Origin of the sequence: Bradyrhizobium sp. HKCCYLRH3097 (assembly GCF_051167875.1) — a bacterium.
GTDB lineage: Bacteria > Pseudomonadota > Alphaproteobacteria > Rhizobiales > Xanthobacteraceae > Bradyrhizobium.
The window spans coordinates 681,134-795,476 of record NZ_JBNPTX010000001.1 but is presented as its reverse complement, the minus strand read 5'-3'; the positions used below and the strand labels follow the sequence as shown (position 1 = coordinate 795,476).

Here is a 114,343-nt window from a genome sequence, read left to right as displayed (position 1 = left end):
AACGTCTCCGGTCCGGTCTCGAGATTGCACAGCCCGCTCGGCGGCGGCAGGCGGCGCGGCTCGCTGGTGATCTGATAGGCGGCGGAGGGCTGGCCCGATTTGGCGCCTTTCAGCTTCAGCGCCGTCAGCTCGCCCGACAGCACGTCACCGGCATTGAGCGGACGCCCCGCCTTCTGCGGTGCCTCGCTTTGCTGCGCCAGCACCGACGGCGCCGAGAGTGCCGCCAGAATCGCGCCCAAAGCCAGCCGTTTGCCGAATCCGCGTTTCGTCATCAATTCACTTCCGTCTGTGCTTAGAACAAGGTCCGCTGCCGCATCGCGGCCGAGAGCGTGCCTTCGTCGAGATAGTCGAGCTCGCCGCCGACCGGCACGCCATGCGCCAGCCGCGTGACCTTGACGTTCGCCTCCTGCAGGAGGTCGGTGATGTAGTGCGCCGTCGTCTGGCCGTCGACCGTCGCGTTCAGAGCGAGGATGATCTCCTGCACCTCCGGCGCATGCGCGCGCTGCACCAGCGCGTCGATGGTGAGATCCTGCGGACCGACTCCGTCGAGCGGCGACAAGGTGCCGCCGAGCACGTGATAGCGGCCGTTCGAGGCCTTGGCGCGCTCCAGCGCCCAGAGGTCGGCGACATCGGCGACGACGACGATCATCGCGGGATCGCGCCGCGGATCGGTGCACACCGTGCAGGGATTCTGCGTATCGATGTTGCCGCAGGTCTTGCAGACCTGGATGCGATCGATCGCGACCTGCAGCGCCGAGGCAAGCGGCACCATCAGCGCCTCGCGCTTCTTGATCAGATGCAGGGCGGCGCGCCGCGCCGAACGCGGCCCGAGGCCGGGCAGGCGCGCGAGCAGCTGGATCAGGCGTTCGATCTCAGGACCAGCGACGGCCATCAGTTCACGAATGTCATCAGGTCAACTAACCAAAACCGAAGCCGGGCGGCAGGCCGAGCTTGCCGGTGATGGCCTGCATCTTCTCCTGCATCGCGGCTTCCGCCTTGCGCCGTGCATCGCCATGCGCGGTCACCAGCAGGTCCTCCAGGATCTCGGCCTCCTCCGGCTTGAGCAGCGACGGATCGATCTTGATGCTCTTCACGTCCATCTTGGCGGTCATGCGCACGGCAACCAGACCGCCGCCCGAGATGCCCTCGACCTCGACGTTGCCGAGTTCCTCCTGCATCTCCTGCATCTTCGTCTGCAGCTGCGCCGCCTGTTTCATCATGCCGAGAAAGTCAGCCATCGGAGCACCTCATCATCAGCCATCTGGTTGAGCATGATCTCCGCGCAAACGCCTTTGGCGTTTGTCGCGAGGAAAACCGTTTTCCACTTTTCCGGATCATGCTCTAGAAATCATCATCGTCGGACTCGTCGGGCGGCTCGACAGCACTGGCGTCCGATTCGGGCGGCTCGGGGGCGAGCCGGCGCACTTCGACCACCTTGGTGCCCGGGAACCGCGCCAGGATCTCCTGTACGCGCGGATCGGCCTCCGCCGCCGCCTCTCGCTCGCTCTTGGCGCGCAGGTTCTGCTCGCGCAAGGTCGCCTGACCCGGCTCGTTGGAAACGATCACCGTCCAGCGCCGGCCGGTCCAGTCTTCCAGCTTGCGGCCGAGGTCCGAGACAAGCGAGCGCTGCGCCGTCCGTTCCAGCGCGATCTCCAGCCGTCCCTCTTCGAAGCGGACCAGCCGCACGTCCATCTCCAGCGCGCTCTTGGTGATCAGGTCACGATTCTTGCCGGCCAGCGCGACGAGTTCCTGAAAGCTCGCGATGCGCAGCGCGGGCTGGTCCTGTGTTGCCGGCGCCGGCTGTGACGACATCGCCTGCGGGCGCATCGAACCGCCGACCGCAGCGAGCGTCGGGCCTTGCGCGCGCGGCGCCTGCATCGGCGCCGACGTCATCACAGGCGGCGTTCCCGCGCTCATGGTGGATGCCGGCGCAGCACGCGCTCCGCCGCCGTTCGTGACAACGGGAGATCCGCCGCCGTTCTGGTCGATCATCCGAATGGCTTCGTCGGGCGTCGGCAGATCGGCCGCGTAGGCAATCCGTACCAGCACCATTTCCGCGGCGGCGGCCGGGCGCGTCGCACCTTGGGTCTCGGCAATGCCCTTGAGCAGCATCTGCCACATCCGCGACAGCACCCGCATCGACAGCTTGGTGGCGAAGTCGCGCGCGCGCAGCCGCTCGGTCTCGCTGAACGCGACGTTGTCGGCCGTGGCCGGCACGACCTTCACCCGGGTGACGAAATTCACGAACTCGGCCAGATCCGACAGCACGACCACGGGGTCGGCGCCGACGTCATATTGCTCGCGGAATTCCTTGAAGGCGGCGGCGATGTCGCCGCTGGCGAGATGGTGGAACAGGTCGATCACGCGGGTGCGGTCGGCGAGGCCCAGCATCTGACGGACATCGTCGGCGCGGACTTCGCCGGCGCTGTGCGCGATCGCCTGATCGAGCAGCGACAACGAATCGCGCACCGAGCCTTCGGCGGCGCGCGCGATGATGCCGAGCGCCTCGGGCTCGATCGTCACGCCTTCCTTGGTCGCGATGCCCGAAAGATGCTTCATCAGCACGTCGGCCTCGACGCGGCGCAGATCGAAGCGCTGGCAGCGCGACAGCACCGTCACCGGCACTTTGCGGATCTCGGTGGTCGCAAACACGAACTTGGCGTGCTCCGGCGGCTCCTCCAAGGTCTTCAGGAAGGCGTTGAACGCCGCTGTCGACAGCATGTGGACTTCGTCGATGATGTAGACCTTGTAGCGCGCGCTGGCCGGCGCATAGCGGACGCTGTCATTGATCTGGCGGACGTCGTCGACGCCGGTATGGGACGCCGCGTCCATCTCGAGGATGTCCATGTGCCGGCTTTCCATGATCGCCTGGCAATGGGTGCCGAGCACCGGCATATGGATGGTCGGCCCCTTCACCGAGCCGTCCGGCAGCTCGTAATTCAATGCGCGGGCGAGAATGCGGGCGGTGGTCGTCTTGCCGACGCCGCGGACGCCGGTCAGAATCCAGGCCTGCGGAATCCGGCCGGTCTCGAACGCGTTCGAGACCGTGCGCACCACGGCCTCCTGGCCGATCAGATCTGCGAAGCTGGAGGGGCGGTATTTGCGCGCCAGCACCCGGTAGGGCTTGGCGGGAGCGTCGGCGCTGTCAGGCGGAACAGGTGGGGCGCCAGCGTCGGTCATCGAGCGATCCGCAAGTGAGCATTCCAGGCCGGCATCGATCGCGATCGTCGACGCAATCAGCCGGAGCGCGGTTGAGCGCCCGCCCTGCGCGGGGTCCCCGCCATCTTTGCGCGATTCGCTCGAGAAAACAGGTAGGAGACTGACGAGCGACCCGATCCGGACCTCGTTAGGGCTGCTTCCTTCCGGACCTGACCCGGTTGGCGAGTGGCTCGTCCACCGCCAATCTCCCGCTGCCTATTTGGGGCCAAATGGTCCGGAAAGCAAGCGCGAGCTTCGCCGGCCTAGTCTACCGCCCCGCGGGCTTGTGCCGCAGCTCGGAAAGGCTTTAGGTGCCCGCGAGCTCCCCACCTGACCATCCGCCAGGAACCGCCGCATGCCCGAATCAGCTTGGTCGCTGCATCCGCAACTTGCGAAGGATACGATCGACATTGGCGACCTGCCGCTGTCCCGCGTGCTGGTGATCAAGGACGCGAACTATCCTTGGCTGCTGCTGGTGCCGCGGCGCGAGGACGCGGTCGAGATCATCGATCTCGACGAGGTCGCGCAGGCGCAGCTGATGACCGAGATCACGCGGGCGTCACGCGCGCTCAAAGAGATCACCAAATGCGACAAGCTCAACGTGGCCGCGCTCGGCAACATGGTGCCGCAGTTGCACGTCCACATCATCGCGCGACGCACAAGTGACGTGGCCTGGCCGCGACCGGTGTGGGGCGCCGCGCCGCCTGTGCCCCACGATGCGCAGGAGGTGCAGCAGTTCATCAGCGCTATCAGGCGCAAGATCTGGCTAGGGTGAGAGATGTCGCCATTCGACTTGTTTCCGTTGGGCAAGCCGGCCTTCGTCGGCCATCCGATCGATCGCGCCGCCCATCTGCGCTTCCATGACGACAAGCTGATCGCCTTTGAAAGCAAGCCGTCGACGCGGGCCTATGTCGTGCATCGCGATTCGCTGGTGCTGAAGCGCGAGGGCGACAAGCTGCGCGCGCTGCTGTCGATCGACGAGGCGCTGAAGTTCGGCGCCAATCCGGGAACGATCTTCCTCGGGCTGCAGGACGGAGCGGCGATGTTCGGCATGGGCATCTCGCCGGCGGCCGTCGAGAAGCTCGCCGGGCGCGACGATGTGGCCGTCACCGAGCTGCGCGGGATGGCGATGCAGGGCGCGATCCCGGTCGACCAGTTGGCGACGATCGCGATGGCGAAGTCCCTGGTATCATGGCATCAGCGCCACGGCTTCTGCGCCAATTGCGGCGCCAAGACCGCGATGCGCGAGGGCGGCTGGAAGCGCGAATGCCCGAGCTGCAAGACGGAGCATTTCCCGCGCACCGATCCGGTCGTGATCTCGCTGGTCGCCTCCGGCGACAAGTGCCTGCTCGGGCGGCAGAAGCAGTTTCCGGCCGGCATGTATTCCTGCCTCGCCGGCTTCGTCGAGGCGGCTGAGACGATCGAGGACGCCGTCCGGCGCGAGGTGTTCGAAGAATCGGGCATTCGCTGCACCGACGTGACTTATTACATGACCCAGCCTTGGCCCTATCCGTCGTCGCTGATGATCGGTTGCAGCGCCCGGGCGCTCAACGAAGACATCGTCATCGACCGCACCGAGCTCGAGGACGTGCGCTGGTTCAGCCGCGACGAGGCCCGGCAGATGCTACTGCGGCAGCATCCGGACGGCTTGGCGGGACCGCATCCGTTCGCCATTGCTCATCATCTGGTCGGCCGCTGGCTGAAGGAGAACGACGAGCGGTAACAGGAAACCAGCCCGGCCCTCTGTGGAAACGGCCAGACCCGGCCGCAAAGGGCTGAACGGCCGATCCTTGCCTTGGAACGATTTTCTCTATATGAGGGTTTTATAGCCTTCCTATGGAACAAGTTTCTCCATGACCGATGTCGCCGCCCAAGGCTCCGAGGCCAATCGCCGGCTCGATGCCATTGACCGCAAGATTCTGATGGTCCTGCAGGAGGACGCATCGCTGTCCGTCGCCGAGATCGGCGATCGGGTCGGATTGTCGTCGACACCGTGCTGGAAGCGCATCCAGCGGCTGGAGGCCGATGGCGTGATCCTGCGCCGGGTGGCCCTGGTCGATCAGAACAAGATCGGGCTCGGCATCTCCGTGTTCGTGTCGGTGGAGAGTGCGGACCATTCCGAGGCCTGGCTGCGCAAATTCGCCGAGGCGGTCAGCTCGATGCCGGAGGTGATGGAGTTCTACCGAATGGCTGGCGACGTCGACTACATGCTGCGCGTCGTCGTTGCGGACATGCAGAGCTACGATGTCTTCTACAAGAAGCTGATCAGCGCGGTGCCCCTGAAGAACGTCACCTCGCGCTTCGCCATGGAGAAGATCAAGTCGGTCACGGCGCTGCCGGTGCCGCCGGTCTGAGCCGAGCATTCCGGGCCGCTTGGACGTTGCAGCGCCGGCGTCCCGAACTCCAGTCGTCATCCCTAACGAACGTTTACCGGAAGTTATTCCCATCCCTCTATTCTTGGATGTGATGACGTCCGGTGCAACCATACCTCAGTCTTCGCGCCCGTGGCTCAATGCCACGGCGCTTCTGATCGCGAGCTTTGTCGCGGTCGCAGCGCTGTCACTCCAAGTGCGCGCGGGGAGCGAAATCGTGGCCGTCGCTTTCCCACCTTGGTGGAGCGCGCACCACGCGATGCTCGCTGCGGCTTCGGCTGACGCCGCGCTCGTGCGCACAACGACCATTTCATCGCTGCTGGTCGTTCGTCCCGGCGAACACGACGGCTCGGCGCGGCTGCGCGAGGCCGGAGCCTGGCTCATCATCGATCCGCAGGCGGTCTCCGCCTGCCTTGCAAAATGATCTCTTTGGGGGAATCGGAAATGAACGTCGAGACCAGCGATCTGGCAACCCTCCGGCACACGACCAGCAAGCTTCTGCTGGCGGTACTCTGGGTTCACGTTCCGCTCTCCCTCATCATCGGGCTGTCGCGCGGCGACTGGCTGATGCCGACCATGCTCATGGTCGTCATGGCGGTGGTGGCGACCCTTTCCTGGCGCAGCGCCGGCGACACCTTGTCGACCCAGCTCACGGTCGCGGTCGCCGTCATGGGCGGTGTATCTGTGCTTGTCTACCAGATGTCCGGACATGCCTGGCAGATCGACATGCACATGTATTTTTTCGCCGCGCTCGCCTGTCTGGTCGCATATTGCGACTACCGGCCGATCCTGGCCGGCACCGTCGCCGTCGCGCTTCACCATCTGGTCCTGAACTTCGTCTTTCCTGCAGCGATCTACCCGGGCGGCGCTGATTTCGGCCGCGTTGTGCTGCATGCGGTCATCCTGCTGATCGAGGCCGGTGTTCTCATCGCCCTTGCGCTCAAGCTGACGCAGTTGTTCGAAACCAGCGCGCGCAAGACCGCGGAAGCCGAATCGGCGATCGCTGCCGAGGCGCGCGCCACCGCCGAGCGGTTCGAGGCCGAGCAACGCGTCAAGCAGCAGGCTGATCTTGCCCGTCGCGAGCTTGCGGAAGGCTTCGAGCGCAAGATCGGCGGCATCGTCGAGGCGGTGGCCGTCGCCGCCAACGAGATGCAGAGCCTGTCCTCGTCGATGAGCCGGAGCAGCGCGGAGTCCTCGCGCCAGACGTCGGCCGCGGCCGGCGCCTCGCAACAGGCGTCGACCAATGTCGAGACGGTCGCTGCCGCAACGGAAGAGCTGACTGCGTCCATCAACAGTATCTCACAGCAGGTGACGCGGTCGGCGGAGATCGCCGCGAAAGCGGCGGACGAAGCTCGCCGCACCAACACCGTGGTCGCGAGCCTGGCTGCCGGCACTCAGAAGATCGGCGAGGTGGTGACGCTGATCCAGACGATCGCCAGCCAGACCAACCTGCTGGCGCTGAACGCCACCATTGAGGCGGCGCGCGCCGGCGAGCACGGCAAGGGCTTTGCCGTCGTGGCAAGCGAGGTCAAGGCGCTCGCCAACCAGACCGCGAAGGCCACCGAAGAAATTTCCAGCCAGGTGCAGAGCATCCAGAGCGCAACGGGTGACGCCGTCTCCGCCATCCAGGCGATCGGGGGAACGATTGCCGAGATCGACGACATCTCCAAGGAGATCGCCACCGCGGTCGAGCAGCAGGGCCTCGCCACCGGAGAAATTTCCGGCAACGTGCAGCAGGCGGCAGAAGGCACGCGGCTGGTCAGCCAAAGCATGGGCAGCGTGACCCGTGCCTCCGACGAGACCGGCAGCGCCGCCTCGCGCCTGCTGGAGTCCGCGACCGGACTCACCTCTCAATCGGCCCGGCTCAAATCCGAGGTCGATCAGTTCCTGAGCTCCCTGAGGGCCGCTTGATCCCATCGAGTAGGATGGGATCAGCGCGAGCATCGGCCCTGGCGGGACATCATCAGCGCGGCCTCAGATCGTCTGGTTGTAGGCGCCGACTTCGGGATGCGTCCGCAGCACCTCGTTGACCGCCTCGAACATGTCGTGCATGCGCCGCTCGGACACCGGGCTTTCGACCACCACCACGAGCTCGGGCTTGTTGGATGACGCTCGCACCAGACCCCAGCTGCCGTCCTCGACGGTGACGCGGACGCCGTTGACGGTGACGAGATCGCGGATCTTCTGCCCCGCCACCTTGCCGCCCTTCTGCTGCAGCGCCTGGAAGTGCTTCACGACAGCGTCGGCGACGCCGTATTTGACCTCGTCGCCACAATGCGGCGACATGGTCGGCGACGACCAGGTCTTTGGCAGCGCGTCCTTCAGGTCGGCCATCGACTTGCCCGGCGCCCGATCGAGCATATCGCAGATCGCGATCGCCGAGACCAGACCGTCGTCATAGCCTCGCCCGAACGGGCGGTTGAAGAAGAAGTGCCCCGACTTCTCGAAGCCGGCGAGCGCACCGAGCTCGTTGGTGCGGCGCTTCATGTAGGAATGGCCTGTCTTCCAGTAGGCGGTCTTCGCGCCCTGCGCCTGCAGCACCGGATCGGTCATGAACAGGCCGGTTGACTTCACGTCGACGACGAACTGCGCGTCCTTGTGGATCGCCGACATGTCGCGCGCCAGCATCACGCCGACCTTGTCGGCGAAGATCTCCTCGCCGGTATTGTCGACCACGCCGCAGCGATCGCCGTCGCCATCGAAGCCGAGGCCGACATCGGCCTCGTGCGCGAGCACGGCATCGCGGATGGCGTGCAGCATCTCCATGTCTTCGGGATTGGGATTGTATTTCGGGAAGGTGTGATCGAGCTCGGTGTCGAGCGGGACAACCTCGCAGCCGATCGCCTCCAGCACCTGCGGCGCGAACGCGCCCGCGGTGCCGTTGCCGCAGGCCGCGACCACCTTCAGCCTGCGCTTCAGCTTGGGACGGCTGGTGAGGTCGGCGATGTAGCGCGCCGGATAATTCTCATGGAACTGATAGGAGCCGCCGCTGCCATTCTTGAACGCGGCCTCGAGCACGATCTCCTTGAGCCGGGTCATCTCTTCGGGGCCGAAGGTGAGCGGGCGGTTGGCCCCCATCTTCACGCCGGTCCAGCCGTTGTCGTTGTGCGAGGCGGTCACCATGGCGACGCAGGGCACGTCGAGGTCGAACTGGGCGAAATAGGCCATCGGCGTCACGGCAAGGCCGATGTCATGCACCTTGCAGCCGGCGGCCATCAGGCCCGAGATCAGGGCGTATTTGATCGAGGCGGAGTAGCCGCGGAAATCGTGCCCGGTCACGATCTCCTGCTTGACGCCGCGTTCGGCGATCAGCGCGCCCAGCCCCATGCCGAGCGCCTGCACCCCCATCAGATTGATCTCCTTGTTGAACAGCCAACGCGCGTCATATTCGCGGAAGCCCGTCGGCTTCACCATCGGCTCGGATTCGAAGGCGTAGGTATTGGGAACCAGGACGGGCTTGGGTTTCGGAAACATCAGGAGACGGCCTCGGCAATATCACATCAATGGAAGAAGGCATTCGTGCTTAGCACGACGTCAGACAACAGTGTCAGAAGGCAGAGGAATGCAGGCAACAATCGGGCAGGACCGCTCGAGCAGGCCACCAGACGAACTATTCAATGACTGCGACTCGGGATCGGCCTGCCTGCCGGTATGTGGGGGCCGGTGACGCGCGAAACAACATTCCGCTTCGGTGCAGCCTACTGCTCCAGCACCATCTGGCCGTTGGCGTAGGCGAAACGCTTCAGCTTGGACAGGAAGGACAGGCCGAGCAGATTCTCCGACAGCGCCGTATCGGGCAGCACCAGGGCATCGACGTCACGCACGGTGAGCTCGCCGAGCTCGACCATCGCAAGCCTGGCCCGGGCGGCCTTCACGGTGCCGTTGGCCGTGGTCACGGTGGCGGTGTAGTCGCCGCGCGCCGGACGCAGGCCGAAACGGGCGGCCGAGCTCTCGTTCAGCGCGACCATCGAGGCGCCGGTATCGACCATGAAGCTGATGCGCTGACCGTCGATGCGGCCATCGGCGCGGAAGTGACCGCGGCGGTCGGTCGGAATGCTCAGGCTGCGCTGGCCCGCAGCAGACGGTTCCGCCGTGGCAACCCGCGCGGACGGCGTCGCGGATGCCGACGCGGGCGTCAGGCGATCGGCCAGTTGCGCCATGAAGGTGCCGAGACCGACGAGAACGGCCGCGAAGATCATTATGTTACGCATGACGCAAACGCCCGACTTTACCCCGCAACCGATTTGACCATCAAAGCCGCTGACGGGCGACTGCGAGTGACCGGCTGCCGCCGCCATTTTGGCGAAAACGATGAGTGAAGCGTTAACGACAACGACGGCGGCGGTACAATTTGCATGAGCTACGTCCCCCGCGGCTTGGCCCGCCGGGTCGGCTCGGCATGGGCCGGATCGTCGGGCCAAGGATGGCGCGGATAGCGGCCGCGCAGGTCGGTGCGGACCGCGGCGTAGGAGCCGCGCCAGAAGCCGGGCAGATCGCGCGTCACCTGCACCGGCCGCTGCGCCGGCGACAGCAGCTCCAGCACCAGGGGCACCGCGCCGCGCGCGATCGAGGGATGGGCGTTCAGGCCGAACAGCTCCTGCAGCCGCACCGCGATGGTGGGCCCCTGCTCGGCCTCGTAGTCGATCGCCAGCATGGTGCCGGTCGGCGCCTCGAAATGGGTCGGCGCCTCCCGATCGAGCCGGGCGCGGAGATCCCAGGGCAGCAGCGCCATCACGGCGTCGGAGACGTCGCCGGGCGATATGTCCTTGAGCGAGGTCTTGTCGGCGAGCAGCGGCACCAGCCAGTCCTCGCGCCGCTCGGCGAGGCCCGCCTCCGACAGGTCCGGCCAACTGTCGCCTTCCGCCTTGCGCAGGAAGGTGACGCGGTCACGCCACTGCCTGGCGGCCTTCGACCAGGGCAGCCGGTCGAGCCCGGCCGCGCAGATCCCTTCCGCGAAGATGCGCGCGGTCTCCTCCGACGGCGTCAGCGCGACTGGCGCATCGGCCATGGTGATCGCATGCAGCTTGCGCCGGCGGCGCGCCCGCAACGCCATCGCGTTTTGATCGAAGCTGACCTCGTCTCTCGCTTCGATATGTGCAGCAAAGTGCCGCTCGATATCCTCGATCGCCAGCGGCGCCGCCAGCAGGATGCGGCCGCTGGCCGCCGTTCCCGTCAGCTCACCGACCGCGATATAGGGCACGCGCGCCAGCGACGAGGCGGGGTCGACGGCGGCGCCGCGGCCATTGGCGAGCACGAAGCTGCCATTGCCGCGATTGCGCGCGACCCGGTCGGGAAAGGCGAAGGCGAGCATCAGGCCGGTGGAGATGTCCGCGTCTCCGGCGCGGGCGGACGCGGACGACACCTGCTGCGCCCACCGCCGCGCCAGATCGCGGGCACTTTGCGCGCGCGGCGAGCGGTCGCGGCGGAACTGATCGAGCCGCACCTCGAGATCAACGCTGTCGCCGCCCAGCCCGCGCTCGGTCAGGATGGCAGCGATGTCGGCGGCCTGCGCCGCCGCGCCGTGGTCGGCGGCATCGACGATCATCCGCGCCAGCCGCGGCGGCAGCGCCAGCGCCCGCAGCCGCCGGCCCTCGTTGGTCAGCCTGCCATCGGCATCGAGCGCATCGAGCTCGCGCAGCAGGTCCCTTGCCTCCTTCCAAGCCGGTTGTGGCGGCGGATCGAGGAAGCTCAGCGCGGAGGGGTCATTGACACCCCATTGCGCCAGGTCGAGCACCAGCGAGGACAGGTCGGCGCTGAGGATTTCCGGCTGCGTATAGGCCGCCAGCGAGGCCGTCTGCGGCTCGTCCCATAGCCGGTAGCAGACGCCAGGCTCGGTGCGGCCGGCGCGGCCGCGGCGCTGATCGACAGCGGCGCGCGAAGCCCGCACCGTCTCCAGCCTGGTGAGGCCGATGTCCGGCTCGTAGCGCGGCACCCGGGCGAGACCGGAATCGACCACGATGCGCACGCCCTCGATGGTCAGCGAAGTCTCGGCAATCGAGGTCGCCAGCACCACCTTGCGCTGCCCGTTTGGGGCGGGCGAGATGGCACGATCCTGCACGGCGGCATCGAGCGCGCCGAACAGCGGCACGATCTCAACGCTGGCATCGTGGACGCGCTCGGCGAGCATGGTGTGGGTGCGGCGGATCTCGGCGGCGCCTGGCAGGAAGGCGAGCACGGAGCCGGCATCGGCGCGCAGCGCGCTGGCGATGGTTTCGGCCATCTGGCGCTCGACCGGCGCATCCGGCTTGCGGCCGACATAGCGGGTCTCGACCGGATAGGCGCGGCCCTCGCTCTCGACCACCGGCGCATCGCCGAGCAGTCTGGCGACGCGGGCACCGTCGAGCGTCGCCGACATCACGAGGATACGGAGATCCTCGCGCAGCCCCTGCTGCGCATCGCGCGCCAAAGCGAGGCCGAGATCGGCATCGAGCGAGCGCTCGTGGAATTCGTCGAACAGCACGGCAGCGACGCCGGTCAGTTCGGGATCATCGAGAATCTGCCGGGTGAAGATGCCCTCGGTAACGACCTCGATGCGGGTCGCGCGCGAGACCTTCGAGCCGAAGCGCACGCGATAGCCGACGGTGTCGCCTACGCGCTCGCCGAGCGACTTCGCCATGCGCTCGGCCGAGGCGCGGGCCGCGATCCGGCGCGGCTCCAGCACGATGATCTTCTTGTCCCCAACCCAGACTGCATCACGCAAGGCCAGCGGCACCCGCGTGGTCTTGCCGGCGCCGGGCGGCGCCACCAGCACGGCGGTGTTGCTGCGTTCGAGCGTGCCGGACAGTTCGTCCAGCACGGCATCGATGGGCAGCGGTGTGTCGAAGCGAAGGGGCAATAGCAGTAACCCGTCATCACCCGCGAAGGCGGATGATCCAGTAAGCGCAAATCTCGCGGATCACGAAGATCGGGCGTACTGGATACCCCGCCTGCGCGGGGTATGACAATGCCATGTCAACCGCCCTTCACCGACGGCCTGCCGACGCTCTCGTAGACGAAGCCGTGGGCGGCCATCTCGTCGGGGCGGTAGACATTGCGCAAGTCGACGACGACCGGATGAGCCATCACCTCCTTGAGGCGATCGAGATCCATGGCGCGGTACTGCACCCACTCGGTGACCAGCACCATCGCATCGGCGCCGGTCGCGCACTCATAGGGATCGTCGTAGTAGGCGATCTCCGGCAGCTCCTTCTTGGCCTGCTCGATGCCGACGGGATCATGCGCGCGGACCTTGGCGCCCATGTCGAGCAGACCGGTCACCAGCGGGATCGACGGTGCCTCGCGCATGTCGTCGGTCTCCGGCTTGAAGGTGAGGCCGAGCACCGCGACCGTCTTGCCGCGCAGATTGCCGCCGACGGCATGCGCCACCTTGCGCGCCATCGCGCGCTTGCGGTTGTCGTTCACCGCCAGCACGGATTCGACGATGCGCAGCTGCGTGTCGTAGTCCTGCGCGATCTTGATCAGCGCACGCGTGTCCTTCGGGAAGCACGAACCGCCGAAGCCCGGACCGGCATGCAGGAACTTGGAGCCGATGCGGTTGTCGAGACCGATGCCGCGCGCCACCTCCTGCACGTCGGCGCCGACCTTCTCGGCGAGATCGGCGACCTCGTTGATGAAGGTGATCTTGGTGGCGAGGAACGCATTGGCGGCGTATTTGATCAGCTCGGCGGTGCGGCGCTCGGTGTACATCATCGGCGCCTGGTTCAACGACAGCGGGCGATAGATGTCGCCGAGCACCTTGCGGCCACGCTCGTCCGCGGTGCCGACGACGATGCGATCCGGCCATTTGAAATCGCGGATCGCAGCACCCTCGCGCAGGAATTCCGGATTGGAGGCGACGACGACATCGGCCGTCGGATTGGTCTCGCGGATGATGCGCTCGACCTCGTCGCCGGTGCCGACCGGCACCGTCGACTTCGTCACAACCACGGTGAAGCCGGTGAGCGAGGCCGCGATCTCGCGCGCGGCGGCATAGACGTAGGTGAGGTCGGCGTGTCCGTCGCCGCGCCGCGACGGCGTACCAACCGCGATGAAAACGGCGTCGGCCTCCGCGACCGGCTGCTTGAGGTCGGTGGTGAAATCGAGCCGCTTGGCCTTGACGTTGGCCGCGACCAGCGCATCCAGGCCGGGCTCGAAGATCGGGATTTCTCCGCGATGCAGCGCGGCGATCTTGCTCTCGTCCTTGTCCACGCAGGTCACCTGGTGACCGAAATCGGCGAAGCAGGCACCGGACACCAGACCCACATAGCCCGTGCCGATCATCGCAATTCGCATCGAAACCCATCCTTCAAGGTTAATACTTTCGCGTCTTAAACCATTTGCGGTTCAAGGGGAATTTAGAAAACGGCATGACGTTTGGATGACAAGGAGGAGTATTAACGGCTCTGCCCGACAATGCGGCAGCTCCGCGCCAAAGAGGGACAGCATGACCGCGAATGGTACGCCGAAAACGGCCGGAACCGAGACGCGCATCGACTGGGTGGACTACGCCAAGGGTATCTGCATCATCATGGTGGTGATGATGCACTCGGTGCTCGGCGTCGAGCTCGCCGCCGGCGAGACCGGCTTCATGCACGCCGTCGTCGCCTTCGCCAAGCCGTTCCGGATGCCCGACTTCTTCCTGATTTCCGGCCTGTTTCTGCCACTGGTGATCGACCGGGACTGGCGTACCTATCTCGACCGCAAGGTGGTGCATTTCGCCTACTTCTACGTGCTGTGGGTGACCATCCAGTTCGGCTTCAAGGCGCCCGGCTTCGCCGCCGCGTCCGGCTGGCCGCACGCCGGCTACCTGTACCTGGAATCCTTCATCGAGCCGTTCGGCACGCTGTGGTTCATCTATCTGCTGCCGATCTTCTTCGTCGTCATCAAACTGACACGAAAGCTGTCGGCGCCGGTGATCTGGGGCATCGCGGCCGGCCTCGAAATGGCGCACATCGTCACCGGCTGGACCGTGATCGACGAATTCTGCGCCCGCTTCGTCTACATCTATTCGGGCTATCTGTTCGCGCCTGCCATCTTCGCGCTGTCGGATCGCGCGCGGGCGCAGCCGATGCTCGCCATCGTCGGCCTGCTCGCCTGGGCGGTGATCAACCAGTCGCTGGTGAACCTCGGTGTCAGCGAGTGGCCGGCTGTCTCCCTCATGCTCGGCTATGCCGGCGCCGTCGCCATCATCATCGCCGGCACGCTGCTGGCGCGCGCGCAGCTCCTCAACGCATTGCGGTTCTGCGGCGAGCATTCGATCGTGATCTATCTCGCCTTCTTCCTGCCGATGGCGGCGACGCGCACCTTGTTGCTGAAGACGGGCGCCATCGCCGACATCGGCACGATCTCCCTGCTCGTGACCGTCGCCGGCGTGCTCGGCGCGCTCGCGATCTGGCGCCTCGCGCTGCGCCTCGGCGCACGCTTCCTGTTCGAGCGCCCGATCGCGTTCTGGATCGCGCCGCCGAAGCCGAAAGCCGTGTTGCAGCCGGCGGAGTAGCGTCACCGTCAGGGCACCAGAAGCAGCGCGCCACGGCTGCGGCCGCTCTCCAGATCGATATGGGCCTCGACGACCCGCGCCAGCGGATACGCGGTGCCGTGGCCGACGAGATCGCCATCGGCGAGCGCGGCGAGAACCGTCGCTGCATCCCTGCGATAGTCGGCGACATCGTTGACATGGGCCATCACGCTCGGGCGTGCCAGCGACAGGCTGCGGCGCGGCCCCAGCTCCTCGACGGCAAGGCTTGGAATTGGACCGCCGGACTGACCGATGCTGGCGACCGTCCCGAACGGCCTGACGCAGGCGAGCGTCCGCGCAAGCGTCTTGCCGCCGACGCCATCATAGGCGACGTCGACGCCGCGCCCGTCGGTCAATCGCTTCACGGCATCGACGAAGTCAGCATCCCGGCCGACGATCAGATGGCGCGCGCCAGCGGCACGCGCGAGCTCCGCCTTGGCCTCCGAGCTCACCGTGCCGATGACGGTCGCGCCGCGCAGCCGAGCCAGTCGCGTCAGCACCTGGCCGAGCCCGCCGGCGGCACTGTGCACCAACAGCGTCGTTCCGGCTCCGACGGCATAGGTACGATTGAGCAGCATCACCGCGGTGATGCCTTTCAGCAGGGTCGACGCAGCGCTCGCTTCAGACACGGCGTCGGGCAGCGGCATCGCGCGCCAGGCGGGCAGATTTCGCTCCGAGGCATAGGCGCCGACCGGGGCGCCGGCATAGGCGACGCGGTCGCCGACGGACAACTCTGTCACGTCCGCGCCTTTCGCCGTCACGATCCCCGCCCCTTCGACCCCAGGAATTCCATCGGGCAGCGGATAGAGGCCGCTGCGCTGATAGATATCGATGAAGTTCACGCCGATCGCGGTGTGGCGCAGCCGGATCTCGTTGGCGCCCGGCGCCGGCAGCTCAACATTCTCCAGCACCAGATTCTCCGCGCCACCCGGTGCCTTCAGTCGAACGATAGCAACCATGCCCGTCTCCACACATCTTGCCTTGATCCGGACAGTGTGGTCAGCGTTGGCATTCTGCGGAATTACCCAATTTGGCTCCCCTATTGTGAATATTCGAACATGCGGATCGACTGGACCGACCTTCACCACTTCGTGACCCTGGCCCGCGAGGGCACGCTGTCGGCCGCCGCACGTGGTCTCGGCGTCGATCATGTCACGGTGGCCCGCCGGGTCGCGGCCCTGGAACGGGCCACCGGGCTGAAGCTGGTCGACCGCCGAGCGCGGGCCTATGAGCTGACCGAGGACGGCCGCCGCCTCGCCGCGGCCGCCGGCCCGATGGAGCAGGCCGCGTTCGCGATCGAGCGCGCCGTGGTCGCATCGCGTCCCGGTCTGGCCGGTGAGGTCTCGGTCAGCGCGCCGCCGACGCTCGCCAACAGGCTGATCGCGCCACGGCTGGTCGAGCTGCACCGACGGCATCCCGCCATCATCATCAAGCTGATCGGCGAGAAGCGCAGCGCCTCGCTCAACCGACGGGAAGCCGACATCGCTCTGCGACTGTCCCGTCCTGACGAGCCCGGCCTGATCGCACGCAAGATCGGCCGCTTCGGCTTCAACCTCTACGGCGCGCCGCACTATCTCAAGCAGACGCCGCAGCATGCGCTCGGATTCATCGCCTATGATGCCAGCATGGACTCGGCACCCCAGCAGCAATGGCTGAAGGCGGTCGCCGGGCAGCGCCCGATCGTGTTTCGGAGCAGCGATCTCGAGAGCCAGGCCGCAGCGGCGCGCGCAGGGCTGGGGCTCGCCGCCCTGCCGCATTTTCTCGGCGATCATGATCCCGACCTCACCCGCTTCGAAGCCGGCGCGGCCATCAGCAGGGACATCTGGCTCATCGTTCATCGCGACCTCAGGCGCACGCCCCTCATTCGCGCCGTCATGGAGTTCCTGACCCGCTGCGTCCGACCGGACTGAGGGGCGGAAAAATCCGGTGCGCATGGCGTCGTCACGGCTGTCAATGCGAGCGAAAATCCCTACATTGCGGCCATGCCCAAAGCTCCCCAGAAAGCCGCCGCCACGCCCGCCGCCCCTGTGCCTGCCGCCGCCAAGGGCGCGGCCAACGGCGACCATGTGTTCCTGGTCGACGGCTCGTCCTACATCTTCCGCGCCTATCACGCGCTGCCGCCGCTCAACCGCAAGTCCGACGGGCTGCAGGTCAATGCCGTGCTCGGCTTCTGCAACATGCTGTGGAAGCTGCTGCGCGACATGCCCGAGACCGACCGACCGACGCATCTGGCCATCGTGTTCGACAAGTCCGAGGTCACGTTCCGCAACAAGATCTACGCCGACTACAAGGCGCACCGGCCGCCGGCGCCCGACGACCTGATCCCGCAATTCGCGCTGATCCGCGAGGCCGTCCGCGCCTTCGACCTGCCGTGCCTGGAGCAATCGGGCTTCGAGGCGGACGACCTGATCGCGACTTATGCGCGGCTTGCCTGCGAGCGCGGCGCCACCACCACCATCGTGTCCTCGGACAAGGATTTGATGCAGCTCGTCAACGACTGCGTCACGATGTACGACACGATGAAGGACCGGCGCATCGGGGTCGCCGAGGTGATCGAGAAGTTCGGCGTGCCGCCGGAGAAGGTGGTCGAGGTGCAGGCGCTGGCCGGCGATTCCACCGACAACGTGCCGGGCGTGCCCGGCATCGGCATCAAGACCGCCGCGCAGTTGATCACCGACTATGGCGATCTCGAAGGCCTGCTGACGCGCGCAAGCGAGATCAAGCAGCCGAAGCGGCGCGAGGCGCTGATCGAGAACGCCGAGAAGGCGCGGATCTCGCGCCAGTTGGTGCTGCTCGACGACAAGGTCGTGCTCGATGTGCCACTCGACGACCTCGCGGTGCACGAGCCCGATCCGCGCAAGCTGATCGCCTTCCTCAAGGCGATGGAGTTCACCACGCTGACGCGCCGCGTCGCCGAGTATTCGCACATCGATCCGGCCGACGTGTCGGCGGATGAACAGTTGAAGGTGGGATCGAGTCCGGCCGCAGCCCCCACCCCGCCCTCCCCCGCAAGCGGGGGAGGGAGCACACTGAGCAAGCCAGCCGCCGCTCCTCGCAGCGGTGACCCGCGCACCGACAAGTCGGCGATGAGCAAAGGCACACCCGCCAGCCTCGCCGAGTCCAGGGCCGAGGCGGCCAAGAGCGCGCGGATCGATCGCGATAAATATCAGACCGTGCGCACCGTACCGGAGCTGAATGCGTGGCTCGCCCGCGTCCATGACTTCGGTCGGGTCACCATCGACGTCAAAGCCAGCTCGATCGATCCGATGCAGGCCAGCCTGTGCGGCATCGCGTTGGCGCTGGCGCCGAACGACGCCTGCTACATCCCGCTGGCGCATCGCCAGGCCGGCGATGGCGGCGGCCTGTTCGATGCCGGGCTCGCACCTGGCCAGATCAGGGACAGCGAGGCGCTCGCTGCCCTGACGCCCATCCTGGAATCGGCCGGCCTGCTCAAGATCGGCTTCAACATCAAGTTCACGGCCGTGATGCTGGCGCAGGCCGGCATCACCCTGACCAACACCGACGACGTGCAGCTGATGAGCTACGCGCTGGACGCCGGACGTGGATCGCAGAAGCTCGACTCGCTGTCCGAGCACGTGCTCGGACACGCCATGATCAGTGAAGGTGAGCTGATCGGGAGCGGCCGGAACAAGCTGACCTTCGAGCAGGTCGCCATCGATCGCGCGACCGCGCATTCCGCGGAAGCCGCCGATGTCATCCATCGGGTCTGGCGCGTGCTGAAGCCGCGCCTCACGGCGGAGCGCATGACCGCGGTCTACGAGACCCTGGAGCGGCCGCTGGTGTCGGTGCTGGCGCGCATGGAGCGGCGCGGCATCTCGATCGACCGCCAGGTGCTGTCGCGCCTGTCCGGCGACTTCGCCCAGACCGCGGCGCGCGTCGAGGCCGAGTTGCAGGAGCTGGCCGGCGAGCCGATCAATGTCGGCAGCCCGAAGCAGATCGGCGACATCCTGTTCGGCAAGATGGGCCTGTCGGGCGGCACCAAGACCAAGACCGGCGCCTGGTCGACCTCTGCCTCCATCCTCGATGACCTCGCCGAGCAGGGCAACGATTTCGCGCGCAAGATCCTGGAATGGCGCCAGGTCTCGAAGCTGAAATCGACCTATACCGATGCGCTGCCGACCTATGTCAACCCGCAGACGCATCGCGTGCACACCACTTACGCGCTGGCGGCGACCACCACCGGCCGGCTGTCGTCGAACGAGCCGAATCTGCAGAACATCCCGGTGCGGACCGAAGATGGCCGCAAGATCCGCCGCGCCTTCATCGCGACGCCGGGCCATAAGCTGGTGTCGGCCGACTACTCGCAGATCGAGTTGCGGCTGCTCGCGGAGATCGCCGACATCCCCGTGCTGAAGCAGGCGTTCAAGGACGGGCTCGACATCCACGCGATGACGGCATCCGAGATGTTCGGCGTGCCGATCAAGGACATGCCGAGCGAGGTGCGCCGCCGCGCCAAGGCGATCAATTTCGGCATCATCTACGGCATCTCCGCGTTCGGCCTCGCCAACCAGCTCGGCATCGCCCGCGAGGAGGCCTCGGCCTACATCAAGCGCTATTTCGAGCGCTTCCCCGGCATTCGCGACTACATGGACGCGACCAAGGAGTTCTGCCGCAAGCACGGCTATGTCACCACGTTGTTCGGCCGCAAGTGCCATTACCCCGAGATCAAGGCCTCCAACGCCTCGGTGCGCGCCTTCAACGAGCGCGCCGCGATCAACGCGCGGCTGCAGGGCACCGCGGCCGACATCATTCGGCGCGCCATGATCCGCGTCGAGGAGGCCCTGGCGCAAAAGAAGCTGTCGGCTCAGATGCTGCTGCAGGTGCATGACGAACTGATCTTCGAGGTACCGAACGACGAGGTCGCCGCGACCTTGCCGGTGGTGCAGCACGTCATGCAGGACGCCCCCTTCCCGGCGGTGCTGCTGTCGGTGCCGCTACATGTCGACGCGCGGGCCGCCGACAATTGGGACGAGGCGCATTGAGCTGATCGCGGTGATCTCTGCTTCGTCATCGCAAGCGCCGAAATCCGTCCACGAGCGAGATGCCACCCTCCCCTGGAGGGGGAGGGTCGATCGCACGCGAAGCGGGCGAGCGGGGTGGGGTGAGCCGCGGGCGCTGGCGCCTGTGGAGAGATCACCCCACCCCGCCTCCCATTCGCTGCGCTCATGAGAGGCGACCCTCCCCCTCCAGGGGAGGGTGGGCAGCGTGCCTCGCAACGCAGCCCTCATACGCATCCGTTTGATGCTCCCCAATACGATGATCATTGGCTGCAACGCGAGCCGTAGACATGCCTCAGCCTTCTCGCAGCATGATTTGCTCGAGGGATGCATGTCGTTCGCCCTCTGAATTTTGCAGAGGGCGCAGGGAAGGCCGGGCCTCGGCTGAGGCCCGTGGCCCGCCTGCTCAAAAGAATGCAGGCGGCAGGTACCACAGGTTCAGCCGGACAGACCCGGCCCTCCCTGCGCGTTGGGCTTAACGTCTGCTCCGAGCTCTCCCCGGGGACCGGCTTGTTTGCCCCCGTCACCAGCGCGACACGTGATGTCACGCAGGCTTGGCGCCAGCTTCGGGGCGCCAGGACCACACGGCTTGAACGTCCGCGAGCTGCCAATCGTCCAGCGCATCAGCACCTGGCAGGCCCGCGGCCACCGCTCCCCGCCTCAACGTATCGTGACGACGCGTACGCCCCTCTGCATGAGGACGGGATGCGCTGAATAGAGCACGATTTCGGAAAAATAGCAATACAAATCTTGACGAGCGCGTTGCCCGATGCCGAGCGATGACGCCGTCCCCTGTTCACGGTCACTCGGAACGCGGCGATTTTACCCCTCGTTAGGCACGATGAGATCGCGCCTGGCCGGATGGACGGACGGTAACTCGACGTGCAGCGCACCCTGGCAAGGTTGGAGAGGCACCGCACGCGAGCGATCGCTGACAGCTCCGATCATCCCCATGCCACGACTGCGCCGAGGGCGCGAACGAAGAGCTCCATGACCGCGACCTCATCCGCAGCTCACCCCAAGACGCGCGACCGGCGCGCGGTGCTGATCCTGCTGGTCGCGATGGCGCTCTACAACGGCGCCTATCTCGTCGGCTGGGCGCTGTCGTCGCCCCAGCCGGCGTTTGGCGACTTCTTCGGGCTATGGTCGTTCGGCAGATTTGCCGCGCTGTCCGGCGCCGGCATCTACGATCCGGTTGCGCTCGCGCGCTATCAGCAGACGCTGGATCCGACGCTGGGCGGCGGCGGCTTTCCCTATCCCTATCCGCCGACCTTCCTGCTGGTGCTGATACCCCTGGGCATGCTGGCGCTGCCGGTTGCCTATGTCTGCTGGATCTCGGTCACCTTCGCGCTTTATGGCCTGGCGACGCTGGAGCGCGATTGGCGCTCGTTAACCTCTCTGGCGCTGCTCGCGGCGCCAACCACGCTCATCAACGCGATCACCGGCCAGAACGGTTTCCTGTCGGCTGCCTTGCTGATCGGCGGATTGCGCCTGCTCGCGCGCCACCCGATCGTTGCCGGCACGCTGCTCGGCCTGCTCGCCTACAAGCCACAATTCGTGCTGCTGATGCCGGTCGTGCTGCTGGCGTCACGCAACTGGCGCGCCATCCTCTCGGCCATCGCCACGACCGTGATCGTCGCGGTCGTCACCAGCGCTGCGCTCGATGCGTGGATCTGGCTCGAATGGATCGTGAAATTTCCGAGCTATCAGGCGCAATTGCAGGCCAACCAGGTCAGCCTCAATCACATGATGCCGACGGTCATCGCTGGCTTGCACGCGCTCGGCGCGCCGCCGCCGATCGGCTACTTGGTTCAGCTCCTGTTGTCCTGCTCCATCGTCGTGATGGTCTGGGATGCCTGGCGACGCGGCTCAACGCAGCAGGCGATCGCGCTGGTCGCGGTCGGCAGCATCATCGCCACGCCCTATGCGATGATCTACGACATGCCGATGGTGGCGGCGGGGATTGCGATCCACTGGAAGGCGCGGAGCGACGCCGGCGAGCCGATCGCGCCGCTGGAGATCGGCCTCGTGATCGCGCTGGGAGCCTGCCTGCTCGCCATGATCGGGCACTCCGTGCCGTTCGCGGCGGCCATTCTGCTGGTCCTGCTGGCGTTGAGCATCGCCGGTGTGTTCGACCGCTCCGGCCGGAGCGCGCCTGCATTGAACATGACGCCGCCCGCCGCGGGTTGATTGTTCTCGGTGCAATTGACCGGATGACGATCGGCGATCGGCTGCGCTAAGCAGGCGGAGGAGATCCCCATCGTCACGCCGGTCATGCCCCCCGCATCTTCCCTGCTCGCTTTCGCCCTCGTCTCGCTCGGCATGGTGCTGACACCAGGGCCGAACATGATCTATCTGATCTCGCGCGCGATCACGCAGGGTCACGTCGCGGGCCTGGTCTCGCTCGGCGGCGTTGCCGTCGGCTTTCTGGTCTACATGCTGGCGGCGGCGTTCGGCATCACGGCGCTGCTGTTTGCCGTGCCGTTCGCCTATGACGCGCTGCGCCTCGCCGGCGCTGCCTACCTGCTCTATCTGGCGTGGCAGGCGGTGAAGCCGGGTGGACGCTCGCCCTTCCAGGTGAGGACCCTCGCCATCGACAGCCCACGCCGGCTGTTCCTGATGGGGCTCGTCACCAATCTGCTGAACCCGAAGATCGCGATGCTGTATCTGGCGCTGCTGCCGCAGTTCATCGATCCCGCTGTTGGCAGCGTGCTGACGCAGTCGATGGTGCTTGGCGCGATCCAGATCGTGATCAGCATCGGCGTCAACGCCATGATCGCCATGGCGGCAGGATCGATTGCCCTGTTCCTGGCGACACGGCCGAGCTGGGCGCTCGTGCAGCGCTATCTGATGGGCACGGTGCTCGCGGGACTTGCGGTGCGCATGGCGCTGGAGGCGCGGCGGGGGTGATTTCCATCGGCTCCCCCGCCTTGTCCGCCGAAGCCTCTCGGCAAAGGCGGACGAGAGCGGGAGAGGGGGCACCGCGCGTGCCGAAAGATCTCGGAAGTCATCGTCGGCAAGGAACGGCCGATGAGCTTCTCAGTCCAGCTTCGCTTCCATGCCGCGCTTCACGGCGGGGCGGGCCATCAGGGTATCGTACCAGCGCTTGACGTTCGGAAAGTCGGCGAGATCCACCTTGTGGCGCGGGTGGCGCCAGGCCCAGCCGACGATGGCGAAGTCGGCGATCGAGAGAGCGCCTGCGACGAACTCGTGCTGCGCGAGCCGGCGGTCGAGCACGCCATAGAGCCGGACCGTCTCGGCCATGTAGCGCTTGAGCCCGTAGGCGCGGTCCTGTTCGTTGGTCAGCGCGATGAAATGGTGCACCTGGCCGGGCATCGGGCCGAAACCGCCCATCTGCCACATCAGCCATTCATAGACCGGGATCCGCTCGGCGAGGGATTTCGGCAGGAACTGGCCGGTCTTCTCAGCCAGGTAGAGCAGGATGGCGCCGGATTCGAACACGCTGACCGGCTTGCCGTCGGGGCCGTCGGGATCGACGATCGCCGGGATCTTGTTGTTGGGGCTGATCGCCAGGAATTCCGGCGCCATCTGGGCGCCCTTGGTGATGTCGACCGGAACGACGCGGTAGGGCAGCCCCATCTCCTCCAGCGCGACCGAGATTTTGCGCCCGTTTGGGGTGTTCCAGGTGTACAGCTCGATCGTCATGCGGGGCATCCTTCCCAACCGTCCTTGCTTGGTCGCGGGCTCCCATTAGCTCGAAACTGCATCCGGCTTCAAACGTACCGTTGTTGATGGGACATCGTGGCGGCTGGTCTCCGCCGCCCGCCCCCGATAGATTGCGCCACCCAAGAATCCACCCTCAGGGGAAACGCCGTGTCCAAATCCGCCTCCCGCGCCCGCCTCCTCGAGATCATCCGCAGGCGCTCGTTCGGCCGTGGCGAGGTCACGCTGGCCTCCGGCCGCAAGAGCGATTTCTATTTCAACCTGAAGCCGACCATGATGGACCCGGAGGGCGCCACCTTGCTCGCCGAGCTCACCTATGAGGCGCTGAAGGACGAGGGCTTCGATTATATCGGCGGCCTGGAGATGGGCGCGGTGCCGCTCGCCGGCGCGATCGCCCAGATCTCCTGGATCAAGGGCCATCCGATCGCGGCCTTCTTCGTCCGCAAGAAGCCGAAGGAGCACGGCGCCAGGCTCGCGATCGAGGGCCTGACCCGCGACGAGACCCTGGCGGGAAAACGCATCGTCGTGGTCGAGGACGTCACCACCACCGGCGGCTCGGCGATGAAGGCGGTGGAAACCCTGCGCGAGGCCGGCGCCGAGGTGGCGCTGGTGTTCACCATGGTCGACCGCGAGGAAGGCGCCGCCGAGACCTTCGCCCAGGCCGGCCTGCCGTTCCGGGCGCTCTACAAGGCGCACGAATTCCTCTGAGGCGCCTGGCGCGCGGCGCAATTCGCGACCCGCGCATACCGCTCATTTACCAACGCCCGTTAAGGTTACCGCAAAGCTGATGGCGCCATGCCTTGGGCAAGGCGCGTTCGATCGCACATGATCGAGCGACGCGGGTTGCCGCGTCACGGCGTGGCTTTGCGGTGAAGATCCTGGCGATGGAGCGGGCGTTGCGTAGCGTGTTGTCGTTTCGGCGGAGGTCCCGCCACGTCGCTGTCGCGGCGACGGTCGGCCTCGTCGCGGCCGGCGCGCTGGCGCCGCGAATGGCGTCGGCCCAGGGCCTGTTCGACTTCCTGTTCGGCGGCTTCAACAAGCCGCAATCGCAGCGGCCGGCGCAAGGCGGCTTCTTCGCCGATCCGTTCGGCACCAACCCGCAGGCCTCCGCCCAGCCGCGCGCCGCGAGCGGCGGATCGGGCGCAGCGTTCTGCGTGCGCACCTGCGACGGCCGCTATTTTCCGCTGACGCGGGGCCTCGCCTCGCCGGCCCAGATGTGCCAGGCGTTCTGCCCGGCCAGCCCGACCAGGATCTATTTCGGCTCCAACATCGACTACGCCACGGCGGCGAACGGCGAGCGCTATGCCGACAGCGAGAACGCGTTCGCCTATCGCCAGGCGCTGCGCGCCGACTGCACCTGCAACGGCCGCGATCCGGCCGGGCTGGCGCCGGTCGACCTGTCGCTCGACACCTCGCTGCGCCCCGGCGACGTCGTCGCCACCAGCGACGGCCTCGTCGCCTATTCGGGCACGCGCGGCAGCGGCGGCCAGCCGGCCGATTTCAAGCCGGTCGCCTCCTATCCCGGGCTGAACTCGGACATGCGGGCCAAGCTGAGCGAGATGAAGGTCGCACCGGTGCGCGCCGAGATGCTGGCGGCCGATGCGCTCGCCGCGATGCCGCCGCCGGAGGCCAGCGCCAGCAATGTCAGCGTCGCGCCGCCGCTGACGATCGCGCCGAAGCCGGCCACCGGCCGCGCCAAGCGCGCGGATGTGGATTGAGCCCGGGGACTCGTCATTGCGGGCGAGCGAAGCAATCCAGAGTCCCGACACACCACCCTGGATTGCTTCGCTGCGCTCGCAATGACGGAATGCTGACCTAGCGCGCGACGATCACGCCGATGACGTTCGGCGCTTCCCGATATTTCTCCTCGATCGCCGCCCGCGCGGCGGCGCGGTTGTCCGGCGTCAGCAGGCCGCGTTTCTCGGCCAGGATCATCCAGCAGAAGCCCCACCAATCGGTCAGCATGCCCTCGTCGTCGACCAGGTCGTAGCCCTGCTCGGCGGCGAAGATGCGCGCCCGCGCCTCGTCGAGGCCATCGAGGAAGGTGTGGTCGGTGGCCGAGAACAGATCGTCGGAAATGTCGTCGGTGGTGTAGCCCCAGACCGACATGCACACCGCATTGAACGCGCGGTCGATCTGGTCGTCGTCGACGGCCCGCCGCCGCGCGGCCTTGTGCAGCCGCGTCAGGCTGCGCGCGAAGTCGGCAATGCGGGTCAGGGCCAGGGGATCGAAGGCGATATTGGACATGGGTGTCCTCGCGGGATGCACTGATGCCGGGGGCTGGCGGATCGAATCGCTGTCAGGATAACGATCGCTTGCTAAATTGTTCTTAATTTGTTCCTGGCCGATTGTCCATCCCTTCTCAAAGGAGGCGCGCCGCTCTCATGGAGAATTCCAACACCGAAACCGATGCAGCCCTGCGCAAGCGTCTCGACTGGCTGCTGCGCGACCTATGCGTGGACTGGGGCTTTTGCAGCCGCCTCACCGCGGACGACCTGATGCTGGACGGCCAACCGCCCTCTCCGCAGGCGTTCGCCGCGGCCGTGCTGCGGGCCGAAGGCATGAACGCGGAATACGAGCCGGATTGGCGCCGTCGGATCGAGCAGATGTTCGTCGCTCGCCTCACAACGTGAGTCTGGATCCCGGCTTTCGCCGGGATGACGATGGGGAGAGCCCTCAACTCCACGACGCACCTGCACCATGCTAGCGCGTTCCGCCCCCGGAACTCCGGCCCCGTTTTTGCATCATTTTCCATCACCTTGCTGTGCGGACCAGCCTTTCCCCGGGTTTCGGACCGCGCGCAACCATCGTATGCTTTTACCGGTTCCTCGTAGCATCACAGGTTTCCAAGGTGACAGATCAGCCGTCCCAGCGCAGCTTCGTAAGCACCGGCCAGCCCGTCGACGAATTGGCGGTCGCGGAGATCAAGAGCGACATCCTGGCCAAGCTTCGCCTCGCCATCGGCAAGGAGGCGAGCCAGGCGACGCCGCAGGACTGGTACCACGCCGCGGCGCTGACCTTGCGCGACCGCATCGTGCATCGCTGGCTGACCGCGGACAAGGAGAGCTACGACGCCGGGCGCAAGCGGGTCTATTATCTCAGCCTCGAATTCCTGATCGGCCGTCTGTTCACCGACGCGCTCAACAACATGGGCCTGATGAAGGTGTTCGAGACCGCGCTCGGCGATCTGGGCGTCGGCCTGATGGACCTGCGCAAATGCGAGCCCGATGCCGCGCTCGGCAATGGCGGCCTCGGACGGCTCGCGGCGTGCTTCATGGAGAGCATGTCGACCTTGCAGATCCCTGCGATCGGCTACGGCATCCGCTATGATTTCGGCCTGTTCCGCCAGGTCATCGTCGACGGCTGGCAGCACGAATATCCCGACGTCTGGCTGTCGTTCGGCAATCCCTGGGAGTTCCAGCGCCCCGAGGTGGTCTATCACGTTCATTTCGGCGGCGGCGTCGAGCACATCGACGACAAGGGCCGGGCCCGCGCGATCTGGCATCCAGGCGAGACCGTGCAGGCGGTGGCCTATGACACGCCGATCGTCGGCTGGCGCGGCCAGCACGTGAATGCGCTCAGGCTATGGTCGGCGCGCTCGCCCGATCCGCTGAAGCTCGACGTGTTCAACTCCGGCGACTATCTCGGCGCCTCGGCAGAAGAAGCGCGCGCCGAGGCGATCTGCAAATTCCTGTATCCGAACGACGAGAGCCCGGCGGGACGCGAGCTGCGGCTGCGCCAGGAATATTTCTTCGTCTCGGCTTCGCTGCAAGATCTCGTCAAGCGCCATCTCGGCTCCGACGGCCAGTTGCGCAGCCTGGCGCAGAAGGCCGCGGTGCAGCTCAACGACACGCACCCCTCGCTCGCCGTGGCCGAGCTGATGCGGATCCTGGTCGACCTGCACAATTTCCGCTGGGACGAGGCGTGGAAGATCACCATCGCGACCTTGTCCTATACCAACCACACGCTGCTGCCCGAAGCGCTCGAGACCTGGCCGGTCGAGCTGTTCGAGCGGCTGCTGCCGCGCCATCTCGAGATCATCTATCGCATCAATGCGCAGCATCTCGCGCTCGCCGAGCAGCGCGCACCGGGTGACATCGACTACCGCGCCTCGGTGTCCCTGATCGACGAGAAGAGCGGCCGCCGCGTGCGCATGGGCCAGCTCGCCTTCGTCGGCTCACACCGCATCAACGGCGTCTCGGCGATGCATTCCGACCTGATGAAGGAGACCGTGTTCCACGATCTCAATCATCTCTATCCCGGCCGCATCACCAACAAGACCAACGGCATCACTTTCCGCCGCTGGCTGACCCTCGCCAATCCCAAGCTGACGAACCTCTTGCGCGAGGCCTGCGGCGACGCCGTCGTCGACGATCCGACCTTGCTCTCGAGTCTCGAGAGCTACGTCGCCGACGCCGGCTTCCACCAGAAGTTCCGCGCCGTGAAGCACCACAACAAGGTGCAGCTGGCGCGTCTGATCGGCGAGCGCATGAACGTGCGCCTCGACCCGGGCGCGCTGTTCGACGTGCAGATCAAGCGCATTCACGAATACAAGCGCCAGCTCCTGAACATCCTCGAAGCGGTCGCGCTGTATCTGGACATCAAGGACGACCCGCAAGCTAACTGGGTGCCGCGGGTGAAGATCTTCGCCGGCAAGGCGGCGGCGAGCTACCGCTATGCCAAGCTGATCATCAAGCTGATCAACGACGTCGCGGAGGTCGTCAATAACGATCCCGCGATCGGCGGCAAGCTGAAGGTCGTGTTCATGGCCGACTACAATGTCAGCCTGGCGGAAACGATCATTCCTGCGGCCGACCTGTCCGAGCAGATCTCGACCGCCGGCATGGAGGCGTCCGGCACCGGCAACATGAAGCTGGCGCTGAACGGCGCCCTTACCATCGGCACGCTGGACGGCGCCAATATCGAGATCCGCGACAATGTCGGCGCCGACAACATCGCGATCTTCGGCATGGAGGCCGACGAAGTCATGCTCCGCCGCAAGCAGGGACTGGACGCGTCCGACGTGATCCACCGGTCACCGCGGCTGGCGCGCGCGATCGATGCGATCGCGACCGGTGCGTTCTCGCCAGACGAACCCGGCCGGTTCGAGCCGATCGCCCATGCGCTGCGCCATCTCGACCACTACATGGTTTCGGCCGATTTCGATTCCTACTACGAGGCCCAGCGCGGCATCGATGCACGCTGGCAGACCGTGCCGGCCTGGACCCGCGCCTCGATCCTCAACGTCGCGCGCATGGCCTGGTTCTCCTCCGACCGCACCATCCGCGAATATGCCGACGACATCTGGAACGTGCCGGTCGGGCTGGCGATGGCGCCGGTGCAAGCGCAGCGGGCGTGAGCGGTGAGACCTACCCGTCGTCATTGCGAGCGAAGCGAGGCAATCCAGGGCCGAACAAGAACACTGGATTGCTTCGTCGCAAGGGCTCCTCGCAATGACGGCAGAGATCGAGAGTAGTCACCGTCGATGCAAGAGCGCGAATATGTCAGCCCCGACGGCCAGCTGAAGTTTCTGGTCATCTGCCCCGACGGCGATCTGACCATGGGGTTCGATGGCTGCCCCTGGCATACCCACGGCAGCATCCTGGCGGACCTGTCCGGATTGAGTGAGGCCGAAGCCACCGAGCGCCTGGTGACTGACCTCATGACGAATATCAGCGTCATCACGGTCCGGCGTATCGGCGGCAACATCACAGACGCCTGGATCTCGGATGATCCATCCGATGATCTTGCAAGCTATCAGCAATACGGCGAACCGACCGAAACCATTGAATTTCGGCGGTGGGACGGCACGCCAGTCGAGGTGCAGACGAACCATGCCTCCTGAAAGCACGAGACACCTGTTCGACGAGGCCACCCGCGTCACCGCCGGCGACAGCCGCTGGCAGGGACGGACCAGCCCGGACTACTGGGCGTTCGTCGGCCCGTTTGGCGGCGTCACGGCGGCGACCGTGCTGCGCGCGTTGATCCAGCATCCGCAAATTCAGGGCGATCCGCTGGCGATAACGGTGAACTATTGCGCGCCGATCGCGGAAGGGCCGTTCGATCTCGACGTGCGGCTGGTGAAGGCCAACCGCTCCTCGCAGCATTGGTGCGTCGAGCTGAGCCAGGGCGACACTGACGCGGCGACGCTCGCCACCGCCGTGTTCGCCGAGCGCCGGCTGTCCTGGTCGCATCAGCCGGCCACAAAGCCCGAGGCGCCGCCGTTCGATCAGGTCAAGCGACATCCCGACACGAACATGTCCTGGACCAAGCAGTACGATTTCCGCTTCATCGAGGGCCGTCCAGCGTTTGGCGCATCGTCGTCGGGGGAGCCGCACAGCAGCTATTCCCGGCTCTGGATCTCCGACCGCAAGCCGCGCAAGCTCGACTGCCTGTCGGTGCTGTCGATGTCGGACGCCTTCTTCGGCCGCGTCTTCCACGCCCGCGGCGAGCTGGTGCCGTTCGGCACGGTGTCGCTGACGACCTATTTCCACGTCAGCCGGGACGAGCTCGCGGCCGAGGACATCACGCATGTGCTCGCGACCGCCGACGCCAAGATTTTCAACCGCAGCTATCAGGACCAGCATGGCGAGCTGTGGTCGCCGTCCGGCCGGCTGCTCGCGACGACGACGCAGATTGCGTATTTCAAGGCGTGAGGGCCGGGACGCAAGCCAAGAAAACGGCGTCGTCCCGGCCTTGAGCCGGGACGACAGCTGTGGGTATGGCTTGAGCTCGCGCCTCTCGTGCATTGAACGGGGCGGAGCGGGAAAATGTGGGGTCAGACGCAACGCGACCGCCCCCTTGACGTTTGCAGCCCTACTCCGCCGCCAGCTTCAGATCCGGCGCGGCGTTACGGACCTCAGCATCGACCTGGGCTTCGAACTTGGCAAAATTCTTCTGGAACATGCCGACCAGCGCGCGCGCAGTCTTGTCGAACTCGGCCTTGTCCTTCCAGGTGTTGACCGGGTCGAGGATCTCGGTCGGCACGCCCGGCAGCGCGGTCGGCACCGCGAAACCGAAATATTTGTCGGTGCGGAACTCGACGTTGCGCAAGCTGCCGTCGAGCGCCGCCGTCAGCAGCGCGCGCGTCACCTTGATCGGCATGCGCGAGCCCGTGCCATACTTGCCGCCGGTCCAGCCGGTGTTGACCAGCCAGCAGTCGACATTGTGCTCGGCGATCAGCTGCCGCAGCATGTTGCCGTAGACGGACGGATCGAGCGGCAGGAACGGCGAGCCGAAGCAGGTCGAGAATTCCGGCTGCGGCTCGGAGCCCAAGCCGCGCTCGGTGCCCGCGACCTTGGCGGTGTAGCCGGACAGGAAGTGGTACATCGCCTGCGCCGGCGAGAGCTTTGCGATCGGCGGCAGCACGCCGAAGGCGTCGGCGGCGAGCATCACGACGTTCTTCGGATGCGGCGCGCGGCCGGTGCGCGAGGCGTTCGGGATGTAGTCGAGCGGATAGGCCGAGCGGGTGTTCTCCGTCTTGGAGCCGTCGTCGAAATCGGGAACGCGCGTATCCTCATCGAGCACGACGTTCTCGAGCACCGCACCAAACCGGGTCGACGCCGCATAGATCTGCGGCTCGGCTTCCTGCGACAGCTTGATGCACTTGGCGTAGCAGCCGCCCTCGAAGTTGAACACGCCGGACGGTCCCCAGCCATGCTCGTCATCGCCGATCAAGGTGCGGTTCGGATCGGCCGACAGCGTCGTCTTGCCGGTGCCGGACAGGCCGAAGAAGACAGCGGTGTCGCCGTTCGGCCCGACATTGGCCGAGCAGTGCATCGGCATCACGCCGCGCTCGGGCAGGTAGTAGTTGAGCGTCGTGAACACGCTCTTCTTCATCTCGCCGGCATAATAGGACCCGCCGATCAGGACGATCTTGCGGGCGAAATCGATCGCGACGACGTTCTGCGAGCGCACGCCGTGGCGTTTCGGGTCGGCACGGAAGCTCGGCATGTCGATGATCGTGAGCTCCGGCACGAAGGTGTCGAGCTCGATCTTCTCGGGGCGGATCAGAAGCGTGCGGATGAACAGCGAATGCCACGCGAGTTCGGTGAAGACGCGCGTCTTGATGCGGAAGCTCGGATCGGCGCCGCCATAGAGATCCTGCGCGAACAGGGTCTTGCCTTCGGCGTGCTTGATGAAGTCCTGATGCAGCGCCTCGAACTGCTCGGGCGTGATCGCCTGGTTGCCCGCCCACCACATCTTTTCGGTGGAGGCGTCGCGCACCGTGAACTTGTCCTTCGGGCTGCGGCCGGTGAACTCGCCAGTATCCGCGCACAGCGCCCCGTCGGCCGACAGCACCGCCTCGCCCGCCGCCAGCGAATACTGATAGAGCTGGGGAGCGCCGAGATTCCAGTGCACCTGCTTGAGGTTCTTTAAGCCGAACTTGTCGGCACCAAAGGCGCCGTTGCGAATACCCGTCTCTTGCACGAAGATCCCTCCTGAGAGCCCGCATCTGTTGCGCGCAGTCGCGCGCGTTGCGCGGTGACCGTTGCCGTTACATCGCCTTATCGAAGCGCGGTCGCCGACCTAATACTGATCAACGCTGGTCTTGCCAAGACGATCCGGCCCAATTGGTTATTGGCAAACCGTGATGTACGTAGCTCATGTTTTGCCGCGCCATGCACATTCCAGCAGCAGCCGCCTGCGCCCCGCGGAGTTGCTGCAACGCAACAGATATATCAGCGCGGTTGGGTTTCACGAGAACGACGAACGACGCTCAAATCGACGAATTCGCGCGGGCAAGCGAAGACCAAGGCGAAGACCGAGCATCCGGCCAACGCCCGTCGCACCGCCTCGCTGCTACCGATCAAGGGACGCCGCCCGAGCCGACCGAATGCGTCGGTGATCAGCCGTGTCGCCGCTACACCCGATCAGCCAGCTTCCGTTCACGATTGCCTCGCGCTTGCGGGATCACTTAATCCGATTCTCCCGGCCGCGACGTCAATGAGCTCACTCGCGCCCACGCCATGGGTTTGCGCGGCGCTCACCTTCTGCTGGACGGGGAGCGTGCACATCGAGCTTCACCGCAACTGCGTTCATGCGTGAACGTCGTCGTCTTTCGTCACGCGAGGATGAGCACAGCCATCAAAGCGGGCTCGAACTACACCTCACTTCGCGCGTGCCTCGTCAGCAAGCCGCGCAAGCATCTTGCGCAACGCCCCGGGCGTGGTTACGTGCTCGGGAAACCCGAGCCGTAGCGTCTTGCCGTCGGCCATCAGATCCAATCCCTCCGGGTCACAGCCGCTACACCGCCACTCCGCGGCTTCGGCGCCGAGCAGCTTCGTCGCGTAGAGGGCGAGCGCCTCACGGTGATCTTCGTTCATGTGATCGACAGCGCCCTGCTCTGCCAGAATCAGTTCATCAGCATCGGAGATATCCGTGAGAAACTGCTCGGGCTTGAGATCGACGATGCGGCCGAATCCGGCGACGAGATGCGCGCCTGACGGACGAATCACGAAGAACGAGAAGTCGGCGAAATCCGCATAGTCCGCAGCGGACGGATGCGCATTGAGATACCGACGGCGCATCATCTCGCGATTGTCGTCGGTGGCCTGCTCGGCCTTGCCCGACAGCATGATGCGAGTTCCCTCGAGCGGATCGCCCGGCGCCCGTTCATCGAGCATCAGCGATACGCGCGAATCGGCAAGTACATTCCTGGTGTGTACAGCTAATCGCGAGATCAGGATGATCGGAGCACCATCGGACGCGGTGGCGACGTTGACGAGGGAGCAGTAGGGATCGCCCGTACCAACCATCAAGGTCGCAAGTGCGCCCTGCCGGCTTCGGCGCAGCAGGGATTGCGTCACGCGGTTAGGGTTAAAGCTCGCAGACATCGTCTTTTCCCTCGTCCATCCAGTTGCAATGAAGGCCTTTTTTCGGCTAAACGGGCCACAAACCTGGGCGCGGCACAAGACTTTGCCATGGTATTTGTGGAACTCGGTCACACTTCAGCCCAGCTTGCATTGCTCGTTGACCATGTTCGAAGCCCAAATATGCGGCCCTTATCTTGATTCTCGAAGTCTCGGCGTAACCAGACTCTGAAAGCAGGCTCATGCCCACAATCGCCTTGGTCGATGACGACCGCAACATTCTGACATCCGTCTCCATCGCGCTCGAGGCCGAGGGTTATCGGATCATGACCTATACCGATGGTGCGTCGGCGCTCGACGGTTTTCGGACCAGCCAGCCTGACCTCGCCATCCTCGACATCAAGATGCCGCGCATGGACGGCATGGAGACGTTGCGGCGGCTTCGCCAGAAGTCCGACCTGCCGGTGATCTTCCTCACCTCCAAGGACGAGGAGATCGACGAGCTGTTCGGCCTGAAGATGGGCGCGGACGACTTCATCCGCAAACCGTTCTCGCAGCGCCTGCTGGTGGAGCGCGTCAAGGCCGTGCTGCGCCGCTCGCAGCCGAAGGATCCGACGGCTCTGCCGAAGGAGAACGACGCCAAGGCGCTCGATCGCGGCCTGCTGCGCATGGATCCGGAGCGTCACACCTGCACCTGGAAGAACGAGCCGGTCACGCTGACCGTCACCGAGTTCCTGATCCTGCAGGCGCTGGCGCAACGTCCGGGCGTGGTCAAGAGCCGCAACGCGCTGATGGACGCGGCCTATGACGACCAGGTCTATGTCGACGACCGCACCATCGACAGCCACATCAAGCGGCTGCGCAAGAAGTTCAAGATGGTCGACGAGGAGTTCGAGATGATCGAGACCCTCTACGGCGTCGGCTATCGCTTCAAGGAAACCTGAAGCCCTGCAGCAAGGGACCTGAAGCATTGCCTTGCGCGACGTCATGCGAAATTGCGCGCTGACGTCGCGGTCTCGATTGGATAGGCTACGCCTCCTGCGCGTTTGTCCGAGCGCAGATGCCGGAACGGGGCCATTGTTGCGGCGAATTCGGGTGCGGCAAGTCGAGTTCTCGCGGGAATTCGCCGCACAACCCCTACGAAATTCGGAATCGGAGCACTCACATTGCTCGATCGCACGCAGCTTGACCCAGCCGTGAATGCCCACGACGCCGCGATCGCGTCCGAGGCGGCGGACGAGACCCCGCACGTCTCCGGCTGGCAGCGTCCGCTGAGCTGGCTGCGCCGCGCCGGACAGTTCCTGTTCGCGCTGTCGTTCTCGAGCCTCACCCGCCGCATCGTCTCGCTGAACATCGCCGGCCTGCTCGCGCTGGTTGCAAGCATCCTGTACCTGTCGCAGTTCCGCGCCGGCCTGATCGATGCGCGCGCGCAGAGCCTCCTGGTGCAGGCCGAGATCATCGCCGGCGCCATCGCCGCCTCGGCCACGGTACAGACCAACACCATCACCATCGATCCCGAGCGCCTGCTCGATCTCAAGCCCGGCGAGAGCTACGGCGCGCCGGACGAATATTCGCCGCTCGACTTCCCGATCAATCCGGAACGCGTCGCGCCGGTGCTGCGCACGCTGATCTCGCCGACCAAGACGCGCGCGCGCATCTATGATCCGAATGGCGGGCTCCTGCTCGACAGCCGCAACCTGGAGAACGTGCTGCGCTTCGACCTGCCGCCGCCGTCGAGCGAGAAGCCCGGCTTCGTCGAGCGTGCGCTGATCTCGGTACGCACCTGGCTCAATCGCGGCGACCTGCCGCTGTACCGCGAATATGGCCCCGAGAACGGCAACGGCTACGAGGAAGTCGCCGACGCGCTGAAGGGCCAGAAGCGCAGCATGGTGAGGGTCAATTCGCGCGGCGAAGTGATCGTCTCGGTCGCGGTGTCGGTGCAGCGCTCGCGCACCATCCACGGCGCCCTGATGCTGTCGACGCAGGGCGACGACATCGACCAGATGGTCACCGCCGAGCGTCTTGCCATTCTGAAGGTCGGCGGCGTCGCCTCCGCCGTCATGATCGTGCTGTCGCTGCTGCTCGCCAGCACCATCGCCGGACCCGTGCGCCGGCTCGCCGACAGTGCCGAGCGGGTCCGCCGCCGCATCAAGACCCGCGTCGAGATTCCCGACTTCACCCGCCGCCGCGACGAGATCGGCCATCTCTCCGGGGCGCTGCGCGACATGACGGACGCGCTCTACAACCGCATCGAGGCGATCGAGATGTTCGCCGCCGACGTTGCCCACGAGCTCAAGAACCCGCTGACCTCGCTGCGCTCGGCGGTCGAGACGCTGCCGCTGGCGCGCAACGACAACAGCCGCGCCCGCCTGCTCGCCGTGATCGAGCACGACGTGAAGCGGCTCGATCGGCTGATCTCCGACATTTCCGACGCCAGCCGGCTCGATGCCGAGCTGCAGCGCCAGGACATGACCCTGGTCGATCTGCGCCGGCTGCTGAACACGCTGACCTCGGTCGCCAACGAGACCAAGCTCGGCACCGACGTCACCGTCGAGGTCCGCTTCGAGGGCCGCGGCGCCAACGACACCTTCTCGGTGCCCGGGCATGATTCGCGGCTCGGCCAGGTGATCTCCAACCTTCTGTCGAACGCGCAATCGTTCTCCGCGGCCGGCGGCAAGGTGCGCATCACCTGCCGGCGCGTGCGCTCGGAGATCGAGATCACCGTCGATGATGACGGCCCCGGCATTCGCGAGGACGCCCTGCAGCGCATCTTCGAGCGATTCTATACCGACCGGCCGCACCAGGGCTTTGGCCAGAATTCCGGGCTGGGCCTGTCGATCTCCAAGCAGATCATCGACGCCCATGGCGGGCGGATCTGGGCCGAGAACCGGCCCGGCCCTGTTGACGCCGACGGACATCCGACCTCGGCCGGGGCTCGCTTCGTCGTCCGGTTGCCGGCGTCGTGACGAACGAAACGGCGAGCATCCATGCGTCTGCCGTCCAGGTGGGGGAGCAGGCCGTCCTGATCCGGGGCCCCTCCGGTTCCGGCAAATCCCGACTCGCCTTCGATCTGATCCTCGCCGGACGCGCGGGACAGCTGCCGCCAACGGTTCTGGTGGGCGACGACCGTGTTCATCTCGCCACACGCGGCGGGGAAATGTGGGTGAGCCCCGCGCCCGCTCTGGCCGGGCTGATCGAGATCCGCGGTCTTGGAATCCGCGCCTGCGACCATGTGTCGGAGGCGAAACTTGGGCTTGTGGTTGACCTGATGGCCGAGGACGCTGCCCGCCTGCCGAACGCCGAATCGCTTCGGATTCATCTCAACGGTATCGAATTGCCACGGATACCTGTCGGCCCGGGTTTCTCACCCCTCCCGCTGGTTGTAGCGGAACTAATTACCACTCAAGCTTTCATGTTCCGGTAATCTTTCGGCCGATTGTGTGGGGCAAATTGGTAACCATATCAGCCCCACTATCGCGACCGAGTAGACCGCCGCCCCCTCCCATTCTGTATGCCAGAATCCGGGAGACTCGCGAATATGCCCTCTTGCGCGAGGGCTCCGGATGGTCAAAGTGGCGCGTTCGTGCGGTGCACCCAAGGCGCCCGCGAGGAGTATCCGATGATTGGCCTGGTACTGGTGACCCATGGGCGCCTCGCCGACGAGTTCAGGGCGGCGCTGGAACACGTCATGGGTCCTCAAAAACAAATCGAAGCGGTCACGATTGGCGCCGACGATGATTCCGATCTCTGTCGCAGCGACATCATCGAAGCCGTGAACCGCGTCGACACCGGCGACGGTGTCGCCATTCTCACCGACATGTTCGGCGGCACGCCGTCGAACCTCGCCATCTCCTGCATGAGCCGGCCCAAGGTCGAGGTGCTCGCGGGCATCAACCTGCCCATGCTGGTGAAGCTCGCCAAGGTGCGCGAGGAGCGCTCGCTGCCCGACGCCATCGCCATGGCGCAGGAGGCGGGACGCAAATACGTCACCATCGCCAGCCGGGTGCTCGCCGGCAAATGAGCGACGAGGATGCTCAGCAGGACAACGTCGCCGGCCCGGCTGTCCCTGCCGGAGCCATCTCGCGAGAGCTGCTGATCACCAACAAGCGCGGCCTGCATGCGCGGGCCTCGGCGAAATTCGTGCAGATGGTCGAGAAGTTCCAGGCCGAGGTCTGGGTGACGCGCGGCGGCGAGACCGTCGGCGGCCGCTCGATCATGGGCCTGATGATGCTGGCGGCGGCGCCGGGAACCAAGATCCTGGTCTCCGCCACCGGGCCCGAGGCGGAGGCCGCGCTGCAGGCGATCACCGACCTGGTGAACGACAAGTTCCACGAAGAAGGCGTGTAAGGGCCTCCCGAAACGCGTTTCGCCATGCCGCAATGGGGCATTCTACCCGATTTGCGCCTATCCTCGCATCGCGACGCGGTAAGGATGGCATGTCCAGTAGCACTATTCGGCTGAGCGAGGCAGACTTGCGAGCCGTGGCTGAATACGCGGCCCTCTCTGCACATCCGGCGCTGGCGATCTTCGAACGCGACCGACCGGATGATCTTCGTGCACGAGCCGCAATACAGGCCGCCCGAAGCTTTGCGAGCGGCGGGAGTCGGAGCAAATCCCTACGGGATAGCGCGTGGGCGGCGCAGCGGGCGGCAATCGAGGCCCGCGATGAGGGGTTGCGCGCGGCCTATGAGGCCGCTCGCGCTGCCCTCGCCGCGGCCGGCGCGGGCTTCCTTCATCCCCTCCCGAACCCTTCCCAGGTCAAGCACATCCTCGGAGCTGCCGGCCACGCGGCGCGAGCTTTCGAAATCTCGGCCGGAGATGTTCCCGCCGTCGGCGCTGACTACCTCGCGCGATCACGGCTCCTTGCTTCTCGAGAGGTCGTGGACGTCCTCAGACGTTATCCTTGTCCACCGCCCGGCGGAGGCCGGGTCGGAGAGCTGATCCGCCAGCTCGATACCCTGCTCCGGTGATCGGGAGGCCTCGTGCGCAGGAGCGCTTGGCCGGGACGGCAGCGAAGCTATCCCCCCGGTGCCTGAATATACACCTTCCAAACGATTGCAGGGCCCGCCTGGCCGTGGAAGAAGCGCTGCGTGGTCATGACCAGCGGCTCGGCTTTCGGGGCCTCCTTGGCCATCCAGGCCTCGCAGGCCGCAATCCGGTTGTCGGTGGTGTCGCAGATGCCGATGAACCCCTCGCGCTTGAGGTCCTCCAGCGCGCTCAGGCCGGAACTCCAGGTCTCCTCGGGCGTGGTGGGCACCGTGAACGGCCTTGGGTGGTCCGGGCTGTAGAAGGTCATCGGCGTGTTCATCTCGGCAAAGCCGGCCACCAGCGGCCAGGGCGAGCCGAATCGGGCATGCCAGGCCTTGGTCAGCTCCCGCGCCAGCTCCGAACGGGCGCCATAGCCGGTGGCGCCGTTCGGATTGGCGGCCATCTCGCGCCGGGCGATCCAGGGCGAGGCGATCAGCGTGAGCAGCGACAGCACGAGCCAGACGGCGGCGAGCCGCGGCAGCATGACCGATCGCAGCCGCAGCGCGGGAATTGCGACCAGCGCCAGCGGCACCAGGAAGAACAGCGAGATGCCCCAATCGGTCTTCATGTAGATCGTGAAGGCGAGGCCGCCGAGCGGCGGCCCGACGGCAACGATCGCCTGCACCAGCCAAACATTGATCGCCTGGCTTACATTCACGCCAGGATTGGGACCGCCGCGCCAGTTGCGGAAGGCGAATCGCGGCGGCCAGGCCATCACCAGCGCCGCCAGCGCCACCGGCAAAGCCAGCAGCGCCAGATTGTGGCCGACATAGCCGAGCACGAGCTCGGCGGCGCGGCCGCGATCCGACAGCGTATAGACATCCCCGGCATAGGTGATGGCGACGAAATCGACCCGCCACAGCCACACCAGATGCGGGATCATCGCCACCAGCATGGTGACGATCGCGACCCACGGCGCGGGCGACGCCAGGAAGCGCAACCGTTCCGGGTGCAGCAGCGCCGCAAGGCCGATGGCGCCGATCATGGTCAGCACCCAGTATTTGGTCATCAGCGCCGCCGCGCCGGCGAGGCCGAGCCACAGGCCGGAGGCGGCGCTGCGCTTTTCGAACGCGTTGAGATAGGCCAGCACCAGCAGCGGCAGGGTCAGCAGCTGGACCAGGTCGGCGTTGTACTTGAAGCCCTTGAAATTGAAGATCGGGTACAGCGCAACCATCACCACGACGAAGAAGGCGCGGCGGCGGTCGACCACCTTGAGGCTCGCGAGCCAGACGATGACGAGGCCGCTGCCGTTCACGGCCATCGCCAGCGCATAGGTCGCCCAGTCCTTGACCGGAAACACCGCGAACCACAGCCCCGCGATCCAGCCCGACAGCGGCGGATGCTTGCCGTAGCCGAGCAGGAAGCGGCTGCCCCAGGCATAGGCCTCGGCGACGTCCATATGGACGTCCTGCGCCGCCTTCAGATTGGTCAGGATCGCCGTCCACAGCACGGCATGGACGACCGCGAAGGTGACGACGACCCAGAGCGACGTTGCCGGCGCCGTGGCGCGCGCCACCAGCCAGGCGGAGATTCGCCGCGGTCCGAGACGGCCGCGCATGCGCGCCGCGAGAGGCGGAAGAGAGGTACTCGACATCCGCCCTCGGTAGCCTGTTTTGGCGGCGCGGGGAATCAGCTTGCCGTGAAGAAAGCCCCTGGAAATTCAGCAATATGGTTGCTGGTGAGGGGCTTGGGGTGCTATCTGCGCGACCCATGACGACCGCCCCCATTCCCAACATCCGCAACTTCTCCATCGTCGCCCATATCGACCATGGAAAGTCCACTTTGGCCGACCGCCTGATCCAGATGACGGGCGGGCTGTCGGACCGCGAGATGGCGGGCAAGGAGCAGGTGCTCGATTCGATGGACATCGAGCGCGAGCGCGGCATCACCATCAAGGCGCAGACCGTGCGCCTGCGTTACCATGCCAAGGACGGCAAGGATTACATCTTCAACCTGATGGACACGCCCGGCCACGTCGACTTCGCCTACGAAGTCTCGCGGTCGCTGGCGGCCTGCGAGGGCTCGCTGCTGGTGGTCGACGCCAGCCAGGGCGTCGAGGCGCAGACGCTCGCCAACGTCTATCAGGCGCTCGACAACAATCACGAGATCGTCCCGGTCCTCAACAAGATCGACCTGCCGGCGGCCGAGCCCGAGAAGATCAAGCAGCAGATCGAGGACGTGATCGGTATCGACGCCTCCGACGCGGTGATGATCTCCGCCAAGACCGGCCTTGGCATTCCCGACGTGCTGGAGGCGATCGTCACCCGCCTGCCGCCGCCCAAGGGCGACCGCGAGGCGACCCTGAAGGCGCTGCTGGTCGACAGCTGGTACGACGTCTATCTCGGCGTCGTCGTGCTGGTGCGCATCGTCGACGGCGTGATGAAGAAGGGCCAGCGCGTCCGGATGATGGGCACCGGGGCCGCCTATGACGTCGAGCGCGTCGGCTTCTTCACGCCGAAGATGACGCAGGTCGACGAGCTCGGGCCCGGCGAGATCGGCTTCATCACCGCCGCGATCAAGGAGGTGGCCGACACCCGCGTCGGCGACACCATCACCGACGACCGCAAGCCGGTCTCCGAGATGCTGCCGGGCTTCAAGCCGGCGATCCCTGTCGTGTTCTGCGGCCTGTTCCCGGTCGACGCCGACGATTTCGAGACTCTTCGCGCGGCGATGGGCAAGCTCAGGCTCAACGACGCCAGCTTCTCGTTCGAGATGGAGACGTCCGCCGCGCTCGGCTTCGGCTTCCGCTGCGGCTTCCTCGGCCTCTTGCATCTGGAAATCATCCAGGAGCGTCTCTCCCGCGAGTTCGATCTCAACCTGATCGCGACCGCGCCGAGCGTCATCTACAAGATGAAGCTGACCGACGGCGAGGAGATCGAGATCCACAACCCGGTCGACATGCCCGACGTGGTCAAGATCGCCGAGATCCAGGAGCCCTGGATCGAGGCGACGATCCTGACGCCGGACGAATATCTCGGCAGCGTGCTCAAGCTCTGCCAGGACCGCCGCGGCAATCAGAAGGAGCTGACTTACGTCGGCAGCCGCGCGATGGTCAAATACGACCTGCCGCTCAACGAGGTGGTGTTCGACTTCTACGACCGGCTGAAATCGGTCTCCAAGGGCTACGCCTCGTTCGACTATCATTTGACCGACTACAAGCCGGCCGATCTCGTGAAGATGCAGATCCTCGTCAACAACGAGCCGGTCGATGCGCTGTCGATGCTGGTGCACCGGACCCGCGCCGAAGGCCGGGGACGCGCCATGGTCGAGAAGATGAAGGACCTGATTCCGCCGCACATGTTCCAGATCCCGATCCAGGCGGCGATCGGCGGCAAGGTGATCGCGCGCGAGACCGTGCGCGCGCTGCGCAAGGACGTCACCGCGAAGTGCTACGGCGGCGACATCACCCGCAAGCGCAAGCTTCTGGAGAAGCAGAAGGAAGGCAAGAAGAAGATGCGGCAATTCGGCAAGGTCGACATCCCGCAGGAAGCCTTCATCGCCGCCCTCAAGGTGGATAGCTGAGGCGCGGGCCCGCCCCCCTCTCTGGTTTCATCAGCACGATAGGCTGAAGAAAATCCGGATTCCAAAGCGGAACCAGCGCTCCCGTGCAACTACGGTATCTGTTCCTTAATGGTATCCTGAGACCCTTGCTGCAAAGCAAGGAATGCCCCGAATGTCCCGCCTCCGGTCGATCTCCGCCCGCCTGATCATCGCGCTCTCGCTGACCGTCGCCATCGCCTGTGCCGTGCTCGGCACCTTCTCCGTCATCCAGCAGCGCGCTCTGACCCGACTGGCGCTGGAGCAGCAACTCAAGCTGCAGTTCGACAGCGTGTCGGCCGGCATCGACTATGAAGGCCGCGCCGCGCTGGCGGTCAGCTCCACCCTGGCGGCGCTGCCCCCGATCGCCGACGCCTACCTCAAGGGCGACCGCGACGCGCTTGGCGCCCTGCTCGGCGGCGCCATGACGTCGCTGAAGGCGCAGGGCATTCCGCTGGTGAACGTATGGGCGCCGCCGGCCACCAATTTCTATCGCGTGCATGAGCCCAAGGTGTTCGGCGACGACACCTCGAAGCGCCGCATCACCGTGGTGCAGGCCAACCAGACCGGCCGCCTGATCGCCGGCGTCGAGCAGAGCCGGCTGTCGCTCGGCATCTTCGGCATGACCCCGATCGTGCGCGACGGCAAGGTGATCGCGACCGTCGACGTCGGCGCCGCCTTCGGCAAGGAATTCGTCGAGCGCGCCAAGCAGCGCTTCGGCATCGATCTCGCCGTCTACTGGATCAACGACGGCCAGCCGAAGCGGCTGTCCTCGACGTTCGGCGACGAGACCGTCGCCACCCCGGACGAGGTGCTCGCGGTGTTCAAGGGCACGGCGCTGCTGCGCGATGCCACCCTGGCCGGCAAGCCCGCCGCGGTCTATGCTGGCCAGATCAGGAACTACGCCGGCGACCCGATCGCCGTGCTGGAGCTGATCAAGGACACCACCGCCTATGAGGCCGCCGCCGCCAGCGCGCAGCAGCAGCTGATCATCGGCACGGTCGTAATCCTGCTGCTCGCCGTCATCGTCGCGCTGTTCGTCGCTCGCGGCATCTCGCGCCCGCTGGTCGCCATCACCGCCGTCATGCACCGGCTGTCGAGCGGCGACACCGAGGTCGCGATCCCCGGCGGCCAGCGCAAGGACGAGCTCGGCACGATGGCGCAGGCGGTCGACGTGTTCCGCCGCAACATGATCGAGACGGCCAGCCTGCGCGAGGCGCAGGAGGCGACGCAACACCGCGCCGAGCAGGAGAAGCAGGCGCTGCAGCGGCAGATGGCCGACCGGTTCGAGGCCGACGTCAAGGGCGTGGTGTCCTCGGTTGCCAAGGCCACGGCGGACATGGAGCGCGTCGTCCACGAGATCACGGTCAGCGTCAACGGCACCTCGCAGCGCGCAGCGGCCGCCGCTGCCGCGTCCGAGGAAGCCTCGAGCGGCGTGTCGACCGTCGCTGCGGCCTCCGAGGAGCTCGCCTCCTCGGTGACCGAGATCGGTCGCCAGGTCGCGCATTCCAGCAAGGTGGCCGATGCCGCGGTCGTCAAGGCGCGCCAGACCACCGAGATGGTCGGCAGCCTCGCCGCAGCCGCCGAGAGGATCGGCGACGTGTTGCGCCTGATCGACGCGATCGCGAGCCAGACCAACCTGCTGGCGCTCAACGCGACCATCGAGGCGGCGCGTGCCGGCGAGGCGGGCCGCGGCTTCGCGGTCGTGGCAGCCGAGGTCAAGGAGCTGGCCGGACAGACCGCCAAGGCGACGGAGGAGATCGCCGGCCAGGTCACCTCGATCCAGGCCGCGACGTCCGACTGCGTGACCGCCATCGGCGGCATCAGCACAACGATCCAGGAGATCAGTGGCATTGCCGCGACCATCGCCGCCGCCGTCGAGCAGCAAGACTCGGCGACGCGCGAGATCGCGCGCAGCGTCCAGCAGGCGGCGTCCGGGACCAACGAGGTATCGCAGAACGTCGTCGGCGCCAGTGACGCCGCCGAGCAGTCACGCGAGCTCGCCGACCACGTCATGGTCGCCACGCGCGACCTCGGCAAGCGTGCGAACGACCTGTTCAAGAGCGTCGACACCTTCCTCGCCGGCCTGCGCAAGGCGGCGTAGCGAGCGACTTTCGCCATCCCGCCCTCTTGGCTCGCAGCCTTCCAAGGCGGCGAGCTCCAAAATCGGTGTCGTCCCCGCGTTCGCGGGGACGACGCTGGTGATGAGGTAACAGCCGGGCCTCCGCTTCAATCGCCGGTCGCGAGTGCAAAGCCCTCGTCGAGCCAGCCGGTGATGCCGCCGATCATCATCTTCACGGGCCGTCCCAGCCGCGCAAGCCGGATCGCGGCGCGGTTAGCGCCGTTGCAGTGCGGGCCGGCGCAGTAGACCACGAACAGCCTGTCCTTCGCGTACTCGGCCATCCGCTCCGCGGTCATAATCCGGTGCGGGATGTTGATGGCGCCGGTGATGTGCCCCTTGGCAAACGAGGCCGGGCCCCTGACATCCACCAGGATGAAGTCCGGAGCTGCTGCATGCAGACTCTCGTGCACGTCCCAGCAATCGGTCTCGAATGAGAGCATCGCCTCGAAATGGGCGAGCGCCTGGGCTGACGGGGCTGCGGGCACCTCGGTGACATGGGTCGTCATCGTCTCTCTCCTGCGACGTTGCGTGAGCTCCTCCAATCTCGCGCGCTACCCGGGGCGACCCAAGTGACGGATCGGACAAAGTTCGGTAAGTTTCCGCCAATGCCCCGCGCCGCAACCCATGCTCCACACCCGAATCCGGGATTGGTCGCCGTCATCACCTATGACGGGCTGTGCACGTTCGAGTTCGGCATCGCGGTCGAAGTCTTCGGGCTGCCGCGGCCGGAGTTCGACTTCCCTTGGTACCGGTTCACGGTGGTCTCTGCCGAAGCGCGGCGTGCCCGCGCGACCGGCGGCATCGTGGTCGAGGCCGGCGCGCCCCTGTCACGCCTGAAGCAAGCCAGCACGATCATCGTTCCAGGATGGCGCGATCGCACCGAGCGGCCGCCCGAGCGCCTGCTGCGCGCCATCGCGCAGGCGGCCGCGCGCGGCGCGCGGTGCTTGTCGATCTGCTCCGGCGTGTTCGTTCTGGCCGCCGCTGGCCTGCTCGACGGCAGGCGCGCCACCACGCATTGGCGGCACATTCCCGACCTGAAGCGGCTCTATCCGAATATTCGCGTCGAAGAGGACACGCTCTATGTCGACGAGGGCAATGTCATCACCTCGGCCGGCAGCGCTGCGGGCATCGACGCCTGCCTGCATCTGGTCCGGCGCGATTTCGGCAGCAAGGTTGCGAACAGCGTTGCCCGGCGGCTGGTGATGCCGCCGCACCGGGACGGCGGGCAGGCGCAATACGTCGTCGCACCGGTCCAGGCCCGCCCGGGACGGACGATCGGCGCCGTCATGGATTGGGCACGGGGGCGACTGGAGCAGCCGATTGCGGTCAGCGCGATGGCAAAACGCGCCGGGATGAGCGAGCGGACCTTGCTGCGGTCGTTCCAGGACAGCACGGGCGCGAGCCCTGCGGCCTGGCTGCAGCAGGAGCGCATGACGCGGGCGCGGGAGCTGCTGGAGAATGCGACGCTCTCCCTGGCGGACATCTCGGCGCAGTGCGGCTACCGGTCGCTCGAAACGTTTCGCGTCGCTTTCCGGCGCATCGTCGGAACGTCGCCCGCGGCCTATCGGCGGCGCTTCGAGGCGCGTCCAACATCGGCCAACGTCGCTCGCTCAAGCCACCAGCGCGTTGCCGGGTGAGGTACCGTCCATGGCATCCCGCTGCGCCTGCAAGAGCCGGACGATGTCGACATTGGGCCGGGGCCGGCTGAACAGATAGCCCTGCCCTTCATGGCAGCCCTCGGCGCGCAGACAGCGCAGCTCCGCCTCCGTCTCGACGCCTTCGGCCGTGATGATGACGCCGAGCCCCTTGCCCAGGCTGACGATCGAGCGGACGATCGCCTGCGCCTCGCGATTGGCCGCGAGACCGCGGATGAAGGACTGATCGACCTTGATCTTGTCGAACGGAAAGCTGCGCAGATAGCTCAGGCTGGAATAGCCAGTGCCGAAATCGTCCATCGAGATGCGCACGCCCAGCGCGCGCAGCGCATGCAGGGTGGCCAGCACCTGGCCGCTCTTCTCCAGCACCAGCGTCTCGGTGATCTCGAGCTCGAGCCGGCTCGGCGGCAGGCCCGACTGCTTCAGCACGTCCATCACCAGCGACAGCACGTTGCCGACGCGGAACTGCAGCGGCGACATGTTCACGGCGACACGGACGTCGTCCGGCCATTTCGCGGCGTCGTTGCAGGCGTGCCGCAACATCGCGCGGCCGAGCGCCGAGATCAGGCCGGTCTCCTCGGCGACCGGGATGAACTCCGACGGCGGGATCATGCCGCGCTCTGGATGCGGCCAGCGCGCCAGCGCCTCGAAACCGGTGATGCGTCCGGTCGAGAGGTCGATCAGCGGCTGATAATGCGGCTGCAGCACGTCGCGCTGGATGGCCTCGCGCAGCTCGGATTCGATCTTGCGCCGGCTCTGCGCCCGCGCATCCATGCCGGATTCGAAATAGCTGAAGGAGCCGCGCGTCTCGTTCTTCGCGCGCGACAGCGCCATGTCGGCATTCTTGAGCAGCTTCTCGGCGTCGTCGCCATCGTTCGGCGCCATGGCGATTCCAATCGTGGCACCGATCGTCACCGAACTGCCGTCGATGAGATAGGGATCGGCGATCGCCTCCAGCAGCCGGCGGCAGAGCTGGGCCGCATCCTCCGGCCGCGCCTGCCCGCCCTGCACCACCGCGAACTCGTCGGAGTTCAGTCGCGCGACGATGTCCTCCTGACGCAGGACCGAGCGCAGCCGCTTGCCGACCCCGCGCAACAGCCGGTCGCCGACCGCGTGGCCGAGGGTATCGTTGATCGACTTGAAATTATCGAGGCCGAGCACCAGCACGGCGATCTTCTCGGAGCCGCGCCGCATCTGGGTGAGCTTGTCATCGATCTTCTGGCGCAGCAGGTTGCGGCTCGGCAGGCCGGTCAGTGCGTCGTGCTGGGCCAGGAAGGCGAGCCGCGCCTCGGCGCGCTTGCGTTCGGTGATGTCCATCAGCGCCAGCAGCACCGCGGGCTGGGCGTTGTGGACGAGATGGCGCGAATAGATCGCGAGATCGATCAGGGCGCCATCGGCGCGGACATGCTTCCAGGTGCGCGCCGCCTGCTCCTCGCTGGACTGCTCGCCTGCCCAGGGCGGCTCGCTATCATAGGCCTGCAGGCTGCGGATGCTGAGCCGCTCGAAGGCGTCCCGGCTGTAGCCGTAATGCTGGGCCGCCGCTTCGTTGACGCCGAGCACGCGCCCGTCATCCGTCGCGCAGACGATCATCGGCACCGGATTGCCGTCGAACAGCAGGCGGAACGACTCCTCGCGCTGCTTCAATTCGGTGATGTCGACGCGCAGGCCAACGATGCCGCCATCGCCGGTCAGACGCTCCTCGATCAGGATGGTACGGCCGTCCGACAGCTTCTGCTCATGGCGACCGCTCGGATGAAACAGCTTTTCGAGCCGCTCGGCGATCCACTCCTCCTCGCGGCCCGCGGCTTCCGGATAGTCGCCGCGGGCAACGCCGATCCGGATCGTATCCTGCAGCCGGGCGCCGGATTCGAACAGGTCCGAGCTGCGGTTGTAGATTTCGGCGTATTTCTTGTTCCAGAGAATGTAGCGGCCGTCGGCGTCGAGGAACACGATCCCCTCGGGAAGAATGTCGATCGCTTCGATGAGCCGATCATGCGCCTTCTTCGCCTCAGCCATCGCCACTTCGGCGCACTTGCCGCCGATCTCATCGACGGGGGCGAGCTTGCGCAAATTGTGCCAACGCAATCTCGGGCTTGGCTTGACCGGGTGAACTGCATCGCGGGCGCTTGGCACGCGATTGCGCTTTTTTGCCGTGGGTGGCCGAACGGGCCGCATCGCGTGCCTCACTCTCCTTCTCGAACGGCAGTTTTCGGCCACGTTTCTGAAAAAATGGTATCTTGATGCAGGGCGCGACAGCCACTGGTTACGGGAACAGGTGGATGCACTCGCGCATTTGGAGAGTTGAGACTTGCGCGGAGGATCAACCAAGGGCTGCTGTACAACCAGCGATAAGTGACGTCGGTTGCCACGGGCCAGAAAAGACCCGCATACCGTGCAATGGCCCTGCGCTTATTGTTCATTTACCGAACGAACTCACGCAATTGAGCCGTGTTCAGCCGGTTCCGCCAATCCGGCAGCAGGGTTAGAGCCAGGTTAAAACGGCCCGAATGACCCGCTGTTGACGTAGAATTGGGCAACTCGGCCGGTCGGCAGACGCTACACTGGCGCCATGCATGTCCGCCTGATTCTGGTCGCCATCATCAGTTCGGCCGTCATTGCCGTGGCGGCCCCGGCCCATGCCCAGGACAAGGGCAGCGTCGAGCCAAAGGCCCTGCCGCCATTGGCGCATCCGGACGATCCGAATACGCCGGCCAAGGAGCTGTTCGCCCGGAGGATCCTGCCGTCGGCGCAACCGACCAGGGTGATCGGCACCTATAATCGCGGCTGCATCGCCGGAGCCGAGCGAATGCCGGTCAACGGCGAGGGCTGGCAGGTGATGCGGCTGTCGCGCAACCGCAATTTCGGCCATCCCAACCTGATCGCGCTGCTGAAGCGGCTGGCGACCCGCGCGCACAAGGATGCCGGCTGGCCCGGCATCCTGGTCGGCGACATCGGCCAGCCGCGCGGCGGACCAGCGCTGTCCGGCCATGCCAGCCATCAAATCGGGCTCGACGCCGACATCTGGCTGACGCCGATGCCTGACCACAGGCTGTCGCGCAACGAGCGCGAGGAGATGTCGGCGGTCATGATGGTTCGGCCTGATCGCCTCGATGTCGATCCGCGGGTGTTCACGAAGGGCCACGTCGCCGTGATCCGCGCCGCGGCCCAGGAGCCGTCGGTGCAGCGCATCTTCGTCAACGCCGCGATCAAGAAGGCGCTGTGCCGGGACGCGAGGGGGGACCGTAGCTGGCTCACCAAGGTGCGGCCGTGGTGGGGCCACGACTATCACTTCCACATCCGCATGGTGTGCCCGCCGGGCAATCCGGACTGCCACGGCCAGACCAACCAGGAGGGCGGCGATGGCTGCGGCGACCTCGACTATTGGTTCTCGGATGCGGTGCTGCATCCGCTGCCGCCGAAAGAGCCCCCTAAGCCGCCGCAACCGCTGACGATGGCGCAACTGCCGCCTGGCTGCCGAGCGGTGCTGCATGCGCCGGACGCCAAGAATTGATTCGGCCGACGCTGCCGTGATTGGGAGTCGCAGCGGCGGGACGATTGCCATAGGATGATATTGCTCGCGCCGTCAGCGCGGCGATCGAAGGGGATGACGGTCCCTCCACCTCCTGTTATCGCGGTATCAAGATGCCGCGCGCCGCTGCGCGGCGTAACAGTCGCGAGTCCGTCATGATCCTGATCCGTCCCGCCACGACCGCCTTCCTCGTTACGGTGGCCGCGAACTCGGCTGCGGTTGCCGCCGAACCGAGCGGCTGCGACAAGTTCAAATGGGACATCGCGCGCGAGCACGCCGCGCTGACCGCAGCCGACCGCGAGAAGCTCGTATCTGGCGCCGAGATGGCCGTTATTCCCGCGACCGGGATTGTGCTGGAGCTGCGTCCGACGGCTGACGCCAAGCTGGCGATGCCGCCGGAGCGCGCGCCCAGGGACGGCAGCTTCGCCGGCCTCACGCGGATCGCCGGAGCGCCCAAGGCCGGCGTCTACACCATCAGCCTGTCGGCCGCGGCCTGGATCGACGTGGTGCAGGACGGCAAGATCCTCAAGCCGGCCGGCTTCAGCGGCGCCACCGATTGCGACGGCATTCGCAAGACCATGAAGTACGAGCTGGGATCAAAGCCTTTCGTGCTGCAGGTCAGCGGCGCGCCGGAGAATGCGATCTCGATCGCCGTCCTGCCGGCGGCAGAATGACGCTCACACCCCTGCGACCGACGACCAGACACTGGCCAGCTTGCGCTTCATCCGCTCCTTGCGCGTCAGCACCGGCACATCCTCCTCGTCCTCCGGCAGACGCAGTCCGACCACGTTGACGCGGCCGCCGGAGATCGAGCGGGCGACCAGCACGATGGTGTCGAGCGCCACGGTCGCGCCTTCCTTCGGCGCGTTGTCGAGATGGATGTCGAAATAGTCGGCGAGCGTCAGCTTGTCCTCGCCCTCGCCGAGCTTGACGCCGTAGATGCCGGCGACCTCGTCGAGCGTATGCTCGGCCGAGACCATGAAGTCGCCGAGCAGATGCGGGTCGGGCGCGGCCGACGGCGGCATGTCGACGAAGAAGCGGTCGAGCGACTCGGCCTTTTCCGGCGGCGCCAGCAGATAGAGATAGTCCCCCGGCGCGATCGGCTCGGCCTCGGGCGGCGACAGAATCTGCTCGTTACGGATCACCAGGGTCGGCTTCGACCAGGACGGGATCAGGCCGCGGCGGAAGTACAGGCTCTTGGAGCGGATCGAATAGCCGACCAGCTGCTGCTCGAGCTGGCCGGGCAGATCGAGCTCGATGCGGCGCGGGCCCCGATCCGTGCGCGGCAGCGCCACGTGCAGCTTGCGCGCGGCCACGCCGAGCGTCCAGCCCTGCGCCAGCAGCGAGATGATCACGACCACGAACGCGACGTCGAAATAGAGATAGGCGCTGGACAGGCCGACCAGCAGCGGGATCGAGGCGAGGAAGATCGCGACCGCGCCGCGCAGGCCGGTCCAGGCGATGAACGCCTTCTCCCGCCAGTTGAAGCGGAACGGATAGAGGCAGACAAACACCGCAACGGGTCGCGCCACCAGCATCAGCATCAGCGCAACAGCAATCGCCGGCAGGAGGCTGTCGAGCAGCCGCTGCGGCGACACCAGCAGCCCGAGCAGCACGAACATCACGATCTGGGCGAGCCACGTCGCGGCGTCGAGGAAGGTGACGACAGAGTTGTGCGCGCGGGTCGGCCGGTTGCCGACGATGAGGCCGGCGAGATAGACCGCGAGGAAGCCGGAGCCGTGGGCGATCTGCGCCATGCCGAAGATCACCAGCGCGGCCGTGGTCACGAACGGCGCGTGGAGGCCCTGCGGCAGCGCGACCTTGTTGAGGCCGATGACGACGAGGCGGCCGCCGACGATGCCGAACAGCGTGCCGAGCACCGCCTCGCGGATCAGCTCGAACACGAAATGTCCGAACGACCCGTGACCGACCGAGATCAGCTCGACCAGCATCAGGGTGAGGAACACCGCGAACGGATCATTGCTGCCGGACTCCGCCTCCAGCGTGGCACCGACACGCGGGCGCAGCCGCAGGCCCTGGGCGTGGACCAGCAGGAACACGGCCGCCGCATCCGTCGAGGCGATGACGGCGCCGACCAGCATCGCCTCGGTCCAGCCGAGGTCGAGGGCATATTTCGCCACGGGCGCGGTGATGAAGGCGGTCATCAGCACGCCGACGGTCGCAAGCACCATCGAGGGCGCCAGCACGGTGCGGATGCTCTGGAAGCGCGTACGCAGACCGCCGTCGAACAGGATCAGCGCCAGCGCGACGGAGCCCACCAGATAGGTGGTACGGACGTCCTGAAATTCGATATGACCAGGGCCGGAATCGCCCGCCAGCATGCCGATCACCAGGAACACCAGCAGCAGCGGTGCGCCGAAGCGCAACGCCAGCAGGCTCGACAGGATGCCGGCCATCACGAGGACCGCACCGAGGAGGATCGCAATGCTGACGGCGTCGAGGGATGACATGAAAAAACGTTGATGGATCCGAGTTTTACATCCTTATCGTCGCCACACTTGCACGCCAACCGGATTTGCTCTTATCGCGGCGATATGCCCATTTTTCCATCCTTGCCCGCGTTCGGGGTATATTTCGCGGCAATCGCCTGTGACGAAAACGAACTAAATTCCGCTGATCCGGCCAACCCGCGCCACTGTTCCCCTCCGAGACCCCGCTGATGGACCTCGACCTGAAAGACGTTCTCGACTTCCTGCAGACCGTTGGCCGCTCGATCGGCGCCGAGGTCACCTCGCCGTGGTTCTATCTTCAACTCGGACTGGTGCTGAGCGGCGCCGGCATCGCCTTTGCGGCGAGCGCCGCCGTGCGTGCGCGCATCGACCTGACTTCGCTGGCGATGGGCTGGCCTGGCCCGCTGCGGCAGCTGCTACGGGTGCTGCTGGAGAGCGTCACCACGGTCGTGTTCGTGATCCTGATGCGGATCGCCCGCACCGGCATGTTGCTGTGGACCTGGCCGAGCCGCAGCTACCTGCTCGCCGTCGCGCTCAAGCTGGCGCTCGCCTGGCTCGTGATCCGGCTGATCACCTCGGTGATCCGCAGCACCTTCATCGTGCAGATCGTGTCGATCTCGGCCTGGCTGGTGGCCGCGCTCAGCATCATCGGCCAGCTCGACAACGTCGTCGACGCGCTCGATTCCATCTCTGTCGTGCTCGGCGGCCTCAGGCTGACGCCGCTGCTGGTGATCAAGCTCGGCGTGCTGCTGCTCGCGGTGCTGTGGCTGACCAACATCGCCAGCAATTTCGTCGAGAGCCGCATCACGCGCTCGACGGACCTGACGCCGTCGATCCAGGTGCTCCTGATCAAGATGGTCCGCATGGGCCTGATGATCCTCGGCGTCGCGATTGCGATCAGCGCCGTCGGCATCAACCTGTCGGCGCTCGCGATCTTCTCCGGCGCCGCCGGTGTCGGTATCGGCCTCGGCCTGCAGCGCATCGTCGCCAATTTCGTCGCGGGCATCATCCTGCTGGCCGACAAATCGGTGAAGCCGGGCGATCTCGTCACCATCGGCGACAGCTCGGGACGCATCAGCGCGATGAACACGCGCTATATCTCGGTCGCCGCCGGCGACGGCCGCGAGTTCCTGATCCCGAACGAGGACCTCGTCACCCAGAAGGTGACCAACTGGACCTACACCGACAAGAACACGCTGGTGAAGGTCAATTTCGGCACCAACTACGACGCCGATCCCCGGGTCGTCTGCAAGCTCGCCACCGAGATCGCGGCCGAGACGCCGCGCACCTTGAAATCGAAGGCGCCGAACTGCCTGCTGACCGAGTTCACCGAGGCCGGCATGAAGTTCTCGCTGACCACATGGATCGCCGACCCCAGCTACATGGACAGCGTCAAGAGCGAGGTGATGCTGGCGCTGTGGGAGGCCTTCAAGCGCGAGGGCATCAGGGTGCCGTATCCGGTGCGAGAGCTTCGCGTTCGCGGAGGTGCGCTGCCGGTGGAGACCACGCTGGAGGTGCCGACCGGCTAGGCGGCAGATCCGGCCGTGCACACCCGGCTTGCACCGGCCGGCACGATCATTAAATTAGGCGATCACCCCGCGACACCCCTGAGAACGAAACAGGCCCATGAACTATATCGAAGCGACCGACACCGCTGCGCGCAAGAACGGCCAGATCAAGCTGCACGGCCCGAGCGGCTTTGCCGGCATGCGCAAGGCCGGCGCGCTGGTGTCGAAGTGCCTCGATGCGCTCACCGACATCGTCAAGCCGGGCGTGCCGACCTCGCGGATCGACGATTTCGTCCGGGACTTCGCCTTCAGCCACGGCGCCTATCCGGCGACGCTGATGTATCGCGGCTATCGCTACTCGACCTGCACGTCGATCAACCACGTGGTCTGCCACGGCATGCCGAACGACCGGCCGCTGAAGGAAGGCGACATCATCAATGTCGACGTCACCTTCATCGTCGACGGCTGGTACGGCGATTCCAGCCGCATGTATGCGATCGGCCCGATCGCGCGCAAGGCCGAGCGGCTGATCGAGGTCACCTACGAATCGATGATGCGCGGCATCGCCGCGGTGAAGCCCGGCGCCACCACCGGCGACATCGGCCATGCGATCCAGAGCTTCGTCGAGCCGCAGGGCATGAGCGTGGTGCGCGACTTCTGCGGCCATGGTCTCGGCCGGCTGTTCCATGACGAGCCGAACATCATCCATGTCGGCCGTCCCGGCGAGGGCGTGCTGCTCAAGCCCGGCATGTTCTTCACCATCGAGCCGATGATCAATCTCGGCAAGCCGCATGTGAAGATCCTGTCCGACGGCTGGACTGCGGTGACGCGGGACCGCTCGCTGTCGGCGCAGTTCGAGCATTCGGTCGGCGTCACCGCCGACGGCGTCGAGATCTTCACGCTCTCGGAGCGCCATGGCGAGAAGCCGCTGACGCAGGTGTGAGCGGGCTCCTGGCCGAATGGCCGCCGGGCGTCCGATTGTTGCCATGCCCGGCTGATCGACTGCCGCTTCCGTCGCATGCGACTGCGGGAGGCTGCTCTGACCAACGCAACACGCCGTGGCGTTCTCGGCCTGCTCTCGGCGGGCGCAGCGCTGCTGACGCCGCCGGCGCGCGCCGCGTCGGAGACAGCTCCCGCATCGGCGAATGCCGACGACGCCTGCATCCTGACGCCGCAGTCGGAATCCGGTCCCTATTATCTCGATCCCAAGCTGGTGCGCGCCGAGATCGCCGAGGACCGGCCGGGCGTGCCGCTCAGGCTGCGCCTTCGCGTCATCGAGGCCGGCTCCTGCGCGCCACTCCCCGGCGCGCGCGTCGACATCTGGCACTGCGATGCCCGCGGCGTCTATTCGGGCTATCCCGGCCAGAGCGACACTCACAAGCTCGACCAGAGCGGCAAGACGTTCCTGCGCGGCACCCAGATGGCCGACGCCGCCGGCTGGGCCGGCTTCAGGACCATCTATCCCGGCTGGTATGCCGGCCGCGCGACGCACATCCACTTCAGGGTGTTTGTCGACGAGGCCACGGTGCTGACCGGACAAACCTTCTTTCCCGAGGCGCTGAACGAGTTCATCTACACCAACGTGCCCGACTACACCGGACGGCCCAAGCAGCGACTGGTCATCAATGCCAACGACCGCGTCGCGACCGAGGCCGATCCCGAACACCGCGCGCATTGCGCGGTGAAGGAGGAGCGCGATCACTATCTGGCGACCCTCACGTTGGCCGTAAGCCGCAACCCGGCCGCCGCGGTCGAGATGCCCACTGGCAAGTTGCCGCCCGCACCCTGGATCAAGGACCGGCTGGCGGCGCTGGTGCCCGGGCTCAAGCGCAGCCCGTTCTGATCACTTCGGCTCGGTGAACTGATAGGCCAGCGCCGCGAGCGGCAGCGCCGTGCCGAGCGCGGCGGCGGCCGTCCAGCCGCCATGCGCATATGCCCAGGCACCGATCCCGGAGCCCGCCGCCCCGGCGACGAAGAAGGTGGTCATATAGAGCCCGTTCAGCCGGCTGCGCTGGCCGGCGCCGAGCACGAACAGCACGCGATAGCCGAGGATGAGGCTGAGCTGCGCGCCGCAATCGATGGCGATGGCGGCGATCACCAGCGTGGCCAGCGACCCGTTCGTTCCGAGTGGAACCGAAAGCGTCAACGCGAAGCCGATCGCGCACATCAGCATCGATGCGACCGTCGCCGGTCGCGTCCAGCCGCGATCGGCGATGCGGCCGGCGACCGGCGCCATGATCGCCCCGGCGACGCCGGCCAGCGCGAAGAGGGCGATGCCGGTCTGCGACATCCGGAAATCGGACCCGGCCAGCAGCAGCGGGGACGTGGTCCAGAACACGCTGAAGCCGCCGAACAGCGCGGCCTGGTAGAGCGCGCGGCGGCGCAGCGCCGGCGTGTCGCGATAGAGCTCGACCATCGAGCCGAGCAGCTGGCCGTAGCTCAGCCGCACCTGCGGCTCACGCGGCGGCAGGGCGAGGCGCAACACCCCGGCCAGGATCACCATGGCGAGCGCCGAGGCCGCATAGATCACGTGCCAGGAGGCATGCGCCGCGACGAAGCTCGCGAGCGGCCGTGCCAGCATGATGCCGAGCATCAGGCCGGTGGTGACGTTGCCGACGGCGCGGCCGCGGATCGCCTCCGGCGCCATGTGCCCGGCATAGGGGATCAGGATCTGCACAGCGACCGAGCCGAAGCCGATCAGCAGCGCCGAGAGCAGGAATGTCGACGGGCTCGTCGCCAGGGCCGCACAACCGAGCGCGGCCGCGCCGACGATGATGGTCATGATGACGAGCTTGCGGTTCTCGATGAGATCGCCAAGCGGCACCACGAACAAGAGACCTGCGCCGTATCCGATCTGGCTCATCGTCACCAGCAGTCCCGCGAGCTGCGGCCGCAGCCCAAGCTCGGCGCTGATCGGCCCGATCAGCGGCTGCGCGTAATAGATGTTGGCGACGATCAGCCCGCAGGAAAAGGCCAATAACAGCGTGATCCAGGCCGACAGCGAGTCGCCGGAATCGGACGTGATGGTGGTCAACGCGGATCTCTCTCGGACTGAACAGGCAGGCCATAGGGCCTTATGAGAACGGAGGCTGTCGAGCTGTGATTTTGCATCGCAGCATTCAAGCCCGACATAGGTGCTGAGGTCCCCGCACCAATTCACGTCTGCGTGGGCGCGGCACCGGGCAAGCCGTGATCAAAAGCGAGCGTGCCCGACGAGCCCTGCGGACGTCGAGCCGGCGCCGGCTACTGCGCGCCGCGCGCCTCCGCCTCCGTCTCCGTCTCGGCGGTCCGCCGGCCGCCGATCAGTCGCGGCAGCAGCATCGGCACCCGCCGGCGGTAGCGCTGGTAGGTGTCGCCGAACTGGGCGATCAGATCGCGCTCCTCGAGCTGCAGCCCGACCAGGATGTAGGCTGTGCTGAGGGCGGCGAACAGCAGGTGGCCGACCGACATCTCCGGCGTGGCCCAGAAGGCGAGCAGGAAGCCCAGCATCAGCGGGTGGCGCACCAGCCGATACAGCAGCGGCGTTCTGAAAGGCTGCGCCGTCCCGGCGCTGCCGCGGAGGGCGAGCACGGCCTGGCGGAGGCCGAACAGATCGAAATGATCGATCATGTAGGTCGAGGAGAGCGCGATCAGCCAGCCGAGCCAATGCACGCCGGTCAGCACGCCCGCTGCGACACCCTCGACGTGCCAGACCGGATTCGGGATCGGACGCCATTGCCAGAACAGCAGCAGCAGGATCAGGCTGGACAGCAGCACATAGGTGCTGCGCTCGGCCGCCGCCGGAATGATGCGCGTCAACGCGCGCTTGAACGCCGGCCGCGCCATCACGCTGTGCTGGATCGCGAACAGCGCCAGCAGCAGCGCGTCGATGACGACGGCCTCGGTCACGGCGCTGGACACGCCCACGTCGATCGACTTGGCCGTGAGATAGTTGTAATTGCCGACGAAACCGACCGCCCACACGAACGACCCAAGAAAGACGGCATAGCTCGCGACGGCGTAGAGCATGATGAGGAGACGCCCGGACATGAAGGTTTCCTTGTTGCTGCGAGGACGGCGTGGCCGTGATCGAGACGTCCGATCCTGGGACCGGTCGCGACTCGCGCGAGCCTGAGCCCTATCAATCGACCGTCCCCCGAGCGTCCCCCGGACGCAGCCACCCAGGTCGCACCCCCGATGGTTCAGTTCCGCGTCCGGACATTAGGCTTTCCCGAGCTGCATCGCGACGGCCAGCCGTGCCCGCTGGCGCTGCGCAAGGGCCTCGCTCTGCTGGTCTATCTGGCGGAAGCCAAAGGCCCTGTCGCGCGGGACATTCTGGCGACGATGCTCTGGCCGGAGTGTTCCGAGGAGGTCGCGCGGGCGCGGCTGCGCCGCCTGCTGCACCGGCTCCAGCTCACACTCGGCGACGGCTGCCTCACCATCGATCGCGCGACGATTCGGTGGGCGGAAGCGGTCGAGCTGGAGGTCCAATCGGCGCTGTTCGAAACGGCTTGCGACCGCGGCGAATTCGAGCTGGCCTGCCGCCTCTATTCCAGTGACTTCCTGGACGGCTTCGCGCCCGGCGACTGTCCGCAGTTCGAGGAATGGGCGTTCTTCCGGCGTGAAGCCTTGCGCGGCCGGGCGGTCCAGGCGCTGGAGCGCGTGGTGCGGGATCGCAGCGCGGCCGGCGACCATGCCGCGGCTGCGGTCCACGCCGGACGCCTCGTCGCGTTCGACCCGCTCAGCGAGGTCTATGGCCGCGCCCTGATCCGCAGCCTGATGCTGGCCGGCGACCGCGCCGCCGCCCAGCGCCATCTCGACGCCCTGACGCAGCGCCTGCGCGACGAGCTCGGTGTCGCTCCCGAAGCGGAGACGCTGGCGCTGCTGGCGCAGGGCGTTGCGGCGCCAGGCGACAGCGCACCGCCGACGCGCTATGTCCTGGGCGGCGGCGTTCATCTCGCCTATCAGACCTACGGCACAGGTTCGCAGGACATTCTGCTGCTGCCCGGCTTCGTCTCGCATGTCGAGCGGATCTGGGAGGAGCCGCACTGTCGGGCCTTGCTGTCCGCGCTCGCCAGAATCGGCCGCCTGATCCTGTTCGATCGCCGCGGCATCGGGCTCTCCGACCGGGTCGGTTTCAGCCCCAGCGTGGAGGCGACGGCGCGCGACATCGCGACCGTGCTCGACGCCGCCGGCAGCCGGCGCACGGTGCTGCTCGGCGCCTCCGAGGGCGGACCGGCCTGCATCACCTTCGCGGCCGACCATCCCGAACGTGTCGCCGGGCTGATCCTGTTCGCCTCGCTCGCCAAGGGCAGCGCCGCGCCCGGCTATCCGCATGCGCTGCAGGCCAGCCAGTACGGCATCTGGCTGCGGCAGCTGGTGGCCGAATGGGGCGGCCCCGCCGGCATCGAGACATTCGCTCCGAGTCTGGCTGGCGATCCCCAGGCGCGCGCCTGGTGGGCCGGACTGCTTCGCGCGGCGTCCAGCCCCGGCGCCATCAAGGGCCTGCTCGAAACCTTCAGGGATACGGACGTCCGCCACCTGCTCGCCCGGGTCGCTGCACCGACCCTGGTGCTGCACCGTCGCCGCGATCGCGCCGTGCTCGTCGGGGCCGGGCGGCATCTCGCCAGCCATATCCGCCACGCGCGCTTCGTCGAGCTCGACGGCGCCGACCATTGGATGTTCGCCGGCGACCAGAGGCCGGCCCTCGCCAGCATCGACGCCTTCATCGGCAGTCTGCAGCCATAAGCAGGATCGCCCGACGGACGAGAAGGACGTCGTCCGGTGCTGCTCACGCTCGTGATCCTGTTCGGTCTCGGGCGGCTGCTGTTCTGGCTCGGCTATGCCAGCGGCGGCGCGGGCCGCGCCTTCGGCTTTGCGCTCACCTTCTACCCCACCGCGTTTTCTCTCATCGTCGGCCTCGCCATCGTGCTGACCGGACGCGCGGCCTAGCAAGGCGCGCCCTGCGGGGCGCGAGCACTTCGAGGTTGCAAAAATGCGGCGTCACGGCATGCTGACGCCGATGCCCGAGAAAGCCCCTCCTCCCAACGATACGCCGCCGGACACGCCGCACTATCACGGCCACCGTCAGCGGCTGCGCGAGCGCTTTCACAGCGCCGGTCCCGACGCGCTCAACGACTACGAGCTGCTGGAGATGGTGCTGTTCGCCGCGCTGCCGCGGCGCGACGTCAAGCCGCTGGCGAAGGCGCTGCTCAAGACGTTCGGATCGTTCGCCGAGGTGATCCACGCGCCGGAGCCGCGGCTGCGCGAGATCGACGGCGTCGGCGACGCCTCGATCACCCAGCTCAAGCTGATCGCCGCCGCCGCGCACCGCATCGCCAAGGGCGAGGTGCGGCAGAAGCACGCGCTGGCGTCATGGCAGGACGTCATCACCTATTGCCGCACCAGCATGGCGTTCGCCGACAAGGAGCAGTTCAGGCTGTTATTTCTCGACAAGCGCAACCAGCTGATCGCCGACGAGGTGCAGCAGACCGGCACCGTCGATCACACGCCGGTCTATCCGCGCGAGGTGATCAAGCGCGCGCTCGAATTGTCGGCCACTGCGATCATCCTGGTGCACAATCACCCTTCGGGCGATCCGACGCCGTCGCAGGCCGACATCCGGATGACCAAGACGATCGTGGAGATCGCCAAGCCGCTGGGCATCACGGTTCACGACCACATCATCGTCGGAAGGAATGGCCACACCAGCCTGAAGAGCATCGGGGTGATGTGAAGGCGCGACGCCGACGAGACGACGCATGCAGCGTGCTGCGGTCGGAGCTGCCAAAAGATCGCCGCGGGATGGACGAAACGTCGGGCCGGTTTGAACCGGACGTCTTCCCGCGCCGGCTAATGCGGGCGAAGCGTGGAGAGGAATGACGGATGCGCGCGCCCTTCATCGGACTGATCCTCGGCGTCCTGACCGTCACGGCGGCGGCTGCCTACGACGCCAACGATCCCGCCAATTGCAATGGCATCGGCTGGGACGATGCGCGGCCGCTCGTCGTCGCCAAAGTGAGCGGCCAGCCACGCGTGAACTTCGTCAAGAGCCCCTATGACGATGACTTCAAGGCCGCAGGCTGTCCCGCTGCGACCGACGCCTGCCGGAAGAAGGCGTACCTCGTCCGCGACGACCTCGTGCTGATCGGAAGGACCCGCGGCGATTTCGTCTGCGTCAGCTACCAGCAGCCGCATGCGAAGGCCCAGATCTGGACCACCGGCTGGTTGCCACGCGCAGCCCTCACCGCCGTCGAGCCGATGGCCGCGCCGGCGACGGCCGACTGGTCCGGAAGCTGGGAGCACCCTGGAGGGGGACTGACGATCAGGAAGGAGGCCGGCAACCGGCTCAGGATCGAAGGCGATCAGGTGTTGCCGGCCGGGCGCGAGTTGCGCAACGGATCGCTCGGCGCGACGGCAGAGCCCAAGGGCGGCCTGATCGCCTTCGTCGACGACGGCAGCACACCGTTCGAGCGGCCGAATGCCGGCGACGAGTGCCGCGTGCGCCTGCAGCGAATCGGCGCGCTTCTGCTGGTCGAGGACAACAATGATTGCGGCGGTGCCGGCGTCAGCTTCACTGGACTCTATCATCGCAAATAGCCGCCGACGGCTCATGCCCAGCGGCGCGCCATTGCCACACAGAGGACGACGATTCCGGCTGCGGCAACCATCGTTGCCGACACCGGCTCATGCAGCAGCAGGCTCGCGAAACCGAGGCCGAGGAAGGGCTGCAGCAGTTGCAGTTGGCCCACCGTCGCAGTGCCGCCGCGCGCGAGCCCGCGGTACCAGAAGGCGAAGCCGACGAACATGCTGAAGACGGAGACGTAGGCGAGGCCCAGCCACGCCGCGGCCGTGATGTCGTGTGACGCGCCGGGCAGCGTCAGCACCGCCATCGACAGCATCAGCGGTGCAGACAACAGCAGCGCCCACGAGATCACCTGCCAGCCGCCGAGCCGGCGCGTGAGCATGGCGCCCTCGGCATAGCCCAGGCCGCAGACGACGATCGCAGCGATCATCGCGAGATCGCCGATCGGCGCCGCGACGCCGTCCCGCGACAGGGCGAAGCCCGAGACCGCCGCAGCGCCAAGTGCTGCGAACAGCCAGAACAACGGCCGCGGCCGCTCGCCGCCGCGCAGCACGCCGAACAAGGCGGTCGACAACGGCAGCAGACCGACGAACACGATCGCATGGGCCGAGGTGATGTGCTGGAGCGCCAGGGCGGTGAGCAGCGGAAAGCCGATGACGACACCGAGCGACACGACCGCCAGCGACATCAGGTCGCGCCGGCCGGGAAGCGGCTGCCGCAACAGCGTGAGACAAAGCGCGCCCAGCACGGCCGCGAGCGTCGCGCGTGCGCCCGTCAGGAACAGCGGCGAAAAGCCCTCCAGTGCCACCCGCGTCGCCGGCAGCGAGCCGCTGAAGATCGCCATGCCGATGATGCCGTTCCCCCAGCCTTCGATCGAACCCTTCATGCACGGCTCCTCCTCGCAGATCCCATAGCCCGATCAGGCTTGTTGCGGCAGCGACAAACCGATACAATTTCCACAATCTGTACTGATGCAAAGGGCAACACACTTGGGACCAGGGACGCCCGACTCCCGCCGAGGCGGCTCGCGGACCATCGCCGTGGTCGATGCGATCCGCCAGCGTCTGGCGACGCGCGCGCTCAGCGCCGGCCAGCGCCTGCCCTCGATCCGCGCCTTCGCCGCGGCGATGGGCGTGTCGCCGGCCACGGTGGTCGAGGCCTATGACCGGCTCGCCGCCGAGGGCGTGATCCGTGCCCGGCGCTGCTCCGGCTTCTATGTCGCCGACACGGCGCTGCCGCCGCTGGCCCTCGCCGATCGCGAGCCGCGCCGTCCGCGCGCGGTCGACCCGTTCTGGGTGTCGCGGCAGTCGCTCGACGCCGGACCGGGAACGCTGACGCCCGGCTGCGGCTGGCTGCCGGCCGAGTGGATGCCGCAGGACGCGCTGCGGCGCGCGGTCCGCGCGCTGGCGCGCAGCGCCGGCCCTGTTCTGAGCGATTATGGCGGAGCGCGAGGATCGCCGGCGCTACGACGGCTGCTGCAGGGCCGCCTTGCCGGCATCGGCATCGACGCGTTCAGCGAGCAGTTGGTGCTGACCTCGTCCGGCACGCAGGCTATCGACCTGATCTGCCGCATGCTGCTGCGTGCCGGCGACGCCGTGCTGGTCGACGATCCCTGCTATTTCAACTTCCTCGCGCTGCTGCGCGCGCATCAGGCGCGGATCATCAGCGTGCCGATGACGCCGGGCGGACCCGACATCGCGCAGTTCGAGGCGATACTCGCGGCCGAGCGCCCGCGGCTCTACATCACCAATTCCGGCCTGCACAATCCGACTGGGGCGACGCTGTCGCTGCAGACGGCGCACCGGCTGCTCAACGCCGCGTCGGCGCATGACACGATCATCGTCGAGGACGACATCTACGGCGATTTCGAACCCGAGCCGTCGCCGCGGCTCGCCGCACTCGACGGGCTGACGCGGGTGATCCTGGTCGGCAGCTTCTCCAAGACACTGTCGGCCTCGGTGCGCTGCGGATACATCGCGGCGCGCGCGGACTGGATCGAACCGCTGATCGACCTGCAGATCGCGACCGGCTTCGGCGGTCCCGGACAATTCGCCGCGGAGACCCTGACCCAGGTGCTGACCAGCGGCAGCTACCGCAAGCACGTCGAGGAACTGCGCGCACGGCTTGGGCGAGCACGGCCGCGCGTGGCGGCACGGCTGCAGCGCATCGGTATCGCCCCATGGCTGATGCCGCGCGGCGGCTTTCATCTGTGGTGCAGGTTGCCGGACGGCTGTACGGCAATCGAGGTGGCCCAGGCCGCGCTCGATGAACACGTGGTGCTCGCGCCCGGCGACGTCTTCAGCGCGGCGCAATCCGCCGCGACGATGATGCGCTTCAACGTCGCGCATTGCGAGGATCCGCGCGTCATCAACGCGCTGGAGCGCGCGACAAAGCCACCGGCCGCGCGTTCGTTGCGCCGCCAAGCGGCCGATTCGACCGGCGGATAAGGCTTAGTAGCAGTAGCGCGGGTGTGCGCGGACCCATGAGCCGTCGCCGCGCTGCAAATAGCAGCCATTGCGATAGGAATAATAGCCGCCACGACGGCGCTCGCCATCGGCCGCGATTGCAGCTCCGGTACCGGCCCCGATCACGGCGCCGATCGCAGCGCCCCGGCCGCCGCCGATCGCGCCGCCCAGGATCGCTCCGCCGGCGCCGCCGAGGATCGCCCCGCCGAGTACGTCCTGCGCGGCGGCCTGATGCACCGGCGCGACGACGGCGAGCGTGAGCAGCGCCGCAGCGCCAAGGCGGGTAGCAAAGGGAATCCCCAGACGTCGGATCATGGACAAGCCTCCGTTCCGGGTACGCTAGTCCGCCCGGCGCGGCCGTTCTTGATGCAGATCAAGGCGACGTCAAGGCAGGGCAAGCCACGGCCTTGCCACGCGGCGCATCATGCCGCGACGCGCTGATCCTGGGTGCTGTCCTCGATGATGCTGAGGAGATATCTCGGCTCGCCCTCGCCGATCGAGACCGGCAGCCGGCGCACGACGATGTCGCGCGTACCGTTACCGGGTGTGAGGATGCTATGGGCTCGCGGCTCATCGTCGCCGCGCCCTGCGAGCTGGTCGCGGGCGGCTTCCTCGAGGATTGCGCCAGTCGGCGCGGAGAACAGTTCGCCCGGCGTGCGGCCGATGATGTCGCTGCGTGGCACGCCGAACAGACGCTCGGCGGCGCGATTGACGAACATGTAGCGCAGCGACTGCGCATCCTTGGCCAGCACCGCCTGCGGGATGTTCTCCAGCAATGCGGCGAGGAAATATTCGGCGCGCACGAGCTTGCGCTCGGCACGGCGCTGCGCGGTGAAATCCTCATGAGTGGCGATCCAGCCGCCGCCTTCCATCGGACGCTCCGAGATGCGGATGATGCGGCCGTCGGCGAGCTCGACCTCGACGATCTCGGCCCTTCGCGCCTTCATGCGCTCCCGTAGCGCGGCGAGGAACTCCGACGGCTTCTCACGCAGCAGGCCCAGCTTGGCGCGATGTGCGAGAATCTCGCGTACATGCGCACCGGGCTTCGCAACCGAGGCAGGAAGGCCGTAGAGCTTGCGGTACTGCTCGTTGACGATCAGCACGTAGCCGAAGCTGTCGAGCATGATCAGGCCCTGGGCCATGTTGGCGACTGCGGCATCCAGACGCTGCTGGTTGCTGAGCGCGCCCCGCTCCAGCCGCTCGTGCTCGCGCAGGATGTCGGCGTGCTGGCGCTCGATCTCGACCTCGTGCTGCTCGAGCTCCTGAATCCGGAAGGCGCCGTTCTGGAAAGTCTCCACCGCATGCGCGACCCGTCCGATCTCGTCATGGCGCCGCGCATGGGGAATCTTGAGCTTGATGCGGCCGGCGGCGATGCGGTCGGTGACGCGGGCGATGTCCAGCAGCGGCATCAGCACGCCCCAGCGCAGCGCCAGCGCCGCGGCCGCGATCAGCACGATAATCACCGCCCCGAGCGTGCCCAGATAGAACGCGGCCATGCCGCGCGCGTCGGCCGCCTCGCCGAGCTCGCGGGTGCGGTCGGCATAGAGCCGCGACAACTTCTCGAGGTCCTCGTTGAGCGCGGTGCGCACCGCGCGATTCTCGTCATTGTCGCCGAGCTCGCGCGCCGCCGACGATCCGACCGAGATCGTCTGCCGCGCCATCTCGGTGCGGAATGCGACGAACTGATCGATCCGCTTCCTGAACGGGGCGAACAGCGCGGCGTCGTCATCTGTGACCCGGCTTTCCCATTCGTCGACCACCTTGCTCAGCTGCGCGATCTTCGCAAGCTGCGAATCGGCGTAGCGCCGCGCGACGGTGCGGTCCAACGACATGTAGATGCCGCGCGATTCCATCACGACCGCGTAGATCAGCGCGTTGGTGCGCTCGATGTTGCGGGCTGCAATGGAAAGCGCTTCGAGCCGATCGTAGAACAGGCGCTGCTCGCGCAGCGCCGACAGCGCGCCCAGTGTCGACAGCATCACCAGGACGGCGAACGCGGCCGCAGCCGCAGAGATCTTGTCGTTGAGGCTGAACGACGGCAGCGACCTGTTGAACCGGCGCAACAACTCACGCATGGCGGTCCCCCTCGATGGAGTACAACCATCAGACGCAAGATGCGTAAACAACAAGTTCCAATCAGTGGAACCGGCGCGTAACCGACCGTTAACCAATCCGATGCCGGAAGAGGCTTGCCCGCCGCGCGGCAAGGGCGCTCAACGGCGCGCGTCTCGTCCTACTGCCTGAGCATGATCAGCGGATTGGCGCTGTCGGGCACCAGCCGCCACTGCGCATTGTCGTCCGCCTCGAACCGCCAGGTCTCGCCGCGGTCGGACATCAGCATCATCTGGCCGTGCTCGAGCCGCCACTGGCTCGGCGCGAACGCTGCGATCATGGGGTCGCATTTCGGCTTCACGAACACTTGGAAATTGTCGTGGCCGGCGTCGTTGTTGGTCAGCACCAGGCTGCAGATCGTGGCGCCATTGCCGCGGACCATCGCCCAGTCGCCGATCATCTGGTCCATCGATTTCGCCAGCGACCGCGCCGCCGCCAGGTTCTGCAGGATGTAGACGCCTTCGCCCTGGCGCAGTCCCTCGAAGATGCCGGCCTCGACCTCGGTGAAGTCGATCACCGCTTCGCCATTGGCGGCCTGGAGACTGACGATGTCGAGGCCCTTCACGTTCCAGCCGGCGATGTCCTTGGTGAAGGGCAGCGCGGCGGCGCAGCTCGGCTCCAGCTCGAGCTTCTGCCCGCGCGGCGCCGCGTCCGGCTTCAACGTCACGACGCAGGTCTTGCTGCGCTCGGTGGTCGCAAGCTCCCACTGCCCGATCATCGCTTTCTTCAGGCCGGCGGCGTCCTGCGCGACGGCAGGGACGCTCGCCACTGACGACAGCAGCGCGATCAGCATTGGGAGCGAGCGTTTCATCAGCGGCCTTTCACCGGCGTTTCCGGAACGGGCGTCAGCGGCGGCTTGCCGGCAAACCAGACCTTGAGATTGTCGACCACCAGCTGATCCATCGCGTTGCGGGTTACGATGGCAGCCGAGCCGATGTGTGGCAGCAGCACGACATTGTCCATCGCCTTGAGCTCGTCGGGTACCGCCGGCTCCTTCTCGAACACGTCGAGGCCGGCCCCGAGAATCGTGCCGGACTTCAGCGCCGCGACCAAAGCCTGCTCGTCGATCACCGAGCCGCGGGCGACGTTGACGACGACGCCCCGCGGCCCCAGCGCCTTCAGCACCTCGGCGTTGACGATTTTGTTGGTGCCGGCGCCGCCGGGCACGATCACGATGAGCGTGTCGACGTCCCTGGCCATCGCGAGCAGGTCGGGATAGTGCTTGTTGGTGACGCCCGCCGCCGGGTTGCGCGAGTGATAGACCACCGGCACCAGCGAGGCTTCGAGCCGGCGCGCGATCGCCTGGCCGATGCGGCCCATGCCGACCATGCCGACGGTGCGGTCGCGCAGCGAGCCGACGCTCAGCGGATAGGGCTTCGACATCCACTCGCCGGAGCGCACGAAGCGATCGGCCTTGATGAACTCGCGGCAGGTGGCGATCAGCAGGCCGAGCGCGACGTCGGCGACCTCCTCGGTCAGCACGTCCGGCGTGTTGGTGACGATGATGCCGTGCTGGCCGGCATGGGCGGCCGCGATATGGTCATAGCCGACGCCGAAGCTTGCGATCATCTCCAGCTTCGGCAGCATCGCCATCACGGCGGCATCGGTCTTCACGGTGTGGAAGGTCACGGCGACGCCGCGGATCCGCCCTTTCACGTCCGCCGGCAGCGCTTCGAGATCGGCCTGCGTCGTCGCATGGTGCACGGTGAAGCCGTCCGGGAACCCTTTCTCCAGGATCGGCCGCAGCGGCCCATAGATCAGAACATCGATCTTGTCAGACGAAGTAGCCGCCATCAGTTGTCCTTTCCAAGCGCGCTCTCGTGCCAGCGCCGCAAAACGAGGTGCGAAACTAGCGCCAGCAAGCCATAGATGACAATCCCGGCGACCGACAGCAGCACCAGCGCTGCGAACATGCGGGGTATGTTGAGACGATAGCCGGATTCGGCGATGCGATAGGCGAGCCCTGAGCCCGCGCCGGCGCTGCCCGCGGCGATCTCGGCGACGACGGCGCCGATCAGCGACAGGCCGCCGGCGATGCGCAGACCGCCGAGAATGTAGGGCAGAGCGGCGGGCAATTTCAGATAGCGCAAGGTCTGCCAGCGCGAGGCGCCGTAGAGCTGGAACAGGCCGGCGAGATTGCGATCGACCGAGTTGAGCCCGAGCGCGGTGTTGGACAGCACCGGGAAGAAGCCGACGATCCAGGCGCATACGACCACCGCGGTCTGCTGCGGCAGATAGATCAGGAGCAGCGGCGCGACCGCGATCACGGGGGTGACCTGCAGCACCACGGCATAGGGAAACAGCGCCCATTCCAGCCATCTCGACTGGTTGAACAACAGCGCCAGCGCGATGCCGCCGAGCGCGGCAGCGATGAAGCCTTCGAGCGTGGTGACCAGTGTCGTCAGCAGCGACTGCGCCAGAATGTCCCAGTCGGCAACCAACGTCTTCAGGATGAGCAGCGGGCCCGGCAGCACATAGGGCTGGATGCCGTTGACGCGCACCACCAACTCCCACGCCGTCATCGCTGCGACGAAAACCAAGGCCGGAAAGGCGAGGCTCGCCAGCCGCTCGCCCGCAACGGATGTCGCTCGCTCGGAGGCACCGCTCACAGCGCATGCACTCCGGTGTAGGCCGGCGCCAACGCGTCGGAGACGCGACGGCAGTATGCGGCGTAGTCCGGCGAGGCCCGGAACGCATCATCGCGCGAGTCGACGTCGATCCGGATTTCGGCACTGAGCCGGCCGGGCCGCGCCGTCATCACCAGCACGCGCTGCGACAGGTAGACCGACTCGAACACCGAATGGGTGACGAACAGGACGGTCATGTTCAGGCTGCGCCACAGCGCCAGCAGGTCGTTGTTGAGGCGAAAGCGCGTGATCTCGTCGAGGGCCGCGAACGGCTCGTCCATCAGCAGGATGTCGGGCCGCGTCACCAGCGCCCGCGCCAGCGAGGCGCGCATCTTCATGCCGCCGGACAATTCGCGCGGGAAAGCATCGGCAAAATCCGACAGGCCGACCTGCGCCAAGGCCGCATCGATCCGCGGCCGCGCCTCCATGGCCGGGACATGCGCAAGCTTCAACGGCAATCCGACATTGTCGCGCACGCTGGTCCAGGGCATCAAGGTCGGCTCCTGGAACACGAAGCCGATGCGATGGCCCGGATGCGTCTCGGACGCGGACGCCGCGACATCGACCGCGCCGCCGCTCGGGCGCGCGAGGCCTGCGATCAGCCGCAGCGCCGTCGACTTGCCGCAGCCGGAGGGGCCGAGCAGCGAGACGAACTCGCCTTTGGCGATGGTCAGATCGATCGGCCCCAGCGCGGCGACGCCGGACTCGTACACCTTGGTGACGCCGCGCAGGCGTACCGCGGTCGCGACGGCGCGCTCGGACGAAAGGGGTGAGCTCATTTGCTGAAAGTGCCGCTCAAGCGTCCTACTTCTTCGGCCGGAGATCGATGCCGACGCTCTTGTTGACGAAACGCAACGTGTAGGACTTGCGATAGTCGATCGTCGACTTGACCACGCCGGCCCGCACCATCTTGTCGAAGAAGCTGGCGATGCGCTCCTCCGTCATGGCGCCGATGCCCTTCTCCACGCTGTCGCCGGAATCGACGATGCCGTACTCCTTCATCTTGGCGACCGAATAGGCCAGCAGGTCGTCGGTCATCTCCGGGTTCATCTTCTTGATCAGCGCATTGCCCGCGGAATTGTCGCCGTAGATGTAGTTGTACCAGCCGATGATCGAGGCATCGACGAAACGCTGCACCAGGTCCGGCTTGCTCTCGATCAGGTCGCGGCGCGTCTCGATCAGGGTCGAATAGGTGTTGAAGCCGTTGTCTGCGAGCAGGATCACGCCGGGCTTGAAGCCGGCGGCGCGCTCGACCGCGAACGGCTCCGACGTGACATAGCCCTGCATTGCGCTCTGCGGCGTGGCGATGAAGGGCTGCGGATTGAACGTGTAGGGGCGGACGTTCTTCTCGGAGAAACCGTATTCCGATTTCAGCCATTGATAGTAGCTGGAGATGCCTTCCTTGGAGACGAACAGGGTCAGCGGCTTCAGCTCGTCGAGCTTGGTGATCCTGGACTCCGGGTGGGTCAGGAACACCTGCGGGTCCTTCTGGAACATCGCCGCGATCGACACCACCGGCACGTTGTTGGCGACCGCGTCGAACGACATCAGCGTGTTCGCGGCCATGAAGAACTCGATCTTGCCCGAGATCAGCAGCATGCGGTTGTTCTCGTTCGGACCGCCCGGCACGATCGTCACGTCCAGACCGTAGCGCTTGTAGGTGCCGTCGGCGACCGCCTGGAAGAAGCCGCCATGCTCGGCCTCGGCGACCCAGTTGGTGCCGAACGAGACCTTGTCCAGGGTCTGGGCATGGGCCGCCGAGATCATCCCGCCCAAAGTCCCGCCGAGGACCAGCAATGCCGCCATTAACGTTCGCGGCAGAAGCGCCTGCGCCATGTCTGGTCTCCCCGGTTCTTTCTGGCTGAACATGTTAAGATCGTTCGAGCGATACCTACCCTGCCCCACGGACGAAGGAAACTGCCCGCGCGATGACCCTGCCGCCCCGCGACTGGACCGAGCTGCACTGGCCCGCTTTGGCAACGTCCGAGGCGGGAACGCCCGAGAGCGCGCGCTGGATCGCAGTGCTGCCGCTCGCCGCCACCGAGCAGCACGGCCCGCACCTGCCTCTCGGCACCGACGTCTACATCGCCGAGGCCTATCTCGCCCAGGTGCGGGCGCTGTTGCCGCCGGCGCTGCCGGTGACGGTCCTGCCGGTGCAGCCAGTGGGGATCTCGACCGAGCATATCGACTATCCGGGCACGCTGACCATGCCGACCGAGGTCGCGCTGCGGAGCTGGCGTGCGCTCGGCGACAGCGTCGCGCGCGCCGGGATCAGGAAGCTCGTGATCGTCACCAGCCATGGCGGCAACAGTGCCGCGATGACCCTGGTCGCACAGGATCTGCGCGCTGATCACCGCATGCTGGTGGTGACGACGTCGTGGTCGCGCTTCGGTGCGCCCGACGGCCTGTTCTCGCCCGATGAGCTGCGGCACGGCATTCACGGCGGCGCCGTCGAGACCTCGATCATGCTGGCCCGCCATCCCACGCTGGTGCGCAGCGATGCGATCGCCGCATTCTCCTCGCGCGGCGCTGAGATGGAAACGACCTACAAGGTGCTCTCGACGCAGCGGCCGGCGCCGATGGCCTGGCAGACGCAGGACCTGAATGCGGGCGGCGCGGTCGGCGATGCCACGCAGGCGTCGGCGGAGAAGGGCGAGCGCGTGCTCGACCACGGCGCGCGGGCGTTCTGTGCGCTGCTGGACGACATCGATAACTTCGACGTGAACGCGCTTGGCCGCGGCCCCCTGTCGGGCGGCTGAGCCAGAGATAACACTCTGGATCTTCTGATGAATCTTCGAACGGCGTCGATCGCGATCAGGCGATTCGAACCGGTTTCGAAAAGGCTCCGTCCAATTTGGCAAGCGGCCGACGCCGGCCGCCGCAACAACAAACAGGAGCCTTCACCATGTCGATCAAGACCAAGATTGCCGCCCTCGCGCTGACCGCTCTCGCCGTGACCGGCAGCATCGCCGCAACGTCGACGCCTGCCGCGGCCAACGGCTTCCATCATCACCATTGGGGCTGGGGCGTCGGTGCCGGCCTCGTCGGCGCCGCCGTCGTCGGCAGCGCCATCGCCGCCAGCAACGACGGCTACTACTATGGCGGTGGCTATCGGTACTGCCGCTGGGTGCCGCAGTACAACGTCTACGGCCAGTATGTCGGCCGGGTCAGGGCCTGCGGCTATTGATGCTGGGCTTTCGTCGCGCCCCGCCCAGCCGCGGCCAAGGCTCGCCTCGCCAAATTCGCCAAGGCCGGGCGTCTACCTGCCCCGATCTGCGATCTCGACAGCCCGCCCGGCCGCCCGGGCGGGCCGATTGTTGCGTGGGCGCAACACCCTCGATCAGAAACCGGGTCAGATCGCCCCACGCTTGCTCTTGCGAATTAATCGCAATATAAATCATCCCTGAATTGCCGCGTGTCATCCACACTTCCGATCAAACATCGACGACTCCGTAATCTTCTCGTGACTGTGCGCGGGCAATCAGTTGTGACGTTGCCTGTGTCGTTTGCCTTGCCTTGGGAATCCGCCGCCATGATCCGTTCGAACTGCACCCGGGAAGTGATCGCGGCCGGCGCCATGATCGCCGCGCTCGCTGCCCCCGCCGCTGCCGCCGACCTGCCGGTCAAGGCCCGGATGGCGCAAACGGTGTTCGACTGGACCGGCCTCTATGTCGGCGTCCATGCCGGCTATACACGTGACCACGGCCGGGCGACCCTGACGGACCCGAGCGGCACGGTCAGCACCGGCAGCCCGTTCAGCGGTCTCACCGGCGGCGTTCAGGCCGGCTACAACTGGGTCACCCGCTCCGGGCTGTTGCTCGGGCTCGAGGGTGATTTCAGCTTTCCGAACTATCTCACCTCCAACCACACCGTCGCGATGCTCGGCACGCCCGGCTCGAACGTCTCGGAGCTGTGGGACTATGTCGCCACCGCCCGCGGCCGCGTCGGCTACATCAGGGGCGACTGGCTGGTCTATGCCACCGGCGGCCTTGCCTGGACCGGCGGCCGCTTCATCAACACCAATGCAGCCGGCGACACCGAGAAACTGCTGACGACGCGGCTCGGCTGGGCCGCCGGCGCCGGCATCGAACGCAGCTTTGCGCCGCATTGGAGCTGGCGCCTCGAATATCTCTACAGCCATTTCGAGAACGGTGGCGTCCGCTTCTCCAACGGAGCCAGCTACAATTCGCAACTCGACTTCCAGACCCTGCGGGTCGGGCTCAACCGGAAGCTCGACTTCGCCAGCGGTCCCGACCTGAAGCTCAAGAGCGATCCGTCCGATCCCGAATCCGACCGCTGGGAGATCCACGGCCAGGCGACCGTGATCGGCCAGGGCTATCCGGCGTTCCGCGCCGCCTACACCGGCGCCAACAGCCTGACACCCGCGCGCCAATTCCAGGAGACCTGGAGCAACAGCCTGTACATCAACGCGCGGCTGTGGGACGGCGGCGAGGTCTACTACAATCCCGAGCTGCTGCAGGGCTTCGGCCTCAGCAACACCGTCGGACTCGGCGGCTTCCCCAATGGCGAAGCGCAGAAGTCCGACTTCCCCTATCCGCACTACAACACCTCGCGGCTGTTCCTGCGCCAGACCTTCGGCTTCGGCGGCGAGCAGGAGCAGCTCGGCAGCGGCCAGCTGCAGCTCTCCGGCAAGCAGGACATCTCGCGTCTCACGGTGCAGATCGGCAAATTTCCGGTGCTCGACGTGTTCGACGGCAACGCCTACGCCAAGGATGCGCGCAAGGACTTCATGAACTGGTCGATCTGGGCGCCCGGTGCCTTCGACTACGCCGCCGACAAGCTCGGCCTGACCTATGGCGCCACCGCCGAGCTGAACCAGAGGAACTGGGCGCTGCGCGCCGGCTATTTCCTGGTCGACGCCACCTCGAACTCCAACAATTTCGACACGAACGTGTTCAGGCGCGGCAGCTATGTCGTCGAGCTGGAGACGCGCTATCAGCTGTTCTCACAGCCGGGCCACCTGCGCACCATCGGCTTCTTCAACAACACCTTCTCCGGCAGCTACCGCGAGACGCTGGACAATCCCGCGCTCAATGCCGACATCACCCAGACCCGCCGCGGCCGCCCCAAATACGGCTACGTCGTCTCTTTCGACCAGGCGCTGTCAGACGAGCTCGGCCTGTTCGGCCGCTGGAGCTGGAACGACGGCAAGACCGAGATCATGGCCTTCACCGACATCGACAACAGCCTGTCGTTCGGCACCTCGATCAAGGGCACGCGCTGGGGCCGTCCCGATGATACGATCGGCCTCGCCGGCGTGACCAACGGGCTGTCGCGCGACCACCGCGCCTTCCTCGCCGCCGGCGGCCTCGGCCCGCTGATCGGCGATGGTGCGCTGAACTATCGGCGCGAGAACATCATCGAGGCCTACTACGCCTACTCGATCAACAAATACCTGACCTTCACGGCGGACTACCAGTTCGTCAACAACCCCGCCTACAACGCCGACCGCGGCCCGGTGTCGATCTTCTCCGGGCGGTTGCACGGGGATTTCTGAGGGCGACAGGCTGCGCCGCCGTCGAGGCCGGCAGTCGAGCGCCGATGAGAGCCACAATTCGCGCCACAAATGGGTGTCGTCCGGGCTCAAGGCCGGGACGACAGCGGAGGATGATGCGCCCGTCGGTGCGCCAAGCTGACCTGCCGCCAGGGTGCAGTCCCCCATGCGCTTACCGCAATGCGGCATTGGGCGCTTGCCATCCCCATATGCTAGGACCTGTCTCCATTCCCCGCCCCTTCGGGCGCTCACAGGTCGAAATGCTCTCAGTCGAACTCGCCATCATCGTCGTCCTCATCGTCGTCAACGGGCTGTTGTCGATGTCCGAACTCGCGATCGTCTCGTCGCGGCCGGCCCGGCTGGCCATGCTGGCCGAGAAAGGCGTGTCCGGCGCGCGGCGGGCGCTGACGCTGGCGTCCGACCCGGGGCGATTCCTGTCGACGGTGCAGATCGGCATCACCCTGGTCGGCGTGCTCTCCGGCGCGTTCTCGGGCGCCACGCTCGGCCAGCGCCTGACGCAATCGCTGCTGGAGCTCGGCCTGTCGGCTTCCGTCGCCGACATCGTCGGCGTCGGCCTGGTCGTCACCATCATCACCTATGCCACGCTGATCGTCGGCGAGCTGGTGCCGAAGCAGCTCGCGCTGCGTGATCCCGAGGCGATTGCCGTCCGCGTCGCGCCGGCCATGCAGGTGCTCGCCAAGGTGTCGCTGCCGCTGGTGGTCCTGCTCGACCTTTCCGGCAAGCTGATCCTGACGCTGCTCGGCCGTTCCGGCGAGGCCGAGGAGAAGGTCTCGGAGGCGGAGATCCATCATCTGGTGCGCGAGGCCGAGACTGCCGGCGTGCTCGAGCCGGGCGAGAAGGAGATGATCGCGGGCGTGATGCGGCTCGGCGACCGCCCGGTCGGCGCCATCATGACGCCGCGTCCCGAGGTCGACGTCGTCGACCTCAACGACGATCCCAAGGCCATTCGCGAGCTGCTCGCCAGGAGCCCGCATTCGCGCCTGCCGGTGTCGGACGGCGAGCGCGACCGTCCGATCGGCGTGCTCCAGGCCAAGGACCTGCTGGCGGCCTATCTGCGCGACGAGACGCCGGACCTGCGCAACCTGGTGCGCGAGGTGCCGATCATTCCCTCCACCGTCGATGCGCGCGACGTGATCGCGATCCTCAAGGTAGCGCCCGTGCATATGGGGCTGGTCCACGACGAATACGGCGCGTTCGAAGGCGTCGTGACCGCGGCGGATATTCTGGAGTCGATCGTCGGCGCATTCTCGTCCGAGCAGGGTCCCCCCGAGCCCGCCTGCGTCCGCCGCGACGACGGCTCGCTGCTGGTCTCCGGCTGGATGCCGCTCGACGAGTTCGCCGACGTCCTCGCCATCGAGGTGCCGCCACATCGCGGCTATCACACCGTCGCCGGCCTGGTGCTGCAGCACTTCGGCAGCGTGCCCGAGGTCGGCCAGAGCTTCGAGCTGCAGGGGTGGCGCTTCGAGATCATCGACCTCGACGGCCGCCGCATCGACAAGATCCTGGCGACCAGGCTCGCGCCGGAGGGCGGCGAGCCGAATGTGGGGTAGCTGAACCCGTGCTGTCGCCGCAACGACAGTGCGCCCCGCCGGAGCATTCTCGCACCCGCTTCGCATCTGCCATGCGATGCGACCTCCCTCGCACGCGGCGGAGGCGCAGATCGAGCGAGTGGCGCGCGATCAGGCATACCCCGGACAGCCGATGTCGCGGGAACGTGAAGACGCGGCCTGCGTATCCTTTGATAGGCCGACATGTGGTACCGGATCCCGGCCGCCGCCGCTTGATATCAAACCATCACACAGGGCACTTAGGGTACGGATTCGGTCGGCAGCCCCAGCCGGCGCGAACCAGCCCATACGCCATGACAAGCACCGTCCGCAGCCACCGCCGATGGCTGCGGACGACGAGACGAGACACGCCGATGATGCTTCAGGAGCTCCGGACCACAGTGCTGCGCGACGCCGTCCGTCCCAACATCTGGGACGTGGTCGCGCTGGTGATCGTGGTGGGCGCGATGGTGCTGATCGTCTATGGCGGCGAGCAGACCACCCAGCCGCTGTCGGCGCTGGATACCGCCCCGGTGTCGCTCGATCCGGCCAACCTTCCGCTCTACGCGCTGCGCACGACCTTGCGCATGCTGCTCGCGATCGCGTGCTCGCTCGTGTTCACCTTCGTCTACGCCGCGCTGGCGGCCAAGAGCCGGCGCGCCGAGATCGTGCTGATCCCGCTGCTCGACATCCTGCAGTCGGTGCCGATCCTCGGCTTCCTCACCTTCACCGTCGTGTTCTTCATGAACCTGCTCCCCGGCAAGGTGCTGGGCGCCGAGCTCGCCTGCGTGTTCGCGATCTTCACCAGCCAGGCCTGGAACATGACCTTCAGCATGTACCAGTCGATGCGCAACGTGCCGAAGGATCTGGAGGAGGCGACGCGCAGCTTCCACCTCTCCGGCTGGCAGCGCTTCTGGCGGCTCGACGTCCCCTATGCGATGCCCGGCCTGATCTGGAATGCGATGATGTCGATGTCCGGCGGCTGGTTCTTCGTCGTGGCCTCCGAGGCGATCACGGTCGGCAACACCACCGTCACCCTGCCCGGCATCGGCTCCTACGTCGCGCTGGCAATTCAGCAGAAGGATCTCGCCGCGATCGGCGCCGCGCTGCTGACCATGCTGCTGGTCATCACCGCCTACGATCAGCTGCTGTTCCGTCCGATCGTGGCCTGGGCCGACAAATTCCGCTTCGAGCAGACCGCCTCGGGCAATCCGCCGAGCTCGTGGATGCTCGACCTGTTCCGGCGCACCCGCGCGCTGCGCTCGCTGTCCGTCCCGTTCGCCGCGGTCAATCGCGCCGTCTCGAACCTGCGGATCAACTGGCCTAAAACCTGGAGCGGCCCGGTGCGGCACGCGCCACCGTCGCAGCTCGTCGACGGCCTCTGGCTCGCCGTCGTCGTTCTCGGTTGCGCCTATGCCGGCTGGAAGACGTACCTCTACCTCTCGGCCACGCTGGCGCCCGCCGATGTCCTCTCCGCCATCGGCTATGGCCTGATCACGCTGATCCGCGTGGTGGTGCTGATCGGGCTGGCGTCGCTGATCTGGGTCCCCGTCGGCGTCTGGATCGGGCTGCGGCCCAAGCTCGCTGAGCGCATCCAGCCGCTGGCGCAGTTCCTCGCCGCCTTCCCGGCCAACCTCGCCTTCCCGGTGTTCGTCGTGCTGATCGTGCGCTTTCGCCTCGACGCCAATGTCTGGCTGAGCCCGCTGATGATCCTGGGCACGCAATGGTACATCCTATTCAACGTCATCGCCGGTGCCAGCGCCTTCCCGACCGACCTGCGCGAGGCGGCCGCGAGCCTGCACCTGACCGGCTGGCGCTGGTGGTTCAAGGTCGTGCTGCCCGGAATCTTCCCCTATTACATCACCGGCGCCATCACCGCCTCGGGCGGCTCATGGAACGCGGCGATCGTCGCAGAGGTCGCGAGCTGGGGCGACACGCATCTGACGGCGTCGGGGCTCGGCGCCTACATCGCCGCGGCGACGGAGCGCGGCGACTTTCCGCGCGTGGTACTCGGCATTGCCGTGATGTGCATCCTCGTCACTCTGTTCAACCGGCTGCTGTGGCGGCCGCTGTATGCCTTCGGCGAGCGCCGGCTGCGGCTCGGCTGACCGGGAGAGATCATCATGCGCGACCAGGTCAAGGACACATCGCTGATCGAGATCAAGAGCGTCAGCCGGCTCTTCCCAAAGGGCAGCGGCGAGGATCTCGTCGTGCTGGAGAAGGTCGACCTCACGATCCGAGCCGGCGAAATCGTCGGCCTGCTCGGACGCTCCGGCTCGGGCAAGTCGACCCTGCTGCGGATCATCGCCGGCCTGGTGTCGCCATCCTCAGGCGAAGCACGATGCCGCGGCGAGATCATCGCCGGCCCCCCTGTTGGCGTCGCCATGGTGTTCCAGTCGTTCGCGCTGTTTCCCTGGCTCACCGTGCTGCAAAACGTCGAACTCGGCCTGGAGGCGCTCGGTGTCGACAGTGCCGAGCGGCGCAAACGCGCGCTGGCCGCGATCGACCTGATAGGTCTCGACGGTTTCGAATCGGCTTTTCCAAAAGAGCTGTCCGGCGGCATGCGCCAGCGCGTCGGCTTCGCCCGCGCGCTCGTCGTGCATCCTGACCTCCTGCTGATGGACGAGCCGTTCTCCGCGCTCGACGTGCTCACCGCCGAGACGCTGCGCACCGACCTCGTCGATCTCTGGACCGACGGCCGGCTGCCGATCAAGTCGGTGCTGATGGTGACGCATAACATCGAGGAAGCGGTGCTGATGTGCGACCGCGTCCTGGTGTTCTCGTCCAATCCCGGCCGCGTCGCCGCCGAGTTCAGGATCGACCTGCCGCATCCGCGCAACCGGCTCGATCCCGCGTTCCGCCAGCTCGTCGACAGTCTCTATGCCCGCATGACGCAGCGGCCCGAGCCGAAGCTGCCGAGCACCGCCAGCGCCGGCGTGGGCATGGTGCTCAACCACGTGTCGTCGAACTCGATCTCCGGCCTGATCGAGACGCTAGCCGGCGAACCCTATAATGGGCATGCCGACCTGCCGGTGCTGGCGGGCCATCTGCAGCTCGAGGTCGACGAGATCTTTCCGCTGGCCGAGGCGCTGCAGCTCTTGCGCTTCGCCCAGCTCAGTGAAGGCGACCTGACCTTGACCGAGGACGGGCGGCGGTTCGCCCATCAGGAGACCGACGAGCGCAAGAAGCTGTTCGCGAAGCATTTGATGGAGAACGTGCCGCTGATGGGGCTGATCCGCCGCGTGCTCGACGACCGCCCCTCGCACGCCGCTCCGGCTGCGCGCTTCCGCATCGAGCTCGAGGACTACATGTCCGAGCACTACGCCGACGAGACCTTGCACACCATCGTGTCATGGGGCCGCTATGCCGAGCTGTTCGCCTATGACGAGCAGTCCGAGACCTTCAGCCTGGAGAACCCGCATTGAGGCCAACGGCGTCACGGCGCGATGGTCAGTGTCGCCTTCATGTTGGGATGAAAGCGGCAGTAGTAGTCGACCGTGCCCGCCTTCTTGAGGACCGAGCTCACCGTCTTGCTCGGCGGCAAAGTGACATCGAAGGCGCCATCCCGCGCCGTGGCCGTATGAGCCAGCGCATCCTTGTTGACCCATTCGACGGTATCGCCGACCTTGGCCGAAGCCGCGGCCGGCGAGAATTCGAGCTTGTCCACCAAGATCCGGATCGTGGCAGCGCGCGCCGGAACGCTCATGGCGGCGAGCACAACCACACTCACGAGAGTGATGCGTCCTGACAGCATCGGATCGTCCTACTTCAGATCCGCCGCGACATGCTCGGCGTGCTGCTCGTGGCCCTGGAAGAGCTTCAAGCCGGTCTGCAGCAACTCCTTCAGCTCGGCGTTGGTTGCGGACGGAATGAGCTGCGTCTCCAGCGCGCCGTTCACCGTCTTGTGGTAGGCGACCTCGTTGGCGATATAGGCCTTGTCGAATGCCGCGCCCTTGAGCTTGCTGAGCTCGTCGAGCTTCTCGCTCGCCTGCTTCGACAGCGCGCGGCTGGTATCGTTGTCTTCCGGCGTCACTTTCAGCTTCTTGACCAGGGCGAGGGCCTGCTTGTTGACCGCCTCGTGGTCCCGCACCATGCCTTGCGCGAACTCCTTGACCTCCTTGCTGCCGGACTTGTCCAAGGCCTGCTTCGCCGCCTTGATGTCGATTTCGCCGGCGGTGTAGGCGATATGCGCGATCTGCGGATCGCTGAGCTTGGCGCCCTGCGACAGGGCGACGCTGCTCGTGAGGCAGAGCGCGAGGGCGATCGTACCGATATGCTTGAACATGGTTCTCATCTCCTGTGCCGCCGGACCTCGTGGCCGGCGGGTGAATGACTGCACAGGGATTGGATGAAAAGCGGGAGCCGACGTTCCCGAGAATCTTCAGGTCGGACGTCGAAGACGATCGAGCACGGCCTCGGTCAGCCGCTCGCAACGCGGGCCGGCGAAGGGAAACGCGTCCAGAAGGACGGGACCGATCTCTTTTTCGACGTTCTCGCGCAACATGCCGCGGGCGCGATGCAGGCGCGTCTTCACGGTCTCGGGCTTCAATCCGAGCAAGTCCGCCGTCTCGTCGATGCTCATCTCCTCGATCACGCGGGCGATGAACACCAGGCGAAACGGCTCGGACAGGTCATCGATCGCCCGTTCGACAACGGCCTGGATCTGGCGCTGCGCCACCGACTTCTCCGGATCGCTCGACGTGGCGGGAAATTGGATGACCTCGGCCCGAGGCTTGTTCTCTCGCTCCGCATCCAGTTGCAGTGCCGGTCGCCGCCCGCGCAGCCGCCCCATCGCCTCGTTCATCGCGATGCGAACCAGCCACGTCGACAGGCTGGACTGGCCGCGAAACGCGTCCAGGTGGGTGAGTGCCCGGACATAGGTTTCCTGCACGACGTCCTCCGCCTCGCTGTCGTTGCGCAGGATGCCGCGGGCGATCCGGAACAGGCGGCGGTTGTTGGCCTGCAGGATGGCCCGAATGGCCGCCTCGTCGCGGGCTTTCGCCCGTCGGATCAGGTCATCCTCGCCGCTCGTCGCCGCGGAGACCGTGGTCGCTGTGGTCCAAGGCATTGTCGATCATCCAAGCTGAGTACACGTGGCTTAGATGGAATTGGAGCCGGAAAGTTCCCAAGAACGATCACGCAAGGCGTTTCACTGCACCGCCGCAAACGTATCGGCTCGCGCCATCGCCCAGGCGTCGCGGAAGCGGACGTCCTGGGTGCCCTCGAGCAGTTCGCCCGGCCGCAGCGATGGATACAGCTTGGCAAAGGAGGAGACATCGGTGGTCGACGTCCGCTGTGAGAAGTGGATGGGCCGCAGATCCTGCGGATGCTCGAGGCCGGCGGCGGCGAGCAGCTCGGCCAGCGCATGCAGGGTCGCGTGATGATAGTTGTAGACGCGGTCGAGCTTGTGCGGCACGACCAGCGCGCGGGCGCGCGTCGGATCCTGCGTCGCGACGCCCGTCGGGCAGCGGTCGGTGTGGCAGCTCAAGGACTGGATGCAGCCGAGCGCGAACATGAAGCCGCGCGCCGAGTTGCACCAGTCGGCGCCGATCGACATCGCGCGCGCCATGTCGAAGGCGGTGGCGATCTTGCCGGAGGCGCCGATCTTGATACGATCGCGGACGTTCAGCCCGACCAGCGCATTGTGCACGAAATTGACGCCCTCGCGCATCGGCATGCCGAGGTGGTCCATGAACTCCAGCGGCGCCGCGCCGGTGCCGCCCTCATTGCCGTCGACCACGATGAAGTCGGGATAGATGCCGGTCTCCAGCATCGCCTTGCAGATCGCAAGGAACTCCCAGGGATGGCCAATGCACAGCTTGAAGCCGGCCGGCTTGCCGCCCGACAGCCGCCGCATCTCGCCGATGAACTGCATCATCCCGATTGGCGTCGAGAACGCGCGGTGCGCCGCCGGCGAGATGCAGTCCTCGCCCATCGCGACGCCGCGGATCTTGGAGATCTCCTCGGACACCTTCGCCGCCGGCAGCACGCCGCCGTGGCCGGGCTTGGCGCCCTGGCTGATCTTGAGCTCGACCATCTTGATCTGCTCGGCGGCTGCGACCCGCGCGAACGCGTCGGGGTCGAACGTGCCGTCATGGCGGCGGCAGCCGAAATAGCCGGATCCGATCTCCCAGATGATGTCGCCGCCCATCTCGGCATGGTACGGGCTGAAGCCGCCCTCGCCGGTGTCGTGCGCGAAGCCGCCGCGCTTGGCGCCACCATTGAGTGCGCGCACCGCATTCGGGCTCAGGGCGCCAAAGCTCATCGCCGAGATGTTGAACACCGAGGCGGAATAGGGTTTTGCGCAGTCGGGGCCGCCGATGGTGATGCGGTATTTTTCCTCCGCACGCGGCTTGGGCGACATCGAATGGTGCATCCATTCATAGCCCTCGCGGTAGACGTCTTCCTGGGTGCCGAACGGGCGCTTGTCGAGCACCATCTTGGCGCGCTGATAGACCACCGCACGGGTGTCGCGCGAGAACGGCATGCCGTCCTTCTCGCTCTCGAAGAAATACTGCCGCATCTCAGGCCGCATCTCCTCGAGCAGGAAACGCAGGTGTGCCGCGATCGGGTAGTTGCGCAGCACCGCGTGGCTCTTCTGCATGAGGTCGCGCACGCCGAGCAGGGTGAGCGCGCCGAAGATCAACAGCGGGATCAGGACGAGATCAAAGATCTTGCGGTCGTAGATGCCGAGGATCAGCAGCAAAGCGGTCGCCGTGGCGCAGATCGTCAGCACGATGAAGCGCGGCGAAAACGGGAGCAGCAGCGTATCCATGGAAGGCCTCGGGGCGGCTCGTGGAAGATCGATAATCACGATACTACTGATATCGCGAAGCAATCGTTACACAAGCGCGCGCAATCGGCCATCGATCATATCACAACGTCGATAGCCGCCTTCTATCGACTGCCGCGCTGCGGGATCGAGCCGCAGCGCCGGGCCGGCCTCCGGGACTCCCGGCGCCGCTACGCGTTGCTCGACGACGGCAGCCGCTTACCCCTGCGCAAACAGCCCCGAATGCGTCTCGCGCAACTGCCGCTTCAGCAGCTTGCCGCTGGGGTTCTTGGGCAGCGCATCGACGAACACGATCCGCTTCGGCGTCTTGAACGAGGCCAGCCTGGCCGAAGCCTGCTCGAGCACGGCCGCCTCGGTCAGCTCACAGCCGGACTTGACCACGACCATCGCCACAACGGCCTCGACCCAGCGCGGATGCGGCAGGCCGACGACGGCGACCTCCGACACTTCCGGGATCAGATAGAGCGCCTCCTCGACCTCGCGGCTGGCGACGTTCTCACCGCCGGTCTTGATCATGTCCTTCTTGCGATCGACGATGGTGATGTAGCCTTCCCCGTCGATGGTCGCGAGATCGCCGGAGTGAAACCAGTCGCCCTGGAAGGCGGCGGCGGTGCGCTCGTCGTCGTGGAAGTAGCCGAGCATCAGATGCGGCGAGCGGTGCACGACCTCGCCGACCTCGCCTGGTGCGACATCATTCATGTCGTCATCGACGACCCGCGTCTCGACGTTGAGCACGGCGCGGCCGCAAGAGCCCGGCTTGCGCAGTTGATCCTCGGGTCCGAGCATCGTCGCCAGCGGAGCGATCTCGGTCTGGCCGTAGAGATTCCACAGCCGCACCTTGGGCAGCCGCTGCGCCAGCTCGCGCAGCACCTCGACCGGCATGATCGAGGCGCCGTAATAGCCCTTGCGCAAGGTGGATACGTCGGTGGTCTCGAACAGCGGCGAGCGCAGGATCGAGATCCAGACGGTGGGCGGCGCGAAGAACGATGTGATCCGATATTTCGCGATCAGCGGCAGCAGATTGTCGGGCGTCGGAAACGCCGTGATGATGTTGGTCGCGCCGACATAGATCGAAGGGCCGAAGAACACGTCGAGCTGCGCGCAATGATACAGCGGCAGCGCGTGCAGGGTGACGTCATCGGCGGCGATGCCAGCATCGACGATACAGCTCACATACTGCCAAATGACGGCGTCATGGGTGAGCATGGCGCCCTTCGGCAGCGACTCCGTACCAGAGGTGTAGACGATCTGCGCGACGTCGCTTCCGGCGATCTCGACGGCAGGCACCGTCGCCGTCGACGCCGCGAGCTCCGCAAAGTCGATCATGTCGCTTTGCCGCTCGCTCGGACCTTCCGACGGCAGCCAGATCATCTGCTCGACCGCCGGCACCAGCGTCTTGGCGGCGCGGGCCACGCCGGCAAAGCCGCTGTCGGTCGCCAGCAGCCGCGCGCCGGCATGCTTGAGGATGTAGGCAACCTCCTCGGGCTTGAGCATGAAGTTGATCGGCACCAGCACGGCGCCGAGCCGCGCCAGCGCGAAGCGCAAGGCCGCGAAGGCATGCGAATTGCGGGCGAGGATGGCCACGCGCTCGCCCTTGCCGACACCGCGGGTGGCGAGGCCGGCCGCGAGGCGGTCGACGATGGCGTTGAACTCGGCGTAGGTCCAGCTGACCTCGCCGCAGATCACGGCCGTCTTTCCCGGCGTGCGCGCCGCGCTCCGCCGCAGGAGGTCACCGAGCGTCTGCCTGCGAACGATGGAATCCATGGCCGTACCCCTTATTGTATCGGGGATGGCCGCCGCTCAGGCAGTCCAAGTCCCCTCCCTGTGTCGCGCCGGACGTCTGCAGGTCCGGTCTTGCTGCCGAAAATCGCACAGCCGCTTCGAAACGCGCAAGGAGGATATTGCCAACGAAAAGAGCGCCCCGATTGCGTCGAGGCGCTCTTTCAGAAAAGTCGGAGACGAAGGGGCGACGGCTCAGCGCTCGACGAAGGCCTTCTCGATCACGAAATGGCCCGGCTCGTTGCCGCTGCCTTCGAGGAAGCCGCGCGACTCGAACATGGTCTTGAGTTCCTCCAGCATCGCCGGGCTGCCGCACATCATGATACGGTCCTTGGCGATATCGAGCTCATGCTGGCCGATATCGTTGAACAGCTGCTGCGACGAGATCAGGTCGGTGATGCGGCCACGGTTGCGGAACGGCTCGCGTGTGACGGTCGGATAATACTGCAGCTTGCCGTCGAGCAGTTCTCCGAACAACTCGTCCTCGCGCAGCTTGGCGACGACGCTCTCGCCATAGGCGAGCTCGGCGACCTGGCGGCAGCCATGGACCAGCACGATGCTCTCGAACCGCTCGTAGACGTCGGGGTCCTTGATCAGGCTGGCGAACGGGGCAAGGCCGGTGCCGGTCGACAGCAGCAGAAGCCGGCTGCCGGGCAGCAGGTTGTCGGGGATCAGCGTGCCGGTCGCCTTGCGGCCGACCAGGATGGTGTCGCCTTCCTTGATCTTCTGCAGCCGGGAGGTCAGCGGTCCGTCTTGCACCTTGATGCTGAAGAACTCGAGTTCCTCCTCGTGATTGGCGCTGGCCATGCTGTAGGCGCGCAGCAGCGGGCGGCCCTCGACCTCGAGGCCGATCATCGCGAACTGACCATTCTGGAAGCGGAAGCCCGCATCGCGGGTGGCTCGGAAGGAGAACAGGGTGTCCGTCCAGTGGTGAACGGAAAGAACTTTCTCTTTATAGAACGCGCTCATGTCGTTTGTTTTTTCACGTGGGCTGAAGTTGGAAGAAACAAGTCGTGACGGAGGCAGGACCGCAAAACCCCTATAGATCCAGCGATTTCGGCGCCTGATGTACGTGAAAACAGCGAATAATCAACCCGCATGGACGCACCATTGATCACGATCAAATGCATGCCGGCTGATGTCCGGATTCGCCTCGATCGGGCATTCGTTCGTACACAAACGATATGGGTAATTTACTTGCCGATATTCCGATTTTCCAGCACTTTAATTCCGCATCTCTGGCCCAATCCTTGAGCAATGATTAACCATCCGCAGGCCCAGCTCGCCGCCATCACCCGCTACTGCGCCGAACGAGGCATCGCGCTCGACGTGCGGGAGGACGGCTGGCTGCTGGTGCTCGAGGATGCCACCCGGCGTCACCTGATCTTCGGCTATGATCTCGGCCTGAACAGTGCGGTGGCGCACAGACTGGCCTGCGACAAGGCGGCGACCTCGGCGCTGCTGAGAGCCGACGGGATTGCCGCGGTTCCACACGCATTCTTTCTGGCGCCGGCCCTCGGCGGCCAGTCCGGGCAGACGGCCGAGGCCGCGCTGGCGCTGCTCGAAACGCATCCGCGCGGGCTGGTGGTCAAGCCCAACGAGGGGACCTCTGGACGGTCGGTGGTCCGCGTCACGGCGAAGGATGACCTGCTGCGCGCAGTGAACAGCATCTTCGAGACCGGCGCGAATGTCGCGATCGCGCCGCTCATGGACATCGTCGACGAAGTCCGTGTCGTGCAGCTCGATGACGCGTCCCTGATCGTCTACCGCAAGCAGCGCCCCATCGTGGCCGGCGATGGCGTGCAGCCGCTGCTCGCCCTCGCGCTGGCGGCCACTCCGGCCACGGGGCACGCGCAACTCCTGCGACGCCTCGATGCGGAATTCGACGCGTCGGCCTTGCGCGCCGTCGTGCCGCGCGGCGAGCAGCGCCTGCTGAGCTGGCGGCACAATCTCGAATTCGGAGCTCAGCCCGTGCTGCTCGAACCAGGCGCGGAGCGGGACCTTTGTGCCGCACTCGCCACCGCGGCGGCAGGCGTCATCGGCATCCGCTACGCATCGGTCGACCTCGTGCTGGCCGATGGACACTGGCAGGTGCTCGAGATCAATTCGGGCGTGAAGATGGAGGCGCTCGGCCGGCATGCGCCGGAGCTGGTCGAAAGCACCTATTTCGCCGCGCTCGACGCGATCTTCGGCAGAGGCCCGCCGAAATGACCTGCGGCCGGCGACCCGATCTCCAGCAATAAGATTTCCCTGGCCTCGATCGAGATGAGGGATTAGTCTCCGATCCAAAATAAACAGTATACTGTCAATGTGGAGGACGCCCTTGCGCATCGCCGTGCTCGGCGGCGGCCCTGGCGGGCTGTATTTCGCCTATCTCTGGAAGAAGCGGCACCCCGCCGCCGTGGTCGATCTGTTCGAGCAGAACCCGGCCGGGGCGACCTGGGGCTTTGGCGTCGTGTTCTCCGATCAGGCGCTCGAATTCCTGCGCGCCGACGATCCCGACACCGTGGACGCGATCGCGCCGCACATGGAGAGCTGGCGCAACATCACGCTCAATCTTCGCGGCGAGACTGTCGAGATCGACGGCGTCGGCTTTTCCGCGATCGGCCGGCTCGAGCTGTTGAAGCTGCTGCAGGCCCGCGCCGAGACCGTCGGCGTCGTCGCCCGCTACGGCACGACCATCCAGTCGCTGGACCAGCTCGCAGGCTACGACCTCATCGTCGCTGCCGACGGGCTGAACTCGCTGGTTCGCCGCAGCTTCGAAGGCGATTTCGGCTTCTCCGTCTCCTACTCCAGCAACAAGTTCGCATGGTACGGCACGTCGAAGACCTTTGCCACGCTGTCGCAGACCTTCGTCGCGACCGACCGCGGCAGCTTCAACGCGCACCATTATCGCTATTCGCCGGACATGAGCACGTTCCTGGTGGAATGCGATCGCGCCACGTGGCACGCCCATGGCTTCGCCGAGATGTCGGTCGATGAATCCCGGCGCGTCTGCGAGCAGGTGTTCGCCGCCACGCTCGACGGTCACGCGCTGGTCTCCAACCGATCGGTATGGCGCAATTTCCCCTGGGTCTGGAATGAGCACTGGTGGCACCGGAACATGGTGCTGATCGGCGACGCGCTGCATACGGCGCACTTCTCGATCGGCTCCGGGACGCGGCTGGCGATCGAGGACGCGATCGCGCTCGCCAAGGCGCTCGATGCCGAGACCAGCCTCTCGGACGGCCTCGCCCGCTATCAGGCCGAGCGCCAGCCGATCGTGAAGAAGCTGGTGACGGCGGCCCGGACCAGCAGCGACTGGTATGAGTCCTTCCCGGCTCACATGACGCTCAGCCTGTTGGATTTTGCCTACAGCTACATCACCCGGTCCGGGCGCATCGATGATACCAGGCTGCGCGCGATGGCTCCGCGGTTCATGGCCCGCTACGAGGCATCTCGGAACACGGGAGCACGCGCATGACGAGAGAGATCGCCGACCAGGTTCCGCGCGACAGCGCCGGCGCGCGCGAGATCGGCTTCGCAATTCCCGCCCGCTACAATGCCAGCCGCGTGCTGTTCGACAACCTCGCCAAGGGCAACGCCAACAAGACTGCGCTGATCGGTCCGGCCGGCCAGCGCAGCTATGCCGAGCTGTGTGCCGACGCCTGCCGTTGGGGCAACGGCTTCACCGCGCTCGGGCTCAGCCGCGGCGACCGGGTCCTGCTGTTCCTCGACGATACACCGGCCTATCCGGCCGCGTTCTTCGGCGCAGTGCGCGCCGGCTTCGTGCCGCTGCTGATCAACACATTGACGCCGCCGGATCTGCTGCAATTCTATCTCGCTGATTCCGGCGCCAAGATCGCGGTCGCCGACGCCGAGTTTGCCGCACGGTTCGACGCACAGGCCTGCGCCGAGACCGCGCTGCGCACACTGGTCGTCGTCAATGGCGAGGCGCCGGCCACCGCCGTCGCAACGACGGTCGCGGTCGATGCGTGGCTGCCCAACTTCACCGATCAGTTGGCGGAGGCCGACACCCACCGCGACGAGATGGCATTCTGGATGTATTCGTCCGGCTCGACCGGACGCCCCAAGGGCATCGTCCATCTGCAGCACGACATGGCCTATAGCGAGCAGGCGTTCGCCCGCAACGTGCTGCGGCTCAAGCCGGACGACATCTGCTTCTCGGTGCCCAAGATCTTCTTCGCCTACGGCTTCGGCAATGCGATCACCTTTCCATTCTCGGCCGGAGCGACGACGCTGCTGCTGCCCGGCCAGCCGAAACCCGCCGCCATCTTCGATGCGATCGGCCGCTTCCGACCGACCGTGTTCTTCGGCCTGCCGACGCTCTACACCGCGCTCACCAAGGCCGAGCGTGCGAAGCAGGCCGACGTCTCGTCACTGCGGCTCGCGGTTTCCGCGGCCGAGGTGCTCTCGGCCGAGGTCTTCAACGGCTGGAAGAGCCTGACCGGCTTGGAGATCGTCGAAGGTCTCGGCTCGACCGAGGTTCTCCACGTCTATCTCTCGAACCGCGAGGACCGCAAGAAGCTCGGCGCCGCCGGACTGCGCGTTCCCGGCTACGAGATCGCGCTGCGCGACGGCGAAGGACGCGAGGTCGCCAACGGCGAAGAGGGCATTCTGTGGGTACGCGGCGACTCCAATACGCCGCTCTACTGGAACCGTCCGGACAAGACCGCGGAGACGATCCGCGATGGCGGCTGGATCTACACCGGCGACCGTTTCGTGCGCGATGCCGACGGCTTCCATTTCTTTCGCGGCCGCGCCGACGACCTGGTCAAGATCTCCGGCCAATGGGTCTATCCGCTCGAGGTCGAGCTCTGCCTCGCCGAGCATCCCGATATCAGAGAATGCGCCGTGTTTGCGCACGAGCTGCCGGATCGTCGCATGAGCCTGAAGGCCGTGGTGGTCACCAACGGCGGATCCCCCGACCAAATCCCGACCGTCAAGGCGCTGCAGGACTACGTGAAGGCGAAACTGCTGCCCTACAAATATCCGCGCGAGATCGTCTTCATCGACGAATTGCCGAAGACGGGCACCGGCAAGATCGATCGTCAGGCGGTGATGCGGCTGTGAGCCTACGCCTTGCGCCCGACAACCGCGGAGTTCCGCGATCAGCCGGTCTTGCCGAGATGCTCCAGCGCATCCTCGGCGCGCAGCGGCACCCGCGACACCTCGTTGTTGAGATCGACGAGCTGCGCCAGCAAAGCCATCAGCATCTTGCGATCCGCGGCCTTCAGCGGCGCCAGCATGCGTGCCTGGGCGCGATCGACCGCCGGCATGATCGCACGGAGCAGTGCTCCGCCCGCCCTGGTCAGATAAAGCAGCTTGACGCGCTTGTCCTCGGCCGACGGCCTGCGCTCGATATGGCCCTTGCTCTCCAGCCGCTCGATCACGCTGCCGAGCGTCGAACGGTCGAAGGCGATCACCGCCGACAGCCTGGTGGCATCGATGCCCGGATGCGTCTGGATCGCGACCAGCGCTGCATATTGCACCGGCGTCAGGTCGAACTCGCGGCACTCCTCGACGAAGATGGACACGGCAATCTGCTGCATCCGCCGGAACAGATAGCCCGGCTTGGTGTAGACTGCGTCCATGGTGATGTCGGGCGGCCTACTCGGCATCGGGCTGACGCTCCGGAGCAGCAGCGGCGAAGGCCGGCAGCGCCTTCGCCGCGGCTTCGGCCTGCAGCAGGCGCGGAAACGCTGCGACATCGACGCCGAAGCGGCGTGCATTGCCGAGCTGCGGCACCAGGCAGAGATCGGCCAAGGTTGGCGCCGCACCGAAACAGAATGGGCCAGGCTCATGCTTGATCAGCGCTTCGCAGGCAGCGAGCCCCTCGCGGTTGGCCCAGCCGGCCCAGGCCGTGACCTTGTCCTCGGGCAGGCCGAGCTCCCGGAGCCGCGCCAACACCTTCAGGTTCTGCACCGGATGGGTGTCGCAGGCGAGCACCTGCGCGAAGGCGCGGACCTGGGCGCGTCGCAACGGATCCTTCGGCAGCAGCGGCGGCTCGGGATGAGTCTCGTCGAGCCATTCGATGATCGCAAGCGACTGGATCAACGTGGCGCCGCTGTCGTCCTCGAGCGCCGGGACCAAACCCTGCGGGTTGAGCGCGAGATAGGCGGGCGCGCGCTGCTCGCCCTTGCGGAGGTGATGCGGCAGATGCTCGGCCGTGAGACCCTTGAGGTTGAGCGCGATCCTGACGCGATAGGATGCGCTGCTGCGGAAATAGCCGTGCAGCTTCATCATGGCAGTCCTCCCGATGCGACAGCTCTGGTTGTATTTGACGGTAATCAAATTGGCAGTATACTGTCAATCAAGAACGACATCTGATCATGGGAGGCGCGCATGGCCGCGGTTTCGACACCGGAGCGCGAGGCGTTCTACAAGAAGATCGACGGTGAAAACATGACGGCGCTGTGGACCGTGATGAGCGATCTCATCACGCCCGAGCCGAAGAGCGCCTGCCGCCCGCATCTGTGGCAGTTCGCGGCGATCCGCGACTACATGGTCGAGGCCGGGCGGCTGATCACGGCGAAGGAAGCCGAGCGGCGCGTGCTGATCCTGGAGAATCCGGGACTGCGCGGGCAGTCCAAGATCACTACATCGCTCTATGCCGGCGTTCAGATGGTGATCCCAGGCGATGTTGCGCCCGCCCATCGGCACAGCCAGTCGGCATTGCGCTTTGTGCTGGAAGGAAAGGGAGCCTTCACGACCGTCGAGGGCGAGCGCACCCTGATGGAGCCGGGCGACTTCATCATCACCCCGTCGATGACTTGGCACGATCACGGCAATGAGACCACCGAGCCGATGTTCTGGCTCGACGGCCTCGACATTCCCCTGGTGCAGTTTCTCGACGCGTCGTTCGCGCAAGGCGCGCAGGAGGACCAGCAGAAGGTCGCGCGCCCCGCGGGCGACAGCTTCGCCCGCTACGGCCACAATCTGCTGCCGGTCGATGCGAAGCGCAAATCCAGGACATCGCCGATCTTCAACTATCCCTACGCCTATACGCGCGAGGCGCTGGAGAACGCGAAGCGGAGCGAGGAATGGGACGCCTGCCACGGGCTGAAGCTGAAATTCTCCAACCCGGAGACCGGTGATTTCGCGATGCCGACGATCGGCACCTTCATCCAGCTGCTGCCGAAGGGCTTCAAGACTGCGCGCTATCGCTCGACCGACGCGACCGTGTTCACCGCGATCGAAGGCAGGGGCCGCAGCCGCATCGGCGACCATACCTTCGAATGGGGCCCGCGCGACCTGTTCGTCGTTCCGAGCTGGCAATGGGTCAGCCATGAGCCGGACGAGGATGCGGTCCTGTTCTCGTTCTCGGATCGCCCGGTGCAGGAGAAGCTCGACTTGTTCCGGGAAGACCGCGGCAACGCCTGACACCGCCGGATCAGCGCCAGCGCAGGAGCTGCGCTTCGAGCATGCTGATCAGCCGGCCGACGGCGAGACCGAACAGCGACAGGATCAGGATCCCCGCCATCAGCTGATCGGTCTGCATCAGATTGCCGGCCTGCAGCACGAAGGTGCCGATGCCGGTCTCGGCGCCGATCATCTCCGCCGAAACCACGAGCATCAGCGCGACCGACGCGGTGATGCGGAAACCGGCGAGGATCGACGGCAGCGCGCCGGGCCAGATCACGCGGCGGACGATGGTCGGGAATGGCACGTTGAAGCTCTGCGCCATGCGGATCAGGTTGCGCGGCACCGCATCGACGCCGCTATAGACTGAGATCGTGGTCGAGAAGAACACGCCCAGCGCGATCGTCGCGATCTTCGGCTGCTCGCCGATGCCGAGCCAAAGAATCAGCAGCGGCAGCACGGCGATCTTCGGAATCGGAAACAGCGCAGAGACGAAAGTGATGCCGATGCTGCGCGCAATGCGCCAGAGGCCGATCGCGAAGCCGACGACGATGCCGGTGGCCGTGCCGAGCGCCCAGCCGGATACGATGCGCACGAACGATGCCGAGACATGCTGCCAGAGCGCGCCGCTTTCGGCCAATCGATACAGGGTGCGCAGGATCATCAGCGGCGCCGGCAGGAACAAGGGATTGACCAGCCCGAGGCTACCGATCAATTGCCACAGGCCGAGAGCCGCCGCGAGCGCGAGCCAGCCGGCCCATCGGCTTGCGGCCGGCGTGAAGCCGCCGCCCCGGAACGGCACTTTCCGGCTCTGCTTGCCGACGACCTCAGGCAGTTCGGCCGGGGAGCGTTCAAGCATTCTGAACCTCGCGCTCGGCATCGATTGCCTCGGTCCGGATCAGCCCCCAGAGCTCGTTCTGCAGGTCCAGCAGTTGCGTGCGTACTCCGGCATCGCCGCGGCTGCGCCGCGTCGCCGGGACGCTGACGACCTTCCGGATGCGGCCGGGACGACGCGACAGCACGACGATGCGGTCGGCGAGCCGCACGGCCTCCTCGAGATTATGCGTGACATAGACCGCGCCCATGGTGCCGTCGGCGAGCAGATCGACGAAGTCCTCCATCAGCAGCTCGCGGGTCTGCGAGTCCAGCGCCGACAACGGCTCATCCATCAGCAGGATCGCCGGGCGGACCGCCAGCGCCCGGGCAATCCCGACCCGCTGGCGCATGCCGCCCGACAACTGCTTGGGATAGACGGTCCGGAAGTCTGCTAGGCCGGTTCGCCGCAACGCATCGTCGACGGCGGCGGCGCGCTGCTGCGTCGACAGGGATGTATGGAGGAGCGGAAAGGCAACATTGTCGGCGACGCTTGCCCACGGCAGCAGCGCGAAGTCCTGGAACACGAACGTCAGGGGATTGAGGCTGCCGGGCGGCGGAGCTCCGCGCAGCACCGCCTGTCCCTTGCTTGGCTGCAACAACCCTCCGAGGATCGCCAGCAGCGTGCTCTTGCCGCAGCCGGACGGCCCAACGAGGGCGACCACCTCGCCGGCTCCGACCGTGAACGACACGCGGTCGAGCACATCGAGCGCGTCGAAACGGTGGCTGATGGTCTCGGCAATCAGGTCCATATCAGGCGATCCCGCTGCAGGCCCGCGCTGCGCCTGCCTTCATCAATCCGGCTTCACGAAGTCTTTGGCGATGATCGCGGCCGCATCATAGCCCTGGTCCGCGAACCCCTGAGCCTGCAGCCATTTGATCTGGCTGTCGATGTTCTTCACATCGAGCTTGCCGTCGGGATCGATATAGGCGCAATTGCCCACGACCTGCTCGACCGGCAGGTTCGTGTACTTGCCGATGATCTCGAGCAACGGCTTGGTCTTGTCGCCGATGGCGGCGGTGCCGTCCTTGACCGAGGCGAGCACGACATCATGATACTCGCGCTCGGCGCGCTGAAGCGACGCCAGCAGCTTGCCGACCAGCGCCGTGTTGGCCAAGATTTTCGGCCCCGCGAACACGCCGCTGACCTGCCACGGCGTCTCGTCGCCGACCCAGCCAAGATGCTTGACGGCGCCCTCCTCCATCAGCTTGCGCGCCACCGAAACCGGCATCAGCGCCGCGTCGACGGTTTCCCCTTTGATGGCCGCCGACATGTTGGACATCGACTGCAGCGGCACGATCTTCACGTCGGCGAGCTTGAAGCCATATTTATCGGCCAGCAGCCCCACCGAATAGTGAAAGCTCGACCCGACCTGGGTCATCGCCACGCGTTTGCCGGCAATGTCCTTCGGCGTCCTGAGACCTGCCTCATAGGCCTTGTTGCTGGCAAAGTAGCCAATCAGCGGAAAGCCCGGGCGGTCACGGCTCATGCCGGCGATGATCTTCAACGCGCCCTTGCCTGCGAGGTTATACAGTCCTGCGGTGAAGGCGGTCACCCCGACGTCGACGTCGCCGGTGGCCGTCGCCACGGCGATCGGTTGCGCTGCATCGAAAAACTTCAGCTCGACGTCCAGTCCAGCTTCGCGGAAGTAGCCTTTGTCCAACGCGATGAACACTGGCGCGGACGAGGACAGCCGGAGAACGCCGATCCGGAGCTTGGCGTCGTCGGCCAGCGCGGTGCTGATCGATACGAGGCTCCAGAGCAGCCCCAGGACGACGCCAACGTATCGGAACATCACACTCTCCAAGATCTGGCGACCCGCACACCCGGCCTCACCCACGACGCCGACTTGTTGCAATATTTCGCGCTTGATGTCGCGCCAAATTTTCGGGAGTCGGGAGATCGCAGCCTCAGAGGCGGGGCGTCTTTCTCCAAGCCGCCTCCGTCCATCACTGGAACGCGTATTGAGCTAAACGCCCTTGCAATCGGCGGTCCGGTCCTTTGCCGCGACCGTGAGCTTCCTGCAGGGGCCGTGAAACGTCTCGATCCCCTTCAATCCGTCCTCTACACGGACCGACATGGCCGGCAGGCTCGCCGCGCCGAGGGCCAGCAGCCAAACGGATGAAGCTGTCTTTCTCATCGCGATCTTCTGACAAAGTGGATATTGCCGAGCGGGCCGGATTTGCCGCGTGGACTGTACGATGGCGAGTGACGACCGGCGACGCCGCGACGAGCTCTCCTGCTGGCCCATCCTGCTTGTGCGCAGGGGTCACGGCCTCAGAAGGTCTGCATCACCGGCTTCTCGCCATTGGACAGAAATAGCCCTTCAAAACGGCCGATCTCGCTGTCGGCTGTGCATTCGAGTAGGTCGGGTCCCTTGAATGGATTGCCGTGGCGGCATTGCCCCTTGGCCGTCACCTTGTTGATCGTCTTGCGACTTTGGCCAATGATCATCATGTCGACCGGCGTGACGAACTTGTCAGGCCCGGGTTGCTCTTGCAGATCGCCGCGGTTCGAGAACGTGACCACGCTGCCGTCGAGCAAGGTGAAGTAGAAGCCGGTGCGCTGATCGTCATAGTCGGTATTGAGCAGCGCGCCCTTGCATTCCGAGCTGCGATCCTTTCCCGCGACGATCAGCTTCTGGCAGGTTCCCTTCACGACCACCATGCCGGTCAGCCTGGCATCGGCGAGCGATGGAGCTGCAGAGATCATCAGCACGCCAAGCGCGCACACCGATAGCGCCACCACTGCTGACTTCATCGAACCCCCTCCCTACCTTTCAATATGACTATTGCCTCAACCTCCGGTGACAGAAAAGTTCTGTTTTTGTTCTCATGCCATTTTTCTCCGAAGGAGGCGCTCGGCGCGTCAGCCGGCACACGCTTCGAGAGTCTCCAGCCACGCCGCAAACGCCTTCGTCAGGTCCTCCATGACGGCCCGATCATTCCGGCCGGAGCGCGCAGGCACGTGGAAGGCGTGGTCGGCCTGATCGATCCAATGCAAGGTCGCACGCGGTCCCAGCCGCTTCACGACGGGCGCGAGCAGCTCCATCTCCGCCAGCTTGTCGCGCGTCCCCTGCAGGAACAGCATCGGGACCTCGATCGCATCGAGATGATCGGCGCGCGCGATGGAGGGCTTGCCGGCGGGGTGAAGCGGAAAGCCGAGAAAGGCGAGCCCGGCTATGCCTGGCAGCGGCGCTGCACTCTGCGCCTGCGACGTCATGCGCGCCCCGAACGACTTGCCGCCCGCTACGAGCGGCAGCCCCGGACAGAGCCGCGCGGCCTCCGCCGCGGCAGCCCGCACCGCGGCGTGAGCGAGCGCGGGCGGATCAGGGCGCTTGCTGCCCTTCTCCATATAGGGAAACTGGAAGCGGAGCGTCGCGATGCCGCGCGCGGCAAGGCTTGCGGCCGCTTGGTTCATGAAGACGTGGGTCATGCCGGCGCCCGCGCCATGGGCGAACACGAAACAGGCGCGCGGCCGCGGCGGGGCCATGAACAGCGCGGACACGATGTCCGCGCCGTCGACGGGAAACGCAAGGGAACGCGGCTGGTGCTCGGTCATGCGCCAGAGTGTGAGCCTGCGTCCCCTGCGTCAACTCCACTCGCCACCGGTTTGCGGCTCACGCCGCCGTTCGGATCGTCTGCAGGAAGTCGGCGACATTGCTCTTCAGCGAAGCGGCCTGCTGCTGCAGCGCCGCGGCCGCCGCCAGCGCAGCTTCAGCGCCGGCATCGGTCTGCCCGGCCACGTTGCGCACGTCGCCGATCTCCTGCGTGACCGCCGCCGTACCGCTGGCCGCCTGCTCGACGTTGCGTGCAATCTCGCTGGTCGCCGCTCCCTGCTGCTCCACCGCGGCGGCGATCGCATTGGAGATCTCGGCAATCTCCCGCACGGTCGTGCCGAACTGGGCGATCGCGCCGACCGTCTCCTGCGTCGCGCTCTGGATGGTCGCGATCTGGCTCGAGATCTGCTCCGTCGCCTGCGCGGTCTGCGACGCCAGGTTCTTCACTTCGCTCGCGACGATCGCAAATCCGCGGCCGGCCTCGCCGGCGCGCGCCGCCTCGATGGTGGCGTTGAGCGCCAGCAGGTTGGTCTGGCTCGCGATCGCCTGGATCAGCTGCACGATGGTGCCGATCCTCTCCGCCGCGCTGGACAGCCCGTCGATCAGCTCGGATGTCCGCTGCGTCTCGTGCGTCGCCCGGGTCGACACCGTGACCGAGCGCTGGACCTGGGAGGAGATCTCCCTGATCGAGGCCGCGAGCTCCTGGGTCGCCGAGGCCACGGTCTGCACATTGACGGAGGCCTGCTCGGCCCGGCTGGCGACCGCTTCCGCAAGGCCACGGCCGCGTTCGGCGACGCGCGCCAGCTCGCTGGCGCTCTCGCCCATCTCGGTCGCACGCCCGCCGACGCCGGTGATGACACCCTGCATGCCCTGCTCGAATCGACCAGCCAGATCGGACATCATGCGGGCGCGCTCGGCCTCCGCAGCTTCACGCTGTGCCGCAGCCTCCTGCTCCATGCGGCGCACGGCAAGCGCGTTGTCACGGAAAATCTCCACGGCGCGCGCCATCCGGCCGATCTCGTCGCGCTGCTCGCCGCCGGGAATCGGCTGATCCAATTCGCCGGCCGCCAGCGACTGCATGCGGTCGGTCATGCCGCGGATCGGGGTCGACACGCTGGCGCCGATCAGCCAGGCCAGCACCGCTCCGAATATCACCGCTGCGGCTGCGGTCACGATCACGGTCTGCTTGGTATCTTCGACCGCGACGCCGGTCCTCGCGGCCTGCTCTGCACGCGCGGTACCAAGCTGCCGGTTGATCTGGCTGACCTGGGTATCGATCGAGGCACTCGCCTTGGCGAGCTCCGCCTGCTTGGCGCGCAGGTCAGCGGCCACCTTGATCACCTCCTCGAGCGCGGCGGCATCCGCCGTGAGAGCCTCTTTCAGCGCAGCAACCAGCGCCTTCAGCTTGGCATCATCGACACCCGCGATCTCGGCCTCCGTATCGGCAATCGCGAGCTTCGCATAGACGAAGGTGAGCCTGGCATCGTCGGCATCGCCATTCGATAACGTGTTGGCATAGCGCATCACCGCGATGCGAACCGCGTCGACGACGCTGGCCAGACGTAACGGATTCATCAGCGGCTCGCTGCCCGCACGATTGGCAAGGGCAACCTGGATGCCGCCCATGTTGATGCCGGCAACGGCGCCCAATGCGTCGGTCTTGGTCGTCGCCGCCCGCAGGCGGTCCACGGCCTCGGCCGCGGCAGCGAACGATGAGCGGTAGGCCGCCAGCGCGCTCCGTACCGGCCCAACGCCGTCAGCCAGCACCTTCAGGCTGCCGGACTGCTTCTCGACCTGATCGGCGAGACCGCCGACGGCGTCGATGGCCTTGCTGGCCGCATCCTTGTCACCGACGTTCCAGGTCCGGACGAATCTCTCGACCGCGCCGTTGGCGCCGAGCAGCGCGGCACGCACCTGCGACATGCCGGCGTCCCCGGCCGCGCTGGTAACGAGTTCATCCACGGTGCCGCCGATGCGGCCGACCTGGACCATGGCGAAGCCGCCGAGCAACACCAGGAAGCTCAGGATTAGGGCGAAGCCGCCGAAGATGCGCGGGCGGACGCCGATCCAAGACATCAGAGAAGACAATTTCATCGATTTGCCCGGCTGTTTCACGGAGTGGACCTGATGGTGGCGAGCAGCTCCTTGCCGAAGCGCTTCTCGAAGTCGGCATCGAGCGGCCTGACCGCATCGACGAAAGTCTTGCGGTCGAACGTCTCGATCACCTCCATGCCGGTCTTGCGCAACTCATCGAGCTTCTGCGCATCGAGCTGGGCCTGCCAGGTGACCTCCGCAGCCGCCTTGGCGGCGGCAACCAGCGCATCTCGATCCGCCGCATCGAGATGGTCGAACATCGCGCGGTTGGCGACGAAGGCGATCGGCGCGAAGAAATGCCCGGTGAGCGTCAGATATTTCTGCACCTCGTCGAAGCGATTGGCCGCGATGGTGGCAACCGGATTTTCCTGGCCGTCGAGCCGACCGTCCTTGAGCGCGGCATAGACCAGCGGGAAATCCATCGGCATCACGTCGGCGCCGAGCGCCTTGAAGGTCATCTGGTAGACCGGATTGGGGATCACGCGGATCTTGAGGCCCTTGACGTCATCGACGGTACGGACCGGACGCTTCGAGTTGGTGAGATTGCGAAAGCCCTGCTTGCCCAGCGCCAGCAGCACCAGTCCCTTGTCGGCGAACTTGGCGCCGATCGCGGCGGCGACCGGCCCTTGCGCCACCGCCTTGGCATGCGCGGTGTCACGGAACAGGAACGGGATGTCGAAGACGCCGAGCTCGGGGACGACCGCGCTGGCGATGCCGCCGGACACCACGGCCACGTCCACCGCGCCGCTCCGGGTCGCAGCCAGCACCGCCGCCTCGCTGCCGAATGCGTTGCCCGCACGCTCATCAATGATGAGCCGCTTGCCGGCCAACGCCTGCAGCTTCACGCGAAATTCGTCCGACCCGACCTGCTGCGGGTTCTGAATCTGCGAGTTGTAGACCAGCGACACCATTCGCGGAGACGCCGTCGCCGCTTGGGATCCGAGCAGGGTTCCCACCAATGCCAAGAAACAAAACTCAAGCAGCTGTCTGCGCATAAAACACCGGGCTGTTTTTCCTCGATGCACAACTAACAGCGAGATATGGTTAAGATGTTAAGATGCGATTCCCGTCTTGCCCGCTCCAGCCATTCACTCGCTGATAGTCGCATGCGAGAGAGCCGTAAAACTACGGAGCGCCGTCGACCAGTCGATCCGGGCCTGAGGCGCGGCGCGATATCAGATTTCGATTTACCGTAAATAGCGAGACCGGGCCGCTACGCAAGAGCGGCAGGCTCGATCATCGGCGCATGGCCCCTGACAGCATCACTCGCTTGCCGGCAACCGTAGGAACAGCCATCAGCAGGGCGTTGGCGACGTCCGCCGCCGCGATGGGCTTGTAGTTCGCCGGGATCAGGAAGCCGATGATGTTGTGCAGCCTGTTGCCCCATTCCTCGCCCGGACGACTCGGCTGTCCGAGCTCCGCCCGCGGGCCGACCAGCAGCGAAGGCCGCGCGATCACCAGTCCCTCGAAGGGCAACGCGGTCAGATCGTCCTCGAGCTCGCCTTTCACCCGGCTATAGAAGACGGGCGAGCTGCTGTCGGCGCCCATCGCGCTGACCAGACCAACGCGCCTGGTGCCGCTCGCGAGCGCGGCCTTGGCGACGGCGAGGTTGGCGTCGTGATCGATGGCGCGGAAGGCGGCCTGGCTTCCGGCCACCTTGATCGTGGTCCCGAGAGCCAGATAAAGCTCGTCGGCCGGCGGCAGGGACGGCAGCGCGGTGAAATCCACCACATGCGCCGTCAGCTTGGACGAATGGTCAGTCGGCGCGCGGCGGCCGACGACATGCACATGATCCACGGCCGGGTCGGCAAGCAGACCGCGAAGCAGCTCCCGTCCCACCAGCCCAGTCGCGCCGGCAATGATCACGGTCCGGTTCGTCATGCGCGGTCCCCACTCACAACTCGCCGCCCAAGGTAAGCCTGGCCGCGGAGATAGGGAAGACCGCAACGACACGACGCCGAATGCCATGGCGCCGCAGATATGACGCCGCAGACGAGACATTCCCTCCGCGGCGCCTCGTCACCATTCGCCTCAGGCGCCCTTGCGCCGCTCTGCGGCCTTGGCCATCGCCGCGGCGAACGCGCCGCCGCCAGACGGCTTCTCCTCACGCGAGGTCATGCGCCCCGCGGGCGGCCGTGCGCTGGTCCGCTTCTCGCCCTTGGCCGGCAGCGGATCGGACAGCCGAAGCGTCAGCGAGATGCGGTTGCGCGGCACATCGACGTCGAGCACCTTGACCTTCACGACCTGCCCCGGCTTCACCACCTCGCGCGGATCGTTGATGCGCTTCTCGGACATCGCCGAGATGTGGATCAGGCCGTCCTGGTGCACGCCGATATCGGCGAAGGCGCCGAAGGCCGCGACGTTGGTGATGGTCGCCTCCAGGATCATGCCGGGCTTGAGATGGGTGATCTTCTCGACGCCCTCCTGGAAGGTCGCGGTCTTGAACTCCGGACGCGGATCGCGGCCGGGCTTCTCCAGCTCCTTGATGATGTCGGTCACGGTCGGGACGCCGAAGCGCTCGTCGGCGAATTTCGCCGGATTGAGCGTCTTCAAGGTTTTGGTGTCGCCGATCAGCACCTTGATGTCGCTCTTGGTCGTCTCGAGAATCTTCTTCACGACCGGATAGGATTCCGGGTGGACGCCAGAGGCATCGAGCGGGTTGTCGCCATCGCGGATGCGCAGGAAGCCGGCGCACTGCTCGAACGCCTTCGGTCCGAGCCGCGGCACCTCCTTGAGCTTGTCGCGGGTCGGGAACGGACCGTTGGCATCGCGATGCGCGACGATGTTCTGAGCCAGGCTCTCGCCGATGCCCGACACCCGCGCCAGCAACGGCGCCGAGGCGGTGTTGAGATCGACGCCGACGGCATTCACGCAGTCCTCGACGGTGGCATCGAGCGCACGGGCGAGCTCATACTGGTTGAGGTCGTGCTGATACTGGCCGACGCCGATCGAGGCCGGCGGCACCTTGACGAGTTCGCCGAGCGGATCCTGCAGGCGGCGCGCGATCGAGACGGCGCCGCGGATCGAGACGTCGAGATTGGGGAATTCCTTCGCAGCGAACTCCGAGGCCGAATAGACCGACGCGCCGGCTTCCGACACGATCGCCTTGGTCAGCTTGAGATCCGGCTTCAGCTTCATCAAATCGTTGACGAGCTTCTCGGTCTCGCGCGACGCTGTGCCGTTGCCGATCGCGACGAGATCGATGCCGTGCTTCACGCAGAGCTGCGCCAGGGTCAGCATGCTCTCGTTCCACTGCCGCTGCGGCTCGTGCGGATAGATCGTGGCGTGATCGACGAACTTTCCGGTGCGGTCGATCACCGCGACCTTGACGCCGGTGCGGAAGCCGGGATCGAGCCCGAGCGTGGCGCGGCCGCCGGCCGGCGCGGCAAGCAGCAGATCGCGCAGGTTGGCCGCGAACACGCGCACCGCCTCCTTCTCCGCCTCCTGCCACAGCCGCATGCGGATATCGAGCGCCAGCGAGGTCTTGATGCGGGTGCGCCAGGCCCAGCGCACGGAGTCCGACAGGAACTGATCGGCCGGGCGGCCCTGGCGCGAGATGCCGAAGGTCACCGCGATGCGGTTCTCATACAGCGTCGGGTCCTTCGAATCCTCCGGCTCGCCATCGCCGAAATCGAGCTGCAGCACCTCTTCCTTTTCGCCGCGCAGCATCGCCAGGATGCGGTGCGACGGCAGCTTGGTGAACGGCTCGGAGAAATCGAAGTAGTCGGCGAACTTGGCGCCCTCGGTCTTCTTGCCATGCCGCACGGACGATTTCACCGCGCCGCGGGTCCACATCTCCTCGCGCAGCGAGCCGACGAGATCGGCATGCTCGGCGAAACGTTCGACCAGGATCGCGCGGGCGCCGTCGAGGGCGGCCTTGACGTCCTTGACCGGGTTGTCGCCATCCTTCTTGATGAAGGCCTTGGCCTCGACCTCCGGCGCCTTCATCGGATCACCGATCAGCATGTCGGCGAGCGGCTCGAGCCCGGCTTCCTTCGCGATCTGCGCCTTGGTGCGGCGCTTCTCCTTGAACGGCAGATAGATGTCCTCGAGCCGGGCCTTGGTGTCGGCGGTCGCCAGCGCCAGCTCGATCTCGGGGGTCATCTTGCCCTGCGCCTTGATACTCTCGATGATCGCGGTGCGCCGTGCATCCATCTCGCGCAGATATCGCAGCCGTTCCTCCAGCGTACGCAACTGCGTGTCGTCCAGCATGCCGGTCGCCTCCTTGCGATAGCGCGCGATGAACGGCACGGTCGCGCCGCCGTCGAGCAGGTCGATCGCGGCTTGGACCTGGGCATCCTTGACTGAGAGCTCAGCAGCGATGATGGAGGCAAAATTCGACACGGTGTTCTTCCGAGATTCGTGACGGGGCTGATTGGATAGGAGTGCACGCGCGCCAGCGCAAGCGGCTGGCAGACGCTCTGTGGGCAACCGTGACAAAAAAGACCGGTTGCGAATCATGTAAAACGCTGCCGCGACCGGGCCATCGCGTTGCACATGCGGCGCAAATCACTGATTCTTGCAGGCTGAGGGACGATTCGTGCAGGCCACGGCTGCGACATATCTCGACGATCTCAATCCGGAGCAGCGCCGCGCCGTCGAGCATGGCGGTGCCTGCGCCGCGCCTGGCCCGCCGCTGCTGATCATTGCCGGCGCGGGCTCGGGCAAGACCAACACGCTCGCGCATCGCGTCGCACATCTGCTCGTCAATGGCGCCGATCCGCGCCGTATCCTGTTGATGACGTTCTCGCGCCGCGCGGCGAGCGAGATGAGCCGCAGGGTCGAGCGCATCGCCCGCAAGGTGCTGGGCGGCAAGGCCGAGCCGATCACGGCCGCGCTCACCTGGGCGGGCACGTTTCATGGCCTGGGCGCGCGGATGCTGCGCGACTACGCCGAGCGCGTCGGCCTCGACCCTGTGTTCACGATCCATGATCGCGAGGATTCCGCCGACCTGATGAATCTGGTGCGGCACGAACGCGGCTTGTCCAACACGCAGCGACGCTTCCCGACCAAGGGAACCTGCCTCGCGATCTATTCGCGCTGCGTCAACGCCGACATGCCGCTCGACGAGGCACTGGTGCGGCATTTTCCGTGGTGCGCGGAATGGGCCGGCGAGCTGAAGGGCCTGTTCGCCGCCTATGTCGAAGCCAAGCAGGCCAATGCCGTGCTCGACTACGACGACCTGCTGCTGTACTGGGCGCAGATGATGGCGGACGAAACCATCGCACGCGAGATCGGCGATCGCTTCGACCACGTGCTGGTCGACGAATATCAGGACACGAACCGGCTGCAGTCGCAGATCCTGCTCGGCTTGAAGCCCGACGGCGCGGGACTGACGGTGGTCGGCGACGACGCGCAGTCGATCTACGCCTTCCGCGCCGCCACCGTGCGCAACATCCTGGAATTTCCCGATCAGTTCAGCCCGCGCGCCGACATCATCACGCTGGACCGCAACTACCGCTCGACGCAGCCGATCCTCACGGCGGCCAACGGCGTGATCGGGCTGGCGCGGGAGCGCTTCACCAAGAATTTGTGGACCGACCGCACGAGCCCGCGCAAGCCGCAGCTCGTGACCGTCAGTGACGAGACCGATCAGGCGCGCTACATCGTCGAGCAGGTGCTGGCGAAGCGCGAGGAAGGCATTGTGCTGAAGCAACAGGCCGTGCTGTTCCGCACGTCGTCGCACAGCGGTCCCTTGGAATTCGAGCTCACGCGCCGCAACATCCCGTTCGTGAAGTTCGGCGGGCTGAAGTTCCTCGATGCCGCCCACGTGAAGGACGTGCTGGCCTGCTTGCGCTTCGTGGCCAATCCGCGCGACCGCATCGCCGGCTTCCGCGTGCTGCATCTGATCCCGGGCATCGGCCCGGCGTCGGCGCAGCGTCTGCTCGATGCCGTCAGCGACAGTGCCGATCCGATCGCGCGCCTGTGCGAGCAGTCCGCACCGGCGCGCGCCGGCGATGACTGGACCGCGTTCGTGCGCACGCTGGAGCAGTTGCGCGTCTCGGAATGGCCCGGAGATATCGAGCGCGTCAGGCACTGGTATCAACCGCATCTCGAGCGCGTTCATGAGGATGCGGAGGTGCGAGCCGCCGACCTGCTGCAGCTCGAGCAGATCGCGAGCGGCTATCCGTCGCGCGAGCGCTTCCTCACCGAGCTGACGCTCGACCCGCCCGACGCCACCTCCGATCAGTCCGGCGTGCCTTTGCTCGACGAGGACTATCTGATCCTCTCCACCATCCATTCCGCCAAGGGCATGGAGTGGAATTCCGTGCACGTCCTCAACGTCGTCGACGGCTGCATGCCGTCCGATCTCGGCGCCGGCTCCAGCGCCGAATTGGAGGAGGAGCGCCGGCTGCTCTATGTCGCGATGACCCGCGCCAAGGACGATCTGCATCTCCTGGTGCCGCAGCGGTTCTTCGTCCACGGCCAGCCGGTGCGCGGCGATCGTCATGTCTATGCCTCACGCACGCGGTTCATTCCGGAAGCGCTGGTGCCGCTGTTCGAACGCGCCAGCTGGCCGCGGGCGCAGCCGGGGTCGGCATATGCGCGCTCCGGGCCGCGCATCGATCTCGGCGCGCGGATGCGCGAGCGATGGCGGTGAGCCAGCGTCGCTGCGACCATATCAACACGACGCCAATCACTGCACTTCTCCCACAAGGGGCGTGCCGGGAGGACGCGCACCGGTCGGGCACGATGGCTTGCTGACATCCCTGGCGACGTGGTCGGTCTGCGCCTCCCCCGCTTGCGGGGGAGGTCGCATCGCATCGAGAGATGCGATGCGGGTGGGGGATGCTCTGGAAAGACTGCCGTTGTGGCGCCCCCACCCCAGCCCTCCCCCGCAAGCGGGAGAGGGAGCGCACCGGCCGAGCGGCGATAACTCGGATCCAAACTCATCATGGATGAGACTTCGTTTCCTTCCACTGCGCGCGAAACCACGCCCAGGTCTGCCGCGTCACGGCGACGTATCCCTGCCCGCGATATTTGATCTCGCCGTCGACGATCGCGTGCAGCTTCGGCAGCGCATGGAACGGCACCGCCGGATAGGCATGGTGCTCGACGTGATACGGCATGTTCCAGGCCAGCCAATGCACAAACCGCGTGGTGAGGGTGGTCCGCGTGTTCTGGAAGGCGCTCCTCGCATGATCGCAGCCGGTGTGCTCGGCGTAGAGATAGGGCCGCAGGATGAGTTGTCCGACGAGCAGCGGCAGCACCCAGACCCACAGCAGCAGCGCGCTGTGCAGCACCAGCGAGGCGATGAGCAGCAGTGCATAGCCCGCGACATAGGCGCGCGCCTCCCGCACGACGATCGCCCGGCGGCCCGCGGGGACCCACGGAACCGTCACCTCGCCGGTCACCGCATGCTTCAGCAGCAGCCTGAGACGGCCGGCCACCTGGACCAGGCCGGAATAGGCAATCGCGAGTTGCGTCTCGGAGCGCGGCTTGGGGCCGACGATCAGCTCCGGATCGCGCAGGGGATCCTGGGTGTGGCGGTGATGCTCCCAATGGAACAGGCAGTAATATTCATAAGGCAGTCCGATCAGGAAGCCGGAGAGATAGCCGACCGCGAGGTTGAGCCTGCGGCTGTCGAAGGCGGTCTTGTGTGCGGTCTCGTGCACCGCCATGAACAGGAACGCGATGAGCACGCCCTGCACCGGCAGCAAGGACAGCGCCCACAGCACACCATGCGTCGATGCGATCGCTCCGATCAGCGCACCCACGCCGATGATCGCGCCGTAATGGCTGAGCGTGCGTAGCGCGCCCTGCATGTTGGAGCGCGTGCAGAGCTGCTGCACCACCGGCGGTGTCAGCAGCTTCGGACGGGGCGCGAATTCGTCGGTGGGCACGTCGGTCATGTCGAGCTCGGGTGTCAGCTCTGGAGAAGGGCGGAGACGTTGGCGTTGATGAAATCGCGGTCCGCCGGGATGCGGATCGGATTGCCCGCGCGGTGGCCGTGGATCGAGGGGATCGGCCGCAGCGCCGCGGAGCGGGCGTTCACGAGCTTGGGGAGTTCTCGCTCGTTGTCGCGCCAATCGAAGTAGCGGTCGGTCTGGCCCGGCATCAGCAACATGCGGGCGGTGATCGCGCCGAGCGCCCGATCCAGATCGCCGCCGAACGCCGCGCAGTTGCTGATATCGCCGCCCTGCCAGATCGCGATCTGCGCCAGCAGGTTGTCGGCATCGCGATGCGCGAAGGCCAAGTCCCAGGTGGCGGCGAGATAGTCCTCCTGCGAGCCAAAGCCCTGCTCGCGCCAGACCTCGTCGCGGTAGAACTCGTAGGACATCGCCCAGCCCGCATAGATCCGCCCCATCGCGCGCAGGCCGGCCACCGGCTTCTCGGCGAAGCGGCCGTTGCGAAACGCGGGATCGGCCATCAGCGCCGCCTTCACCGCGTCGAGAAACAGGTGATTGTAGGGCGAGCAGCGCGCGCTGCCGCACACCACCGCCGCACGCTCCACCATGTCCGGATGACAGGCGGCCCAGTGATAGGCCTGCATGCCGCCCATCGACCAGCCATAGACCAGCGCGATCCGGCTGATCCCGAACTGTTCCTCAACGAGCCGGCGCTGCACCGCGACCGCGTCGTGATAGCTGATGGCCGGGAACGGCGCGTCGCCGAACAGCTCGCGCGTATTCGAAGGCGACGACGACAGCCCGTTGCCGAACAGGTTGGGAATGATGATGAAGTAGCTGCTCGGATCGAGCGCGCCGCCGGGCGCGATCAGCCACTCGGTGTCGACATGCTGGGCGCCGAACGAGGTCGGATAGAGGATGACGTTGTCCTTGGCCGCGTTCAGCGTGCCATAGGTCTTGTAGGCGAGCCGCAGCGACGGGAACGTCACGCCCGATTGCAGCACGACGTCGCCCGCCTCGAAGATCTGATAGTCGCTGCCCGCCGCCATGCACGTCATCCCGTGTGATCGATGAACGGAGCCTAGGTGATGCGCGGCCGGGCCACACGCCCATTTTTTAGCATGGCATGACCGCGCAGGAGGCGCGGGCGGCAATCGCATCAGCCGAGGCCATGGGTTCGTACCCTCGCGGCCGCTCAAGCCCGAGCTTTGTCCGGATCGCGTGCCCTCTGAAACGTGAGGGCGCAGGGAAGACCGGGAGCTCGCCGCCCCCATGGCCCGCCTGCGAAAAAAATGCAGGCGGCAGGAACCACAGGTTCGGCTGGAACATCCCGGCCTTCCCTGCGCGATGGTCTTAACAGCTGCTTCGCGCTCTCCCTGGGGACCGGCTGTGTTGCCCCCATCGTCGGCGTGATGCGCTTCCGCACCATCATCCGGCTTGACCTCAGCATCGGGAGGCCAGGACCACGCGACTTGACTGTCCGCATCGGATCGTTCGCCGGCGCGACACCGCGCTGCGACCCGCTACGGCCACCGCATCCCTGCCTCGCGTCTCGTGACGACCGCGCGTACGCCCCTCATCGATGAGGCAGGATGGGCGCAGTAGAGCATACTTTCTGGAAAAACGAAAGAAAAATTTTTGCCGGTCGTCCGGACCGTCTGATCCGCCCGGTATCACGACCACCGTCATTCCGGGGCAAGGCCGAGAGGCCTTGAACCCGGAATCTCGATATTGTCTTGCGTCCATTCTGAACGACTTCGAGATTCCGGGTTCAATCGTCAACACGCAGCCGCTCCGCGCCTGCGCATCGACGATTGCCCCGGAATGACGGAGAATGGCGACGGCCCAACCTTCTCGTGATGCGCTCAAGCTCACGGAAACCTTGTGTTTCGCTTTCCTCCGCTTGCAATCCGGTGCGGCCCCTTCCAGCTGACGAGCAGAGGCCGTATGACGGCCCGACGCAACGGAATGAGACATGAGCACAGCGATCGAATTCGGCCTGGACACGTTCGGCGACGTCACCCGCAACGCGGAGGGCGCGATAGCCGCCCATGCCCAGGTGATCCGCGACGTCGTCGCGGAGGCGGTGCTCGCCGACCAGCTCGGGCTCGATTTCATTGGGCTCGGCGAGCACCATCGCGGCGATTTCGCGATCTCGGCGCCGGAGGTGGCGTTGGCGGCGATCGCCGCGCGCACCACGAAGATCAAGCTCGGCTCGGCGGTGACGGTGCTGAGCTCGGACGACCCGATCCGCGTGTTCCAGCGGTTCTCGACGCTGGACGCGGTCTCGAACGGCCGCGCCGAGGTCATCCTCGGCCGCGGCTCCTTCACCGAGTCCTTCCCGCTGTTCGGCTTCGATCTCAAGGACTACGAAGCGCTGTTCGAGGAGAAGCTCGATCTGTTCGTCAGCCTGCTGCCCCAGCAGCCACTGACCTGGCAGGGCCGGTTGCGCCCGCCGCTCAGGGATCAACTGGTCTATCCGCCGGTCGAGCATGGACGGCTGAGGGCCTGGATCGGCGTCGGCGGCAGTCCCGAGTCCGTGGTGCGCGCCGCGCATTACGAGCTGCCGCTGATGCTCGCGATCATCGGCGGCGACCCGAAACGGTTCGCGCCCTATGTCGAGCTGTACCATCGCGCGCTCAAGCAGTTCGGCCGCGAGACGAAGCCGATCGGCGTGCATTCGCCGGGCTATGTCGCCGACACCGACGAAGTGGCGCGCGAGGAGCTGTGGCCGGACTACAAGACCATGCGCGACCGCATCGGCCGCGAGCGAGGCTGGCCGCCGATGGGCCGCGACGAGTTCGTCCAGGAGGCCGATCACGGCTCGCTCTATGTCGGCTCGCCGGAGACCGTGGCGCAGAAGATCGCCGCGACGATCAAGGCGCTCGGCCTGTCGCGGTTTCAGCTGAAATACTCAGCCGGTCCGCTGCCGCATGCGAAACTGATGCGGAGCATCGAGCTGTATGGCAAGGTGGTGGTGCCGAGGGTGAGGGAGTTGCTGGCGGAGCAGTAGGTCGGCTACGCGGTCCTTCACCATGTCCGCAACCGCGCCCGGCCCTTGCATCACGGGACCTGGATCAAAGGCGCGAGCAAAACGGCTCGTTCAGGACAATCCAAGCGAGCCGATTAACAGAGCCTTCGTGACACGCATCGTAGGCTCGATGTCGCGCATGCCTGCTCCGATCAACGGGCGCAATCCGATCGGTTGCCCGGAGGCAGACGATAAGCTCGCGAGCCTGGGAACGAACTGATGTTGCTGAAGATCGTCGCGGTGGTCTACGGGCTCTGGTTCGTCCAGGCCGCGTTGGAGCCCGGCTTCTACGACACGCCGTCTCACATGGCGAGCTCGACGCTCGCGCTCGGCGGATTGCTCGCGCTGTTCGATCACGCCTTCAGGATGGGCTGGCTGTCCGCCAACATCTGGCGGACCGTTGCGCTTGTCTACGTCGCCGACGGCCTGGTCCACGTGGTCCCGAGCGCCAAGGCCCTGATCGAGGCACAACGTTTCGAGGTGCTGGCGGGCGCTGCGGCGATCAGCTTCGTTTTCCAACTCCCGATGCTCTTCAGCTTGTGGCGATTGTCGTTTCCGTCCACGCGCTCGGATCAGACCGGTCTCGCACGCATGGCCATGCGATAAGCGTCAGGCCCTGTCAGCCTTCGACATCGCTCACCGCCTCATACCAGCCCGGGCAACGACGGCCCGCGCTCACCTGCCGCCAGCCGCGCGAGCTCCCCTGCCGTCCGCGCCAGCACACCGTCCCAAGCCATGGGCTTCTCCTGCCTGAATAGCCGCATGGTCGGATACCACGGGGTGTCGGCGCGATCGCGCAACCAGCGCCAGTCGAGCGCATAGGGCAAGAGCACCCAGACCGGACGGCCGAGCGCGCCGGCGAGATGCGCCACCGACGTGTCGACGGAGATGACGAGATCGAGCACGGCGACGGCGGCCGCGGTCTCGGCGAAGTCGCTCAGCAACGGCGCGAGATCGATGACGTCGGTGCCAAGCTCGGCGAGCCCTAGCGCATCGTCCGGCCGCGGCTCCTTCTGCAAGGAATAGAGCTGCACGCCCGGCATCACCAGCCGCGGCAGCACCGCCTGCGCGGTGAGCGAGCGCTGGCGGTCGCCCTTGTGCCTGGGATTGCCGGCCCAGACGACGCCGACCTTCAACGACGGCGCGCGCCCGAGCACGTTGCGCCACGCGGCCATCTTGATCGGATCGGCCGCGAGATACGGCACCTCGGCCGGGATTGTCTCCAGCGTGGTGCCGAAGATGCGCGGCAGATCCATCAGCGGCGCCTGCAGGTCGAATGGCGGCAGCGGCGCGCCGCGCGGCACCACGGTCACGCCCTCCAGACAGCGCAGCAGCGGCGCGATCGCCGGCTGCACCTGCAGCACGACCGGTCCCCCCATCATCCTGACGCGATCGATGTAGCGCACGAATTGCAGCGCATCGCCGATGCCATATTCGGCGAACAGCAGCAGCGTGCGTCCGTCGAGCGGCGCGCCCTGCCATTCGGGCGCGTCGAAGCGCGGCATGCCCGCGGAGAGGTCCGGACAGTCGCGGCCCCAGCGATGCTCCGCAAAGCCGTTCGCGAGGTCGCCGCACATCAGCAGGAAATGCGCGTGATTGTAGCGGGCGAGCGCATTGTCGGGCGCCAGCGCGATCGCACGATGCGAGGCGGCCAGCGCCGCGTCGATGTCGCCCGCGTTGCGCAGCGCCACCGCGAGGTTGGCGTGACCCTTGGCGTAACCGGGATCGGAGGCGACGGCGCGGCGATGCGCCGCGACGGCCTCGATGGTCTCGCCGCGCATCTCGTGGATGATGCCCAGATTGGTATGCGCCGGGGCGTGATCGGGCTGCAGCGCCAGCGCGTGCTCGCAGGCGGCAATGGCCGCATCGAGCTGGCCCGTCCCGCACAGGCAGGCCGCGAGATTGCTGAGCACGACCACATCGGTGGGATCGAGCACGGCGGCGCGCCGATAGGCCTCGACGGCCTCGGCCGGGCGGTCGGCCTCATGCAGCGCGTGCCCGAGCAATCGCGCGGCATTGGCATCGCCGGGCGCGAGATCGCAGGCCTGACGATACTGGACCGCGGCCTCGGCAAAGGCGCGCTGCTTGTAGAGCACATCGCCCAGGCTGAGATGCAGGCCGGCATCGGCCGGCTGCGCCGCCAGCGCATGCAGATAGGCGGGCACGGCCTCGTCATATCTGGCCTGGTCGGCGAGCACATGCGCCAGCGCCCGCCATGCACCGGGATAGGAGGGCTCGCGCTCGAGCAACTCGCGATAAGCCGCTTCCGCCTCGGCAAGTCGCCCCTGCCGGTTGAAGGCGAGCGCGAGATTCCAGCGCGCGTGCCCGAGCGCGGGATCGAGCGTCAGCGCATGGCGATAGGCGGCCTCGGCCTCGGCGAAGCGCGACAGCTCGAGCAGCGCGCTGCCGAGCCTGCTGTGAATCGCCGCATCGAGCGGCCGCAAAGCCGCTGCGCGCGCGAACGCATCGGCGGCGCCCTTGCGCTCGCCTTTCACCGCGAGCGCATCGCCGAGCGTGACATAGGCCGGCGCATGGTGGGGATCGCGGGCGAAGACGCGCCCGAGCAGCTCCGCACCCTCCGCCATGCCGCCGTCGGCGAAGGCGAGGATCGCGGACAGATGCAGCGCCGGCAGATGATCCGGCACCGCTTGGAGGATGTCGCTGCAAAGCGCCTTGGCCGGACCGGCGCGCCCCGCATTGTAATGATCAGCCGCCTCGATCAGCAGCCGGTCGACAGCCACAGCCCCCATGATGTCCCCACCTCTCGCACTCGAATGCAAGCTTCAACGTGCGGCCGGGCGATTCCAGGCGAGACTCCAGGCCGAGCCGGCTCAGCCTGCCGCCACCTCCATTCGCATGGCCGCCTCGCGGGCGCGCTCGACGTCGGGCGTGCGATAGGCCGCCTCCGGAATGGTGCCCAGCCGCGACTCGTGAAGGCGCGCGCCCAGGCCATAGAACTGCTGGAAGCTCATGATCAGCGGCCGCCATTTGTCCGGGTCGATGCGGTCACGCGTACCGTCCATCAGGATGGCCTCATCGACATGGACCCGCTGCACCCGCACCTCGAAGCACTGGATGTGCCCCTTCAGGATCGCGTCGTCGTCGGCGATGCCATGCACCGACTCGATGCGGGCTTCGAGCTGCACCGCGCATTCCGCGACGCGCGGAGCCGCAACGGTTTCCGACGCCGTTGCGGTCAACCCGGCGGCGGCGAACTTGTCGGACACGTGGCGGTAGCCCTTGCGCTGCTTCATCGCCGGCACCGGGTCCGATCCCGTGGTCAGCGCCAGGCGATCGACGGCGGCGACGAGATCGACCGACGGCAGGTTCAGCACGCACTCGCCGGTGCGGCGCATGTTCTGCGGCGTCTTCGATCCGGCGGCGAGGCCCAGCATGCAGCGCCAGCCGAGCCAGAATGCCGACGACATCGGCGCGAGATTGAAGCCGCCGTCCTCGTTGACGGTGCTGATGAGGACGACCGGCGTCCCGAAATAGAGGATGCCCGGCTCGATGGTCGTATGCATGGAAAGCTCTCCAGGGTGATGCATCTCGGCGGCGATTGCGCGCGCCGCGCGGACGGGGCTCAGGCCGCCGTCTCACTCGGAGAAGTTCCTCGATGGCAGCGAAGCGCTCCACCCGATTCCCGAACGGGCCGGATCAGGCGCGCCCTGGGTTTGATCTGGAGATTGTCTGCGCGTGCAAGGCTGCGGCAGATGGCGATCCCGGCATGACTCGAACATGCGACCTACGGTTTAGGAAACCGCCGCTCTATCCAGCTGAGCTACGGGACCGGAGCCTGCACCGAAGTGCACCTGCTTCGCCGCCTCCATAGCAGACCCGGCCACCGACCGGAAGCCTCTCCGGTCGGAGCCTGGACCGGGCGGCCGACCGGGGCACAACGATGCTCGGGTCCCCTGAGGGGACGGCGACGGGAACGCAGCCGCGCGATCCCGGTTAGAGCGGGGCCGCTCATGCCCGATCACACCCCCGTTTGGGAGGGGCGGTTTGACTATCCGGACGGCAGCCGATGGTCTAAGAGAACGGCGCCAATCTGGAACCCGGCCTCGGGATTGCCGTATTGGTCGTGCCTGAGCGCATCTCGTGGCCGGGCCAGGCGTCCGGCGCCACGAGATCCGCTCGATCCAGCGCGCCTGCCCATTTCAGCCGAGGGACACAGACAAGTCGATGCTCATCCGGTCGGTCATTTCAGGCGTGTTCGCAAGCTTCCTCTCCATCGCCGCCGCAAGCGCGCAGGACACCCGCCACCTGCTGGAGTCGAAGGAGTCGCTCTACAACAACATCTATGTCTATGAGCAGGCGCCCTACCGCAGCATGACGTTCGGTCACAACCGGCGCATCTATACCGAGAGCGTCTACAACACCCAGGACGAGCTCGATCTGCCGGTCGACTATACCCGCTTCATGACCGCGAGCGTCATGTACGCAAAGAATGTCGGCTCGGTCCTGGAGATCGGCTTCGGTGGCGGCCGCACCGCCTGGTACCTGCACCGCTTCCTGCCCAAGGTGCAGGTGACCTCGGTCGAGCTCGATCCGACCGTGCTGGAGCTCGCCAAGAAGTATTTCGGCATCAAGGAGGAGCCGAACTTCCACGTCGCCAACCGCGACGGCCGGCTGTTCGTGCAGGAATCCAAGGAGCGCTACGACATCATCCTGATCGACGCCTATCGCGGACCGTTCGTGCCGTTCCACCTGCTGACCAAGGAATTCTACCAGCTCGTCAAGGAGCATCTCGCCGAGGGCGGCGTGGTGGCGCAGAACGTCGAGCCGTCGACCATGCTGTTCGACGCCGCGGTCAAGACCATCCACAGCGTGTTCCCGCAGGTCGACTTCTACGAGGCCGGCGGCAACATCGTGATGGTCGCCTATCCCGGCGACGAGCGGAAGCCGGAGGATCTCGCCGCCATCGCGCAGGAGCGCGACAAGGAATTCGGCTTCCGCTACAAGCTCGCCGACATGCTGGCGCAGCGCAAGCGCATCGACATCGATAACGGCCAGGTGATCGACGCCAAGGCCAAGGTGCTGACCGACGACTTCGCGCCGGTCGAGGCGCTGAAGAGCATCGAGCGCCACAACAAGAAGCTGCCATGAGCGCGCCGGTGTCCCGCGCCGGCATGCTGGCGATCTATCTCTGTTCGTTCCTGGTCGGCTGCGTGCTGATGGGCTTCGAGATGCTCGGCAGCCGCTACCTCAACCCGTATTTCGGCAGCGGCATCGGCGCCTGGGCCAGCCTGATCTCGACCGTGCTGTGCGCGCTCGCGATCGGCTATTTCGCCGGCAGCGCCATCGTCGACCGGCAGCCGACGACGCGCACCATCGGCACCATGATCCTGATCGCCGCCGCCTACATGGCGCTGGTGCCGGCGACCGCCGACACCGTCATGGCCGACATCCTCGACAGTATCGGCGACGGGCCGATGGCGACGCTGATGGCCTCGACCGCGCTGCTGCTGGTGCCGCTGACCCTGCTCGGCACCTTCTCGCCGATCGCCGTCAGCCTGTTGACGCGCTCGGCCGGCGAGGCCGGCCGTGTCGCCGGATTGGTCTATGGCGTCTCGACCATCGGCAACGTCGTCGGCACGCTGGTCACGACGTTTGCGCTGATTCCGACGATCGGCTCGCGCGCGATCACCTATTATTTCGCCGTGGCGCTGGCTGGCTGCGCCGGCATCCTGTTCATTCCATTCGGCAAGAAGACGTCCTGA

Annotated in this window: 98 protein-coding genes, 1 tRNA gene and 1 other RNA gene (1 of these 100 only partly in view); 50 read left to right on the top strand and 50 right to left on the bottom strand. The window is 66.3% G+C overall.

All coding sequences use genetic code 11. From position 1 onward, the window contains the following. The 5 genes from ACQR0U_RS03585 to ffs form a co-directional block, all read right to left on the bottom strand. A protein-coding gene (locus tag ACQR0U_RS03585) for a hypothetical protein (protein WP_315715350.1) crosses the window boundary here: on the bottom strand, nt 1-272 show its 5' portion. 154 nt of this gene lie to the left of the window's left edge; the window shows 272 of its 426 coding nt (coding positions 1-272); the start codon lies at nt 270-272; its stop codon lies beyond the left edge, outside the window. Nucleotides 273-292: 20 nt separating this feature from the next. Continuing rightward, nucleotides 293-892: a recombination mediator RecR gene (recR, locus tag ACQR0U_RS03580; RefSeq protein WP_315715349.1), complete on the bottom strand. Its 600-nt coding sequence runs from the start codon at nt 890-892 to the stop codon at nt 293-295. Between the two features lie 25 nt (nt 893-917). Beyond that, nucleotides 918-1,238, bottom strand: a complete 321-nt coding sequence (locus ACQR0U_RS03575; protein WP_315715348.1) for a YbaB/EbfC family nucleoid-associated protein — start codon at nt 1,236-1,238, stop codon at nt 918-920. Between the two features lie 103 nt (nt 1,239-1,341). After that, entirely contained in the window at nt 1,342-3,180 is a 1,839-nt protein-coding gene (locus tag ACQR0U_RS03570) for a DNA polymerase III subunit gamma/tau (RefSeq protein ID WP_316169602.1), read from the bottom strand. A 131-nt stretch (nt 3,181-3,311) separates the two neighbouring features. Beyond that, nucleotides 3,312-3,408, bottom strand: an RNA gene (ffs, locus tag ACQR0U_RS03565) — signal recognition particle sRNA small type. Between the two features lie 145 nt (nt 3,409-3,553). Here ffs and ACQR0U_RS03560 point away from each other — a divergent pair. From ACQR0U_RS03560 to ACQR0U_RS03540, 5 genes are all read left to right on the top strand, one after another. Then, entirely contained in the window at nt 3,554-3,973 is a 420-nt protein-coding gene (locus ACQR0U_RS03560) for an HIT family protein (RefSeq protein WP_316227023.1), read from the top strand. Nucleotides 3,974-3,976: 3 nt separating this feature from the next. Beyond that, complete coding sequence (gene nudC / locus ACQR0U_RS03555; protein ID WP_316227024.1) at nt 3,977-4,921, top strand: NAD(+) diphosphatase; 945 nt, start codon at nt 3,977-3,979, stop codon at nt 4,919-4,921. A gap of 130 nt (nt 4,922-5,051) precedes the next feature. Beyond that, complete coding sequence (locus tag ACQR0U_RS03550; RefSeq protein ID WP_315715344.1) at nt 5,052-5,552, top strand: Lrp/AsnC family transcriptional regulator; 501 nt, start codon at nt 5,052-5,054, stop codon at nt 5,550-5,552. 112 nt (nt 5,553-5,664) lie between these two features. Beyond that, nucleotides 5,665-5,994 (top strand): hypothetical protein, encoded by a 330-nt coding sequence (locus ACQR0U_RS03545; RefSeq protein ID WP_316227025.1) that lies wholly within the window; start codon nt 5,665-5,667, stop codon nt 5,992-5,994. Between the two features lie 20 nt (nt 5,995-6,014). Beyond that, nucleotides 6,015-7,481 carry a methyl-accepting chemotaxis protein gene (locus ACQR0U_RS03540; RefSeq protein WP_315825863.1) on the top strand — a complete coding sequence of 489 codons (1,467 nt, stop codon included), beginning with the start codon at nt 6,015-6,017 and terminating at the stop codon, nt 7,479-7,481. 63 nt (nt 7,482-7,544) lie between these two features. Here the strand turns inward: ACQR0U_RS03540 and ACQR0U_RS03535 are convergent, their stop codons facing one another. The 4 genes from ACQR0U_RS03535 to ACQR0U_RS03520 all read right to left on the bottom strand — a co-directional run bounded on the left by ACQR0U_RS03535 (nt 7,545) and on the right by ACQR0U_RS03520 (nt 13,841). Next, nucleotides 7,545-9,044, bottom strand: a complete 1,500-nt coding sequence (locus ACQR0U_RS03535; RefSeq protein ID WP_316227026.1) for a phosphomannomutase/phosphoglucomutase — start codon at nt 9,042-9,044, stop codon at nt 7,545-7,547. 224 nt (nt 9,045-9,268) lie between these two features. After that, nucleotides 9,269-9,769: a TIGR02281 family clan AA aspartic protease gene (locus ACQR0U_RS03530; RefSeq protein ID WP_315799204.1), complete on the bottom strand. Its 501-nt coding sequence runs from the start codon at nt 9,767-9,769 to the stop codon at nt 9,269-9,271. Nucleotides 9,770-9,930: 161 nt separating this feature from the next. Next, the gene (gene hrpB / locus ACQR0U_RS03525) at nt 9,931-12,405 is read right to left on the bottom strand and encodes an ATP-dependent helicase HrpB (RefSeq protein ID WP_434842605.1); all 2,475 of its coding nucleotides are present in this window, start codon (nt 12,403-12,405) and stop codon (nt 9,931-9,933) included. Between the two features lie 116 nt (nt 12,406-12,521). Further along, on the bottom strand, nt 12,522-13,841 hold the full coding sequence (locus tag ACQR0U_RS03520; protein WP_315825860.1) for a UDP-glucose dehydrogenase family protein: 1,320 nt from the start codon (nt 13,839-13,841) through the stop codon (nt 12,522-12,524). Nucleotides 13,842-13,992: 151 nt separating this feature from the next. Between ACQR0U_RS03520 and ACQR0U_RS03515 the strand changes: the two genes are divergently transcribed. After that, nucleotides 13,993-15,045: an acyltransferase family protein gene (locus ACQR0U_RS03515; protein WP_434842604.1), complete on the top strand. Its 1,053-nt coding sequence runs from the start codon at nt 13,993-13,995 to the stop codon at nt 15,043-15,045. Between the two features lie 8 nt (nt 15,046-15,053). Here the strand turns inward: ACQR0U_RS03515 and ACQR0U_RS03510 are convergent, their stop codons facing one another. Beyond that, nucleotides 15,054-16,022, bottom strand: a complete 969-nt coding sequence (locus ACQR0U_RS03510) for a quinone oxidoreductase family protein (RefSeq protein ID WP_434842603.1) — start codon at nt 16,020-16,022, stop codon at nt 15,054-15,056. Between the two features lie 99 nt (nt 16,023-16,121). On the opposite strand from ACQR0U_RS03510, the gene ACQR0U_RS03505 reads away from it, so the two are divergent. From ACQR0U_RS03505 to ACQR0U_RS03490, 4 genes are all read left to right on the top strand, one after another. Beyond that, on the top strand, nt 16,122-16,973 hold the full coding sequence (locus tag ACQR0U_RS03505; RefSeq protein WP_315715336.1) for a LysR family transcriptional regulator: 852 nt from the start codon (nt 16,122-16,124) through the stop codon (nt 16,971-16,973). Between the two features lie 72 nt (nt 16,974-17,045). Next, nucleotides 17,046-20,066 (top strand): DNA polymerase I, encoded by a 3,021-nt coding sequence (gene polA / locus ACQR0U_RS03500; protein ID WP_434842602.1) that lies wholly within the window; start codon nt 17,046-17,048, stop codon nt 20,064-20,066. A gap of 1,005 nt (nt 20,067-21,071) precedes the next feature. Next, nucleotides 21,072-22,271 (top strand): glycosyltransferase family 87 protein, encoded by a 1,200-nt coding sequence (locus ACQR0U_RS03495; protein ID WP_316193314.1) that lies wholly within the window; start codon nt 21,072-21,074, stop codon nt 22,269-22,271. Nucleotides 22,272-22,355: 84 nt separating this feature from the next. Beyond that, a complete protein-coding gene (locus ACQR0U_RS03490) occupies nt 22,356-22,991 on the top strand; it encodes a LysE family translocator (RefSeq protein WP_434842601.1) in 636 nt (211 codons plus the stop codon). 129 nt (nt 22,992-23,120) lie between these two features. Here the strand turns inward: ACQR0U_RS03490 and ACQR0U_RS03485 are convergent, their stop codons facing one another. Further along, nucleotides 23,121-23,747 (bottom strand): glutathione S-transferase family protein, encoded by a 627-nt coding sequence (locus tag ACQR0U_RS03485; protein WP_315715332.1) that lies wholly within the window; start codon nt 23,745-23,747, stop codon nt 23,121-23,123. A 168-nt stretch (nt 23,748-23,915) separates the two neighbouring features. Between ACQR0U_RS03485 and pyrE the strand changes: the two genes are divergently transcribed. Beyond that, nucleotides 23,916-24,473: an orotate phosphoribosyltransferase gene (gene pyrE / locus ACQR0U_RS03480; RefSeq protein WP_315752224.1), complete on the top strand. Its 558-nt coding sequence runs from the start codon at nt 23,916-23,918 to the stop codon at nt 24,471-24,473. Nucleotides 24,474-24,661: 188 nt separating this feature from the next. Next, entirely contained in the window at nt 24,662-25,483 is an 822-nt protein-coding gene (locus tag ACQR0U_RS03475; RefSeq protein WP_315715330.1) for a DUF2865 domain-containing protein, read from the top strand. A 97-nt stretch (nt 25,484-25,580) separates the two neighbouring features. Here the strand turns inward: ACQR0U_RS03475 and ACQR0U_RS03470 are convergent, their stop codons facing one another. Continuing rightward, complete coding sequence (locus ACQR0U_RS03470) at nt 25,581-26,012, bottom strand: hypothetical protein (RefSeq protein WP_434842600.1); 432 nt, start codon at nt 26,010-26,012, stop codon at nt 25,581-25,583. Between the two features lie 137 nt (nt 26,013-26,149). On the opposite strand from ACQR0U_RS03470, the gene ACQR0U_RS03465 reads away from it, so the two are divergent. From ACQR0U_RS03465 to ACQR0U_RS03450, 4 genes are all read left to right on the top strand, one after another. After that, nucleotides 26,150-26,398, top strand: a complete 249-nt coding sequence (locus tag ACQR0U_RS03465; protein ID WP_315752226.1) for a hypothetical protein — start codon at nt 26,150-26,152, stop codon at nt 26,396-26,398. Between the two features lie 218 nt (nt 26,399-26,616). Beyond that, nucleotides 26,617-29,124, top strand: coding sequence for a glycogen/starch/alpha-glucan phosphorylase (locus ACQR0U_RS03460; RefSeq protein WP_434842599.1), 2,508 nt, complete (start codon nt 26,617-26,619; stop codon nt 29,122-29,124). Between the two features lie 126 nt (nt 29,125-29,250). Further along, nucleotides 29,251-29,610, top strand: coding sequence for a hypothetical protein (locus ACQR0U_RS03455; RefSeq protein WP_315752228.1), 360 nt, complete (start codon nt 29,251-29,253; stop codon nt 29,608-29,610). Then, a complete protein-coding gene (locus ACQR0U_RS03450) occupies nt 29,600-30,421 on the top strand; it encodes an acyl-CoA thioesterase (RefSeq protein ID WP_316227029.1) in 822 nt (273 codons plus the stop codon). Before ACQR0U_RS03455 ends, ACQR0U_RS03450 begins: the two co-directional genes overlap by 11 nt. A gap of 160 nt (nt 30,422-30,581) precedes the next feature. Here the strand turns inward: ACQR0U_RS03450 and ACQR0U_RS03445 are convergent, their stop codons facing one another. Both ACQR0U_RS03445 and ACQR0U_RS03440 read right to left on the bottom strand, forming a co-directional pair. Continuing rightward, nucleotides 30,582-32,195, bottom strand: a complete 1,614-nt coding sequence (locus tag ACQR0U_RS03445; RefSeq protein WP_315715325.1) for a phosphoenolpyruvate carboxykinase — start codon at nt 32,193-32,195, stop codon at nt 30,582-30,584. A gap of 680 nt (nt 32,196-32,875) precedes the next feature. Then, nucleotides 32,876-33,601 carry a HugZ family protein gene (locus tag ACQR0U_RS03440; protein WP_316169645.1) on the bottom strand — a complete coding sequence of 242 codons (726 nt, stop codon included), beginning with the start codon at nt 33,599-33,601 and terminating at the stop codon, nt 32,876-32,878. Nucleotides 33,602-33,819: 218 nt separating this feature from the next. Here ACQR0U_RS03440 and ACQR0U_RS03435 point away from each other — a divergent pair, with 218 nt between their 5' ends. The 6 genes from ACQR0U_RS03435 to ACQR0U_RS03410 all read left to right on the top strand — a co-directional run bounded on the left by ACQR0U_RS03435 (nt 33,820) and on the right by ACQR0U_RS03410 (nt 38,547). Next, nucleotides 33,820-34,521, top strand: coding sequence for a response regulator transcription factor (locus ACQR0U_RS03435; protein WP_006611449.1), 702 nt, complete (start codon nt 33,820-33,822; stop codon nt 34,519-34,521). 222 nt (nt 34,522-34,743) lie between these two features. Then, nucleotides 34,744-36,543 carry a sensor histidine kinase gene (locus ACQR0U_RS03430; RefSeq protein WP_316169610.1) on the top strand — a complete coding sequence of 600 codons (1,800 nt, stop codon included), beginning with the start codon at nt 34,744-34,746 and terminating at the stop codon, nt 36,541-36,543. Beyond that, a complete protein-coding gene (locus ACQR0U_RS03425; RefSeq protein ID WP_316169611.1) occupies nt 36,540-37,001 on the top strand; it encodes an HPr kinase/phosphorylase in 462 nt (153 codons plus the stop codon). The genes ACQR0U_RS03430 and ACQR0U_RS03425 overlap by 4 nt, the downstream gene beginning before the upstream one ends. Nucleotides 37,002-37,196: 195 nt before the next feature. Further along, nucleotides 37,197-37,598 (top strand): PTS sugar transporter subunit IIA, encoded by a 402-nt coding sequence (locus ACQR0U_RS03420; RefSeq protein WP_006611446.1) that lies wholly within the window; start codon nt 37,197-37,199, stop codon nt 37,596-37,598. Continuing rightward, nucleotides 37,595-37,924 carry an HPr family phosphocarrier protein gene (locus tag ACQR0U_RS03415; RefSeq protein WP_315715321.1) on the top strand — a complete coding sequence of 110 codons (330 nt, stop codon included), beginning with the start codon at nt 37,595-37,597 and terminating at the stop codon, nt 37,922-37,924. Before ACQR0U_RS03420 ends, ACQR0U_RS03415 begins: the two co-directional genes overlap by 4 nt. A 32-nt stretch (nt 37,925-37,956) precedes the next feature. Further along, a complete protein-coding gene (locus tag ACQR0U_RS03410; protein ID WP_434842598.1) occupies nt 37,957-38,547 on the top strand; it encodes a putative immunity protein in 591 nt (196 codons plus the stop codon). Between the two features lie 47 nt (nt 38,548-38,594). On the opposite strand, the gene ACQR0U_RS03405 is transcribed toward ACQR0U_RS03410, so the two are convergent. Then, the gene (locus ACQR0U_RS03405; RefSeq protein ID WP_434842597.1) at nt 38,595-40,199 is read right to left on the bottom strand and encodes a glycosyltransferase family 39 protein; all 1,605 of its coding nucleotides are present in this window, start codon (nt 40,197-40,199) and stop codon (nt 38,595-38,597) included. A gap of 116 nt (nt 40,200-40,315) precedes the next feature. Here ACQR0U_RS03405 and lepA point away from each other — a divergent pair, with 116 nt between their 5' ends. Both lepA and ACQR0U_RS03395 read left to right on the top strand, forming a co-directional pair. Beyond that, entirely contained in the window at nt 40,316-42,127 is a 1,812-nt protein-coding gene (gene lepA / locus ACQR0U_RS03400) for a translation elongation factor 4 (protein WP_315715319.1), read from the top strand. A gap of 151 nt (nt 42,128-42,278) precedes the next feature. Further along, nucleotides 42,279-44,246 carry a methyl-accepting chemotaxis protein gene (locus tag ACQR0U_RS03395; RefSeq protein ID WP_315752234.1) on the top strand — a complete coding sequence of 656 codons (1,968 nt, stop codon included), beginning with the start codon at nt 42,279-42,281 and terminating at the stop codon, nt 44,244-44,246. Between the two features lie 125 nt (nt 44,247-44,371). On the opposite strand, the gene ACQR0U_RS03390 is transcribed toward ACQR0U_RS03395, so the two are convergent. Beyond that, the gene (locus ACQR0U_RS03390; RefSeq protein ID WP_316174517.1) at nt 44,372-44,770 is read right to left on the bottom strand and encodes a rhodanese-like domain-containing protein; all 399 of its coding nucleotides are present in this window, start codon (nt 44,768-44,770) and stop codon (nt 44,372-44,374) included. Nucleotides 44,771-44,869: 99 nt separating this feature from the next. Between ACQR0U_RS03390 and ftrA the strand changes: the two genes are divergently transcribed. Next, nucleotides 44,870-45,901, top strand: a complete 1,032-nt coding sequence (ftrA, locus tag ACQR0U_RS03385; RefSeq protein WP_316174516.1) for a transcriptional regulator FtrA — start codon at nt 44,870-44,872, stop codon at nt 45,899-45,901. On the opposite strand, the gene ACQR0U_RS03380 is transcribed toward ftrA, so the two are convergent. Continuing rightward, nucleotides 45,875-48,094: a putative bifunctional diguanylate cyclase/phosphodiesterase gene (locus ACQR0U_RS03380; RefSeq protein WP_315752237.1), complete on the bottom strand. Its 2,220-nt coding sequence runs from the start codon at nt 48,092-48,094 to the stop codon at nt 45,875-45,877. The two genes, ftrA and ACQR0U_RS03380, sit on opposite strands and share 27 nt — an antisense overlap. A 394-nt stretch (nt 48,095-48,488) precedes the next feature. Here ACQR0U_RS03380 and mepA point away from each other — a divergent pair, with 394 nt between their 5' ends. Beyond that, a complete protein-coding gene (gene mepA / locus ACQR0U_RS03375) occupies nt 48,489-49,430 on the top strand; it encodes a penicillin-insensitive murein endopeptidase (RefSeq protein ID WP_315715314.1) in 942 nt (313 codons plus the stop codon). A gap of 173 nt (nt 49,431-49,603) precedes the next feature. Then, nucleotides 49,604-50,122, top strand: a complete 519-nt coding sequence (locus tag ACQR0U_RS03370; RefSeq protein ID WP_315715313.1) for a hypothetical protein — start codon at nt 49,604-49,606, stop codon at nt 50,120-50,122. A 3-nt stretch (nt 50,123-50,125) separates the two neighbouring features. On the opposite strand, the gene ACQR0U_RS03365 is transcribed toward ACQR0U_RS03370, so the two are convergent. Next, entirely contained in the window at nt 50,126-51,919 is a 1,794-nt protein-coding gene (locus ACQR0U_RS03365) for a potassium/proton antiporter (RefSeq protein WP_315715312.1), read from the bottom strand. A 209-nt stretch (nt 51,920-52,128) separates the two neighbouring features. Here ACQR0U_RS03365 and ACQR0U_RS03360 point away from each other — a divergent pair, with 209 nt between their 5' ends. From ACQR0U_RS03360 to ACQR0U_RS03350, 3 genes are all read left to right on the top strand, one after another. Further along, nucleotides 52,129-53,448 (top strand): mechanosensitive ion channel family protein, encoded by a 1,320-nt coding sequence (locus tag ACQR0U_RS03360; protein WP_315715311.1) that lies wholly within the window; start codon nt 52,129-52,131, stop codon nt 53,446-53,448. Nucleotides 53,449-53,545: 97 nt separating this feature from the next. Further along, entirely contained in the window at nt 53,546-54,370 is an 825-nt protein-coding gene (map, locus tag ACQR0U_RS03355; protein WP_315715310.1) for a type I methionyl aminopeptidase, read from the top strand. Nucleotides 54,371-54,466: 96 nt separating this feature from the next. Further along, the gene (locus ACQR0U_RS03350; protein WP_434842707.1) at nt 54,467-55,270 is read left to right on the top strand and encodes an intradiol ring-cleavage dioxygenase; all 804 of its coding nucleotides are present in this window, start codon (nt 54,467-54,469) and stop codon (nt 55,268-55,270) included. On the opposite strand, the gene ACQR0U_RS03345 is transcribed toward ACQR0U_RS03350, so the two are convergent. Next, a complete protein-coding gene (locus tag ACQR0U_RS03345; protein WP_434842596.1) occupies nt 55,271-56,461 on the bottom strand; it encodes an MFS transporter in 1,191 nt (396 codons plus the stop codon). A 209-nt stretch (nt 56,462-56,670) separates the two neighbouring features. After that, nucleotides 56,671-57,456, bottom strand: a complete 786-nt coding sequence (gene mddA / locus ACQR0U_RS03340; RefSeq protein ID WP_434842595.1) for a methanethiol S-methyltransferase — start codon at nt 57,454-57,456, stop codon at nt 56,671-56,673. A gap of 147 nt (nt 57,457-57,603) precedes the next feature. On the opposite strand from mddA, the gene ACQR0U_RS03335 reads away from it, so the two are divergent. From ACQR0U_RS03335 to ACQR0U_RS03320, 4 genes are all read left to right on the top strand, one after another. After that, nucleotides 57,604-59,154: an alpha/beta fold hydrolase gene (locus ACQR0U_RS03335; protein ID WP_434842594.1), complete on the top strand. Its 1,551-nt coding sequence runs from the start codon at nt 57,604-57,606 to the stop codon at nt 59,152-59,154. 36 nt (nt 59,155-59,190) lie between these two features. Then, a complete protein-coding gene (locus tag ACQR0U_RS03330) occupies nt 59,191-59,358 on the top strand; it encodes a hypothetical protein (protein ID WP_316227033.1) in 168 nt (55 codons plus the stop codon). Between the two features lie 70 nt (nt 59,359-59,428). Further along, the gene (gene radC, locus ACQR0U_RS03325) at nt 59,429-60,142 is read left to right on the top strand and encodes a RadC family protein (RefSeq protein ID WP_315715434.1); all 714 of its coding nucleotides are present in this window, start codon (nt 59,429-59,431) and stop codon (nt 60,140-60,142) included. 149 nt (nt 60,143-60,291) lie between these two features. Then, nucleotides 60,292-61,005, top strand: a complete 714-nt coding sequence (locus ACQR0U_RS03320) for a hypothetical protein (protein ID WP_316186617.1) — start codon at nt 60,292-60,294, stop codon at nt 61,003-61,005. A gap of 11 nt (nt 61,006-61,016) precedes the next feature. Here the strand turns inward: ACQR0U_RS03320 and ACQR0U_RS03315 are convergent, their stop codons facing one another. Then, nucleotides 61,017-61,877, bottom strand: coding sequence for a DMT family transporter (locus tag ACQR0U_RS03315; RefSeq protein WP_434842593.1), 861 nt, complete (start codon nt 61,875-61,877; stop codon nt 61,017-61,019). Between the two features lie 85 nt (nt 61,878-61,962). Between ACQR0U_RS03315 and ACQR0U_RS03310 the strand changes: the two genes are divergently transcribed. Next, the gene (locus tag ACQR0U_RS03310; RefSeq protein ID WP_316203035.1) at nt 61,963-63,438 is read left to right on the top strand and encodes a PLP-dependent aminotransferase family protein; all 1,476 of its coding nucleotides are present in this window, start codon (nt 61,963-61,965) and stop codon (nt 63,436-63,438) included. A 3-nt stretch (nt 63,439-63,441) separates the two neighbouring features. On the opposite strand, the gene ACQR0U_RS03305 is transcribed toward ACQR0U_RS03310, so the two are convergent. From ACQR0U_RS03305 to ACQR0U_RS03275, 7 genes are all read right to left on the bottom strand, one after another. Further along, complete coding sequence (locus ACQR0U_RS03305; RefSeq protein ID WP_315715302.1) at nt 63,442-63,771, bottom strand: hypothetical protein; 330 nt, start codon at nt 63,769-63,771, stop codon at nt 63,442-63,444. Between the two features lie 107 nt (nt 63,772-63,878). After that, the gene (locus tag ACQR0U_RS03300; protein ID WP_434842592.1) at nt 63,879-65,531 is read right to left on the bottom strand and encodes a PAS-domain containing protein; all 1,653 of its coding nucleotides are present in this window, start codon (nt 65,529-65,531) and stop codon (nt 63,879-63,881) included. Nucleotides 65,532-65,689: 158 nt separating this feature from the next. Further along, nucleotides 65,690-66,286: an AprI/Inh family metalloprotease inhibitor gene (locus ACQR0U_RS03295; protein WP_315715433.1), complete on the bottom strand. Its 597-nt coding sequence runs from the start codon at nt 66,284-66,286 to the stop codon at nt 65,690-65,692. A gap of 92 nt (nt 66,287-66,378) precedes the next feature. Beyond that, nucleotides 66,379-67,362, bottom strand: coding sequence for a 2-hydroxyacid dehydrogenase (locus ACQR0U_RS03290; protein ID WP_315752257.1), 984 nt, complete (start codon nt 67,360-67,362; stop codon nt 66,379-66,381). Further along, entirely contained in the window at nt 67,362-68,090 is a 729-nt protein-coding gene (locus ACQR0U_RS03285) for an ABC transporter permease (protein WP_315715432.1), read from the bottom strand. Before ACQR0U_RS03285 ends, ACQR0U_RS03290 begins: the two co-directional genes overlap by 1 nt. 83 nt (nt 68,091-68,173) lie before the next feature. Beyond that, nucleotides 68,174-68,974 carry an ABC transporter ATP-binding protein gene (locus tag ACQR0U_RS03280; protein WP_315752258.1) on the bottom strand — a complete coding sequence of 267 codons (801 nt, stop codon included), beginning with the start codon at nt 68,972-68,974 and terminating at the stop codon, nt 68,174-68,176. 25 nt (nt 68,975-68,999) lie between these two features. Further along, a complete protein-coding gene (locus ACQR0U_RS03275) occupies nt 69,000-70,001 on the bottom strand; it encodes an ABC transporter substrate-binding protein (RefSeq protein WP_315752323.1) in 1,002 nt (333 codons plus the stop codon). A gap of 122 nt (nt 70,002-70,123) precedes the next feature. On the opposite strand from ACQR0U_RS03275, the gene ACQR0U_RS03270 reads away from it, so the two are divergent. The 6 genes from ACQR0U_RS03270 (at nt 70,124) to ACQR0U_RS03245 (ending at nt 78,703) form a co-directional block, all read left to right on the top strand. Continuing rightward, nucleotides 70,124-70,954, top strand: a complete 831-nt coding sequence (locus tag ACQR0U_RS03270) for a creatininase family protein (RefSeq protein ID WP_315752259.1) — start codon at nt 70,124-70,126, stop codon at nt 70,952-70,954. A gap of 146 nt (nt 70,955-71,100) precedes the next feature. Further along, the gene (locus tag ACQR0U_RS03265; protein WP_315752260.1) at nt 71,101-71,382 is read left to right on the top strand and encodes a hypothetical protein; all 282 of its coding nucleotides are present in this window, start codon (nt 71,101-71,103) and stop codon (nt 71,380-71,382) included. A gap of 345 nt (nt 71,383-71,727) precedes the next feature. Then, the gene (locus tag ACQR0U_RS03260; RefSeq protein ID WP_315825484.1) at nt 71,728-73,713 is read left to right on the top strand and encodes a carbohydrate porin; all 1,986 of its coding nucleotides are present in this window, start codon (nt 71,728-71,730) and stop codon (nt 73,711-73,713) included. A gap of 257 nt (nt 73,714-73,970) precedes the next feature. After that, nucleotides 73,971-75,281, top strand: a complete 1,311-nt coding sequence (locus tag ACQR0U_RS03255; RefSeq protein ID WP_315752262.1) for a hemolysin family protein — start codon at nt 73,971-73,973, stop codon at nt 75,279-75,281. 371 nt (nt 75,282-75,652) lie between these two features. Beyond that, nucleotides 75,653-77,386, top strand: a complete 1,734-nt coding sequence (locus ACQR0U_RS03250; protein WP_315825485.1) for an ABC transporter permease — start codon at nt 75,653-75,655, stop codon at nt 77,384-77,386. Between the two features lie 15 nt (nt 77,387-77,401). Further along, entirely contained in the window at nt 77,402-78,703 is a 1,302-nt protein-coding gene (locus tag ACQR0U_RS03245; protein ID WP_315752264.1) for an ABC transporter ATP-binding protein, read from the top strand. An 11-nt stretch (nt 78,704-78,714) separates the two neighbouring features. On the opposite strand, the gene ACQR0U_RS03240 is transcribed toward ACQR0U_RS03245, so the two are convergent. The 6 genes from ACQR0U_RS03240 to ACQR0U_RS03215 form a co-directional block, all read right to left on the bottom strand. Further along, entirely contained in the window at nt 78,715-79,032 is a 318-nt protein-coding gene (locus tag ACQR0U_RS03240; RefSeq protein ID WP_315715292.1) for a cupredoxin domain-containing protein, read from the bottom strand. A gap of 9 nt (nt 79,033-79,041) precedes the next feature. After that, nucleotides 79,042-79,563, bottom strand: a complete 522-nt coding sequence (locus ACQR0U_RS03235; protein WP_315752265.1) for a DUF4142 domain-containing protein — start codon at nt 79,561-79,563, stop codon at nt 79,042-79,044. A gap of 96 nt (nt 79,564-79,659) precedes the next feature. Then, nucleotides 79,660-80,346 (bottom strand): RNA polymerase sigma factor, encoded by a 687-nt coding sequence (locus tag ACQR0U_RS03230; RefSeq protein ID WP_315752266.1) that lies wholly within the window; start codon nt 80,344-80,346, stop codon nt 79,660-79,662. 81 nt (nt 80,347-80,427) lie between these two features. Further along, entirely contained in the window at nt 80,428-82,053 is a 1,626-nt protein-coding gene (locus ACQR0U_RS03225; protein WP_315752267.1) for an FMN-binding glutamate synthase family protein, read from the bottom strand. Between the two features lie 216 nt (nt 82,054-82,269). Beyond that, nucleotides 82,270-83,835, bottom strand: a complete 1,566-nt coding sequence (locus tag ACQR0U_RS03220) for an acyl-CoA synthetase (RefSeq protein ID WP_315752268.1) — start codon at nt 83,833-83,835, stop codon at nt 82,270-82,272. A gap of 210 nt (nt 83,836-84,045) precedes the next feature. Further along, the gene (locus ACQR0U_RS03215) at nt 84,046-84,819 is read right to left on the bottom strand and encodes a ferredoxin--NADP reductase (RefSeq protein ID WP_315715287.1); all 774 of its coding nucleotides are present in this window, start codon (nt 84,817-84,819) and stop codon (nt 84,046-84,048) included. A 288-nt stretch (nt 84,820-85,107) separates the two neighbouring features. On the opposite strand from ACQR0U_RS03215, the gene ACQR0U_RS03210 reads away from it, so the two are divergent. The 3 genes from ACQR0U_RS03210 (at nt 85,108) to ACQR0U_RS03200 (ending at nt 88,923) form a co-directional block, all read left to right on the top strand. After that, nucleotides 85,108-86,061 carry an ATP-grasp domain-containing protein gene (locus ACQR0U_RS03210; protein ID WP_434842591.1) on the top strand — a complete coding sequence of 318 codons (954 nt, stop codon included), beginning with the start codon at nt 85,108-85,110 and terminating at the stop codon, nt 86,059-86,061. Between the two features lie 112 nt (nt 86,062-86,173). Then, on the top strand, nt 86,174-87,313 hold the full coding sequence (locus ACQR0U_RS03205; protein ID WP_434842590.1) for an FAD-dependent monooxygenase: 1,140 nt from the start codon (nt 86,174-86,176) through the stop codon (nt 87,311-87,313). Then, entirely contained in the window at nt 87,310-88,923 is a 1,614-nt protein-coding gene (locus ACQR0U_RS03200) for a benzoate-CoA ligase family protein (protein WP_316174498.1), read from the top strand. The genes ACQR0U_RS03205 and ACQR0U_RS03200 overlap by 4 nt, the downstream gene beginning before the upstream one ends. Nucleotides 88,924-88,961: 38 nt before the next feature. Here the strand turns inward: ACQR0U_RS03200 and ACQR0U_RS03195 are convergent, their stop codons facing one another. Then, complete coding sequence (locus tag ACQR0U_RS03195; RefSeq protein ID WP_315825490.1) at nt 88,962-89,471, bottom strand: MarR family winged helix-turn-helix transcriptional regulator; 510 nt, start codon at nt 89,469-89,471, stop codon at nt 88,962-88,964. Continuing rightward, nucleotides 89,461-90,093, bottom strand: a complete 633-nt coding sequence (gene maiA, locus ACQR0U_RS03190) for a maleylacetoacetate isomerase (protein ID WP_315752324.1) — start codon at nt 90,091-90,093, stop codon at nt 89,461-89,463. Before maiA ends, ACQR0U_RS03195 begins: the two co-directional genes overlap by 11 nt. A gap of 102 nt (nt 90,094-90,195) precedes the next feature. On the opposite strand from maiA, the gene gtdA reads away from it, so the two are divergent. Further along, nucleotides 90,196-91,233 carry a gentisate 1,2-dioxygenase gene (gene gtdA / locus ACQR0U_RS03185; RefSeq protein ID WP_316174497.1) on the top strand — a complete coding sequence of 346 codons (1,038 nt, stop codon included), beginning with the start codon at nt 90,196-90,198 and terminating at the stop codon, nt 91,231-91,233. A 10-nt stretch (nt 91,234-91,243) separates the two neighbouring features. Here the strand turns inward: gtdA and ACQR0U_RS03180 are convergent, their stop codons facing one another. The 9 genes from ACQR0U_RS03180 to ACQR0U_RS03140 form a co-directional block, all read right to left on the bottom strand. After that, on the bottom strand, nt 91,244-92,071 hold the full coding sequence (locus tag ACQR0U_RS03180; protein WP_316193293.1) for an ABC transporter permease: 828 nt from the start codon (nt 92,069-92,071) through the stop codon (nt 91,244-91,246). After that, nucleotides 92,064-92,837 carry an ABC transporter ATP-binding protein gene (locus ACQR0U_RS03175; RefSeq protein WP_434842589.1) on the bottom strand — a complete coding sequence of 258 codons (774 nt, stop codon included), beginning with the start codon at nt 92,835-92,837 and terminating at the stop codon, nt 92,064-92,066. Before ACQR0U_RS03175 ends, ACQR0U_RS03180 begins: the two co-directional genes overlap by 8 nt. 42 nt (nt 92,838-92,879) lie before the next feature. After that, on the bottom strand, nt 92,880-93,881 hold the full coding sequence (locus ACQR0U_RS03170; protein ID WP_434842588.1) for an ABC transporter substrate-binding protein: 1,002 nt from the start codon (nt 93,879-93,881) through the stop codon (nt 92,880-92,882). Nucleotides 93,882-94,363: 482 nt separating this feature from the next. Beyond that, the gene (locus tag ACQR0U_RS03165; protein WP_315715276.1) at nt 94,364-94,846 is read right to left on the bottom strand and encodes a hypothetical protein; all 483 of its coding nucleotides are present in this window, start codon (nt 94,844-94,846) and stop codon (nt 94,364-94,366) included. A 108-nt stretch (nt 94,847-94,954) separates the two neighbouring features. Continuing rightward, nucleotides 94,955-95,647 carry an alpha/beta hydrolase family protein gene (locus tag ACQR0U_RS03160; protein WP_315715275.1) on the bottom strand — a complete coding sequence of 231 codons (693 nt, stop codon included), beginning with the start codon at nt 95,645-95,647 and terminating at the stop codon, nt 94,955-94,957. 58 nt (nt 95,648-95,705) lie between these two features. After that, nucleotides 95,706-97,721 carry a methyl-accepting chemotaxis protein gene (locus ACQR0U_RS03155; RefSeq protein WP_316174639.1) on the bottom strand — a complete coding sequence of 672 codons (2,016 nt, stop codon included), beginning with the start codon at nt 97,719-97,721 and terminating at the stop codon, nt 95,706-95,708. 35 nt (nt 97,722-97,756) lie between these two features. Further along, entirely contained in the window at nt 97,757-98,650 is an 894-nt protein-coding gene (locus ACQR0U_RS03150) for a TRAP transporter substrate-binding protein (protein WP_316174495.1), read from the bottom strand. A 325-nt stretch (nt 98,651-98,975) separates the two neighbouring features. Continuing rightward, the gene (locus tag ACQR0U_RS03145; protein ID WP_316174494.1) at nt 98,976-99,620 is read right to left on the bottom strand and encodes an NAD(P)H-binding protein; all 645 of its coding nucleotides are present in this window, start codon (nt 99,618-99,620) and stop codon (nt 98,976-98,978) included. Nucleotides 99,621-99,770: 150 nt separating this feature from the next. After that, nucleotides 99,771-102,083, bottom strand: coding sequence for a Tex family protein (locus ACQR0U_RS03140; protein ID WP_315752276.1), 2,313 nt, complete (start codon nt 102,081-102,083; stop codon nt 99,771-99,773). A 196-nt stretch (nt 102,084-102,279) separates the two neighbouring features. Between ACQR0U_RS03140 and ACQR0U_RS03135 the strand changes: the two genes are divergently transcribed. Next, nucleotides 102,280-104,340: an ATP-dependent helicase gene (locus ACQR0U_RS03135; protein ID WP_315825498.1), complete on the top strand. Its 2,061-nt coding sequence runs from the start codon at nt 102,280-102,282 to the stop codon at nt 104,338-104,340. A gap of 292 nt (nt 104,341-104,632) precedes the next feature. Here the strand turns inward: ACQR0U_RS03135 and ACQR0U_RS03130 are convergent, their stop codons facing one another. Both ACQR0U_RS03130 and ACQR0U_RS03125 read right to left on the bottom strand, forming a co-directional pair. Beyond that, the gene (locus ACQR0U_RS03130) at nt 104,633-105,592 is read right to left on the bottom strand and encodes a fatty acid desaturase family protein (RefSeq protein WP_316174492.1); all 960 of its coding nucleotides are present in this window, start codon (nt 105,590-105,592) and stop codon (nt 104,633-104,635) included. A gap of 14 nt (nt 105,593-105,606) precedes the next feature. Beyond that, nucleotides 105,607-106,638 (bottom strand): alpha/beta fold hydrolase, encoded by a 1,032-nt coding sequence (locus tag ACQR0U_RS03125; protein WP_434842587.1) that lies wholly within the window; start codon nt 106,636-106,638, stop codon nt 105,607-105,609. 926 nt (nt 106,639-107,564) lie between these two features. On the opposite strand from ACQR0U_RS03125, the gene ACQR0U_RS03120 reads away from it, so the two are divergent. Further along, nucleotides 107,565-108,602, top strand: a complete 1,038-nt coding sequence (locus ACQR0U_RS03120) for an LLM class flavin-dependent oxidoreductase (RefSeq protein ID WP_434842586.1) — start codon at nt 107,565-107,567, stop codon at nt 108,600-108,602. Nucleotides 108,603-108,839: 237 nt separating this feature from the next. Continuing rightward, a complete protein-coding gene (locus ACQR0U_RS03115) occupies nt 108,840-109,226 on the top strand; it encodes a hypothetical protein (protein WP_315752282.1) in 387 nt (128 codons plus the stop codon). 38 nt (nt 109,227-109,264) lie between these two features. Here ACQR0U_RS03115 and ACQR0U_RS03110 read toward each other — a convergent pair whose 3' ends face one another. From ACQR0U_RS03110 to ACQR0U_RS03100, 3 genes are all read right to left on the bottom strand, one after another. Further along, the gene (locus tag ACQR0U_RS03110; RefSeq protein WP_434842585.1) at nt 109,265-111,370 is read right to left on the bottom strand and encodes a tetratricopeptide repeat protein; all 2,106 of its coding nucleotides are present in this window, start codon (nt 111,368-111,370) and stop codon (nt 109,265-109,267) included. A gap of 81 nt (nt 111,371-111,451) precedes the next feature. Next, on the bottom strand, nt 111,452-112,144 hold the full coding sequence (locus ACQR0U_RS03105; RefSeq protein WP_315715264.1) for a flavin reductase family protein: 693 nt from the start codon (nt 112,142-112,144) through the stop codon (nt 111,452-111,454). 190 nt (nt 112,145-112,334) lie between these two features. Next, nucleotides 112,335-112,411 (bottom strand) — tRNA-Arg (locus ACQR0U_RS03100). 394 nt (nt 112,412-112,805) lie between these two features. Here ACQR0U_RS03100 and ACQR0U_RS03095 point away from each other — a divergent pair. Then, entirely contained in the window at nt 112,806-113,729 is a 924-nt protein-coding gene (locus tag ACQR0U_RS03095; protein ID WP_315715263.1) for a spermidine synthase, read from the top strand. Further along, the gene (locus ACQR0U_RS03090) at nt 113,726-114,343 is read left to right on the top strand and encodes a fused MFS/spermidine synthase (protein WP_315715262.1); all 618 of its coding nucleotides are present in this window, start codon (nt 113,726-113,728) and stop codon (nt 114,341-114,343) included. The genes ACQR0U_RS03095 and ACQR0U_RS03090 overlap by 4 nt, the downstream gene beginning before the upstream one ends.

Bases quoted from the DNA above. Each gene is read 5' to 3' on its own strand.
- ACQR0U_RS03230 (WP_315752266.1), bottom strand. From the start codon at position 80,346: ATGCCTTGGACCACAGCGACCACGGTCTCCGCGGCGACGAGCGGCGAG.
- ACQR0U_RS03450 (WP_316227029.1), top strand. From the start codon at position 29,600: ATGCCTCCTGAAAGCACGAGACACCTGTTCGACGAGGCCACCCGCGTC.
- nudC (WP_316227024.1), top strand. From the start codon at position 3,977: ATGTCGCCATTCGACTTGTTTCCGTTGGGCAAGCCGGCCTTCGTCGGC.
- ACQR0U_RS03415 (WP_315715321.1), top strand. From the start codon at position 37,595: ATGAGCGACGAGGATGCTCAGCAGGACAACGTCGCCGGCCCGGCTGTC.
- ACQR0U_RS03320 (WP_316186617.1), top strand. From the start codon at position 60,292: ATGCGCGCGCCCTTCATCGGACTGATCCTCGGCGTCCTGACCGTCACG.
- ACQR0U_RS03295 (WP_315715433.1), bottom strand. From the start codon at position 66,286: ATGATCGGGCAGTGGGAGCTTGCGACCACCGAGCGCAGCAAGACCTGC.
- ACQR0U_RS03235 (WP_315752265.1), bottom strand. From the start codon at position 79,563: ATGTTCAAGCATATCGGTACGATCGCCCTCGCGCTCTGCCTCACGAGC.
- ACQR0U_RS03545 (WP_316227025.1), top strand. From the start codon at position 5,665: ATGACGTCCGGTGCAACCATACCTCAGTCTTCGCGCCCGTGGCTCAAT.
- ACQR0U_RS03310 (WP_316203035.1), top strand. From the start codon at position 61,963: ATGCAAAGGGCAACACACTTGGGACCAGGGACGCCCGACTCCCGCCGA.
- ACQR0U_RS03115 (WP_315752282.1), top strand. From the start codon at position 108,840: ATGTTGCTGAAGATCGTCGCGGTGGTCTACGGGCTCTGGTTCGTCCAG.
- ACQR0U_RS03530 (WP_315799204.1), bottom strand. From the start codon at position 9,769: ATGATCTTCGCGGCCGTTCTCGTCGGTCTCGGCACCTTCATGGCGCAA.
- lepA (WP_315715319.1), top strand. From the start codon at position 40,316: ATGACGACCGCCCCCATTCCCAACATCCGCAACTTCTCCATCGTCGCC.
- ACQR0U_RS03410 (WP_434842598.1), top strand. From the start codon at position 37,957: ATGGGGCATTCTACCCGATTTGCGCCTATCCTCGCATCGCGACGCGGT.
- ACQR0U_RS03405 (WP_434842597.1), bottom strand. From the start codon at position 40,199: ATGTCGAGTACCTCTCTTCCGCCTCTCGCGGCGCGCATGCGCGGCCGT.
- ACQR0U_RS03240 (WP_315715292.1), bottom strand. From the start codon at position 79,032: ATGCTGTCAGGACGCATCACTCTCGTGAGTGTGGTTGTGCTCGCCGCC.
- ACQR0U_RS03220 (WP_315752268.1), bottom strand. From the start codon at position 83,835: ATGGATTCCATCGTTCGCAGGCAGACGCTCGGTGACCTCCTGCGGCGG.
- ACQR0U_RS03260 (WP_315825484.1), top strand. From the start codon at position 71,728: ATGATCCGTTCGAACTGCACCCGGGAAGTGATCGCGGCCGGCGCCATG.
- ACQR0U_RS03225 (WP_315752267.1), bottom strand. From the start codon at position 82,053: ATGGATACGCTGCTGCTCCCGTTTTCGCCGCGCTTCATCGTGCTGACG.
- ACQR0U_RS03280 (WP_315752258.1), bottom strand. From the start codon at position 68,974: ATGAGCTCACCCCTTTCGTCCGAGCGCGCCGTCGCGACCGCGGTACGC.
- polA (WP_434842602.1), top strand. From the start codon at position 17,046: ATGCCCAAAGCTCCCCAGAAAGCCGCCGCCACGCCCGCCGCCCCTGTG.
- ACQR0U_RS03255 (WP_315752262.1), top strand. From the start codon at position 73,971: ATGCTCTCAGTCGAACTCGCCATCATCGTCGTCCTCATCGTCGTCAAC.
- ACQR0U_RS03380 (WP_315752237.1), bottom strand. From the start codon at position 48,094: ATGCGGCCCGTTCGGCCACCCACGGCAAAAAAGCGCAATCGCGTGCCA.
- ACQR0U_RS03175 (WP_434842589.1), bottom strand. From the start codon at position 92,837: ATGGACCTGATTGCCGAGACCATCAGCCACCGTTTCGACGCGCTCGAT.
- ACQR0U_RS03270 (WP_315752259.1), top strand. From the start codon at position 70,124: ATGACCCTGCCGCCCCGCGACTGGACCGAGCTGCACTGGCCCGCTTTG.
- ACQR0U_RS03540 (WP_315825863.1), top strand. From the start codon at position 6,015: ATGAACGTCGAGACCAGCGATCTGGCAACCCTCCGGCACACGACCAGC.
- ACQR0U_RS03550 (WP_315715344.1), top strand. From the start codon at position 5,052: ATGACCGATGTCGCCGCCCAAGGCTCCGAGGCCAATCGCCGGCTCGAT.
- ACQR0U_RS03390 (WP_316174517.1), bottom strand. From the start codon at position 44,770: ATGACGACCCATGTCACCGAGGTGCCCGCAGCCCCGTCAGCCCAGGCG.
- ACQR0U_RS03210 (WP_434842591.1), top strand. From the start codon at position 85,108: ATGATTAACCATCCGCAGGCCCAGCTCGCCGCCATCACCCGCTACTGC.
- ACQR0U_RS03455 (WP_315752228.1), top strand. From the start codon at position 29,251: ATGCAAGAGCGCGAATATGTCAGCCCCGACGGCCAGCTGAAGTTTCTG.
- ACQR0U_RS03435 (WP_006611449.1), top strand. From the start codon at position 33,820: ATGCCCACAATCGCCTTGGTCGATGACGACCGCAACATTCTGACATCC.
- ACQR0U_RS03520 (WP_315825860.1), bottom strand. From the start codon at position 13,841: ATGCGAATTGCGATGATCGGCACGGGCTATGTGGGTCTGGTGTCCGGT.
- ACQR0U_RS03560 (WP_316227023.1), top strand. From the start codon at position 3,554: ATGCCCGAATCAGCTTGGTCGCTGCATCCGCAACTTGCGAAGGATACG.
- ACQR0U_RS03315 (WP_434842593.1), bottom strand. From the start codon at position 61,877: ATGAAGGGTTCGATCGAAGGCTGGGGGAACGGCATCATCGGCATGGCG.
- ACQR0U_RS03465 (WP_315752226.1), top strand. From the start codon at position 26,150: ATGGAGAATTCCAACACCGAAACCGATGCAGCCCTGCGCAAGCGTCTC.
- mddA (WP_434842595.1), bottom strand. From the start codon at position 57,456: ATGTCCGGGCGTCTCCTCATCATGCTCTACGCCGTCGCGAGCTATGCC.
- ACQR0U_RS03570 (WP_316169602.1), bottom strand. From the start codon at position 3,180: ATGACCGACGCTGGCGCCCCACCTGTTCCGCCTGACAGCGCCGACGCT.
- ACQR0U_RS03510 (WP_434842603.1), bottom strand. From the start codon at position 16,022: ATGGTTGCTATCGTTCGACTGAAGGCACCGGGTGGCGCGGAGAATCTG.
- ftrA (WP_316174516.1), top strand. From the start codon at position 44,870: ATGCCCCGCGCCGCAACCCATGCTCCACACCCGAATCCGGGATTGGTC.
- ACQR0U_RS03125 (WP_434842587.1), bottom strand. From the start codon at position 106,638: ATGGCGGCGGGCAGCGACTATCAGATCTTCGAGGCGGGCGACGTCGTG.
- ACQR0U_RS03180 (WP_316193293.1), bottom strand. From the start codon at position 92,071: ATGCTTGAACGCTCCCCGGCCGAACTGCCTGAGGTCGTCGGCAAGCAG.
- ACQR0U_RS03145 (WP_316174494.1), bottom strand. From the start codon at position 99,620: ATGACGAACCGGACCGTGATCATTGCCGGCGCGACTGGGCTGGTGGGA.
- ACQR0U_RS03150 (WP_316174495.1), bottom strand. From the start codon at position 98,650: ATGGTGTCGCTGGTCTACAACTCGCAGATTCAGAACCCGCAGCAGGTC.
- ACQR0U_RS03485 (WP_315715332.1), bottom strand. From the start codon at position 23,747: ATGACGATCGAGCTGTACACCTGGAACACCCCAAACGGGCGCAAAATC.
- radC (WP_315715434.1), top strand. From the start codon at position 59,429: ATGCCCGAGAAAGCCCCTCCTCCCAACGATACGCCGCCGGACACGCCG.
- ACQR0U_RS03300 (WP_434842592.1), bottom strand. From the start codon at position 65,531: ATGCGTGAGTTGTTGCGCCGGTTCAACAGGTCGCTGCCGTCGTTCAGC.
- ACQR0U_RS03165 (WP_315715276.1), bottom strand. From the start codon at position 94,846: ATGAAGTCAGCAGTGGTGGCGCTATCGGTGTGCGCGCTTGGCGTGCTG.
- ACQR0U_RS03505 (WP_315715336.1), top strand. From the start codon at position 16,122: ATGCGGATCGACTGGACCGACCTTCACCACTTCGTGACCCTGGCCCGC.
- ACQR0U_RS03160 (WP_315715275.1), bottom strand. From the start codon at position 95,647: ATGACCGAGCACCAGCCGCGTTCCCTTGCGTTTCCCGTCGACGGCGCG.
- gtdA (WP_316174497.1), top strand. From the start codon at position 90,196: ATGGCCGCGGTTTCGACACCGGAGCGCGAGGCGTTCTACAAGAAGATC.
- ACQR0U_RS03170 (WP_434842588.1), bottom strand. From the start codon at position 93,881: ATGTTCCGATACGTTGGCGTCGTCCTGGGGCTGCTCTGGAGCCTCGTA.
- recR (WP_315715349.1), bottom strand. From the start codon at position 892: ATGGCCGTCGCTGGTCCTGAGATCGAACGCCTGATCCAGCTGCTCGCG.
- ACQR0U_RS03095 (WP_315715263.1), top strand. From the start codon at position 112,806: ATGCTCATCCGGTCGGTCATTTCAGGCGTGTTCGCAAGCTTCCTCTCC.
- ACQR0U_RS03370 (WP_315715313.1), top strand. From the start codon at position 49,604: ATGATCCTGATCCGTCCCGCCACGACCGCCTTCCTCGTTACGGTGGCC.
- ACQR0U_RS03395 (WP_315752234.1), top strand. From the start codon at position 42,279: ATGTCCCGCCTCCGGTCGATCTCCGCCCGCCTGATCATCGCGCTCTCG.
- ACQR0U_RS03285 (WP_315715432.1), bottom strand. From the start codon at position 68,090: ATGACGGCGTGGGAGTTGGTGGTGCGCGTCAACGGCATCCAGCCCTAT.
- ACQR0U_RS03245 (WP_315752264.1), top strand. From the start codon at position 77,402: ATGCGCGACCAGGTCAAGGACACATCGCTGATCGAGATCAAGAGCGTC.
- ACQR0U_RS03535 (WP_316227026.1), bottom strand. From the start codon at position 9,044: ATGTTTCCGAAACCCAAGCCCGTCCTGGTTCCCAATACCTACGCCTTC.
- ACQR0U_RS03275 (WP_315752323.1), bottom strand. From the start codon at position 70,001: ATGGCGGCATTGCTGGTCCTCGGCGGGACTTTGGGCGGGATGATCTCG.
- ACQR0U_RS03335 (WP_434842594.1), top strand. From the start codon at position 57,604: ATGGTTCAGTTCCGCGTCCGGACATTAGGCTTTCCCGAGCTGCATCGC.
- ACQR0U_RS03155 (WP_316174639.1), bottom strand. From the start codon at position 97,721: ATGTCTTGGATCGGCGTCCGCCCGCGCATCTTCGGCGGCTTCGCCCTA.
- ACQR0U_RS03490 (WP_434842601.1), top strand. From the start codon at position 22,356: ATGCCCCCCGCATCTTCCCTGCTCGCTTTCGCCCTCGTCTCGCTCGGC.
- ACQR0U_RS03470 (WP_434842600.1), bottom strand. From the start codon at position 26,012: ATGTCCAATATCGCCTTCGATCCCCTGGCCCTGACCCGCATTGCCGAC.
- ACQR0U_RS03575 (WP_315715348.1), bottom strand. From the start codon at position 1,238: ATGGCTGACTTTCTCGGCATGATGAAACAGGCGGCGCAGCTGCAGACG.
- ACQR0U_RS03130 (WP_316174492.1), bottom strand. From the start codon at position 105,592: ATGACCGACGTGCCCACCGACGAATTCGCGCCCCGTCCGAAGCTGCTG.
- ACQR0U_RS03250 (WP_315825485.1), top strand. From the start codon at position 75,653: ATGATGCTTCAGGAGCTCCGGACCACAGTGCTGCGCGACGCCGTCCGT.
- ACQR0U_RS03515 (WP_434842604.1), top strand. From the start codon at position 13,993: ATGACCGCGAATGGTACGCCGAAAACGGCCGGAACCGAGACGCGCATC.
- ACQR0U_RS03440 (WP_316169645.1), bottom strand. From the start codon at position 33,601: ATGTCTGCGAGCTTTAACCCTAACCGCGTGACGCAATCCCTGCTGCGC.
- ACQR0U_RS03265 (WP_315752260.1), top strand. From the start codon at position 71,101: ATGTCGATCAAGACCAAGATTGCCGCCCTCGCGCTGACCGCTCTCGCC.
- ACQR0U_RS03365 (WP_315715312.1), bottom strand. From the start codon at position 51,919: ATGTCATCCCTCGACGCCGTCAGCATTGCGATCCTCCTCGGTGCGGTC.
- ACQR0U_RS03105 (WP_315715264.1), bottom strand. From the start codon at position 112,144: ATGCATACGACCATCGAGCCGGGCATCCTCTATTTCGGGACGCCGGTC.
- ACQR0U_RS03495 (WP_316193314.1), top strand. From the start codon at position 21,072: ATGACCGCGACCTCATCCGCAGCTCACCCCAAGACGCGCGACCGGCGC.
- ACQR0U_RS03215 (WP_315715287.1), bottom strand. From the start codon at position 84,819: ATGAGCGCGTTCTATAAAGAGAAAGTTCTTTCCGTTCACCACTGGACG.
- ACQR0U_RS03360 (WP_315715311.1), top strand. From the start codon at position 52,129: ATGGACCTCGACCTGAAAGACGTTCTCGACTTCCTGCAGACCGTTGGC.
- ACQR0U_RS03420 (WP_006611446.1), top strand. From the start codon at position 37,197: ATGATTGGCCTGGTACTGGTGACCCATGGGCGCCTCGCCGACGAGTTC.
- ACQR0U_RS03195 (WP_315825490.1), bottom strand. From the start codon at position 89,471: ATGCCGAGTAGGCCGCCCGACATCACCATGGACGCAGTCTACACCAAG.
- ACQR0U_RS03090 (WP_315715262.1), top strand. From the start codon at position 113,726: ATGAGCGCGCCGGTGTCCCGCGCCGGCATGCTGGCGATCTATCTCTGT.
- ACQR0U_RS03120 (WP_434842586.1), top strand. From the start codon at position 107,565: ATGAGCACAGCGATCGAATTCGGCCTGGACACGTTCGGCGACGTCACC.
- ACQR0U_RS03110 (WP_434842585.1), bottom strand. From the start codon at position 111,370: ATGGGGGCTGTGGCTGTCGACCGGCTGCTGATCGAGGCGGCTGATCAT.
- map (WP_315715310.1), top strand. From the start codon at position 53,546: ATGAACTATATCGAAGCGACCGACACCGCTGCGCGCAAGAACGGCCAG.
- ACQR0U_RS03305 (WP_315715302.1), bottom strand. From the start codon at position 63,771: ATGATCCGACGTCTGGGGATTCCCTTTGCTACCCGCCTTGGCGCTGCG.
- ACQR0U_RS03200 (WP_316174498.1), top strand. From the start codon at position 87,310: ATGACGAGAGAGATCGCCGACCAGGTTCCGCGCGACAGCGCCGGCGCG.
- maiA (WP_315752324.1), bottom strand. From the start codon at position 90,093: ATGAAGCTGCACGGCTATTTCCGCAGCAGCGCATCCTATCGCGTCAGG.
- ACQR0U_RS03290 (WP_315752257.1), bottom strand. From the start codon at position 67,362: ATGGCGGCTACTTCGTCTGACAAGATCGATGTTCTGATCTATGGGCCG.
- mepA (WP_315715314.1), top strand. From the start codon at position 48,489: ATGCATGTCCGCCTGATTCTGGTCGCCATCATCAGTTCGGCCGTCATT.